Here is a 111931-nt window from a genome sequence, read left to right as displayed (position 1 = left end):
AGACGCCTCGGTGGCCGACCAGGTGACCTACAGCGGCGAACTGGGCGGTGCCGATTTGGGCTTCGATCGTTGCCTGCTGGTGCACAACATGCCGTCGGTGTATTCCAAGGCAGCGAAGAAAAACGTGTTTCTGTCGCCGTCCTCGCTGGCCATCGCGGCGCTGGCCAAGGTCAAGCAGTGGGAAAGCCCGGGTAACCAGGTGACGTTCGCCGAGGACGTTTCCCGCGTCGTCGAGTACAACATCCTCGACACCTCCACCGAAGGCGACCTGCTCAACCGCTACGGCGTGAGCTATTACGCCCGCACCATCCTCGGCGGTTTCTCGCTGCTGGGTAACCGCTCCATCACCGGCAAGTTCATCAGCTACGTGGGCCTGGAAGACGCCATCAGCCGCAAGCTGGTCAAGGCTGGCCAGAAGGCCATGGCGCACAACCTGACCAAGTCGTTCATGGACCAGGAGGTCAAGCGTATCAACGACTGGCTGCAAACCCTGGTCGCCGACGAAACCATCCCCGGCGGCAGCGTGTACCTGCACCCGGAATTGAACAGTGTCGAGAAGTACAAAAACGGCACCTGGTTCATCGTCATCGACTACGGCCGCTACGCGCCCAACGAACACATGGTTTATCAACTCAACGCCCGCGATGAAATCATCGAGCAGTTCCTGGAGGACGTTCTCTAATGTTTACCAACCGAGTCAGACAGGCCATTGCGGCCACCCTTCAAGGCCTGCCGTTGTCCGCGACGGTGGAAGAGTTCACCCCGCCGAAGATCGAGTTCGAGATGCAGTCCATGTCCGGTGGCCGTTTCATCGCCGAAGAGATGGCCAAGAGCGGCAAGGTGCTGGGCGCCAAACTGGTGCTGCAAGGCGCAGGCCCCGAGATCATGTTGGCGCTGGGCGTGAAGCTGGGCGACGACATCCTGCTCAACGTGCGTGAAGCCGGTCAGGACCAGGATGGCAAGACCTATTTCACCTACCACACCGTGGGCGGCAAGCTCAAATCTCTGGAAGAGGCGGCGCTGAAGATGGGCGAAAAACCCACCACCACGCTGGAGCTGTCCTGCCGTACCTACAACCGCCTGGAAAACGGCATCCCGGTGATCGACATTGACGTGCGCACGCAAAAATTCGTGCTCAACGGTGTCGACATCCTGGGCGACGCCCGCCGCGCGGTGCTGATGCCTTAACCCTGGGCTCGGTCCGTGGGGAAACCGGCTGGTTGCGAGGGCACTCCTCGGCTCAACCAATCGCCCGAGTCGTCTGCACCGCAGGCCCGCCCGCGTCCCCTCGACCGCTTTTACACCCTGTCTTAACCAAGGAACTCAATCCATGGCCTGGATGCCTCCGCTGCACATCCTGCTGTCCCCGATCACCGCCGACACCGGCGCCACGATCGATCAGGTCCAACTCAAGCCACTGTTCTACGCCGCGCAAAAAGACGCCCTGGCCCGCGCTGGCGATGACGAGGACGACCAGTTCTTTGAACTGGCCAAACTGGCCACCGGCCTTTCGGAAAAAGAACTCGACCAGCTCAAGCGTCCGGACTACGTCAGCATTGCCCAGTACGTACACGAAATGTCGACCCAGCCTGCTTCGTTCTTCCTGGAGGCGCACGACGCGTCGTCCACCCACGAGCGCGTCAGCCTGCTACTGCCCCTCGAGGCCGCTGGCCGCAGCCTGACCACGCTCGGGCTGGAAATGCCTGCGCTGCGTGCCACCAAAGCGATGAAAAAACTCGCCACCAACAAAGAGCGCGCCGAGTTCATCACCGCCCACTGCACCGGCCTGATGATCCCAGACCTTGCCGACCTCACCGTGCCCGACTGGACGGAACTGCAGGAGCGCATCGACGATTTTTTAAACAAACCGGCGGACTTCTTTCGGAACGCGACATCGAAGTGATCCTTGACGTGGTGCCGCTGGTTTACCAGGTAAACGAAGCGGAAATCCTCGACTGGGACGCCGGGAAAGCATTGCGCCGCTACGACATCGCGATTAATCGCCTTGGCGTTAAACAGGAGTAGAGCGGGATGCCCAACAATTTTTCTTTGGCCTTTGCAGGGCAGCAGTACGACAGGGCTGCCTTGAGCGTCGCATCGCCCCCACCCCAGAGCCTTACAGGCCCCAGCGTGCTGGATGCGGTACAGGCACCGTTGTCGAACTTGGGCCTGGCACTGGCCAATGCCAGCCTGGCTATCAGCAGTTTGACGGTGGAGCAGGAGCGGTTGCGCAACACCCTTGAGTCGTTCAATGCCTCGTTGCTCAAGATGATCGACCTAAGGCAGACGCAGGCGCCTGCCGGGGATGCCGGTAAAACTTCGACGGCGCCTGCGTCGACGCAAAACGCCAGGCAGGCTTATGACGCTAGTACCACCCGGCTTTCCGCGACCGTCGACAAGGCGCAGGCACCGGTGGTCGATCTTGCATTGGCAGGCATGACTCAATTGGTCGACGGCTTGAACGGGCTGGCCGAGGTAATGCCCAAGGCCACTGCTGCGATTACGTTGCTTAGCGCGGCGATAGCGCCCCTGCTGAGCGGTATTTTGGGGGCGGTAGCGGACAAGGTGTTCGACAAGGTCGCAGGCCGGGTCCTGGAAAAAGGGGCGGCGCGCATTCACCCCAAATTAGGCGAACTGTTCAGCGACAGTGCCGAAACCAAAAAAACGGATAAGCCAGGCAAGCCAGACAAGCCAGGCAAACGCAAGGGCTCGCCGCCCAACACCAATCGACGTGGCAGTAAAAACCCGGCCATCACCCAGGTTGAGGTTCGCCGTAGCGGTGAGGTGTTGAGCAGCCAAGCCAGCCCTGCAAAAAAGGCCGCGTCCAGTTTTATGGAAAAAGCCAGCAAGGCGACGAAGCTGGGCTCGCGGGTGGCTATGCCGCTGGTCTTGGCGGGGGCGGCGGTCAATGCTGTGCGTGGTTTGCAGGCCAACGACTCCAAGGCGGTAGGCCGTGCCGTCGGTTCGGCGGTGGGGACGGTGGCCGTGGGGTATGGCGGGATGCTCCTTGGCCGCACGGTCGGAACGTTTGTGGGCGGGGCCATTGGCTCATTGATCGCTCCGGGTGCGGGCACGCTGGCGGGCGCCTTTATAGGGGGCACCCTTGGCGGAATGATTGGCGGCCTGGCCGGCAATGACCTGGGCCAGGCATTGGGTGAAAAGGTCGGTGAAAAACTGAGCAATACGCCCGACCGTCTCGGCTCTGCCAGCGACATCAGCAAACAACTGAACAGTGCCCAGGCGGACAACCGCCAGATCACGTTCGCCCCGCAAATCAATATCAGTGCGCCCGAACAGGCCAGCCATCAACAATTGGCAGCGCTGGTGGTGCAACAGATCGAGGCGCAATTTTCTCCGCTGTCGATCGACAACCTGCTGGTGACGCGGCGTGATGCGGCACTGACCGATGGAGTGGCGTGATGCGACAACAGATGGTATTGGGCGACTTTATTTTTGGCTTGTCCCGTGGCTTTGCTTATTCGGCCCTGACCCGTGACAGCGATGGGGGTTGGGTCAGTCTGGAGATTATCGCCAGCAAGCCCCAATCACGGCAGAACGGTCAAAAGCTGGAAAAACTGACCTTCACCGGCACGGCCATGTATGCCTTGGGCATGCAGCGCCTCGACGAATTGCGAGCCTTGCAGAATGCGCGGGCGCCGTTGCCGTTGGTCGATGGTATTGGCCGCAATTGGGGGCTTTGGCGCATCAGCGCGGTGACGGAAACCCAAAGCAACGTGATCGACGACGGCACCGCCATGGTCATCGCCTGGACCCTGACACTTGAGGAGTTCGTCAATGCGTAGAGTACGAAGTATTGCTGGCGACTCGGTCAACCTGTTGCTCTACCGCGAGCTGGGCCGCTGTGATGACGCCGCGTTGGAGTTGCTGTGGCGCGTCAACCCCGGGCTTGCCGAATATGGCCCGGTGTTGCCGGCCGATGTGTGGGTGGTCGTGCCGGAAGTGGCGTCGCGGCCAGCGGTTGCCCGGCCGGTTCTGGCCTGGGATTAAGGAGGCGAAATGGCCATGGAATTCACGCCGATCATGGAGTTCTACGGCGCCCATGCGGCGTTGCTCAACCAACGGGTGATGCAGTGGAGCCATACCGATGCGGCCGGTTTCAAGTCGGATGTGTTGGAGCTGACCATTAACATCGAGGGCCTGGACGGTTTGCCCGACCTGGGCGGCAAGATTGGTTTTCGAGCCGGTTATAAAGAAACGGGGCTGGTGGAGAAGGGGCAGTTTCTGATCACCCGGCGCACCCCGATGCTGTTTCCCATGCAACTGGTGATCATGGCCACGGCGGCCCCCTTCAGCATGACCGACGAGAGCGGTTACCGTCAGCGCCGCTCCGCCAGTTACGGGCCGACGACGCTGGGGGCATTGTTTCGCTTATTGGTGACCCGGCATGGTTTTTCACCGCGCGTGGCGCCGTCGCTGGAGGGCATCGCGATTCCCCATATTGACCAGTCCAACGAAAGTGACATGGCCTTTATTACCCGCCTTGCCAGGCAACATTACGCAGTGGGAAAACCGGTCAATGAGCTGTATGTGCTGGCAGAAAAAGGGCAGGTCAAATCGATTTCCGGCGTGGACTTGCCCGAAGTGACCTTGTCTGTCACCCAAGACAACCGTCCTGGCAAGCAAGCGTTTATCAGCGCCAAGTACGACGAAAAATCCAAGGCGGTTTTCCAGGGTTCTCGCGTCAAATGGTGGGACGCTGCCGCAGGCAAGCAGCAAGTGGTTGAGGTGGGCATCGCGCCGTTCAATACCTTGAGCCAGCGTTATCAGACCGAGGCGCAAGCCCGGGCGGTAGCGCAGGGCGAGCTTCTGCGTGGGCGCCGCGAAGGCGTGATCCTTTTGATTGATTGCCCGGGCAACCCGTTGCTGACGGCCGAAGGTGTATTGCAACTCGATGAGAGCTGGCCTGCCTACATGCGGGGTCGCTGGTCGATCAACGAGGTGACGCACACCCACAACGCCAAGGGTGGGTATCGCAGCTTGATCAAGGCGGGTGGCCTGTCGACCTAACCCTCGCTCCCCTCCCCAAAACCCGCCCCCCAGCGGGTTTTTTATGACCCGGTGAACCCATGAAGATCACCCCCTTACTCACCCACCTGCGCGCGCATTGCCCCGCGTTCAACCAGCAAATCCACGCAGGCCTGGACCAGGACTCGCTGCAAGACCTGCCCGCGCTCAGTGCACCGATGGCGGTGGTGACGCCCCTCGCCGACAGCGCTCGCGCCAGCACGTCAGCCAACACCAGTCGCCAGACCCTGCGTGAGCGGTTTGGCGTCACGCTGGTGATCGACCTCGCGCCCGACGCGCAAGCCCAGGCCATGGACCAGCTCCACAGCCTGCGGGCCGAGGTCTGGCGGGCGCTGGTGGGGTTCAGGCCCGAGCGTTTTCACGAGCCGATCCAGTACCAGGCGGGTGAGTGGCTGCTGTTAAGCAAGACCCGCGCGCTGTACCGCCTGCGGTTTTTTACCGAGTTCCAGTTGGGACGCAACCTCAGCACGCAGCCAGCGGAAACCTGGCACGAGCTGGAGCTGGACGCCTTGCCGTCCTTTAACGGGGTCACGGTGCAGGTCGATGCCATCGACCCGGCCGACCCCAACCTGCACCGCCCAGGCCCCGACGGGCGCCTGGAGCTGACGTTTTCTGCCGAGGTAACACCATGAGCAAACGCATCACCGTACGGCCGGTTGTCGGCCGGGCCGTACCCGACCCCGAGGCGGGCGACTTGCTGCCCGTCGAAGGCCGCGACGTGCTGGACAGCGCCTGGTGGCGTCGTCGTCTGGCCGATGGCGACATCACCCTTCATGCCGCGCAGGCGGCACAACCACAGGAAGCCCAATAATGGCGATCGGATTCAGTCACATTCCGGCGGACATTCGTGTACCGCTGTTCTACGCCGAGATGGACAACTCGGCGGCCAATAGTGCGTCGTCGACCCTGCGTCGGCTGATCGTCGCCCAGGTCAATGACAACGTCACCAATGCCGAAACCGGCAGCCTGGTGCTGGTGCCGAGCGTGGCCGTGGCCAAGCGTATCGGCGGCCAGGGGTCGATGCTGGCGTCGATGTACGAGACGTTTCGCAAGAGCGACCCGGTGGGCGAGATCTGGTGCCTGCCGCTGCACAGCACCGACGGCAGCACGGCCAAGGCCGACCTCAAGTTGACCGGCGCCGCCGCTCAAGGCGGCGTGATCAGCCTCTACGTGGGCGGCACCCGGGTGCAGTCCAACGTGGTCAATGGCGCCACCGCTGCGGTGGCGGCCAGCGCCCTGGCGCTGAAAATCAACGCCAGCGCCGACCTGCCGGTGAGCGCCGTTGCGGCGGACGGCACCGTGACCCTTACCGCCAAATGGACCGGCGACAGCGGCAACGACATCAGCCTGCAACTCAACCGCCTGGGCCAGAGCAACGGCGAACAAACCCCCGATGGCCTGACCGCCACGCTCGGCAAAATGGCCGGCGGTGCCGGTGTACCAGACCCGGTTGCGGCCATTGCGGCGCTGGGTGACGAGCCGTTCGAGTTCATCTGCCTGCCCTGGGCCGACACCACCAGCCTCAATGCCTGGCAAGCGGTGATGGACGACAACAGTGGCCGCTGGTCCTGGGCCAAGCAACTGTTCGGCCACGTGTACACCGCAAAGCGCGGCACCGTGGGCACCCTGGTGGCCGCCGGGCAAACCCGCAACGACCAGCACGTGACGATCCAGGCCATGGAGCCGGGCGTGCCGCAGCCGGTGTGGGTGCAGGCCGCTGCACTGGCTGCACGCACCGCCGTGTTCATCTCGGCCGACGCCAGCCGCCCGACCCAGAGCGGCAGCCTGCCGGGCCTGGATCCGGCGGCCGCCAGTGAGCGTTTCACACTCACCGAGCGTCAGTCGCTGCTCAATTACGGCATCGCCACCGCTTATTACGAAGGCGGCTACGTGCGCATCCAGCGGGCGATCACCACCTACCAGAAGAACGCGTTCGGCCAGGCCGACAACTCCTACCTGGACAGTGAAACCCTGCACCAGTCGGCGTTCATCGTGCGTCGCCTGCAAAGCGTGATCACCAGCAAGTACGGGCGCCACAAACTGGCCAGCGACGGCACGCGCTTTGGCGCCGGCCAGCCGATGGTCACCCCTAGCACGATTCGCGGCGAGCTGATTGCCCAGTACGCCAAGCTCGAACTGGAAGGCCACGTGGAAAACGCCGAGCTGTTCGCCGAGCACTTGATTGTGGAGCGCGACAGCCAGGACCCGAACCGCGTCAACGTGCTGTTCCCACCGGACTACGTCAACGGCCTGCGGGTGTTTGCGCTGCTCAACCAGTTCCGTCTGCAGTACGACGCTGCGGTGTAAGCCGCCGCCTTTCGCACAACTGATTCCAGCCCGCCACGTGCGGGCTTATTTTTGGGAGATACATCATGGGTCAACTGATTGCGGGCACCTGCTACGTCAAAGTGGACGGCGCTCAACTGACCATCAACGGCGGCTGTGAAGCGCCCCTGATGGCCGTCAAACGCGAAACCGTGGTGCCGGGTTTCTACAAAGAAACCGACCTCACCCCGTCGTTCAAAGTCACCGCGCTGCACACCCCGGACTTCCCGCTCAAGCAGCTGATTGCGGGCACCGACATGACCGTCACCTGCGAGTTCAACAACGGCAAGGTCTACGTGCTGGCGGGCGCCTACCTGGTGGAAGAGCCGGTGGCCAAGGGCGACGACGCGGTGATCGAGCTCAAGTTCGAGGGCATCAAGGGGGCTTGGCAATGACCGCCACAGTAAAGCTGCACGTGGCCATCGACGCCCACGGCGAGCCGCTGCACGCCCTTACCCTGCGCCGCCCCACGGTGCAGGAAGTGCGGGCGATCAAGGCGCTGCCGTACAAGATCGACAAGGGCGAAGACGTGAGCCTGGACCTGGACGTGGCCGCCAAGTACATCGCGGTGTGCGCCGGTATTCCGCCGTCGTCGGTCAACCAGCTGGACCTGGTGGACTTCAACGCGCTGAGCTGGGCCGTCGCGGGTTTTTTCATGAGTGCGGCGCAGGCACCGTCGCCGAGCTGATCGCGGTGGCCTACGACCTGGCCTGGTTCTGGAAGGTTGACCCCGAACAGATGTTGGCCAGGCCTTTGGATGTGCTTCGGGAGTCCCTGGAGCATGCGCAACGGATCAATGCGATGCAGCAGGTGCAGTGATGGCAAAGTCTCGCAAGAAAAAAAAGCCGGCGGTGCGCCTGACGGGTGTGGAGGACGTCATACCCAAACTCGCCGGGCTGCGCGCCACGGTCAAACAGTTCCGAACGGACATGAAAGAGAGCGGCTTGGGCAGCCTGGATATCTCCGGGCTGATCAAGGACGGCGGGCTCGCGGCGCCGTTTGTGAGTGCGATCAAATCGGCGGCGGCGTTCCATGAGCAGGTGCAGGCGGTCAACACGGCCACCGGCAGCACCGTGCTGCCGACGGTGCCGCAGGTGGCCGCGCAAAACCTCAAGGACTTCAGCGCCTCGATGAACAAGGTTTCGCTGGCGTTTGGCACCGCGCTCTTGCCTGCCGTCAGCGCGGTAACCGTCAAGCTGGACCCGCTGCTGGGGAAACTGGCGCAGGTGATGACCGACAACCCAAACCTGGTCGAAGGCTTGACGGCGGGCGCGGTGGCGCTGGCGGCGGTTCAGGTGGCGGTCGCGGGCGTGTCCGGCGCCTTGGCCTTTATGAACCTGGTGATGGCCGCCAACCCGGTGGTGTTGTTTGCCATTGGATTTGTCACGGCCGCGGCATTGGTGGTTGCCTACTGGACGCCGATCACAGCGTTTTTTGCCGACCTGTGGGACGGGCTTGAAGCGGCGGCAATGCCCATCGTCGCGTTTTTTCAGGGCTTGTTTGGTGACTCGCCGCTGGACCCGATCGCCCGAGTCTGGGAGCCGGTGGTGGCGTGGTTTTCCTCATTATGGGAAAGGCTCAAGGCGGTGGTCGAGCCCATCAAGCAGTTACTCAGCGGCGCCGTGGGTGGCCTGATTGGCACGTTCATGGGCGGCGACGTGCGGGTCACGCCGCAGATTGCGGGTGTTGGCGGCGAGCAAGCGGCGGGGCTGCTGTCGCCGGTGGCGGTGTCGCGGGCCTCGACGACCCTGGTGTCCAACGTGGGGGGCATTGCTTCTACCGAAGTGGCCTCCAACGCTCACTTGTTGTTGCAGCAAGGGGCGGTGGATAACCGCGTGCAAGGGGACGCGGGGGCAGAGCCGCGCCCCTGGTTGCTGCCGCCAGCGGCGGTGTCGCTAGTGTCGACTCAGCGGGTGTCCAACGTCGGTGGCAGTACTTCCACGCAGCTGGCGTCCAGCTCCACCTCGCTGTTGCAGCAGACCGCCGCCAACAACCGCACCCAACTCAACGGCGACCTGCGCGTGAGTTTCGACAACGCGCCCGCTGGCCTGCGGGTCAGCCAACCGCAAACTAACCAACCGGGCCTCAGCGTCACGCCGCGCGTGGGCTACCGTTCCCTGTCCCTAGGAGGCGCCCATGAGCTGGCGTGATCGATTGTTGCCGGCGTCGTTTCGTGGCGTACGGTTTTGGGTCGACCAGGCCAAAGTGCCGGTCGGCAAGAAGGGCCAGTTGCACGAGTACCCCCAGCGCGACGTGCCGTTTTTCGAGGGCTTGGGCCAGCAGTCCAAGGTGCACGAGCTGACCGCTTTTGTAGTGGGCGAGGACTGCCTGGAGCAACGCGACCAGTTGCTCAAGGCGCTGGAGGAGGGCGCAGGCGAGCTGGTGCACCCTTGGATGGGGCGCCTGCAGGTCAAGGTGGGCGAATGCGAGATGACCCAGACCCGCCAGGACGGCGGGCTGGTGACCTTTGCGCTGAAGTTCTACCCCGACGAGCCGCTGAAGTTTCCCGCGGCGACGGTCAATACGCGCCAGCAGTTGCTGGTGTCGGCCGACAGTTTGCTGGGCGCCCTGGTGCAGCGTTTTGAACAGGCCACGGCCCTGGTCAAACAGGCGCGGCTGGGTATCCAGGCGCTGCGCAACGGGTTGACGCAGGTGTACCAGGTGATCGAGCAGCAGTTCAAACCGCTGATCGAGCTGTATGCGAGCCTCAATGCGTTGGTCAAGGGCATCAAGGAACTGCCCCGTGAGCTGGGCACCGAACTCAAGGGCTTGCTCAGCGATGTGAAAGCGCTCGGCGATTTTGCCCGCATCGGCTACCGCGGCATGTTGGCCAATGTCTCGCAGCAGGTCGAAGCGGCGCGCACCATTGACGCGCCCAAACTCACCACGGGTAAAGACAGCGCCGCCATGGCCCAGGCCGTGGCAAACCTGGTGCAGGACGCGCTGTGGGTGAAGATCGCCCATTGGCTGGCCGCCACGCCGGTGGCCACCCAGCCTGTGACCTTGAAAACCACGCCGCCCGTCACCCAGCAGGCCGCGCAGCCGGTGCAGCGCCGCGAGGTGCCGGTGGCCGACGACGTGCTGGCGCTGCGCAAGCAGCTTGACGAGGCGATGTGGCAGGCTGCGCTCAAGGCCGATGCCGAGTTTTACGTGTTGCTCAACCAACTGCGCCAACACCTGTTTGCGCACCTCACGGCGGTGGCGTCATCCGGCGTGTGGCTGGTGAACCTGGCGCCGATGCGCAACGTGCCGGCATTGGTGCTGGCCTATCAACGCTTTGGCGACGCAACGCGGGTGGACGAAGTGGTGCAGCGCAACCGCGTAGCGCACCCGGGGTTTCTGCCGCCGGCCGACCTGCAAGTGGTCAGGGAGTAAGCCATGAACGAGCTGGACAATGCCGTGACCCTGACCGTCGACGGGCTGGATTATGGCGGCTGGAAAAGCGTCGAAATCAGTGCCGACCTGGAGCGCCAGTTCCGCACCTTCTCCCTCGATATCACCTGGCAATGGCCCGGGCAAACCCTGGCGGTGCCGATCAAACCCGGTGCCCGTTGCCAGGTGCGCATTGGTTGCGACCTGGTGCTGACCGGGTTCGTGTTCAAGGCGCCCGTGCGCTATGACGGCCAGCAGATCAGCCTGAGTATCGAGGGCAGCTCGCTCACCCAGGACCTGGTGGACTGCGCCGCGATCAACCAGCCCGGCCAATGGCGCGGGCAAAACCTGCTGACTATCGTGCGTGCCCTGGCTGCGCCCTATGGCGTGGAGGTGCAGAGCGAGATCGCCGAGACGACGCGTCTGCACACCCACAGCATCGTGCCCGGCGAGACGGTGTTTGAGTCCATCGACCGTCTGTTGACCTTGTACCGGGTGTTTTCCACCGACGACCCGCAAGGCCGCCTGGTGCTGGCCAGACCCGCCAGCGGCGGGCGTGCGACGGACAGCCTGGAACTGGGCAAGAACATCCTCTCGGCCAATGCGTCGATGGACATGGGCGCGGTGTTTTCCGAGTACCGCGTGATCGGCCAGCACAAGGGCGATGACCACAAAACAGTGGCGGCGATCAGCGAAGTGTCCGGTGTGTCGGTGAGCGCCACGGCCGGTCGAAAGCGCGTCACTGTGATCAACGAGCCGACCCAGCTCACCCCCGAACTGGCCCAGCAACGCGCCGACTGGGAACGCGCCACGCGCACCGGCAAAGCCCTTGCCACCACGTACCGCGTGCGAGGTTGGCGCCAGTCCAACGGCGATTTGTGGCGCCATAACCTGCTGGTGAAAGTGACCGACCCGGTGCTGGGGTTCGACGAGGACCTGCTGATTTCCAAGGTCACTTATTCGCTGTCCGAACAGGGCTCGATCACCACGCTGCAGGTGGCGCCGCCGTCCACCTTTGAAGCCAACCCGCTGCCGCCTGCCTGACCCCCAAGGAACCTGCCATGAGCCTACTGACTCGCCTGCTGGCGCGCGGCACCGTCGTGCTCGCCCAGTCGGCCTCCAAGCTGCAATCGCTGCAAATGCGCCTGACCGCGGGCGAAGTGAACGACGACATGGAGCACTTCGAACCCTACGGTTTTACCAGCCACCCGCTGGCTGGCGCCGAAGGCATTGCCACGTTTCTGGGCGGCGACCGCTCCCACGCGGTGGTGCTGGTGGTCGCCGACCGCCGCTACCGCCTGCAAGCCCTGGCGCCGGGCGAGGTGGCGATCTACACCGACGAAGGCGACAAGGTGCACTTCAAGCGCGGGCGGGTGATCGACATCCAGACCGCCACCCTGAACATCCGTGCCAGCACGGCGGTGAACATCGACACGCCGACCCTGACACAGACCGGCAAGATCCTGTCCCAGGGCGACCAGATTGCCGGTGGCATCAGCCAGATGCAGCACGTGCACGTGGGCGTGCAAGCGGGCAACGGCCAGACCGGTGCACCGGCGGGAGGGCAGTGATGTTTGTCGACGACAACCTCAAAAATGCCCTGACCCGCAGCGTGCTCATCAGCCTGTTCACCTGGCGCCGCGCCGCGCCCGACGATGCCATCGATGACGATGAGCGCTTCGGCTGGTGGGGGGACAGTTTTCCTACCGTGGCCGACGACCGTATCGGCTCCAGGCTGTGGCTGTTGCGGCGGGTCAAGCTCAGCCGGCAAACCCAGCTGGACGCCGAATTTTATGCCCGCGAGGCCCTGCAATGGCTGATCGACGACGGGCATTGCCGGGCCATCGACGTGGTGAGCGAACGCAGCGACGCCCAGCGGCTGAACCTGCGCGTGCAGCTGAGCCTGGCCACGGGCGAGCGTCTGGACATCAACCCCGATAACAGTTGGCAGGTGATCTATGCCGTTTGAAACCCCTTCGCTGCCGGTGCTTATTCAACGCACCCAAAGCGACCTGGCCAGCGACTCGCTGCGCCAGTCCGATGCACAGGTCATGGCGCGTACCCTCAGCGGTGCGGCGTTTGGTCTGTATGGCTATCTCGATTGGATCGCCGAACAGATCCTGCCCGATACCGCCGATGAATCCACCCTGGAACGCATCGCTGCGTTGCGCTTGAACCAGCCGCGCAAGGCCGCCGTGGCGGCGAGTGGCGCGGTGAGTTTTACCGCCGTGGCGGGCGCGGTACTGGACGTGGACACCCTGCTGCAAGCCAGTGATGGGCGCAGCTTTAAAGTGACCGCGCCACTGACCACACAAGGTGGGGTGAACAGCGCCCGCGTGCAGGCGCTGGATCCGGGCGCGCAGGGCAACGCCGATGCGGGCTTGAGCCTGGTGGCCGTGCAGCCGCTGCAAGGCATTGGCTCGACGTTCACCGTGCTGGCGCCGGGGCTCACTGGTGGTGTGGCGCGCGAGAGCCTGGAGTCGTTACGGGCGCGGGTGATCCGCTCCTATCGCGTGATACCGCAAGGCGGCTCGGCGCAAGACTACGAAACCTGGGCCCTGGAAGTGCCCGGTGTGACGCGGGCCTGGTGCCTGGGCAATTACCTGGGGCCGGGCACGGTGGGGCTGTTCGTGATGCGTGACGACGACGCGCAACCCATCCCCAATGCCGCCCAACTGGCGCAGGTGCAGGCGCATATCGAGCCGTTGCGGCCGGTGACGGCAGACGTGTACGTGTTGGCGCCGGTGATGAAACCGGTGGTGTACCAACTGCGGCTGACGCCCGACACCACTGCCGTGCGGGGAGCTGTCGAGGCGCAACTGCGCGACCTGCATAACCGCGAGGCCGGGCTGGGTGACACGCTGCTGTTGAGCCATATCGCCGAGTCCATCAGCAGCGCCACGGGCGAGACGGATCACCGCCTGGTCAGCCCGACTGCCGATGTCAGCGCCCAGGCCAACCAGTTGCTGGTTTTTGGAGGCATCACATGGCTGGCGTGAGGCGGGCTGAGCAGTACCAACAGCAACTGCTCGCGTTGCTGCCCAGCGGGCCTGCCTGGGACCTGGAACACGTCCCGCCATTGGGCCGGGTGCTTGAAGGCATCGCCGAAGAACTGGCACGCATCGACGCCCGGGCCTTCGACCTGCAAAACGAAATGGACCCGGCCACTGTCAGCGAACTGGTGCCGGAGTGGGAGCGGGTGATGCAACTACCCGACCCGTGCCTGGGCCCCACGCCGCTTTACGACGACCGCCGCATCGCCGTGCGCCGACGCCTGTTGGCGGTGGGCAGCCAGCGGGTTGCGTACTACATCGAAATCGCCCGCAGCCAGGGGTATCCAGACGCCAGCGTGACCGAACACCGCGCGCCGCGCATGGGGCGCTCACGGTTTGGGGCGGCGCATTTTGGGACGTGGCAGGCGCATTTCATGTGGACCCTCAACACCGGCGGCCGCCAGCACCTGGGGCGGCGTTTTGGTGCCAGTTACTGGGGCGAGCGGTTTGGCGTTAACCCGGGCGATGCGTTGGAGTGTTTGATTCATCGCAGCGCACCGGCGCATACGAACGTGCACATTAATTACCAATAGAGGGAAGAGGAATGGATTATCCAAAGAGCGTGCCCAGTGTGGGACTGGTGAACGGGAAGTTCGTCGATGAAAACCCGGTGACGGGAACGCCGGGGAGTTTGATTCCGGCGAGTTGGGGCAATGGGGTTACCGCCGAGATTTTGAATGTGTTGGCGGCGGCGGGAATTGTGCCGGATGAGTTGAAGACGGACCAGTTGGCGCAAGCGCTGAATGTATTGAACGATTGGTCAAAGTTGAAGAACAAACCGACAACCTTGGGCGGGTATGGAATTACTGACGCGTTGGTGGTGGGCACCACGTCATATCAACGGCCCAGCCTGTCGGCCAGTGATTTGACAGATCTGGGTAATGGGTTCGGCGGCGCCTTGGAAATTCGCGAGGCTCAACAGGTTGGAAACACGAAGCTGACCTTCGAGTACGCACCCAAAATCATGTTTCATTGGCGAAACCGCTACGCCAATACGCTGGCAATGAACGCGGACGGCGAGTTGATATGGGGGGCCAAAAAAGTATGGAGCGAATACAACTTTGATCCGGCCAATAAAGCCGATAAGTCCACTACCTTGGCGGGGTATGGGATTGTTCCCGCCACTCCGGCGGAGGTGCTCGCACGTGTCGATAATACGAAGCCACTGACAGCGGCTAGCCTTGCAGCCTTCGATCCTTGGGCAATGCAACCGGTGGGCGTGCCTATTCCTATTTTTGACAATATCGGTGGTGTAGCGATTCCTCCCACCGACAACGGTTTGTATCGGTATATCAAACTCAGTGCATCGGATCCTTATAACGCTGGAGTCCTTATCTCGGAAAGTGTGACAGGGTCTGCGCCTTTAGTGGTCGCCAGCGCAGTTGTCAATTTTCCTGGTAGCCCGTTCAACGCACGGTCAGTGTCGTTGTTGAACACGGAGCGACGTTCGTTACGACCGGGGTTGGGCGGGGCGCTGGAGCAAGATGCATTCCAAGGGCACAAAGCCAAGGTGACCGGTTGGAACCCTTATTACTTGGCGGGGGGCACGAGTCTTTCCTTGGCGGCGATTGGAAATGGCGTGCTCTGTGATTTGGTTGAAGACGGTACGAATGGCGTACTGCGCCAAGCGAGTGAAACGCGGATCAAGAGTATCGGCGCTACCTATTACATGAGGATCAAATAATGCCCTATGCAGCTAAGAACCGAATTGCCCAAGACGTATTTGAAGGCGCTATTGAAATTACAGCTCTTGAGTATGCCGAGGCTCTCGATGGGTTGTGCAATGGACTCGAAGTGATTGTCGAGGGTGGATTCCATGTCCGGCCACGTCCTGACCCGCAAGTGCCGGTTGATCCTGTTGTAGCGCCTGAAACCATAGAGTGAGGGGTTTTATGCCAATGACCTTGCAGCAGTTGTTGCAGATCTTTCAAAACGCCAGCCGCCAAGCTGGCGTTTTTTTATCTGCCTTAAATGTCGCTATGAACAAGTACCAGATCACGAGCCCCAAACGCATCGCCGCCTTCCTCGCCCAAATTGGCCACGAGTCCGGCGAGCTGCGCTACGTTCGCGAGCTGGGCAGCGATCAATACCTGAGCAAATACGACACCGGCTCGCTCGCCGCCCGCCTGGGCAACACGCCCGAAGCGGACGGTGATGGCCAGAAGTATCGTGGCCGGGGGCTTATCCAGATTACCGGGCGTCGTAACTACCTGGCCTGCAGCCAGGCGTTGTTTGGCGATGATCGCCTGCTCCGACAACCCGAGTTGCTGGAGCAGCCGCAGTGGGCGTGTGAGTCCGCCGCGTGGTTCTGGCAGAGCAATGGTTTGAATGAGCTGGCCGACAAGGACCAGTTCACCACCATTACCCGGCGCATCAACGGTGGGCTCAACGGGCTGGATAACCGCCTGCAACTGTGGGCGCGGGCCAAGGCGGTGTTATGCGTTACCACCTGATGGGGCGGGTGCTGCTGTTGGCGGTGGTGGCCGGTGTTGTCTGGCAAATACAAGCGTGGCGTTACGGCGCGCAACTTGAGCGTCAAGCCGCGCTATATGCGGCTGCGCTCAGCCAGCAAAGCCAGGCCGTTGCGCGTCAGCAGCAGCTTGAACAGGACAGGCGCCAGGCGCTGGAGCAGCAGCTCGGCGCCAGCGACAGGCAACATACCCAGGAGCTTTCCGATGCCCAACGTGATCAAGCGCGCTTGCGCGATCGCCTGGCCACTGCTGATGTGCGGTTGTCAGTCCTTCTCGACCCCCGCGATGCCGCCAGTGGCTGCACAGTGCCTGCCACCGCCACCTCCAGCAGCATGGTTCATGACGCCCCGCGAGCCCGACTTGAGCCGGCGCATGCTCAACGAATTATCGGCATCACCGACGACGGCGATAACGCAGTGATCGCGCTGCGCGCGTGTCAGGCCTATGTGCGAGCCGTCGCGCGTTAGCGTCTTGAGGCACGCTGTCACTTGCATGGTCGAAGGGCTCCTGTAGGGTAGGCCAATGCCCGCCCATCCCCAGGAGACGACCGTGAAGGAAATTACCCAGCTGGCCGCTGAACTTGGCCGACGCTTGCAGGTGCTCAATGCCCACGTCACCACGGCCGAGTCGTGTACCGGTGGCGGGATCGCCGAGGCCATTACACGCATCCCCGGAAGCTCGGCGTGGTTCGAGGCGGGCTACGTTACGTATTCCAATCAGCAGAAAACCCGGCAGTTGAACGTGCCGCCAGAACTGTTTCCAAAAGTAGGTGCCGTCAGTCGGGAAGTGGTCGAGGCGATGGTGCAGGGCGCGCAGGAAAAAAGCCTGGCGCGGTTTGCCGTGGCGGTCAGCGGTGTGGCCGGGCCGGACGGCGGTTCGGCCGACAAACCGGTGGGCACCGTCTGGCTGGCCTGGGGCGTGGGGGATGAAGTGACTGCCGAGCGCCATCACTTTCCCGGCAACCGTGATGAGGTCCGCCGACAAACGGTAAAGGCCGCGCTAGAGGGCTTGTTGCGACGAGCTGCAGCAGAAATCGAAAATCAGGGGTAGGCGATCCTGGATCTTTGTGGAACAATACTGGCTACTTATACAGGTGTTGGCCGCCAGGCCTTATTGATTACGTGAGGACTTTAATGGACGACAACAAGAAGAAAGCCTTGGCTGCGGCCTTGGGTCAGATCGAACGTCAATTCGGCAAGGGTGCCGTGATGCGTATGGGCGATCATGACCGCCAGGCGATCCCGGCTATCTCCACCGGCTCCCTGGGCCTGGACATCGCACTCGGCATTGGCGGCCTGCCAAAAGGCCGTATCGTTGAAATCTACGGTCCAGAATCTTCCGGTAAAACCACCCTGACCCTGTCGGTGATCGCCCAGGCCCAAAAGATGGGCGCTACCTGCGCGTTCGTCGACGCCGAGCACGCCTTGGACCCGGAATACGCGGGCAAACTGGGCGTCAACGTCGATGACCTGCTGGTATCCCAGCCGGACACCGGCGAGCAAGCGCTGGAAATCACCGACATGCTGGTGCGCTCCAACGCCATCGACGTGATCGTGGTCGACTCCGTGGCCGCCCTGGTGCCCAAGGCAGAAATCGAAGGCGAAATGGGTGACATGCACGTGGGCCTGCAAGCCCGTCTGATGTCCCAGGCGCTGCGTAAAATCACCGGTAACATCAAGAACGCCAACTGCCTGGTGATCTTCATCAACCAGATCCGTATGAAGATCGGCGTGATGTTCGGCAGCCCGGAAACCACCACCGGTGGTAACGCGCTGAAGTTCTACGCTTCGGTCCGTCTCGACATCCGCCGTACGGGCGCGGTGAAGGAAGGCGACGAAGTGGTGGGCAGCGAAACCCGCGTCAAAGTCGTGAAAAACAAGGTGGCTCCGCCATTCCGTCAGGCTGAATTCCAGATTCTGTACGGCAAGGGTATCTACCTGAACGGCGAGATGATCGACCTGGGCGTGCTGCACGGTTTTGTCGAGAAGTCCGGTGCCTGGTACGCGTACAACGGCAGCAAGATCGGCCAGGGCAAAGCCAACTCGGCCAAGTTCCTGGCGGACAACCCCGATATTGCCGCGACACTCGAGAAGCAAATTCGCGACAAGCTGCTGACCGCAGCGCCAGACGTGAAAGCCGCTGCAAACCGCGAGTCGGTTGAAGACCTGGAAGAAGCTGAAGCCGACGCTGACATCTGAGCCCATCGATGACTGCGGTACTGGATACACCCGTCGCCGTCCGGCGCGCTGCAATGGACCTGCTCGCACGGCGCGAGCATGGTCGGGTCGAGTTGACGCGCAAGTTGCGTCAACGCGGTGCGGAGCCTTTGATGATCGAAACAGCCCTGGACCGCTTAGCGGAAGAAGGGTTGTTGTCGGAGTCGCGCTACATAGAAAGCTTTGTGTCCTACCGAGCCCGTTCCGGTTACGGCCCCGCGCGAATTCGTGAAGAGTTGGGTCAGCGCGGCCTGCAGCGTGCCGATATCGAACTCGCGTTGCGTGAGTGCGGTATTCGTTGGCAGGAACAGCTGGAAGAAACCTGGCGCCGCAAGTTTTCCGGACATTTGCCGGTGGATGCCAAGGAGCGGGCCCGACAAGGGCGTTTCTTGGCGTACCGTGGTTTTTCGATGGACATGATCAGTCGCTTGTTAAGCGGCCGTGACCTGGATGATTGAGCGTTAACCGATACACCCAAAAAGGGCCCGTTACGAAAGTAACGGGCCCTTTTTGCGTTTTGGCTAGGCCGATTCGGTCAGTCGTTGCCGCGCCTGACCTTGGTTTTTGGCCCAGTTTTCTGGCGCGTTGATGAAGTCCACCAACTCTCGTAACCGACCTTGATCGCGCCCGTTGAAGTTGAATACCAACCTCGTCAAGTGACTGAACCGCGGCTCGTCGTCGCTCTCGCCGCTGTAGGCCAGTTGCTGAAAGTCTTCACTGAGCCGCAGATCTGCAAAGGCTAGCTGGATATGCGCCAACGCTTGATCATTCAACGGGTGGTTCATGCGGATAACGAACTGGCGTTTCAACCAGCGCGTGGAATGGAAGTTGGCATAGAACTGGTTGATTTCCTCCACGGCCTCTTCAGCGCTGTACACCAGCCGAACCAGCTTGAGGTCGGTCGGCAGAATGTAGCGATTGGCCTCAAGCTGGCTGCGGATAAAGTCCAACGCCCCTTGCCAGAAACTGCCGCCGGGGGCGTCCAGCAACACCACGGGCACCAGCGGGCTTTTGCCGGTCTGGATCAGCGTCAGCACTTCCAGCGCTTCATCCAGGGTGCCAAAGCCGCCCGGGCACAACACCAACGCATCGGCTTCCTTGACGAAGAACAGTTTGCGCGTAAAGAAAAAGTGGAAAGACAGCAGGTTTTCGGTGCCATCAATCGTCGCATTGGCGTGCTGTTCAAAAGGCAGGGTGATGTTGAACCCCAGGCTGTGATCGCGGCCGGCCCCTTCGTGGGCCGCCGCCATGATGCCGCCACCGCCGCCCGTAATCACCATCATGTCCGAGCGTGCCAATACGGCGCCCACTTCGCGGGCCAGGGCATACAGCGGGCTTTGCACGGGCGTGCGGGCAGAGCCGAACACCGTGACTTTGCGGCGCCCCTTGAATTGTTCCAATACGCGGAAGGCATGGTCGAGTTCGCGCAGGGCCTGCAAGGAGATCTTGGCATTCCAGCGGCTGCGATCGTCTTGGGCCATGCGCAGCACCGTGAAAATCATGTCGCGATAAAGGGGGATATTCGGGCTGTTGGGGGCAATCAGGTTGAGTTGCGCGTCAACCTCCTGGGTGAGGTCGGTACCGTTTTCTTCAAAATGGCGGATCAGGTATTCGTGGGATGAGTCAGGCATTCAACTTCTCCTTCTTCACAGAACCCTCGGCCCCGGCGAGATATTCGTCGGTTCCACGACACGGCCTGTGTCGCTGCTTGCCTCGGCCAAGCGAAATGGGCGCTGTCTATTCCTTGTGATTAAAAACCTTTGCACTGCGCGTGACAGAAGGGCAACCCTCTTTTGCCCTGAAAATGTTACAGAACGGCGTGAAAAAGCCGTGCTTGCAGACCATGGGGATGGCCCGATCATGAGCCTATGACGTCCTGGCTGGCAACCGCTTGTTGGTCTGCGTTCAGGGAGTCTAGCCGCCCCGGAGAGGGGCGCATTGCGCGCCGCGGGTCAGCGGCGCGCGGCAGGGCGCATCACTTACTTTTTATGCTTGACGGCGGCCGGAGCGGGGCAGTCCGATTCCTGGAACTTCACCGAGGCCACCGGGCGATTGCTCTTGTTTTCAGTAATGTCATAACGCATCACCGCGCCCTTGGCCATCAGCTCACGGTAGCCCTTGTTCAGGCACACGCTTTGCCCCAGTTGGAAATACACCGCCTTGGGGTTAGCGCGCATTTGCTCGGCGCGGTCGGACTGCACGCTGAGGTGGTCAATCAGTTGCACGCCTTCGACGGTGTAGGCCACTTCCAGGGTCTTGTCGTCGATTTCCCGCGGCAGGTCCCTGTTGCTTTCCGCCGCGACGCTTTGCAACTTCTTGTTCATTTGAAGTTCCAGCAAGGACGCTGCCTGGGCGCCCAAAGGCAGCACCAGCGCAAGGGCAGCGGACGGAATGGCAAGGCGCAGCATGAGACGCAGCATGAAACTCTCCTGATTCGGTGACTGGTGCATAGACCCGTCGGGGCGCTGTGCGTTCAGTGGCGCGCGATTATAGGTGACGCCCGGCCCGCACGGCCAGGCGTATTGGCCGGGCGCGTCTGGTAAACTGCGGGCACTTTTGCCTGCCCCGAGTTTATTCGTGTCGATTTCCTCCTGCCCCGGGCGACGTGCTCGATGAGCCATGCCGTTTACCACTTGCGTACCCAGCGCCTGGCCCGGGCCGTCAGCCCTTTCGTTGCGCGGGGTTCGCGTGCCGAACGCTGCCCTCGCTGCCGCGTCATTCCCGATTATTGCCTGTGTGCCTGGCGCCCCAAGGTCCAGGCCCGGTCCGCCATGTGCCTGTTGATGCACGATGTGGAGCCGATGAAACCCAGCAATACTGGCTGGCTCATCGCCGATGTCATCGACGACACCACAGCCTTCGAGTGGACACGAACCGCCGTCGAGCCCGGCCTGCTGAGCCTGTTGGCCGACCCGCAGTGGCAGCCCTACATTGTTTTTCCCGGTGAGTTCGTTGCGCCCGAACGGGTGGTGAGCGAGGTTCAGCCGCAAGTTGGCAAGCGCCCCTTGTTCATCCTGCTGGACGGCACGTGGAGCGAGGCCCGTAAGATGTTTCGCAAGAGCCCTTACCTTGAGCACTTGCCGGTCCTGAGCCTGGCGCCCGAGCAGTTGTCACGCTACAAGCTGCGTCGCTCCAAGCGTGACGACCACTTCTGTACCGCCGAAGTCGCCGCCTTGTGCCTGGAACTGGCCGGGGACCAGGAAGCCAGCGAAGTGCTGGATGCTTATCTTGATGTGTTCAGCACGCATTACCTGGCCGCCAAGTTCCAGTTGCCGCTGGACCTGGCAGACAGCGTCCACACCCGGCTCGTACCGTATCTGTAGCCGTCATGGCCAGAGGGCCTTTGAATGATGGCACTGCATCGCCCGGCCCGTTAAAATGCCGGCAGGCGTAGCCCTGCTCCCCTAAAAAAAACAGGATCATTTAATCAATGGCCACATACGACATCCTGATTGCCGATGACCACCCGCTGTTTCGCAGTGCGCTACGCCAGGCGGTCGAGCTGGGGCTGGGGCCGGATGTGCGCCTGGTCGAAGTCGCCAGCATTGCCGAGCTGGAAACCCGCCTCACCGAAAAGTCCGATTGGGACCTGGTGTTACTGGACCTGAACATGCCCGGCGCCTACGGTTTTTCCGGGTTGGTGCTGCTGCGTGGCCAGTACCCGCAGATTCCCGTGGTGATGGTGTCGGCGCAGGAAGAGGCCGACGTGGTGGTGCGCTCGCGGGAATTCGGTGCCAGCGGTTTCATTCCAAAGTCCAGCGCCATGGCGCAGATCCAGGACGCCGTGCGCCAGGTGTTGGACGGTGACGTTTCCTGGCCGCCGCAGGCATTCGAAGCAATCAACGTCAGCGCCGAAGCCAAGGCCGCCCAGGAAGGGCTGGCCAGCCTCACCCCGCAACAGTTCCGTGTGTTGACCATGGTGTGCGAAGGCCTGCTCAACAAGCAGATTGCCTACGAGCTGAACGTGTCCGAAGCCACGATCAAGGCGCATGTCACGGCCATATTTCGCAAGTTGAACGTACGTACGCGCACCCAGGCCGCCTTGCTCTTGCAACAACTTGAGTCAATTTCGCAGCCATAAGACCGTGTTCATTCACGTTTTTTTGACTTGGCGTGCTCTAGTTTCCCCCCACCTTTTTGCTCAGTTGCCTACTTTATGTCGCCTTTCAAAGGTCAAACCGGCCTCAAACGTATCCTTAATGCAGGGGGCTATTCCCTGGACGGCCTGCGTGCGGCGTTCACCGGCGAAGCAGCGTTTCGCCAGTTGGTATTGCTCAACGTCATCCTGATCCCGCTGAGCTTTTTCCTGAACGTCAGCCGTGTCGAGCGGGCATTGTTGATTGCAGTGTGTTTGCTGGCGTTGATCGTCGAGCTGCTCAACTCGGCGGTCGAAGCGGCCATCGACCGGATTTCCCTGGACCGTCACCCTTTGTCCAAAAATGCCAAGGACATGGGCAGCGCCGCGCAATTGGTCGCGCTGACCATGATTACCCTGGTATGGGCCGTGATCCTGATTTAAGCGATGCTGGGCAGCACGATCTCGTCGCTGCGCTGAACGCCTGCTGTAAACGCGCGGCACAACTCCAGGAACTCGCGCATGGCCGAGGTCTGGTATTTCTGTTTATGCCAGATGAAGTAAAACTGCCGGGCCAGGTCCAGGTCCGGCGTTTCCACCGGCACCAGGCTGCCGCGCCGGAACGCGTCGCGCAGCGCCAGCCGGGAAATACAGCCGATCCCCAACCCTGACTCCACGGCGCGCTTGATGGCTTCGGTGTGTTCCAGTTCGAGGCGGATATTCAATGCGCTGCGGTGATGGCGCATGGCCTGGTCAAACGTCAGCCGCGTGCCAGAGCCTTGTTCGCGCAGGATCCACGCCTCACGCGTTAACTCATCCATGCTCGCCTGGCCCCGCTTGGCCAGCGGGTGCTGCGGGGCGCAGAACACCACCAATTCGTCCTCTACCCAGGTTTGCACCTCGATGTCCGGGTGGCTGCAATCGCCCTCGATCAGGCCCAGGTCGATTTCGTAATGCGCCACCTGGTGCACGATATGCGCGGTGTTCTGCACATGCAGTTTCACCTGGCTTTCGGGGTGTTGCTGCATGAAGCTGCCGATCAGCAGGGTGGCCAGGTAATTACCGATGGTCAGGGTTGCGCCCACCGCCAGGGAGCCGAAGCCGGACTTGCCGTTGAGCAGGTCTTCGATCTCCTTGGCCTGGTCCAGCAGCGCGACCGCCTGGGGTAACAGCTGATGGCCGAGTGCGTTCAGGCTCAGGCGTTTGCCCGCGCGGTCGAACAATTGGCAGCTGCATTGGCGCTCCAGCTCGGTGATCGAGGTGCTGGCGGCGGATTGCGAGAGGGCCAGCAAGCCGGCAGCGCGTGAGACGCTTTCCTGCTGGGCGACGGCGACGAAGACCTGGAGTTGACGTAGAGTAAATCGCATATCGATATAACCGATAACCCTTATCTTAATAATTCAGTTAACAGATATTGTCGCCGCCATTAGAATGCTGTGCAATTGCGTATCTATCATTTGGCGCAGACCCATTTCCAGGAGTTCCCCGTACATGAGCAACATGAACCACGAACGTGTCCTCAGTGTTCATCACTGGAACGACACGCTGTTCAGCTTCAAGTGCACCCGCGACCCGGGCCTGCGCTTCGAGAACGGTCAGTTCGTGATGATCGGCCTGCAACAGCCCAACGGCCGCCCGCTCATGCGCGCTTACTCCATTGCCAGCCCGAACTGGGAAGAGCATCTGGAGTTCTTCAGCATCAAGGTGCCAGACGGTCCACTGACGTCCCAGTTGCAGCACTTGAAGGAAGGCGACGAGATCATCATCAGCAAAAAGCCCACGGGCACGCTGGTTCTGGATGACTTGAAGCCGGGCAAACACCTGTACCTGCTCAGCACCGGTACTGGCCTGGCGCCGTTTATGAGCGTGATCCAGGACCCGGAAACCTACGAGCGTTTCGAAAAAGTGATCCTGTGCCACGGCGTGCGTTACGTCAACGAAGTCGCCTACCGCGAGTTCATCACCGAGCACCTGCCGCAGAACGAGTTCTTCGGTGAAGCCCTGCGCGACAAGTTGATCTACTACCCGACCGTCACCCGCGAGCCGTTTGAAAACGAAGGCCGCCTGACCGACCTGATGCGCAGCGGTAAGCTGTTCAGTGATATCGGCCTGCCGCCGATCAACCCGCAGGACGACCGCGCCATGTTGTGCGGCAGCCCGAGCATGCTCGACGAAACCAGCGAAGTGCTCAACAGCTTTGGCCTGACCGTTTCGCCGCGTATGCGCGAGCCGGGCGACTACCTGATCGAGCGTGCATTCGTCGAGAAGTAACCGCTACACCGATTCAAAAAACAGGGGCGCAGCGATGCGCCCCTGTTTTTTTGCGACTTATCCCGCCGCCACCACTTCCAACACACAAATCACCCCTGCCTCCGGGTAGTGCCAACGCACATCCACATCCCAGAACTGCGCGCCGTATTCGCGTTCAGACGCAGGCTTCTGGTACGCAGGCCTCGGGTCTTGGGCCAGGCATTGTTCAATCAGCGCCACCAAGGGCTCGTCCAGACGCTGCGCGTGGGTGTTCGCCTGTTGCAGCGCAGCCTTCAGCCACTGCACTTCAATCAGCACGGGCGCACTGCTGGCGATGCCATTGGTGGCGGTCTGGATCACATCGGCATACGGCACATACGGCTTGATATCCAGCACCGGCGTGCCGTCCAGCAAGTCGATGCCGGAAATCCACAGCCGATTCGCGTCTACCTTGTCCAGCTTGACCACCGATTGGCCAATGCCATTGGGCCGATGTGTCGCGCGGGTGGCAAACACGCCCATGGACGTGTTGCCGCCCAGGCGCGGCGGGCGCACTTTCAGGCGGGGTTTGTCTTCCAGCGCCTGATGGAACAGGAACAGCAGCCACACATGGCTGACCTGCTCCAACCCCTGCACCGCGTCGCCCGAATCGAACGGCGCCACCAACTCCAGCACGCCGCGAGCGGCTGGCGCCAGTTGCGGCTGGCGCGGAATAGCGAATTTCTCCTTGAAACAGGAGCGCACAAAACCTACGGGGGACACGGGGTAGGACATTTTTCTAGCCTCAGGTGGCAAGCTGTAAGCGTCTGATGCGCCGCTCAGTTCAAGCCCTGACGCGCAGCGTCAGCCCCTTAAGGAAGTTGCGCAGCAACTGGTCGCCGCACGGGCGGTAGTTGGTGTGGCCGAATTTGCGAAACAGCGCGCTCAGTTCAGGCTTGGACACCGGAAAGTCAGCGGACTTGAGGATGGCGTGCATGTCGTCCTCTTTGAGCTCGAAGGCCACGCGCAGTTTTTTCAGGATGATGTTGTTGGTCACCGGCAGTTCGATCGGCAACGGTGGGCGGCTTTCATCCTTGCCGCGCTTGAAGATCACCAGGCCGTCCAGAAAGTGCGCCATGACCTCGTCGGGGCAGAAGACGAAGCCTTCTTCCTCGTCCTTTTTCAGGTAGGTCAGCAGGGCGTCCTTGGAGATCTCCAGGCCGCCGAGTTGGGTGATTTCGACCATCTTCTTGTCGCTGATGTCGAGCATGTAGCGCACGCTGCGCAGTACGTCGTTGTGAATCATGTGGGCAATACCGAGAAATAAGGGGGGTTAGAACTTTTCTTTGGCCGACAGATAACGCCATTGTCCCACCGGCACTTTGCCGATGGACACGCCGCCGATGCGGATACGGCGGATGGCCACCACTTTCAGGCCGACGGCCTCGCAAAACGCGGTGATCACACCCGGTTGCGGGTTTTTCAGCGCAAACCGCAGGCGGTTTTCGTTCTGCCAGCTGGCTTTGACGGCCGGTAGTTCGCGGCCTTTATACGTCAGGCCATGAGCGAGACGGTTCAGACCGTGCTCGACCATCTCACCGGCCACTTCCACCACGTATTCCTGCTCGATCTTGGCGGCATCGGCGGTCAACTTGCGCAGGATTTTCCAATCCTGGGTAAACACCAGCAGGCCGCTGGCCTTGGCCTGCAGGTCGGCACTGGCGGTCAGGCGCAGGAAGTGGCCCTTGAGCGGACGTTTACCGAAACGGTGTTCGTCCGACAAGGTGTCGGCGCTGAGGGACGCCATCGCGGTGTCCACCGTCATGCCGGCTGGCGCGTTCAGCAGCAGGGTCACAGGCTCCGGCGCGGTGGCTTTGGCCTCTGGGTCGAGCGTGACGGTCTGGGTGGTGACCTTGAACTGCGGTTCGTCGATCACTTCACCGTCCACCGAAACCCAGCCGCCTTCGATAAACAGCTCGGCCTCCCGACGGGAGCAGCCAACCAGCTCGATGAGGCGTTTGGAGAGGCGTAGAGGTTCAGTCATGACAAGGGCCGTAACAAAAGGGGGCCGCTATTGTACCTGTGTGGCGCCGGTTAAGCCCGGCCCCATTTCAGTTAGCCACGGCTGGCCTGCGGTTGCACCTGGCGCAAGCGCAGATGCAGCAATGGATAAGGCTGCCCCATGCCGTCGTGGTCGGTGCGCCCGATCACCTCGAACCCTTGCTTGAAGTAAAACCCCAGTGCCTGGGGGTTTTGTTCGTTGACGTCCAGTTGGTCGGCGTTCATGGCCTCGATGGCATAGCGCAGCAATTGCCGGCCCAGCCCTTGGCCGCGGTGGGCAGGGTGGATAAACAACATCTCGACCTTGCCCGCGGCCACCCCGGCGAACCCGGTGATGCGCAGTTGCGCATCTCGGGTGCAGATCAGCATCACCGCATCCAGATACCGGGTCAGTACCAGGTTTTTCAGCAACTGGATGTAACTCTCCGGCAGAAAATCATGGGTGGCCCGCACCGAGGCCTCCCACACCTGGGTCAATTCTGCGTAGTCACTGGATTTGGGTGTGTGGATAACCGAATGCTTGCGCATGCACGCTGCCCCTTGTCGATGATCGGCGTCGATGGGCAAACGATAGACCTAAAAAAGCCCCGCCTCTCTTCCAGAGGCAGGGCTTTTTCAAAATTTTACGGTTTACTTGCGTTCGGCCCACATGTCGTATTCGTCGGCGTCGGTCACGGTGCACCACACTTTGTCACCGGGTTGCAGACCTTCGGAGCCGTCGATAAACACGTTACCGTCGATTTCCGGCGCGTCAAAGAAGCTGCGGCCTACGGCGCCTTGCTCGTCGACTTCGTCGATCAGCACTTCGATGTCCTTGCCGATGCGCAGTTGCAGGCGCGCCGAGCTGATGGCCTGTTGGTGGGCCATGAAGCGGTCCCAGCGGTCTTGCTTGACCTCATCCGGCACGATCGCAGCGTCCAGCAGGTTGGCCGGCGCGCCTTCTACCGGCGAGTACTGGAAGCAGCCGACGCGGTCCAACTGGGCCTCGGTCAGCCAGTCCAGCAGGTACTGGAAGTCTTCTTCGGTTTCGCCGGGAAAGCCCACGATAAACGTGGAGCGGATGATCAGCTCCGGGCAGATCTGGCGCCAGTTCTTGATGCGCGCCAGGGTCTTGTCTTCAAAGGCCGGGCGTTTCATGGCTTTCAAGACTTTAGGGCTGGCGTGCTGGAACGGGATGTCCAGGTACGGCAGGATCTTGCCTTCGGCCATCAGCGGGATCAGCTCGTCCACGTGCGGGTACGGGTAAACGTAGTGCAGGCGCACCCACACGCCCAGGCTGCTAAGGGCCTGGCACAGTTCGGTCATGCGGGTTTTCACCGGCGCGCCGTTCCAGAAACCGGTGCGGTATTTCACGTCCACGCCATAGGCGCTGGTGTCCTGGGAAATCACCAGCAACTCTTTCACGCCGGATTTGACCAGGCGCTGGGCCTCGTCCAGCACATCGCCCACCGGGCGGCTGACCAGCTTGCCACGCATCGAGGGGATGATGCAGAAGCTGCAGCTGTGGTTGCAGCCTTCGGAAATCTTCAGGTAGGCGTAGTGGCGCGGGGTCAGCTTGATGCCTTGTGGCGGCACCAGGTCGATCAGCGGGTTGTGGTCCTGGCGCGGCGGCACCACTTCGTGCACGGCGTTGACCACTTGCTCGTACTGCTGCGGGCCGGTCACGGCCAGCACGCTTGGGTACACGTCGCGGATATTGCCTTCTTCCACGCCCATGCAGCCGGTGACAATCACCTTGCCGTTTTCCTTGATGGCTTCACCGATCACTTCCAGGGACTCGGCCTTGGCCGAGTCGATGAAGCCGCAGGTGTTGACCACCACCACGTCCGCGTCCTGGTAGGTGGACACCACGTCATAACCTTCCATGCGCAATTGCGTGAGGATGCGCTCGGAGTCGACGAGCGCCTTTGGGCAACCCAGGGATACAAAGCCGACCTTGGGGTTGGCTGTTGCAGGAGTGGTGGACATGTCTAACCTCGGTATTGAATGACGCCGCCGCCATCAAAGGCAGGGCAGCGGACGGGCACTGAGCGTGCCTCTGATCAAAAAGTGCGCAATTCTAGCGACGCGAATCGCTCTTGACCAGCTTTATGCAGGGAAATACGACGAGTGCTGCGCTATGCTTCGCGCCGTTGGGCTTGGGTCGCTTTCCCCGGTCAATAATTCGTCTGTAACAAGAAGTAAAACAGCGCATGCTATGCACAGTTTAGCGCTGTTTATAAAAGACCTCGGGTCAAAGGGCAGGAGTGGTTGATGGGTCAGGCAAGTAATCAGGCAGCAGGTGCCGAGCATTCCAACGCAAGGCCGATCGGCATGTTGGTGGCGGCAGTGGGGGTGGTGTACGGCGATATCGGCACCAGCCCGCTCTACACCCTAAAAGAGGTGTTCACCGGCGGTTATGGGGTGCAGGTCAATCATGACGGGGTTTTCGGAATCCTGGCGCTGATCTTCTGGTCGTTGCTCTGGGTCGTTTCGATCAAGTACGTGCTGTTTATCCTGCGCGCCGACAACCAGGGCGAGGGCGGCATCATGGCCCTGACGGCACTGGCGCGCCGGGCGGCGGCGCCGTTTCCCAAGCTGCGTTCGGTGCTGGTGATCCTCGGTCTGATCGGTGCCGCGCTGTTTTATGGCGACAGCATGATCACGCCAGCCATCTCGGTGCTCTCGGCGGTCGAGGGCCTGGAACTGGCCTTTGATGGCCTGGAGCGCTGGGTCGTGCCGCTGTCGCTGGTGGTGCTGGTGGGCCTGTTTCTCATCCAGAAACACGGCACCGACCGCATCGGCAAACTGTTCGGGCCGGTGATGGTGGTGTGGTTTCTGGTGCTGGCAGGCCTGGGTATTCACGGCATCTTGCAGCACCCCGAAGTGCTCAACGCGTTGAACCCGGTGTGGGGCGTGCGCTTTTTTGTGTCGCACCCGGGCATGGGCGTGGCGATTCTTGGCGCGGTGGTGCTGGCACTGACCGGTGCCGAAGCGCTTTACGCCGACATGGGCCACTTTGGCCGCAAGCCCATCGCCCGCGCCTGGTTCGCGCTGGTGCTGCCAGCGCTGGTGCTCAACTATTTTGGCCAGGGCGCCTTGCTGCTGGAAAACCCTGAAGCGGCGCGCAACCCGTTCTACCTGCTGGCCCCGGACTGGGCCTTGGTGCCCCTGGTGGCGCTGTCGACCCTGGCTACGGTCATCGCCTCCCAGGCGGTGATCTCCGGCGCGTTCTCCCTGACCCGCCAGGCGATCCAGCTCGGTTACATCCCGCGCATGCACATCCAGCACACCTCCAGCGCCGAGCAAGGCCAGATTTACATCGGCGCGGTGAACTGGTCGCTGATGGTCGGTGTGATCCTGCTGGTGCTGGGCTTCGAGTCGTCCAACGCCCTGGCTTCGGCCTACGGCGTGGCCGTGACCGGGACCATGTTGATCACCAGCATCCTGGTGTCGGCCGTGATGCTGCTGCTGTGGAAATGGCCGCCGGTCCTGACGATTCCGATTCTGGTCGGTTTCCTGCTGGTCGACGGGCTGTTCTTCGCCGCCAACGTGCCCAAAATCGTCCAGGGCGGCGCATTCCCGGTGCTGGCGGGGATCGTGCTGTTTGTGCTGATGACCACCTGGAAGCGCGGCAAGGAACTGTTGATGGACCGCCTCGACGAAGGCGGGCTGCCGTTACCCATCTTTATCAGCAGCATCCGCGTGCAACCGCCCCATCGTGTGCAGGGCACGGCGGTGTTCCTCACCGCCCGCCCGGACGCGGTACCCCATGCGTTGCTGCATAACCTGTTGCACAACCAGGTGCTGCATGAGCAGGTGGTTTTGCTGACCGTGGTGTACGAAGACATCCCGCGTGTGCCGGCCGCACGTCGATTCGAGGTGGATTCCTACGGCGAAGGGTTCTTCCGGGTCATACTGCATTTCGGTTTTACGGACGAGCCGGACGTACCCCAGGCGCTGAAGCTGTGCCATCTGGACGACCTGGGTTTCAGCCCGATGCGCACCACCTACTTCCTCAGCCGCGAAACCGTGATCGCCTCCAAAATCGAAGGCATGGCGCGCTGGCGCGAAGGGTTGTTCGCCTTCATGCTCAAAAACGCCAACGGCAACCTGCGCTTTTTCAAGTTGCCGGTGAACCGCGTGATCGAGCTGGGCACCCAGGTCGAAATCTGAACCGCTGCACCACGGGAGCCGGCCACCGGCTCCCGCATCCCTTCTGAACCCTCCGACTTTTCCCGTTGTCGACTAGGCTCTAAGCACTGTCTGAATAGTCCTGTGACGTCGTCATCTTTTTAGCCTGCCGGGGACAGGCCCTTCATCTTTTTGTAAAACGTCAACGCTAAGACAGAACCCTGGAGCCAGCCCACCGACTACGAGAAGAGGTGCCCCATGAGTCGTCTGCTTGAACCCTATACCCTGCGCGAATTGACCCTGCTCAACCGCATTGCCGTGTCGCCCATGTGCCAGTACTCCAGCACCGATGGCCTGGCCAATGACTGGCACCTGGTCCACCTCGGCAGCCGCGCCGTGGGCGGCTCCGGGCTGATCTTTACCGAAGCCACCGCGATCACCGCCGATGGCCGCATCACCGCCCAGGACCTGGGCCTGTGGCAAGACGCCCAAATCGAACCCCTGCAACGCATCACCCGGTTTATCGAGGCTCAAGGCGCGGTGGCGGGCATTCAACTGGCCCACGCCGGGCGCAAGGCTAGTACGCATAGACCCTGGCTCGGCAAACACGGCAGCGTCAAGCCTGAGGACGGCGGCTGGGTGCCGGTGGGCCCGTCGCCGATTGCCTTCGACCCGCAACATACCCAGCCTCGTCCGTTGGACGAAGGGCAGATCCAGCAGGTGATCGCCGACTTTGTCGCCGCCGCCCAACGCGCGCTGACCGCCGGTTTCAAGGTGGTGGAGATCCATGCCGCACACGGCTACCTGCTGCATCAGTTTTTGTCGCCGCTGAGCAACCAGCGCCAGGACGCCTACGGTGGCTCGTTTGAAAACCGCATCCGCCTGGCGCTGCAAGTGACCGAGGCAGTGCGTAAGGTCTGGCCGCAAAACTTACCGCTGTTTGTAAGGGTATCGGCCACCGACTGGGTAGAAGACGGCTGGAACCCCGACGAAACAGTCGAACTGGCGCGTCGGCTGAAAGCCCTGGGCGCAGACTTGATCGACGTGTCCTCCGGCGGCACTGCGGCCAATGCGGAAATTCCCACCGGCCCCGGCTATCAAACCCGTTTTGCCGAGCGTGTGCGCAAAGAGTCGGGCATCGCCACCGGCACTGTCGGCATGATTACCGAACCTGCCCAGGCCGAGCACATCCTGCGCACCTGCCAGGCCGACATTATTTTTCTTGCCCGCGAACTGCTGCGGGACCCGTACTGGCCGCTGCATGCCGACGATGATCTGGGCGGACGCCTGGCCACCTGGCCCGCCCAGTACCAGCGGGCGACACACCGGAATCAGCCGATTCACGAGTCCGACCTGCGGGACTGATCCTGCCTACGGTCGCTCAGAACCCACCGCTGATCCCGGTGGGTTTTTTCTTACCTGCTCTGTCAGCCCGATCCCGCCTTGTGGGATAACGCCGTAGGTCATTGCGCCTGAAGCGTTTTTTCAAGTGATTGCTCTAAAAAAATCTCACACCCGGCGGGATAGTTTCTACGCTTACCAGTAAGTCTGATTTCTGGCCCAGGGAGTCAGTCGGTGTGTCCCGGCAGACATTGCGTTTCAGGGGGCAACGGTGATGGGCAGCAGGAGCAGTTGACTGATACGAGGAGAAACAGTCCATGACCAAGTCTTATGGTGTAGCGGGCGCTGTCACGTCTTTTCTGGCCCGCCGGGTGTCTTGGCGCGGGCGAAAGCTGAGTGCCGACGAGGCCGAATTGCTGGAGCAGTACCGCGCGTTGACCGAGAACGATCAGGTGGCGATGCGCTATTTGATCGGGGCGATGAAGAGTGTGTCGCGGTTCTGAACGGGCGGGAATGTTCCCACGCCGCGAGGGGCGTGGGAACGGCCTGCATCAGGTGTATTTGCGCTTGTCCGGCGCCGGGGGGAAGTACTGGTACAGCCAGGTTTCACTCAAGGTGCGGTCGTTGGTGCGGATAAACAGGCGCAATTCCACCGGCGCCACGCTGTCGCTGGTGGGGTGCCAGTCGAACAGGATGCGGTAGCCCTTGATGTTGTCGAGCACCAGCACGCTGAAGTCTTTGACTTCGCCATGGGAGCAGGTCACCACCGGCTCGATCCCGGTGCCGGCCGGCAAGCGGTCGAGGCCGCCGCCTTTGAAGTCCACGGCAAAACGGCGCGCCCACACGTCGGGGTAGTGTTCGCCCGGGGCCCAGCCTTCTGTAAAACCGCCCATGCCCGAGCGGGTGGCATCGACTTGCGCCAACGGCGTGCTCACCGGGGGCAAGGCGCTCCAGTAGAGCTTGTAGCCGTAGTTCAGCGAGTCACCGGCGGCCACTGGTTTTTTCGGCGTCCAGAACGCCACGATGTTGTCCAGCGTCTCGCCGGTGGTAGGGATTTCCAACAGGTCGACAGAGCCTTCGCCCCATGCGGTTGTAGGTTCTACCCACAGGCTTGGCCGTTTGCTGTACCAGTCCACCGTGTCCTGGTAACTCTCGAAGGTGTGGTCGGTCTGCACCAGGCCGAAGCCTTTCGGGTCTTTGTCGGCGAACGCGTTGAACTGCAAGGTGGCCGGGTTGTTCAGCGGGCGGCAGATCCACTCGCCGTTGCCGCGCCACATTGCCAGGCGGTCCGAGTCGTGGATTTGCGGGTGGAGGGTGTCGCACATCCGCCGCTCGTGGGTGCCGCAACTGAACATGCTGGTCATCGGCGCGATGCCCAGTTGTTCGATGGCGGTGCGCGCATTAATGTGGGCGTCGATGGCCATGACCACCTGGGTGGCCTGGCAATCGATGTCAAAGCGGTAGGCGCCGGTGGCGCTGGGCGAGTCCAGCAGGGCGTAGACCACAAAACGGGTGGCGTTCTTGTCGGGCGTCTCGAACCAGAACTGGGTGAAGTCGGGGAACTCTTCGCGTTTTTTCGCGTAGGTGTCGATGGCCAGGCCACGGGCCGACAGGCCGTACTGGCCGGTATTGTCCACCGCCCGGAAGTAACTGGCGCCCAGAAAGGACACCACGTCATGCCGGTCCAGCTCCGGGGCCTTGAACAGCTTGAAGCCGGAGAAGCCCAGGTCGCCCCCTAGCTGCTGGGTGTCCACCGTGGTTTTTTCATAGTTGAACAGCGACGGACGAAAGTGCACCTCGCGGGCTTCATGGGTCTTGGGGTTCACGCTGTGCATGCGCACCGGGGTCTTGAACCCCATGCCCACATGGAAAAACTGCACATCCAGCTGGCCGTTCAGCTCTTTCCACAACGAATGCTGGCCGTCGTAGCCAATGGCGTTGAAGTTCTGCGGGGTCATATTCGCCAGGGTCGGCGGCAATGTTTGCTTGGTGTCGCGGTAGGCCGTCCCGGCCAATTGCTTGGCTTGCGCCTTGAGCGTCTCGAAATCAAAAGCCTTGGCTTGCCCATCAGCGGCGCGGTTGCCCGCCCAGGCGCGGGCGGCCAGCAGGCCACTGGCCGACAGACCGGTGTAAGCCGCAATGGCCATGGACGCTTTGAGCAAATTCCTGCGTTGCATAAATACAACCTGTCGTGAACAATCCCGCGCCTTTCCTGGCACGTGCCGGATCAGAAATTACGGTTCGGACATGCCTTCGGCCAAACGCAACGAACAATAAACAGAACCTCAATAGCTTAAGGGGTTCGGTGGCTCAGGAAAAATGATTGATAGCGGGGTGATGGCGCCGCATCTGATACAAGACATTTCCAGTAGCACTCACCTGCGTTACATCTGGAAGCACTCTAGGCCAGGGGCTTTCTGCGACTTGGTTTTACGCTGGAAGGCGTTTTGAACCCAAGTGTCTGGAGGTAGCGCATGAATACCCGTGGATTGCTCGACCAATTGCTCAAGTCTGGCCAACAAATGTTGCAAAACCAAGCGGGCGCCCCGCGTAACAATGACGACAAGGGCGCGCTGGGCGGCCTGCTGGGCAGTGGCGGGCTCGGCAGCCTGCTCGGCGGCGCTGGCGGCGGCGCCCTGGCGGCCGGTGCGATGGGGTTGCTGTTGGGTAACAAGAAGGCCCGAAAGTTCGGCGGCAAGGCGCTGGCCTATGGGGGGCTGGCGGCGCTGGGGGTGATTGCCTACAAGGCTTACGGAAACTGGCAGGCTCAACAGGCCGGTGCACCGCAGGGGGAGCCGCAAACCATCGATCGGTTGCCTGCGGCGCAGGCCGAGCAACATAGCCAGGCCATCCTCAAGGCCCTGGTGGCGGCGGCCAAGGCCGATGGGCATGTCGATGAGCGCGAGCGAGCGCTGATCGAGGGGGAGTTCACCCGCCTGGACAGCGATCAACAGTTGCAGCAATGGCTGCACGCCGAACTCAACAAGCCCCTGGACCCTGTCGATGTAGCCCGCGCCGCCGCCACGCCGGAAATGGCCGCCGAGATGTACGTGGCCAGCGTGATGCTGGTCGACGAGGAAAGCTTCATGGAAAAGTCCTACCTGGACGAACTCGCCCGTCAGCTCAGGCTGGCCCCCTGCTTGAAGGCCGAGCTGGAACAACAGGTGCGCCAAGCCAGCGCATGACCCCCATTTCCAGGCCAGAACACCCCGGCGGCGTTACAGCCCCGGGGTGTTTTTGTATTCCCTGAGACATCTCCTACAAGCCATTGATTAATGATGGCACTTGCTCAGCTATACTCCCCCCATTTTGAATGGCCTTTCGAGGAATTACTGTGAAGAACTGGACCTTGCGCCAAAGGATTTTGGCGAGCTTTGCGGTCATCATCGCGATCATGCTGTTGATGGTGGTGGTGTCGTATTCACGCTTGCTCAAGATCGAGTCCAGTGAAGAGTCGGTGCGCGACGATGCCGTTCCCGGGGTTTACCTGAGCTCGATGATCCGCAGCGCCTGGGTCGACAGCTACCTCGACACCCTCGACATCATTGGCCTGCGCAAGGACAAAGTGGTCACCGAGGCCGACAAGGCCGACTTCAAGACGTTTGAAGCGCGCATCGTCGAACAGATGGCCAACTACGAAAAAACCATCAATGGCGACATCGACCGTGCAGAGTTCAACCAGTTTGAAACCTTGCACCAGGCCTACAACAAGGCGCTGGACGGTGTGCTTGATGCCCTGCAGCGCCAAGACCTCGCCACTGCCCGCAAAGTGTTCGACGAGCAACTGACGCCTACCTGGACCGCAGGCCGCGTCAAGCTCAATGAGATCATCACCGAAAACAAAAACGTCGCTGATCGTGCGACTAACGCCATCGATGACTCGGTATCGGCCGCCAAAATCAGCATGGGGGTGTCGCTGATCCTGGCCATTCTGGCGGCTGGCCTGTGTGGCCTGCTGTTGATGCGCGCGATCATGGCGCCGATGAAGCGCATCGTCGACATCCTCGAAACCATGCGCACGGGCGACCTGAGCAAGCGCCTGAACCTTGAGCGCAAGGATGAGTTCGGCGCGGTAGAAACCGGCTTCAACGACATGATGACTGAGCTGACCGCCCTGGTGTCCCAGGCACAGCGCTCGTCGGTGCAGGTGACCACCTCGGTCACCGAAATTGCCGCCACCTCCAAGCAGCAGCAGGCCACCGCCACCGAAACCGCCGCGACCACCACCGAGATCGGTGCCACGTCCCGGGAAATCGCCGCCACTTCCAAGGACCTGGTGCGCACCATGACCGAAGTGTCCACCGCCGCCGACCAGGCCTCGGTGGCCGCAGGTTCCGGCCAGCAGGGCCTGGCGCGCATGGAAGAAACCATGCACTCGGTGATGGGCGCCGCCGATCTTGTGAACGCCAAGCTGGCGATCCTCAATGAGAAAGCCGGCAACATCAACCAGGTGGTGGTGACCATCGTCAAAGTGGCCGACCAGACCAACCTGCTGTCCCTCAACGCGGCGATCGAAGCCGAAAAGGCCGGTGAATACGGCCGTGGTTTTGCCGTGGTGGCCACCGAAGTGCGTCGCCTCGCCGACCAGACCGCCGTGGCCACCTACGACATCGAGCAAATGGTGCGCGAGATCCAGTCGGCGGTGTCGGCGGGCGTGATGGGTATGGACAAGTTCTCTGAAGAAGTGCGCCGCGGCATGTTTGAAGTGCAGCAAGTGGGCGAGCAGCTGTCGCAGATCATTCATCAGGTGCAGGCCCTGGCGCCACGTGTGCTGATGGTCAACGAAGGCATGCAGGCCCAGGCCACCGGCGCCGAGCAGATCAACCATGCGCTGGTGCAATTGGGCGATGCCAGCAGCCAGACCGTGGAGTCGTTGCGCCAGGCCAGTTTTGCCATTGACGAGCTGAGCCAGGTCGCTGTCGGCCTGCGCAGCGGCGTGTCGCGATTTAAAGTCTGATGAGCGAGCCTGCGGCGAGACGCGGTGCCGTTGCGGCCGCGAAAAAAGTGTTGTTCCTGGTGTTTCATGTCGGCCCTGAACGCTATGCGCTCAAGGCCACGCAAGTGGCCGAAGTGCTGCCGCGCCTGCCGCTCAAGCCTATCGCCCATGCACCTGCCTGGGTCGCCGGGATCTTTGCCCATCGCGGGGTGATGGTGCCGGTCATCGATCTCAGTGCGCTGACCTTTGGCACGCCCGCTCAGGCCCGCACCAGTACACGCCTGGTGTTGGTCAACTATCAGCCACAGGTGCACCTGCCCGCGCGCTGGTTGGGGTTGATCCTTGAGCAGGCCACCGACACCCTGCGGTGCGACCCGGCCGAATTCCAGCCCTATGGGCTGGATAACCGCCAGGCGCCTTACCTGGGGCCGGTGCGCGAAGACGCCCAGGGTTTGATGCAATGGATCGGCGTGACCGACCTGCTGACCCCGGACGTACAGGCCTTGCTGTTCGCGGCGGGCGAGGAGGGCTGATGGAAGGCGACCCGCGTTTCATCGACTTCCTCAAGTCACGCATCGGCCTGGACGTCGCCTCGGTGGGCGAAGCCATCATCGAGCGCGCCGTGCGCCAGCGCAGCCAGGCGTTGTACATGAGCAGCACCGAGGACTACTGGACGCGCTTGCAGAGCTGCACCGACGAGCAGCAAGCGCTGATCGAAGCGGTGATCGTGCCCGAAACCTGGTTTTTCCGTTATCCGGAATCCTTTGCCACCCTCGCCCGGCTGGCGGTGGCGCGCCTGGCCGAGATCCGGCAAATGCGCGCCCTGCGTATCCTCAGCCTGCCGTGCTCCACCGGCGAGGAGCCTTATTCGATTGCCATGGCGTTGTTGGATGCGGGCCTGGCGCCCCACCAGTTCAAGGTGCTGGGCATGGACGTCAGCCCCTTGTCGATCGAGCGGGCGCGGCGCGGGGTGTACGGCAAAAATTCGTTTCGCGGCCAGGCTCTCGAGTTCCGGGACCGGCATTTCACCGAGCAGGGCGAGGGCTACCTGATGGCCGAGCGGGTGCGTGAGCAAGTGCGCCTGCAAGTCGGCAACCTGCTGGACCCTAAGCTGCTGGTGAGCGAGCCCACCTACGACTTTGTGTTTTGCCGCAACCTGCTGATCTATTTCGACCAGCCCACCCAGCGCCAGGTGTTTGAAGTGCTCAAAGGGCTGACTCACGTCGACGGCGTGCTGTTTATCGGCCCCGCCGAAGGCAGCCTGCTGGGCCGCCTGGGCATGCGCTCCATCGGGGCGCCGCAGTCTTTTGCGTTCAGTCGGCAGGTTGGGCCGCCCATGCCTGCGCCGACGTTCGCACCGCTGCCCGCGCCGACGCCCCAGCGCAGTGCCGCGCCCCTGCCTGCCAAGCCCCGACCGTTCAGCCCGGCGAATGCGCGGGTGGTGCCCATGGCCGCGGTGCAATCGGATGCCGGGGACCTGCTCGGGCAGATCGCCACACTGGCCAACGAGGGCAAGACCGCCGAAGCCCGCGCCGCCTGCGAGCGCTTTTTGCAGGACCACCCGCCTGTGGCGCAGGTGTTCTACTGGCTGGGCCTGCTCAGCGATGTGGCCGGTAGCGCGCTGGAGGCCCAGGGTTATTACCGCAAGGCCCTGTACCTGGAGCCGCAGCACCCCCAGGCCTTGATGCACCTGGCGGTGTTGCTCCAATCCCAGGGCGATGTCGCTGGCGCCCGCCGTTTGCAGGCCCGTGCCGCCCGCAGTGAGCGTAAACAATGACACTAGACCCCGGCTTGAACCTGATTTTGGCCGACGCCCAGGCCATCGATGATTGCTGGAACCGCATCGGCATTCATGGCGACAAGTCCTGCCCGTTGCTGGACGACCACATTCATTGCCGCAATTGCTCGGTGTATTCGGCGGCGGCCACGCGTTTGCTCGACCGCTACGCCCTGCAGCAGGAAGACCGGCGGCCGGCGGCGGTGGCCGAGGCGGACGATGAGGTGGTCACCCGCTCCCTATTAATGTTCCGCCTGGGCGAGGAGTGGCTGGGCATCGCCACCCGCTGCCTGGTGGAAGTGGCACCGTTGCAGCCGATTCATTCGCTGCCGCACCAGCGCTCCCGGGCGCTGCTGGGCGTGGCAAATGTGCGCGGCGCGCTGGTGGCGTGCCTGTCGCTGGTGGAGCTGTTGGGGCTGGACCCGTCCAGCAGCGGCGCCACGGGCGGGCGCGTGATGCCGCGCATGCTGATCATCGCCGCGCAGGACGGCCCGGTGGTGGTGCCGGTCGATGAAGTCGACGGCATCCACGCCATTGACGAGCGCACCTTAAAGGCCGCTTCGCTCTCTGGCACCGAAGGCTCCGCCCGCTATACCCAAGGCGTATTGCCCTTCAAAGGCCGCAGCCTGCGTTGGCTGGACGAGACGCAATTGTTGTCCGCCGTGACCCGGAGCCTCACATGACCCCCGACCAGATGCGCGACGCCTCCCTGCTGGAGCTGTTCAGCCTGGAGGCCGACGCCCAGACCCAAGTGCTCAGCGCGGGCTTGCTGGCCCTGGAACGCAACCCCACCCAGGCCGACCAGCTCGAGGCCTGCATGCGCGCCGCCCACTCACTCAAAGGGGCGGCGCGAATCGTGGGGGTAGACGCGGGCGTCAGCGTGTCTCACGTGATGGAAGACTGCCTGGTCAGCGCCCAGGAACGCCGCCTTTACCTGCAACCTGAACACATTGATGCATTGCTGCAGGGCACCGACCTGCTCATGCGTATCGCGACACCGGGCAACAGCGTGGGGCCTGCGGATGTCGAAGGATACGTGGCATTAATGGCGCGTTTGCTCGACCCCTCGCAGGCGGGTGCCAAGGTCGCTGCGCCCCCGCCGGCCCCCGCGCCGGTGACTGAAGCGTTGCCGGTGCTGGCGCCGGAACCCGAGCCTGCGCCGCCCGTGACGGCCGACGTGCCGCGCAGCAAGCGCATGACCGAAGGCGGCGAGCGGGTCTTGCGGGTCACCGCCGAGCGCTTGAACAGCCTGCTCGACCTGTCGAGCAAGTCGTTGGTGGAAACCCAGCGGCTCAAGCCCTACCTGGGCAGCCTGCAACGGCTCAAGCGGATCCAGAGCAACACCGCCCGCGCCCTGGACAACCTCGACGGCCAACTCAAGACCGTCGATCTGGGCCTGGAAGCCCAGGAAGCCCTGGCCGACGCCCGTCGCTTACTCGGCGAAGCCCAGCTGTTGCTGGCGCAAAAGACCGCTGAACTGGACGAGTTCGGCTGGCAGGCCGGGCAGCGCGCCCAGGTGCTGTATGACACGGCGCTGGCCTGTCGCATGCGGCCCTTCGCCGATGTGCTGGCTGGCCAGGTCAGGATGGTGCGGGACTTGGGGCGCAGCCTTGGCAAGCAGGTGCGCCTGGAGATCGAGGGCGAGAAAACCCAGGTAGACCGCGACGTGCTGGAAAAGCTCGAAGCGCCGCTGACCCATTTATTGCGCAACGCCGTCGATCATGGCATCGAAATGCCCGAACAGCGCCTGCTCAAGGGCAAGCCTGCCGAAGGGGTGATCCGCCTGCGCGCCTCGCACCAGGCCGGTTTGCTGGTGCTGGAGTTGAGCGATGACGGCGGTGGCGTTGACCTGGAGCGCCTGCGCGCGAGCATCGTTGACCGCCACCTGACGCCGGTGGACACCGCCCTGCGCCTGAGCGAAGAAGAACTGCTGACGTTCCTGTTCTTGCCCGGCTTCAGCCTGCGCGACACCGTCACCGAGGTGTCCGGGCGTGGCGTGGGCCTGGACGCGGTGCAACACATGGTGCGCCAGCTGCGCGGCGCGGTGGTGCTGGAGCAGACCGCCGGGCAGGGCAGCCGTTTTCATCTGGAAGTGCCATTGACCTTGTCGGTGGTGCGCAGCCTGGTGGTGGAAGTGGGCGAAGAAGCCTACGCGTTCCCGCTGGCCCACATCGAACGCATGTGCGACCTGGCGCCCGACGACATCGTGCAACTGGAAGGCCGCCAGCATTTTTGGCACGAAGGGCGGCATGTCGGCCTGGTAGCGGCGAGCCAGTTGTTGCAACGCCCGGCCGGGCAGAACGGTGAGGACACCCTCAAGGTGGTGGTGATCCGCGAGCGTGAGGCGGTCTACGGGATTGCCGTGGAGCGCTTCATCGGTGAGCGCACGCTGGTGGTGCTGCCGCTGGATGCCCGGCTGGGCAAGGTGCAGGACATTTCGGCGGGCGCGCTGCTCGATGACGGCTCGGTGGTGCTGATCGTCGACGTCGAAGACATGCTGCGCTCGGTGGACAAGCTGCTCAATACCGGCCGCCTGGAGCGCATCGCCCGGCGCACCCAGCAAACGCTGGAAGTGCCGCGCAAGCGTATCCTGGTGGTCGACGACTCGCTGACCGTGCGCGAGTTGCAACGCAAATTGTTACTCAATCGCGGTTATGAAGTGGCGGTGGCGGTCGATGGCATGGACGGTTGGAACGCATTGCGCTCAGAGGACTTTGACCTGCTCATCACCGACATTGATATGCCGCGCATGGACGGTATCGAACTGGTCACACTGTTGCGGCGCGACACGCGCTTGCAGTCGCTGCCGGTGATGGTGGTTTCCTATAAGGATCGCGAAGAAGACCGCCGCCGTGGGCTCGATGCCGGGGCCGACTATTACTTGGCCAAGGCCAGTTTTCATGACGATGCCCTGCTCGACGCAGTGGTTGAGCTGATCGGAGGAGCCCGTGCATGAGGATTGCGATCGTCAATGACATGCCCCTGGCGGTAGAGGCGTTGCGCCGGGCGTTAAGCCTGGAACCGGCCCACCAGGTGGTGTGGGTGGCCAGTAATGGCCAAGAGGCCGTGAATTGCTGCGCCGAGCTGACGCCAGACCTGATCCTGATGGACCTGATCATGCCGGTGATGGATGGCGTAGAGGCTACGCGGCAGATCATGGCCCACACCCCGTGCGCGATTCTGATCGTCACGGTGGACCGCCAGGCCAACGTCAGCCGGGTGTTCGAGGCCATGGGCCATGGCGCGCTGGACGTGGTCGACACCCCTGCGCTGGGCGTGGGCAACCCTCGGGACGCCGCGGCGCCGCTGTTGCGCAAGATCCAGAACATTGGCTGGCTGGTGGGGCAGCGCGGCAGTCGCGTGCGCACGGAGCCTGCGATTGCGCGCATCATGGGCAAGCGCCAGAGCCTGGTGGCCATCGGCTCGTCGGCGGGCGGGCCAGCGGCGCTCGAGTTGCTGCTCAAAGGCTTGCCGCGAGACTTCACACCCGCCATCGTGCTGGTGCAGCATGTGGACCAGGTGTTTGCCGCCGGGATGGCACAATGGTTGAGCAGTGCCTCCAGCCTGCCGGTGCGCCTGGCGCGCGAAGGCGAGCCGCCGCAAAGTGGCGTGGTGCTGCTGGCGGGCACCAACCACCATATCCGTCTGCTCAAAAACGGTACGCTCGCCTACACCGCCGAGCCGGTGAACGAAATCTATCGGCCGTCCATCGATGTGTTTTTTGAAAGTGTCGCCAGCCACTGGAACGGTGATGCGGTCGGTGTGTTACTGACCGGCATGGGGCGCGACGGGGCTCAAGGACTTAAATTGATGCGTCAGCAAGGTTATCTGACCATCGCTCAGGATCAGCACAGCAGCGCGGTGTATGGCATGCCCAAGGCAGCGGCAGCCATCGACGCAGCGGTTGAAATTCGCCCATTGAACACAATTGCGCCACGATTGCTGGAGGTATTCGCCAAATGACTGATATCCCTCGCTGTTCTGGCCGGCAAGCAGTAACTCAGGTGACCGCACATGAATGATTTACAACTGGACGGTTTCAAGACCGACGAAAACGCCGCCATGGTGTTGCTGGTCGACGACCAGGCGATGATCGGCGAAGCCGTTCGGCGCGGGCTGGCCCATGAAGAAAACATCGACTTCCACTTTTGCGCCGATCCGCACCAGGCCATTGCCCAGGCGATCCGCATCAAGCCGACGGTGATCCTGCAAGACCTGGTCATGCCGGGCCTGGACGGCCTGACGCTGGTGCGCGAATACCGCAACCACCCGGCCACGCAGGACATCCCGATCATCGTGCTGTCCACCAAGGAAGACCCGCTGATCAAGAGCGCGGCGTTTGCCGCCGGGGCCAACGACTACCTGGTCAAGCTGCCGGACAACATCGAGTTGGTGGCGCGCATTCGCTACCACTCGCGCTCCTACATGATGTTGTTGCAGCGCGACGCCGCCTACCGGGCGCTGCGGGTCAGCCAGCAGCAGTTGCTGGACACCAACCTGGTGCTGCAGCGGCTGATGAACTCCGACGGGCTGACCGGGCTGTCCAACCGCCGGCATTTCGACGAATACCTGGAACTGGAGTGGCGCCGGGCCATGCGTGACCAGAGCCAGCTGTCGTTGCTGATGATCGACGTGGACTTTTTCAAGAGCTACAACGACAGCTTTGGCCACCTGGAAGGCGATGAAGCGCTGCGCAAGGTGGCGGCGACCATTCGCGAGGCCAGCAGCCGGCCTTCGGATTTACCGGCGCGTTATGGCGGTGAAGAGTTTGCGCTGGTGCTGCCCAGCACCTCCCACGGTGGGGCGCGGCTGGTGGCAGAGAAGCTGCGCCAGGCAGTGGCTGGGTTGAAAATCCCGCATATCGCACCGACCCAAGGGGCCAGCCTGACCATCAGCATTGGCCTGTCCACCATGACGCCGCTGCAGGGCACCGATTGCCGCCAGTTGATTTCATCGGCCGACAAGGGCTTGTACCTGGCCAAGCACAACGGGCGTAACCAGGTGGGCATCGAGTGACCCCGGCGCGCTGCAAAACCCGAAAGCGCGGGCAGGCCTGATGTTTATCGCCGTATAAATCCGGTTCCAGCCCGCCTTTTCGGCCAAGCGGGCTGACGTTTGCCCCGGTTTGTCGTTATACTCGTCGGCTTTCAAAAGTTCGCCAACGAGTGCTGCCCGCCATGGAAATCAACCCGATCCTTAACACCATCAAGGACCTGTCCGAGCGCTCCGAAACTATTCGGGGGTATCTTTGACTACGATCAAAAGCATGAGCGCCTGATCGAAGTCAATCGCGAGCTTGAAGATCCAAACGTCTGGAACAAACCCGAATACGCCCAGGAACTGGGCCGCGAGCGCTCGGCGCTGGCGCAGATCGTCGACACCCTGGACGAGCTGTCCAGCGGCCTGGTTGACTCGCGCGAGCTGCTGGACATGGCCGTCGAAGAGAACGACGAAGGCGCCGTGAACGACGTGGTCGAAGGCCTCCAAGGCCTGGAAGAATCCCTGGCCAAGCTGGAATTTCGTCGCATGTTCAGCGGCGAGATGGACATGAACAACGCCTACCTGGACATCCAGGCCGGTTCCGGCGGCACCGAAGCCCAGGACTGGGCCAACATCCTGCTGCGCATGTACCTGCGCTGGGCTGACAAACGCGGGTTTGACGCCACCATCATGGAACTGTCGGCCGGTGAAGTCGCCGGTATCAAGGGCGCCACCGTGCACATCAAGGGCGAGTACGCCTTTGGTTGGCTGCGGACCGAGATCGGCGTGCACCGCCTGGTGCGCAAGAGCCCGTTCGACTCCGGCAACCGTCGCCACACCTCGTTCTCGGCGGTGTTTGTGTCGCCCGAGATCGACGACAAGGTCGAAATCGAGATCAACCCGTCCGACCTGCGCATCGACACCTACCGCTCCTCCGGTGCCGGTGGTCAGCACGTAAACACCACCGACTCGGCCGTACGGATCACCCACGTACCGACCAACACCGTGGTCAGCTGCCAGAACGAACGTTCCCAGCACGCCAACAAGGACACCGCCATGAAAATGCTGCGGGCCCGGTTGTATGAGCAGGAAATGCAGAAGCGCAACGCCGCGTCCCAGGCCCTGGAAGACACCAAGTCCGACATCGGCTGGGGTCACCAGATCCGCTCCTACGTGCTCGACGCGTCGCGAATCAAGGACCTGCGCACCAACATCGAACGCAGCGACTGCGACAAAGTGCTCGACGGCGACATCGACGAGTACCTGGAAGCCAGCCTCAAATCCGGGCTGTAAGACTGTAGAAGCCGGCTCGCCGGCGATCCCCGGCCGCTGGCCGGGGCAACGAACCTGTGATGGAATTTCAAAAGACATGAGCGACCAACAACTCGACCAGGCCCAGCAACAGGAAGAAAACTCCCTGATCGCCCTGCGCAAGGAAAAACTTGCCGCCGAGCGCGCCAAGGGCAATGCCTTCCCCAACGACTTCCGCCGTGACAGCTACTGCAATGACCTGCAGAAACAGTATGTCGACAAGACCAAGGAAGAGCTGGAAGCTGCTGCCATCCCGGTCAAGGTGGCAGGTCGTATTGTGCTCAACCGTGGCGCGTTCATGGTGATCCAGGACATGAGCGGTCGCATTCAGGTCTACGTCAACCGCAAGACCCTGCCGGAAGAAACCCTGGCCGCCGTGAAGACCTGGGACCTGGGCGACATCATCGCCGCCGAAGGCACCCTGGCCCGTTCCGGCAAGGGCGACCTGTACGTAGAAATGACCACCGTGCGCCTGCTGACCAAGTCCCTGCGCCCGTTGCCCGACAAGCACCACGGCCTGTCCGACACCGAGCAGCGCTACCGCCAGCGCTACGTTGACCTGATCGTCAACGAAGACGTGCGCGACACCTTCCGCGTACGTTCGCAAGTGATTGCGCACATCCGCAGCTTCCTGATGAAGCGTGACTTCCTGGAAGTCGAAACCCCGATGCTGCAAACCATCCCGGGTGGCGCTGCCGCCAAGCCGTTCGAAACCCACCACAACGCGCTGGACATGGAAATGTTCCTGCGCATTGCGCCAGAGCTGTACCTCAAGCGGCTGGTGGTAGGCGGCTTTGAAAAGGTGTTCGAGATCAACCGCAACTTCCGTAACGAAGGCGTCTCGACCCGTCACAACCCAGAATTCACCATGTTGGAGTTCTACCAGGCCTACGCCGACTACGAAGACAACATGGACCTCACCGAAGAGTTGTTCCGTGAGTTGGCGCAACTGGTGCTGGGCAGCACCGACGTGCCGTACGGTGACAAGGTGTTCCACTTCGGCGAGCCGTTCGTGCGCCTGTCGGTGTTCGACTCGATCCTCAAGTACAACCCCGAGCTGTGCGCTGACGACCTGAACGACATCGACAAAGCCCGCGCCATCGCCAAGAAAGCCGGCGCCAAGGTGCTGGGTTTCGAAGGCCTGGGCAAACTACAGGTGATGATTTTCGAGGAACTGGTGGAGCACAAGCTCGAACAGCCGCACTTCATTACCCAGTACCCGTTCGAGGTGTCGCCGCTGGCCCGTCGCAACGATGACAACCCGAACGTCACCGACCGTTTCGAGCTGTTCATCGGCGGGCGCGAAATCGCCAACGCCTACTCCGAGCTCAACGACGCAGAAGACCAGGCCGAGCGCTTCATGGCCCAGGTGGCCGACAAGGACGCCGGTGACGACGAAGCCATGCACTACGACGCCGACTTCGTCCGCGCCCTGGAATACGGCATGCCGCCGACGGCCGGTGAAGGCATCGGCATCGACCGGTTGGTGATGCTGTTGACCAATTCCCCGTCGATCCGCGACGTGATCCTGTTCCCGCACATGCGGCCGCAAGCGTAAACTCGATGCACCTGGAGCCGCCTTTTATAAGGCGGCTTTTTTCTGTGAGAGGAAAACTTGTCGTGAACCGCGTAAGGGCTCAAGAAGGCGCCGCCGGCATCGCCGCTGCCGTGGCCGATAGCGTTCAGTACCAGGGCCGCAAGGCCAGCCGCCGGGGCAGCGAGCAGCGCAGGCAGGATATTCTCGACGCCGCCATGCGCATTGTGGTGCGCGATGGCGTGCGCGCTGTGCGTCACCGCGCCGTGGCGGCAGAGGCGGGGGTGCCGTTGTCGGCCACCACCTATTACTTCAAGGACATTGACGACCTGCTCACCGACACCTTCGCCCAATACGTGGAACGCAGTGCGGCGTTCATGGGCAAGCTGTGGCTGCGCAACGAGAGCCTGCTCAGCGAAATGGTCACCCTGGGTGACGGCAGCGCGCAGTCGCGCTCGCTGCTGGCCGACGACATTGCCCGCCTGACCGCCGATTACGTCAGCCGCCAACTGCTCAACCGCCGCGAACACCTGATGGCCGAGCAGGCGTTTCGCCAGGAAGCGCTGTTGAACCCGCGCCTGGCGCAATTGGTGCACTCCCACCAGCAGATCCTGTTGCAAGGCACTTGCCAGTTTTTTCGGATACTGGGCTCGCGCGAGCCGCAACAGGACGCCAAGGTGTTGACGGCGATTATCGGCCGGATGGAGTATCAGGGCCTGCTCGGCGGCCCGGAGCCTTTGAGTGCAGAGGAGCGGCTGGAGATTCTCAAGCGCTACATGCACCTGGTGCTGGCGTCGGTATGACGATTGCGCAAAAGGTACTACCGTTGAAACCAGGCATTTGGGTCAACAACGATTGAAGAGGGAACATCGGGTGGACGATTACCAGCAGACGATACGCACCCTGTCTGACCGCATTGTGCTGACACAAACACCGATTCGCGTCCTCGACGCCGTGAAGTGGGACGAGAGCATCCGCAAAGGGTTCCTCGACGCCAAGGGCAAGAAGATGCCCGCGGTGGACCGCGACTATTACCTGAACCGGCCGTTGTCGTTCGACTCCTCCGCGGTGAAGCTGGAGTTCCAGAACATCGAGCGCGACATCACCCGCCAACTGGGCCAGTTCAACCCGGTGGGCCAGATCATGCGGCGCATGTGCAAGGAATACCGCATGGTGGTGCGCATGCTCGAAGCCCGGGGCACCGAGGACTTCGGCCTGATCTCCCAGGAGTTGTACGGCGCCGCGTCCGATGCGTTCCACGCAGGCGACCCGACCCTGGCCGACCTGGGCCTGATGATGTCCGACTACCTCGACCAGATCGACGGCCGTGGCGACCTCAAGGACGAAGCCAAGACCCTGGCCGCCAAGGACGCCGTCAGCCTGTTGCAAAGCCGCCTGAACAAAGTGTTTGGCGAGGCCGAGGAAACCATCCGGGTGTTTGAGTCCGACGGGATCGTCGCCGATGCGGCGGCGGGGGCCGACTACATCAAGATCCGCGCCGATGCGATGTTCAACGAGCGCGACGTGCGCGCCTTGGAAGTGCATGAAGGCCTGGTGCACGTGGGCACCACCCTCAACGGCCTCAACCAGCCGATCTGCACGTTTTTGTCCAAGGGCCCGCCCTCGTCGACCGTGACCCAGGAAGGCCTGGCGATCCTGATGGAAATCATCACCTTCGCCTCCTACCCCAGCCGCCTGCGCAAACTCACCAACCGCACCCGCGCCATCCACATGGTGGAAGAGGGCGCCGACTTCCTGCAGGTGTTCGACTTTTTCCGCGAGCAGGGGTTTGAAATGGCCGAAAGCTACGGCAACGCCAGCCGTGTTTTCCGCGGCTCCACGCCGACGGGTCTGCCATTTACCAAGGATCTGTCCTACCTCAAGGGCTTTATCATGGTTTACAACTACATTCAGTTGGCCGTGCGTAAAGGCAAGCTCGAGCAAGTGCCCCTGCTGTTTTGCGGCAAGACCACCCTGGAAGACATGCGCACCTTGCGCCAATTGGTGGATGAAGGCCTGGTGGTGCCGCCCAAGTACTTGCCGGAGCAGTTTCGCGACATGAACGCACTGGCGGCGTGGATGTGCTTCTCCAACTTCCTCAACCACCTGAGCCTGGACCGGATCGAGGCGGACTACTCCAACATCCTCTGACCGAGCACACGGCGCGACCGGCATGCTGGTCTGCACGGTGAATGATTGCCGCTCGACGGGGTCTGCTTTCAACCCACTCACGAGGTTTCAACGGATGAGAATCCTCGGCATTCTTTGCCTCTTGCTCACACTTAACGGTTGCAGCGGCCTGCTGTTCTACCCCGAACCCGGGCTGCCGTTTACCCCCGGCGCCGCGCGCCTGGCGTATCGCGACATCACGCTCACCACCGCCGACGGCGTCAAGCTGCACGCCTGGTGGCTGCCCGCCAAGGCCGGCGTGCCGCTTAAAGGCACGGTGCTGCACCTGCATGGCAATGGCGGCAACCTGTCCTGGCACCTGGGCGGCAGTGGGTGGCTGCCCGAGCAGGGTTATCAAGTGCTGATGCTGGACTATCGCGGTTACGGCGTGTCGCAAGGCAAGCCCGCCTTACCGGCGGTGTATCAGGACATCGACGCGGCTTTCACTTGGCTCGATAAGGCGCCCGAAACCCAGGGCCAGCCGCTGATCGTGCTGGGCCAAAGCCTGGGCGGTGCCCTGGCGGTGCATTACCTGGCCGAACATCCCGAGCGTCAAGCGCGCCTCAAGGCCCTGGTGCTCGACGGCGTGCCCGCCAGTTACCGTGACGTGGGGCAATTTGCTCTCAGTACGTCCTGGTTAACATGGCCGTTCCAGGTGCCGTTGTCCTGGCTGGTGCCAGACGCCGACAGTGCGGTCAACGCCATGCCCCGCGTGACGGGCGTGCCGAAGCTGTTGTTTCACAGCCTGGACGACCCGATCGTGCCGGTGGCCAACGGCATCCGCCTGTACCAGGTCGCGCCGCCACCGCGTGTGCTGCAGCTGACCCGGGGCGGGCATGTGCAGACCTTTGCCGACCCGACCTGGCAAACCGTGATGCTGCGCTACCTGGACGACCCGCAGCACTTCAACGGCCTGCGCCGGTTGGGGGAAATTCCCAACTACCCCGGCTCCCCAGCCGATTCATCAGAGAGCCCGCAATGAGCGAAGAACGCAACATGATCCCGCTGATCCTCACCGGCATCGGCACCATCATCGGCACCGTGGGGTGCCTGTGGTACTACGGCTATTTGCACTTTGCCAAGCCGCAGGACGCGTTGCTGCTCAGCGACTTCACCATGCTCAAGACCGTGCCCGGCGAAGACTACAAGATCTCCCTGACCCCGGCCGCCCAGGTCGCGCAATGCGTGGACGGCGTGCTGGTGCTGTTCGACACCGAACAAAAGGGCCTGAGCGGGGTGTTGGTCAATCGCCAGAAACAGGCGGTGCGCTGCCTGGGCCAGACCACCCCGCAACAGGAACAGTAGGCATGAAAAAGCCCCGCCTGATCACTCAGGTGGGGCTCTTTTACAACCGTGGTTTTACTGCACGGACGTGCGTGGTTTGACCGGCTGGTTGTCGTTGGAGATGGTCACTTCAACGCGGCGGTTCATGGCACGGCCCGAGACGCTGCCGTTGTCGGCAACCGGGTATTCCTTGCCATAGCCCTGGGTCACGATGCGCGAAATGTCCACGCCCTGGTTGGCCAGTGCACGCTGCACAGAAGCGGCGCGACGCTCCGACAGGCTCTGGTTGTAAGCGTCCGAACCCGTGCTGTCGGTGTAGCCTTCGACAATCACTTTACGGTCCGGATTCTCGCGCAGGAACTGCGCCAGCTTGGTGATGTTCACCAGGCCGCTGGACTTGAGGTCCGACTTGTTGGTGGCGAACAGTACATCACCAAAGGTCACCAGGGTGCCGCGATCGGTCTGCTTGGCGTTCAGGCTGTTCTGCAGCTGCTTGATCTGCGCATCACGGGCTTCCAACAGCGCGCGGGCGCGTTGGTCACCGGCGTTTTTCAGCTCGGCTTCGGAACCGCGCAGGGCGATGGTGTCCTTGGCGACTTCAACGCGCTGATTGGCCAAGTAAGCCAGTTGGTCGACCTTTTTCTCGTTTTCTTTGTCGCGGTAGGCTTTGTCGGCCTTGTCCAGCCATTCGCTGGCGTCCTTGGTTTCCAGGGCGGCAACTTTAGTGGCCTGCGGGTTGGCTTGCAGGGCCGCGAAGTTGGTCCGTGCGTTTTCCAGGTTCGCGTTCGGCGGGGTGGAGCACGCCGCCAGAGCAACGCTCATCGCCAGCAGGGCAGGGATCATCAGTTGTTTACGCATAGTGGTGTCGTCCTTTCAATTCGATTTCGGGTGCGATGCGGTCACAGAGGGGTTTACTTCTGCTGGATCACAGCAGGGCGCATGCCTTCCTGACGCAGCTCCTGAATAGCCTTCTGGGAATCCTTCACAGCACGGTCGGCCTTGGCAGCCTGGGATTTACGCTCAGCGACGCGAGCATCCCACTCGGCTTGCTCGGCCAGGCGACGGGCTTCGTCGTAGTTCTTGTCGTGCATGGCGATTTCGGCTTGCTTGAGCTTGTCCTGGGCCGATTTCATTTCCACTGCTGCAAACTCGGTACCGCCAGCGCTGACCGCGCTGTTCACCGCCGACTGGCTCACAGCGTACTGCTCGGAGGGCGGATTACCGGCGCAACCCGCCAGTACGAAGCTGGTGCCGATTGCCAGCGCGGCCAATTTGAGCCCGCGCAGGTGGTTAAACGAGGATTTGGCAGTGCTGGTCTTCATCGTCTTCAACTCCATTGGATAACTCCTGAAAAACATCAAAATCCATCCCGGCGAGGTGGCGTCTGCATGATCTGAAAGCTGCTTCAGGTCGCTGGTTAAACGCCCGTTCCAAGTGATGGCTACTGGCTGTGACCTGAAGCTTTTTTGAATAGTTCAGCGGTTTTGGCGATTTGTTCAAAAAAAATATATGACTGGGCAGTCAATGTTCAAAGGGTGGAACTTTTGCACGACGGAACGGTATGTGGGGCGCGTGTGGAGCCCGGATTCAGGGGGGGATGGTGGTTTTCGCCAAAAATGTTTATTAGTGTTTCTGATTGTCGGGTTTGGCTGATAAGGCATGTAGGTGACGCCGTGACAGCATCAGAAAGCGCGGGGTGGGGCCGATGTCTTCGTACAGCGGATCGCCTTCCTCATCGGTAGCAATCACCTGCTGGCCCTTGATGTAGGGAAAGCTGGCCTCTAGTTCTTCGAGGGCTGCGCCGATCAGCTCGCCCAGCAGTTCTTCGGCATGGCGCTTGGGGTACATCTCGCAAATCGCCGCTAGCCGTGCGGCGGCCTCCATGTCCAGGTGGATAGCGTATTGGGTTTCGCTCAAGCGCCCCTTGGCGGTTTCTTCCCAGTGTTGGGCCAGTTCTCGGATTTTCATGGCAACCTCAATGGGCCCACCGTAGGCGGGCGTTGATCAGTGACCGACCGCCCGCGTGGATCACGCAGCGGCTCAGTGTTGAGACTCGCTGCAATCGCCAAGGTTTAAAGTTCCTTGTAAGACGCTGCCGTGGGCGGCACTCTTGGAGGTCGAAGCGTTCCGGATTTTTTGCTGGAGATGGGCTGATGAGCGATATCGATGCACGTTTGCGTGAGGACGTTCACCTGCTGGGTGAGCTGCTGGGCAACACGATTCGAGAACAGTACGGCGACGAGTTCCTCGACAAGATCGAGCAGATTCGCAAAGGCGCCAAGGCCGACCGTCGAGGGGGCGACGCCGAAAAAGTCGTCGGCGAAGAACTCGGCGCCAGCCTCGACCAACTCAAAGAAGACGAATTGCTGCCCGTGGCGCGGGCCTTCAACCAGTTTCTGAACCTGGCGAACATCGCCGAGCAATATCAGTTGATCCACCGCCGGGACGAATCGCGCCCGGCGCCCTTTGAGTCGCGTGTGCTGCCCGAGTTGCTGGCGCGCCTGAAAAGTGAAGGGCACAGCAGTGAGTCCCTGGCCCGGCAGTTGGCCAGCCTTGAGATCGAACTGGTCCTCACCGCCCACCCCACGGAAGTCGCCCGCCGGACCCTCATCCAGAAATACGACGCCATCGCCGCGCAACTCGCGCTGCAAGACCACCGCGACCTGACGGGCGCCGAGCGCGAGCAGATCCGCGAGCGCTTGCAACGCTTGATCGCCGAAGCCTGGCACACCGAAGAAATCCGCCGCACCCGCCCAACCCCGGTGGATGAAGCCAAGTGGGGCTTTGCGGTGATCGAGCATTCGCTGTGGCACGCCATCCCCAATTACCTGCGCAAGGCCGACGAGGCCCTGCACGCGGCCACCGGCCTGCGCTTGCCCCTGGAGGCCGCGCCCATTCGGTTCGCGTCCTGGATGGGCGGCGACCGCGACGGCAACCCGAATGTCACCGCGCCAGTCACCCGGCAAGTGCTGCTGCTGGCGCGCTGGATGGCGGCGGATCTGTACCTGCGCGATGTCGACCAATTGGCCGCCGAACTGTCCATGCAACGGGCCAGCCCGGCGTTGCAGGCCAAGGTGGGGGAGAGTGTCGAACCCTACCGCGCGTTGCTCAAACAACTGCGCGAGCGCCTGCGCGCCACCCGGCAGTGGGCGCACACTTCGCTGAGCGCGCCCACCCCGGCGCCTGCCGATGTGCTGCAAGACAATCAGGAACTGCTGGAGCCGTTGCAACTGTGCTACGAGTCGCTGCATGCCTGCGGCATGGGCGTGATTGCCGATGGCCCGTTGCTCGACTGCCTGCGCCGGGCCATCACCTTTGGTCTGTTTCTGGTTCGTCTGGACGTGCGCCAGGACTCCACCCGGCATTGCGCGGCGGTCACCGAGATCACCGACTACCTGGGCCTGGGCCGTTACGAGGACTGGGACGAGGAGGCGCGCATCCGCTTCCTGACCCAGGAATTGGCCAACCGTCGGCCGCTGTTGCCGGGCTATTTTGAACCGTCGGCCGACACCGCCGAAGTGCTTAATACCTGCAAGGAAATCGCCGCGGCCCCGGCGGCGTCGCTGGGCTCCTATGTCATTTCCATGGCGGGCGCTGCGTCAGACGTGCTGGCTGTGCAATTGCTGCTCAAAGAGTCTGGCGTGCAGCGGCCCATGCGTGTGGTGCCGTTGTTTGAAACCCTGGCCGACCTGGACAACGCCGGCCCCGTGATCGAAAAACTGTTGCGGCAACCCGATTACCGCGCGCGCTTGCAGGGGCCGCAGGAAGTGATGATCGGTTATTCGGACTCGGCCAAGGACGCGGGCACCACCGCCGCCGCGTGGGCGCAATACCGCGCCCAGGAGCGGCTGGTGGACATTTGCCGTGAGCAGCAAGTGGAGCTGCTGTTGTTCCACGGTCGCGGCGGCACCGTGGGCCGTGGCGGTGGCCCGGCGCACGCGGCCATTCTGTCGCAGCCGCCGGGCTCGGTGGCCGGGCGTTTCCGTACTACCGAGCAAGGCGAAATGATCCGCTTCAAGTTCGGCCTGCCGGACATCGCCGAGCAAAACCTCAACCTGTACCTGGCCGCCGTGTTGGAAGCGACCTTGTTGCCACCGCCGCCGCCTGAACCGGCGTGGCGCCATTTGATGGATGAATTGGCGGCGGACGGTGTAAGCGCTTATCGCGCCGTGGTGCGGGAAAATCCGCAGTTCGTCGAGTACTTCCGCCAGTCCACACCCGAGCAGGAGCTGGGCCGCTTGCCGTTGGGCAGCCGCCCGGCCAAGCGCCGTGCGGGCGGGATTGAAAGCCTGCGGGCCATTCCGTGGATCTTCGGCTGGACACAGACGCGCCTGATGCTGCCCGCCTGGCTGGGTTGGGAAACGGCACTGAGCAACGCGCTGGCCCGCGGCGAAGGCGACCTGCTGGCGCAGATGCGCGAGCAATGGCCGTTCTTTCGTACCCGCATCGACATGCTCGAAATGGTGCTGGCCAAGGCCGATGCCGACCTGGCGCGCCTGTATGACGAGCGCCTGGTGCAGCCCGACCTGTTGCCATTGGGCGTGCATTTACGCGACCTATTGTCGCAGGCGTGCAGCGTGGTGCTTGGGTTGACCGGCCAGTCGCAGCTGTTGGCCCACAGTCCCGACACCCTGGAATTCATTCGCCTGCGCAACACCTACCTCGACCCGCTGCACCTGCTGCAAGCCGAATTGCTGGCCCGTTCGCGCCAGCAGGAAGCGGCGCAGGACAGCCCTCTGGAACAGGCGCTGCTGGTGTCGGTGGCCGGTATCGCCGCCGGGTTGCGCAACACCGGCTGAGATTTTCGGCGTTTTCTCAATGGCTTGCAGATAAACCACAAGGGCCGCCCGGAAACGGGCGGTGAGTTTTTTTGCGGCTGGGCGACCCCGGACTCTAGCGCTGGCGCGGGGTGGGTTCTTCCTACTTTTGGCGGCTTGTGTGCTTAGAGCCTGCTGTGTATCTTGATCAACCTTTGGCCGTTTGGGCGGCCTGGACCCACATTTCCGAGATTGGCCCCACGCGGCGAATCCGAGCGTCAACTTTATAAAAAATTGAGGAGCACATCGATGCGCGTCATTCTGCTGGGAGCTCCCGGGGCCGGTAAAGGTACTCAGGCAAAGTTCATCACCGAAAAATTCGCCATTCCACAAATCTCCACCGGCGACATGCTGCGTGCAGCGGTCAAGGCCGGCACCGAGCTGGGCCTGATCGCCAAGGGCGTGATGGACAGCGGTGGCCTGGTTTCCGATGACTTGATCATCAATCTGGTCAAGGAACGCATCAGCCAGGACGATTGCAAGAACGGTTTCCTGTTCGACGGCTTCCCACGCACCATCCCCCAGGCAGAAGCCCTGGTGAAAGCTGGCGTGGAGCTGGACCACGTGGTCGAAATCGCGGTTGAAGACGAGGAAATCGTGCAGCGCATTGCCGGTCGCCGTGTTCACGAAGCGTCGGGCCGCGTTTATCACATCGTCTACAACCCACCAAAAGTTGAAGGCAAAGACGACGTGACCGGCGACGAGCTGGTGCAGCGCAAGGACGACACGGAAGAAACCGTGCGTCATCGCCTGTCGGTCTATCACTCCCAGACCAAACCGCTGGTGGCTTTCTACCAGCAACTGTCGGCAGCCAATGGCAAGCCGGTGTACAGCCACATCGAAGGTGTGGGTTCGGTCGAAGCCATCACCGGCAAGGTGCTGCACGCACTGAGCTGACCCCTGGCGTGACGCACAACGGCCCGCTTGCGGGCCGTTGTTGTTTATACTGGCGCACTTTTTTGATTCTGGACGTACCCCTCATGAGCACCCTGCTGGCCCTGGACACCGCGACTGAAGCTTGCTCCGTTGCCTTGCTGCATGACGGCAAGATCACGAGCCACTACGAGGTGATCCCGCGCCTGCACGCGCAAAAGCTGTTGCCGATGATCAAGCAGTTGCTGCTGGACGCGGGCACCTCGTTGTCTGCGGTGGATGCGATCGCCTTTGGCCGTGGCCCGGGCGCCTTCACCGGGGTGCGCATCGCCATTGGCGTGGTGCAGGGCCTGGCGTTTGCGCTGGAGCGGCCGGTGTTGCCGGTGTCCAACCTGGCGGCGCTGGCGCAGCGCGCCTACCGCGAACACGGCGCACGCCAGGTGGCGGCGGCCATCGATGCTCGTATGGATGAGGTGTATTGGGGCTGCTACCGGGAAACGGCGGGCGAGATGCGTCTGGTCGGCAGCGAAGCCGTGCAGCCGCCCGAGGCGTCGGCGTTGCCCGCTGATGCCCAGGGCGACTGGTTTGGCGCGGGCACCGGCTGGGGCTATGGCGAGCGCCTGGGCGTGGCACTGGTGGGCCAAGATGCCACGATGTTGCCCCATGCCGAAGACCTGCTGACCCTGGCGCGGTTTGCCTGGGAGCGCGGCGAGGCGATCCCGGCGGACCAGGCCCAGCCGGTCTACCTGCGCGACAAAGTGGCGCTGACCAAGGCCGAACGCCAGCGCTGATCGCACGCCAATCGTCAGAAATAACCCCGGTGTTTAAACCTTTTGCTGTTTGTGTGTTCTAGTTATCACCAGAGCATTTGCGCGCTATGGAAAGTGCCGCTAAATTGCCATCATCGATACCGAGTTCGCCTCAATGCGCATAGACGGTTTTTCCTCACAGTCCTATCCCATCAAGCGTAAGCCTCGCAGGGCGAACGTCACGGTAGACGAGTCTGTGGAGGATTCACCGGACTTCATCGAAGTCCAGGCCGAGCCTCAGCCGGGCGCGGGTAACGCTTCCCGTGCCCAAGCCGGGGGTGGTGCGAGCGTCGGCGGCCTGCCAGCGCGCCAGCAAGACATGGTCTTCCCGCGCTCCATGAGCAAAACCGTCGCCACCGCCCTGGCCAGCTACCTGACCACCGCCGGCTTTGTCGAATGGGATATGGAAGTGCTGGGCCTCGACATCCACATCTGATGGTTCTGCCTTACTACCTCGGTTGCCCGTCCTGGAGCGAAAACGCCTGGCGCGAGTACCTGTACCCCGCCGATGCGCGCGCCAGCGACTACCTCGCCCTGTATGCCCAAGTGTTTAATGCCGTGGAAGGCAACACCACCTTCTACGCCCGCCCGTCCGTGGCCACGGTGCAGCGTTGGGCCGAGATCATGCCCGCGCACTTTCGCTTCACCGCCAAATTCCCTGGAGACATCAGCCACAGCGGCGATCTGCTGGAGCAACTGCCCGCCGCCGAGAGCTTCCTGGGCCTGATGAGCCCGTTGGGCGAGCGCATTTCCCCGTTGTGGCTGCAACTGCCCGCCACGTTTACCCCGCAGCGGCTGGGTGAGCTGGCGGGGTTTATCGATGCGCTGGAGCGACCGCTGGCGGTGGAGGTACGGCACGCGGCGTTTTTTGCCAAGGGCGACGAAGAACGCATGCTCAACCGCCTGCTGCGTGACCGCGGCGTTGAGCGCATCTGCCTGGACTCACGGGCCTTGTTCAGTTGCACCAGTACCTCGGCGGCGGTGCTGCACGCCCAATCGAAAAAGCCCAAAGTGCCTCCGCGTCCGGCAGCGCTGACGGCGTTTCCACAGGTGCGCTTTATCGGGCATCCGGAGCTTGAGGCGAATGACCCGTTTTTGGTGCCCTGGGTTGAAAAGGTCGCCGGTTGGATCGAGGAGGGGCGAACGCCCTATGTGTTTCTGCACACGTCCGACAACCGCCTGGCCGCGCAACTGGCGATGCGCTTTCATGACCAGTTGACGGTGCGCTTGCCGGGTTTACCGGCGTTGCCTGTATTGGACCGGGCGCCGGTTGCCGAGCAACTCGGGCTGCTTTAGGTCAGGCCGCCAGGCGCAGATTATTGAGAATGAGCGGGCGTGCCCAGCCGCTGTCGAAGTCCAGGTCCTTTTGTTGCTGCACCAACTCGTCGACCGGGTAGGGCGGCGGAGCGGGCGGCAACAGGTCCAGTTCAAACTCGGCGATGGGCAAAAACAGCGGCCGTGGCTCAGGGGCTGGGCCCGGTATGGGGTGGGGTTGACCGGCGGTCAGCACCAGCGGGCGTACCCAGCCACTCTCGAAGTTCTGTTGTTTTTGCTGGGCCACGATGTCGTCCGGTGCGAAAGGCGGCGCGGCGGGGGGCAGCAGGTCCAGCTCGAATTCGGCGATGGGCAAAAACAGCGGCTCGGGCGGGGCGACCGGGGTGTCTTGCACGTCACATTGGCGCTGCGTGACGATCTGGCTCAACAGGTCACCGGCCGCTTTGGGCTCCACCGAAGTGTCCCCGGAGGCCGTGCCGTGAGCGGCGATCTCGCCTGACGGTTCACCGCGCTGCTCTGCCAGCGCCTGGGCGAAGAAGTCTTGCCACACATGACTCACACCGGCCAGCGCTTGGGTATTGCGCAGCCCGTAGTGGTTATGTGTCGGCAATACGCCGGTGAACAGCGAAGGAATGTCTGACATTTTTCTCGGTCGACGCTCAGCTCTGGCAAAATGCCGGATCATTTTTTTTATCGGCCGCTTTTTGCCGATCCTTAATTTTTTTGAGTGCAGTCACCGATGAGCGAACAACCCGCAGCCAGTCGCATTCGCGTCGAGGCCTTGGCCGAAGCGTTTCAGGCCCGTGCCCAAGAGTGGGCGCAACGGCTGGGCCTGCCCTTGCAGTTGGACGACGCGGACTTTGCCGTGCAGGTGGGCGAGCAGGGGCTGCAGTTGCAGCAACTGGGGCCGGAGGCACCGGGGCCGGTGCGTGTGGACTTTGTGGAAGGCGGCGCTGCCCATCGGCGTTTATACGGCGGCGGCAGCGGGCAGATGATTGCCAAGGCCGTGGGCGTTGCCCAAGGCGTGCGCCCGCAGGTATTGGATGCCACGGCCGGTTTGGGCAAGGACGCGTTTGTCTTGGCCAGCCTAGGCTGCGAGATGCGCCTGATCGAACGCCAGCCCTTGATCGGCGCCTTGCTGGAAGACGGCCTGGCACGCGGGGCCGACGACTTTGAAGTGGCGCCCATCGTGGCGCGGATGCAACTGCTCAAGGGCAACTCCATCGAGGTGATGACCCAGTGGGAAGGCGAGCCGCCGCAGGTGATCTACCTGGACCCGATGTTCCCTCATCGTGAGAAAACCGCCCTGGTAAAGAAGGAAATGCGCCTGTTTCGTCCGTTGGTCGGCGATGACCCGGACGCCCCGGCGCTGCTCGCCGCCGCATTGGCCCTGGCCACCCACCGGGTGGTGGTCAAGCGCCCGCGCAAGGCCCCCTGCATCGAAGGCCCCAAGCCGAGCCACGCACTGGACGGCAAGTCCAGCCGCTATGACATTTATGCGAAGAAGGCGCTCAAAGCGAGCTGAACGTCGGATGTGCGCGGGCAGCTTTCAGTTAACAAGCTGCCGTTACCCTCTCTCATACGCCCGCATGAACAACCCCACCACGTCTTTGACGTGTGCTTCGGCGGCTTCGTCGTTCAGCCGTTCGCCGCAGCCATACAGCAGACGGAAATTCGCCGCGCCTTTGACCAGGCAAAAAAAGTGCTCGGCGGCCGTCAGCGGTTTTTCGATCTTCAGGGCCCCGCGCTGATCAATCTTGCCCAGCAGCCGTTCCATGCCCTTGAGCATGCGCATGGGCCCGGCCTCGAAAAAGATCTGTGACAGCTTCGGGTCCTGGCTGCCCAGGGTCATCATCAAGCGGTGCAGGTTCACCGACTCGTCGCTGTTGATCAGCACATGAAAGCCGCGTGCGATGTTCAGCAGTAAATCCTCTACCGGCAGGCCTTCGGGCAGTTCGAAATACATCACCGGCACTTGTTCCTCGCACGTGGCGATAACGGCGGCAGAGAACAGCGTCTCTTTGTCGGTGAAGTGGCTGTACACGGTGAGTTTCGACACGCCGGCTTCCACGGCCACGGCATCCATGCTGGTGCTGGCGTAGCCATTGCTCAAGAACAGGATTTTTGCAGCGTCGAGAATAGCCTGGCGTTTTGCCATGTCCTTGGGGCGCCCGGGGCTATTGGTGTTAAGCGGATTGTCGGACATTTATACCTTTAATACTGGACTGGTGAGTTTGGTATTAATAACATACCCGCCAGTATAATTATTCCTACAACGATTAGCGAAAGGTCATTCAGCATGCGCAGCTATTTCCTGCCCCTTGCGTTGCCTGCCAGCTTGCTGTTCCTGTTGGCCGCCTGTGGCCATGAAGAAGCGGCGCCCAGCCCCGTTCGCCCGGCGATGGTGGTCAAGCCGCAACCGTCGGCGCAGGCGATGGCCAGCTACCCCGGCGAGGTGCGCGCCCGTTATGAGCCAGACCTGGCCTTTCGCATCGGCGGTAAAGTCATCCGTCGGCTGGTCGAGGAGGGCGAGCGGGTCAAGGCCAACCAGCCGCTGGCCGAACTCGATCCGCAAGACGTGCGCCTGCAACTGGAAGCTACCCGTGCCCAAGTCGCTGCCGCAGAGGCCAACCTGAACCTGGTGCGGGCCGAGCGGGACCGTTACAAAACCCTGATGGACCGTCAGATGGTCAGCCGTTCGCAGTACGACAATTCCGAAAACCTTTACCGATCCGGTGAAGCTCGCCTCAAGCAAATCAAGGCCGAGTTCGACGTGGCCAACAACCAGGCCGGTTATGCCGTGCTGCGTGCGCCCCAGGATGGCGTGGTGGCCAAGCGTGCGGTGGAAGTGGGCCAAGTGGTGTCGGCCGGGCAAACCGTCTTCACCCTGGCCACCGACGGCGAGCGCGAAGTGCTGATCAGCCTGCCGGAGCAAGGGTTTGGCCGCTTCAAGGTGGGCCAGCCGGTGTCGGTTGAACTGTGGAGCCAGCCTGGTCAGCGGTTCACCGGGCGCATCCGCGAGCTGTCCCCGGCGGCCGATCCGAAGTCGCGCACCTTTGCCGCGCGCGTGGCGTTTACCGAAGGCAAGGTGGCGGCCGAACTGGGTCAAAGCGCGCGTGTTTTCATACAGGCCGAGGGCGTTATTGCGTTGTCGGTGCCGCTGTCTGCCCTCAGTGCCGACAGCGGTCAGTCCTACGTTTGGCGTGTGCAGCCTGACAACACCCTAACGCGCACCCAGGTAACGGTCGGCGCGTTTGGCGAGAACAGCGTGCCGGTGCTCGAAGGCCTTAGCCCGGCGGACTGGGTGGTGGCGTCCGGTGTGCATGTGCTTCACGAGGGCCAGCAGGTGCGCCCGGTGGACCGGGCCAACCGGGTGGTGAATCTGGCGGCCAAGGAGTAGTCCCCGATGGGTTTCAATCTTTCCGAATGGGCGTTGCGTAATCGCCAGATCGTCCTGTTCCTGATGATCCTGCTGGCGGTGGTTGGTACGTTGTCCTACACCAAGCTGGGACAAAGTGAAGACCCGCCGTTCACCTTCAAGGCCATGGTCATCAAGACCAACTGGCCGGGGGCCACCGCGCAGGAAGTCTCGCGCCAGGTCACCGAGCGTATTGAAAAGAAGCTGATGGAAACCGGCGACTATGAGCGCATCGTGTCGTTTTCCCGCCCAGGGGAATCCCAGGTCACGTTCATGGCGCGGGACTCGATGCATTCCCAGGCCATTCCCGACCTGTGGTATCAGGTGCGCAAAAAGATCAGCGACATCCGCCAGACCTTACCGCCGGATATCCAGGGGCCGTTTTTCAACGATGAATTCGGCACCACCTTTGGCAACATCTACGCGCTGACCGGCGACGGCTTCGACTACGCGGTGCTCAAGGATTACGCCGATCGCATCCAGATCCAGTTGCAGCGGGTGGCGGATGTGGGCAAGGTCGAGTTGCTGGGCTTGCAGGACGAGAAAATCTGGATCGAGCTGTCCAACGTCAAGCTCGCCACCCTCGGCTTACCGTTGGCGGCGGTGCAGCAGGCGTTGCAGGAGCAGAACGCGGTGTCCACCGCAGGCTTCTTTGAAACCCCGACCGAGCGGGTGCAACTGCGTGTGTCGGGCAATTTCAAAAGTGTCGACGAGATCCGCAACTTCCCGATCCGCGTGGCCGACCGGACGTTTCGCATCGGTGATGTGGCCCAGATTCACCGGGGGTTCAACGACCCGCCCGCGCCGCGCATGCGCTACATGGGTGAAGACGCCATTGGCCTGGCCGTCGCCATGCGCGACGGTGGCGACATCCTGGTGTTGGGCAAGGCACTGCAAAGCGAATTCGCCCGCTTGCAGCGCAACCTTCCCGCAGGCATGGAGTTGCGCAAGGTGTCCGACCAGCCGGCAGCGGTGAAAACCAGTGTGGGAGAGTTCGTGCAGGTGTTGGCCGAAGCCCTGGCGATTGTGTTGCTGGTGAGCTTTTTTTCCCTGGGCGTGCGCACCGGCATGGTGGTGGCCCTGGCGATCCCGCTGGTGCTGGCCATGACCTTTGCCACCATGTACTACCTGGGGATCGGCTTGCATAAAATCTCCCTGGGCGCCTTGGTGCTGGCCCTGGGCCTGTTGGTGGACGATGCGATCATTGCCGTGGAAATGATGGCGATCAAAATGGAGCAGGGTTACGACCGCCTCAAGGCCGCCAGTTACGCCTGGACCAGCACCGCGTTTCCGATGCTCACCGGCACCCTGATTACCGCCGCCGGTTTCTTGCCGATTGCCACGGCGCAGTCGAGTACCGGCGAATACACCCGCTCGATCTTCCAGGTGGTGACCATCGCGCTGCTGGCGTCCTGGGTTGCGGCGGTGGTGTTTGTGCCTTATCTGGGGGAAAAACTCCTGCCGGACCTGGCGAAAATTCATGCGGCCAAACATGGCACCGACGGGCCGGATCCCTACGGCACGCCCTTCTACGGGCGGGTAAGGCGTTTGGTGGAGTGGTGTGTGCGTCGGCGCAAGACGGTCATCGTGCTGACCCTGCTGGCGTTTATCGGCTCGGTGGGGCTGTTCCGCTTCGTCCCGCAACAGTTCTTCCCGGCCTCCGGGCGGCTGGAGCTGATGGTTGACCTCAAACTGGCCGAAGGCGCGTCCTTGAGTAACACCGCCGATCAGGTCAAACGCCTGGAGGGGCTGCTCAAGGCGCATGTCGGTATCGAGAACTACGTGGCCTATGTCGGCACCGGCTCGCCGCGTTTTTACCTGCCCCTGGACCAACAGTTACCGGCGGCCAGCTTTGCTCAAGTCGTGGTGCTGGCTACAACCATTGAAGAGCGCGAAAGCCTGCGCACCTGGTTGATCGGGACGCTCGACGAGCAATTCCCCGACGTGCGCGCGCGGGTCACCCGCCTGGAAAACGGCCCGCCCGTCGGCTATCCGGTGCAGTTTCGGGTGACAGGCGAGCACATCGACGAAGTCCGCGCCCTGGCGCGGAAAGTGGCGGCCAAGGTTCGCGAAAATACCCACGTGGTCAATGTGCATCTGGATTGGGAAGAGCCCAGCAAGATTGTCTCGCTCAACATCGACCAGGACCGCGCCCGCGCGCTGGGCGTGAGCACCGCCAACCTGTCGAAGTTCCTGCAGAGCTCGCTGACCGGCTCCACCGTCAGCCAGTACCGCGAAGACAACGAGTTGATCGAAATCCTCCTGCGCGGCACGGCCCAGGAGCGCACCGAGCTGTCGTTGCTGCCCAGCCTGGCGGTGCCGACCGACAATGGCAAAAGCGTCGCGCTGTCGCAGATCGCGACCCTGGAATACGGCTTTGAGGAAGGGGTGATCTGGCACCGTAACCGCCTGCCTACCGTGACCGTGCGCGCTGACATCTACGGCCAGGAACAACCGGCCACCCTGGTGGCGCAGATCCTGCCGACCCTCGCCGATGTGCGCGCCCAATTGCCGGATGGCTACCTGCTTGAAGTGGGCGGCACCGTCGAAGACTCCGCCCGCGGGCAGAACTCGGTCAAGGCCGGTGTGCCGCTGTTCATCGTGGTGGTGCTGACGTTGCTGATGCTGCAACTGCGCAGTTTCTCACGCACCGCCATGGTGTTTCTCACAGCGCCTTTGGGCTTGATCGGCGTGACCCTGTTCCTGCTGGTGTTCCGCCAGCCCTTCGGTTTTGTCGCCATGCTCGGCACTATCGCGCTGTCGGGCATGATCATGCGCAACTCGGTGATCCTGGTGGACCAGATCGAGCAAGACATCAAGGCCGGGCTGGCCCCCTGGCAAGCGATCATCGAAGCCACCGTGCGACGTTTTCGCCCCATCGTGCTGACCGCCCTTGCGGCCGTACTGGCGATGATCCCCCTGTCACGCAGCGTGTTCTTCGGGCCGATGGCCGTGGCGATCATGGGCGGGCTGATCGTGGCCACGGCGCTGACGTTGCTGTTTTTGCCGGCGTTGTACGCGGCGTGGTTCAGGGTGCGTAAGGATGCCTTGTAGGGCCTTGGCAAAACGCCCCGAATAATCGGGGCGTTTGTCTGGGGGCGAAATGCTCGCGAGGCCTTACAACGCCCCAAACACCTTTTTCGCCAAACTCGTCGCCGCAGCGGCCGGGTTCTTGCGGATGGTTTCTTCTTGCTGGGCAATCATCTTGAACAAGCCGTCCAGCGCCTGTTCGGTCACGTAGTTTTCGACGTTGGCGCTTTTGGCGTCGATGGCGCCAAAGCTTGCCGCCTTGCCTGCCAGGGCGTTGTATTGCTGGGCCACGCCGACCTTGTCGGTGGCTTGCTTGACGATAGGCAGGAACTGCGCGCGGATTTTGTCGCGGCTGCTTTTGTTCAGGTACTGGGTGGCCGAGTCCTGGCCGCCTGTGAGGATGCCCTTGGCGTCGCTCACGCTCATGTTTTTCACCGCGTCCACCAGGATCGGCTGCGCCTTGACCACGGCCAGTTCGGCGGCTTTGTTCATGCTGGTTTCAAGTTCGTCGACCTGGTTGCCCATGCCGAACATTTTCAGCTTGTCGGCGGCTTTGCCGAGTTTGCCGGGCAGGCCGATTTTCACCTCGGGGTTGTTGCTGAAGCCGCCGGGTACGCCCAGTTGCTTGACGGCAATTTGCGCGCCTTGGCTCAGTGCGTCCTTGAGGCCGCCGGTGGCGTCACCCTGGGACAGATCGCCCAGGGACAGGGCCATGGCGTTTGCCGCGAGCAGCAGGCCGGCGCACAGGGCGGTGAAACGAAGAGGGTTACGGAGCATGAGCGCTTCCTTGGGTTCGATGGGTCAATGGGCAACGGCGTCGACGCGTACGCGCAGCGGTTGTGAGTCCTGGCCGTTCAACTGCACGTTGTGCCGTTCGGTGGTGATGAACAGTAGCTTGCCGTCCAGTTCGATGCGAGCGCTGACCGAGTAACTGTGGCCCGCTTTGATCTGGGCCGGGTCGTAGTTCAAGTGGAAGGGCAGCGGCACCTGGCCTTTGACCGGGCCTTTTTGCTCGGCCAGGGTCACGGACGGCGCGTCGGCCAGGGACACGTCCAACAGGCTCACGCTCAGGATGGCGGTGGGCGGCAGGGCGATGCGTTGCAAGTAGAACACTTCGCCGTCAAGGCGTGCCGTGGGCGCCGGGTGCAGGCTCTGGCAGGCGCCGAGCAGGGCGGTCAGGCCCAGCAGGATGAGTTTTTTCATGGTGCAGCTCCTTGTCATCGGCGCCGTAGACGGCCGGCGCCTGTGTAAATCTAGCGGGTTTATTGCGGGTCGGCGGGCGGGGCCGCGACGTCTTCAGCGCGATGCAGTGCCACCTGGCGGATCGACAGGCGAATGTCCGCTGGCAACACGCGTTTGGCCGCGCCTTCGGCCAGCTCACCGAGCAAGTCGTGGTAGCTCAGCTTGCCCGCGTCGTCGCGGCGCAGCACATCCTGCTCCAGAAGCGTCTCGATGAAATGTCGGAAAAGGCTCTTGTCGAAGAACTCCGGGGCATTCAAGCCATGCAGGATCGACAGGCGCTGGGCCATGACGGTGCACAGGTCTTCCAGTTCCTCGGCGCCGATGCTGTTCTGGCCGCTATTGAGCAACAGCGAAATGGCCATGTAAAACCGTTGCAGGGTCTGGGCGATACTTTTGGACAGCAGCGTCAGCAGCACAAAGTGGCGTGAGCTTGGGGCCGGGCGCAGGTACACGTCGTTTTCGAAGCGCAGCAGGCCTTGTTCGACGAGGGCCTGCAGCCATTGGTCGACCACCGCGTCCAGTTCGTCCAGGTTCCAGCGGATAAACAACTCCGATTGCAGGTACGGGTACAGGGCGCGGGTGTAGCGCAGGATCTGTTCGCGGCTCATCCGCGAGCTGCTCTGGAAGAAGCTTGCGAGCAGGGCCGGCAGGGCGAAGATGTGCAGCACGTTGTTGCGGTAGTACGTCATGAGGACGGCATGTTGCTCGTCCAGGTACAAAATCTTGCCCAGGGCGTCGCTCTGTTCCGACAGCAGGTTCATGTCTTTCACATGCTGGATCAGCGCCAGCCCATTGCCTTCGGGCAGGGTGGTGTGCGGCGAGTAGGGCACCTTGCGCAACAGCGCCAGGTAAAGGTCCAGCACACGCGCCATGGCCTGTTCGTCCAGCGCCAGGCGGGTGGTGGACAGCAGCGCCAGCGCCACCAGGTTGACCGGGTTGATGGCCGCCGCTTCGTTCAGATGCCGGGCGACGCGCTCGCTCAGGCGGTGCGTGGTTTCGTTGAGCCAGGCCGGTTTGTAGTTCGGGCCCAGTGCTTGGGTGCGCCAGTCGGGTTGTTCGTGGTCCAAAAATTCAGCCAGCTTGATGGGCTCACCGAAGTTGACCGCGACCTGGCCAAAGCGCTGCTTGAGCGCGCCGACCACTTTGAAAATGTCGAAAATCGACTCTTTCTTCTTGCTCGCCCCGCGCAGTTCGCCCAGGTACGTGCGGCCCTCCAGTACGCGCTCGTAGCCGATGTACACCGGCACGAACACGATGGGCATGCGCGAGGAGCGCAAAAAGCTGCGCAGGGTAATCGCCAGCATGCCGGTCTTGGGTTGCAGCATGCGCCCGGTGCGCGAGCGGCCGCCCTCCACGAAGTACTCCACCGGGAACCCCTTGGTAAACAAGGTGTGCAGGTATTCGTTGAACACGGCGGTGTACAGCGGGTTGCCCTTGAAGGTACGGCGCATGAAAAACGCGCCGCCGCGGCGCAGCAGGCTGCCGATCACGGGCATGTTCAGGTTGATCCCGGCGGCAATGTGCGGCGGGGTCAGGCCGTTTTTAAACAGCAGGTAGGACAGCAGCAGGTAGTCGATATGGCTGCGGTGGCAGGGCACGTAGATCACTTCGTAGCCCTGGGCGACCTTTTGCACACCTTCGATGTTGTTGACCTTGATCCCGTCGTAAATCTTGTTCCAGAACCAGCTCAGCACCACTTCCAGAAACCGGATGGCGGTGTAGGTGTAGTCCGAGGCGATCTCGTTGCCGTAGCGCAGGGCCAGGGCCTTGGCTTTTTGCGGGGCGATTTTTTCGCGCTCGGCTTCTTCGGCGATGGCCTGGCGCACCAGCGGCATGTTGACCAGGCCCTTGACCAGGTTGCGCCGGTGGGACAGGTCGGGGCCGATCACGGCGGTCTTCAGGTTACGAAAGTGCACACGCAGGATGCGCTGGGCCATGCGCACGGTGCGTTCGTGCCCTTTATTGTGCTCGATCAATTCACGCAGGTTGATGGGCGCGGAGAATTGCACCCGGGTCTTGCGCCCCAGGATCAGGATGCTCAACAAGCGGCGCAGGCGGCCGGTCACGGCCCAGCTGTCGGCAAACAGCAGCTTCCAGGGGCTGGACTCGCTCTCGGGCGACTGCCCCCAGAACACACTGACGGGAATGATTTGTGCATTCTCTTCGGCGTGCTCGCTCAAGGTGTCCACCAGGCGGGTCAAGGTGGGCGGCGCGCCGCGCTTGTCCTGGCGACCGAGCCAGTCGGGCTCGGGGGTGAGGTAGAAAAACGCCGCCGGCTCCATCAGCGGCCCGACCGATACAGGCAGCACCGGGCGCGGCAGGCCCGCCTTGGTGCACTCGGCATCGATCACGGCCAGTTCGGTGAGGGAGGGCGATTGCAGCACGTAGAACACCGGGCGGCTGCGGTCCAGGTTGAGGGTAAGGGACGACTGGTTGATCGTCTCCGAGCGAACCCAGAGGTACAACAGTCGACGCAAGGTGCCAAACACCAGACGGCGAAACGGGGAGCGGGTCATAGGCGTGCTGCTTCAAGTGGGAAAAAACCGAGCAGGTGCTCGGGCCGCTAGTGTGCCGTATTCACCGAAAATCGGCAAAAAGCGGCGAAGTAAACTTGAGTTGAACGATTTTGAGCCTGCCATATACTCGGCAGTTCAATGCGACTGACTCAATAATAAAAACCAAGTGGGAGCAAACAGATGGCAACGCGTGAAACCGGCAGTGTGAAGTGGTTCAACGACGCAAAAGGCTACGGCTTTATCCAGCGCGAAGACGGCAAGGACGTGTTTGTGCACTACCGCGCCATTCGGGGTGAAGGGCACCGTTCCCTGGCCGAGGGCCAGCAGGTGGAGTACGCCGTGGTGACCGGCGAGAAGGGCTTGCAGGCCGAGGATGTGGTGGGGCTGTAAGCTGACAGCGGCAAGTTTCAAGGGCCACGTGGATGAGCGCGTGGCGCTTATGGCTTGAAGCTTGCCGCCGCCCTCAGGCCGTTTTCCAGGTGATCTGCTCTTTGCCGTCGGCGCTGATACGAATCCAGGTGTCCGCGCTTTCTTCACCCTCTTCTTCTACCCAGCTTCCCGGCGCGCAGCGCACTTCGACGTTCAGCGCGGCAAAGGCTGCACGGGCGCAGGCGATGTCGTCTTGCCACGGAGTCTGGTCGCTTTCCAGGTACAGGCTGTTCCATTTGCCGACGGCTTTGGGCAACCAGGTGACGGGCACGTTGCCGGCCTTGCACTTCCAGGTCTGGCCTTTTTGCTGCCAGTCGCTGCACGGGCCCAGCGCTTGGGTCAGCCAGGCGGCGATGGCCTTGTGGTCGACGTCGGCGTCCTTGAGGTAAATCTCGATATCAGGTTGGCGCATGGCGATTCCGGTGGGGCCCAGAGGCCCGAAAAAGGGTTATTGAAGCACGAAATAATCGTAGCGCATCGACACCGTGACCCGCAGCGGCTCGGCCTGCTCGATCACCGCCGCGCGGCGTTCGGCACTGGCGCGCCAGCCGTGGGGCGTCATCGCCAGCAGGTTGGCGCGGTCCTGGGGGGCGGCCAGGCTGAGCTCGAATGTGAGCACTTCACTGTGGTCCAGGCTCATGCCGTCGGGCACCAGCGCCAGGTGTTTATCGTCGGTGTATTCGCGCACTTCGTCGTACAAAAGCTCGCGCAGCTCCATCAGGTGGCCGCGGGTGGGGCCGACTTTCATCAATCCACCGCCCGGGCTGAGCAGGCGCTTGGCTTCGTTCCAGTCCAACGGGCTGAACACGCTGGCCAGGAACTGGCAACTGGCATCGGCCAACGGCACGCGGGCCATGCTGGCGATCAACCAGGTCAATGCCGGGTTGCGCTTGCAGGCGCGCTTGACCGCCTCTTTGGAGATGTCCAGCGCGTAACCGTCTGCGTGGGGCAGGGCCTCGGCGATTTGCGCGGTGTAGTAACCCTCGCCGCAGCCGATGTCGACCCAGCGCTGCGGTGCGCGTTCGGCCGCCAGTTGCGCCAGGCGCGTGGCCACGGGCGCATAGTGGCCTGCGTTGAGAAAGTCGCGGCGGGCCTCGACCATCGCCTGGTTGTCGCCCGGGTCGCGACTGTTTTTGTGCTGCACCGGCAACAGGTTCAGGTAACCCTGGCGTGCCCGGTCGAACCGATGCCCGGCCGGGCAGGCCACGCCGTTGTCCACCGCGCTGAGCGGCGCACTGCAAAGAGGGCAGGCGAGCATCAGGCGAGCAACTTGATCAGGGTCTGGTAGTAGATTTCGGTGAGCACGTCGAGGTCGCTGGCCAGGATACGCTCGTTGACCTGGTGGATTGTCGCATTGACCGGGCCCAGCTCGACCACCTGGGTGCCCAGGGTGGCGATGAAACGCCCGTCGGAGGTGCCGCCGCTGGTGGATGCCTGGGTGTCACGCCCGGTGATGTGCTTGATGCTGGCCGACACCGCGTCCAGCAACGCGCCCGGCTCGGTGAGGAACGGCAGGCCCGACAGCGCCCACTCTACGTGCCAGTCCAGGCCGTGCTTGTCGAGAATCTGGTTGACCCGCTGCTGCAGGCCTTCCACGGTGGATTCGGTGGAAAAACGGAAGTTGAACACCGCCGTCAGGTCACCCGGGATCACGTTGGTCGCGCCGGTGCCGGAATTCACGTTGGAAATCTGGAAGCTGGTGGGTGGGAAAAAGGCGTTGCCGTCGTCCCAATGCTCGGCGGCCAGTTCGGCCAGCGCCGGGGCGGCCAGGTGAATCGGGTTCTTGGCCAGGTGCGGGTACGCCACGTGGCCCTGTACGCCACGCACGGTGAGGGTGGCGCCGAGGGAGCCACGACGGCCGTTCTTGACCACATCACCTACCAGGCTGGTGCTCGACGGCTCGCCGACGATGCACCAGTCCAACCGCTCCTTGCGCGCCGCCAAGCGCTCGATCACCGCCTTGGTGCCGTGGTGCGCCGGGCCTTCTTCGTCGCTGGTGATCAGAAACGCCACCGAACCCTTGTGGTCCGGGTAGTCGGTGACAAACCGTTCGGCCGCCACCACCATGGCTGCCAGGCTGCCTTTCATGTCGGCCGCGCCACGCCCGCACAGCATGCCGTGCTCATCGATCAACGCATCGAACGGGTCGTTTTGCCAAGCCTGCACCGGGCCGGTCGGCACCACGTCGGTGTGGCCGGCAAAGCACAGGACTGGGCCTTCATGCTTGCCATGGGTGGCCCAGAAGTTATCCACGTCTTCGATACGCATCGGCTCGAGCGCAAAGCCGGCATCACCCAGGCGTTGCATCATCTGCTTCTGGCAATCGGCGTCGAGGGGGGTGACCGACGGGCGACGGATCAGGTCGATGGCGAGTTGGAGGGTCGGCGAAAGGTCGGCATGGGCCGTCATGGGAAAACTCCGGGAAGCGTGTCGTGGGCGCAAAGCGAATGTGCAATACAAGATGTGCAGCGATAAACATCCCCTGGGGGATGAGGCTGGACCGGCCTTTGCAAACGGCCGTTATCTTATAGCAAAACGGCGACCAGAGGCCGCCGTTTAGTACATCGCGCAGGTTTTAAGCGTCAGGTTCCGGCGCAGGTTTTGGCAGGGACGACAGGAACGCCATGATCAACGCCGCCACATACGGCAGCGATTGCACCAGCAGCATCGCCACCCAGAAGCGCATGTCGTTGCTCGGCAGGCCCTGCACCAGGTAGATCCCCAGCGCGGCGCCCCACAGCAGCAACATGATGAACATTTCTTCGCGGGCTTCCGAGATCGCTACCCAGAAGCCGTGGTTATCGGCGTTTTTGGGGGTACGAAAGAACGGAATGCTGGTGGTGAAGAAACCGTACAGCACCGCCTTGGCGATGGTGTGCGACAACGCCAAGCCGGCCAGCGCCGCGCAGAACGCGTCCTTGAGGTTCACCCCCACCGCACGGCGGTACAGGAAGATGATCTTGCCCACCTTGAAGAAGAACAGCGCCAAAGGCGGGATCGCGAAGATCAGCAGCGGCGGGTCGACGCGGGTCGGCACGATGATCATCGCCGAGGACCACAACAGTGCGCCCACGGTAAAGAAGATGTTCATGCCGTCGGCCACCCACGGCAACCAGCCCGCGAGGAAGTGGTAACGCTGGCCCCGGGTCAGTTCGGTGTCTTTGCCGCGCAAGAGGCTTGCGGTGTGACGCTTGATGATCTGGATGGCGCCATAGGCCCAGCGGAAACGCTGCTTCTTGAAGTCGATGAACGTGTCGGGCATCAGGCCCTTGCCGTAGCTGTCGTGGTAATAGGCCGCTGACAGACCTTTCTCGAACACCCGTAGGCCCAGTTCTGCGTCTTCACAGATGCACCAGTCGGCCCAGCCCAGTTCTTCAAGCACCGAGCGACGGGTCATGGTCATGGTGCCGTGCTGGATGATCGCGTCACGGTCGTTGCGGGTGACCATGCCGATGTGGAAGAAACCCTTGTATTCGGCGTAGCAGAGCTTCTTGAACGCGCTTTCGTTCTGGTCGCGGTAGTCCTGCGGCGACTGCACCACGGCGATTTTCGGGTCGGCGAAGTGCGGCACCATGTGCTTGAGCCAGTTGGGCGACACGCAGTAGTCGGAGTCGATCACCGCGATCACTTCGGCATCCTTGGCGGTGTGCGGGATCAGGTAGTTCAGCGCACCACCCTTGAATCCGGCCAGGGGCGAGACGTGGAAAAATTTGAAGCGCTCGCCCAACGTCGCACAGTAGTCGCGCACCGGTTCCCACACAGCGGGGTCCTTGGTGTTGTTGTCGATGATCAGGACTTCGTAGTCCGGGTAATCGAGGGCGGCCAGGGCGTCGAGGGTCTGTTTGACCATCTCCGGCGGCTCGTTGTAGCAGGGCACGTGGATCGACACCTTCGGGCGGTAGTCCGAATGCCCCTCAACCGGCAGGAATTCGCGCCGACGCTTGTGAGTCCAGACCGCTTCGGCCAGTTCGTGGGCCTCGGTCAGCAGCACGATAAACACGCCGAGTGCACCCAGCGCCAACAAGAAGCCGACTGTGAGGCTGAACCACGTGCTGTATTGCTGGCTGTAGTCGTAGGCGATCCACACCAGCACCGACCCGCACAGGAAGGCGATAAACGTCAGGAAGGTACGGCCACGCTGGCGCAGGGCCGAGCCGTCGATCATCAGCAGGGTCAGCGAGAGCAGGGCCAGCACCACCGAGCCAATCGCCAGCACGCGCCATTGCGGGATCGCGACCACCGGGCCTTCAAAGTTGAATTTCTGTTGGCGCGCGGCGTTGAACACGCCCCAGTAAGCGCCCACCGAGCCTTCGTCACTGGCCTTCCAGGGTTGGTCGAAGGCTTCGATCACAAAATAGTTGTAGCCCTGGCGGTTGAGCTTGTTGACCAGCGTGCGCAGGTAAATCGCCTGGTCCGCCGGGGACGCGTCCGCACCGCCACGCATGCGGCCGTTGCTCGGCCAGCCGACTTCTGACAGCAGCAGCGGCTTTTTCGGGAAGGTCTTCTTCAGATCCCTGGCGCGGTCGAGTACGAATTGGCCCGCCTGGTCCACCGGAATATGTTCCCAGTACGGCAGGATGTGCGCGGCGATCAGGTCGACGTGCTTGGCCAGTTGCGGGTTGTGCTCCCAGATGTGCCATTGCTCGGACGTGGTCACCGGCACCTTGACGGCGGCGCGCACGCGGTCGAGCAGCACGATCAGGGCCTCGGGGGTGATCTCTTCGCGAAACAGCGCTTCGTTGCCCACCACCACGCGCACCACACTGCGCGAGCTGTTGGCCAGCTCGATGGCGCGCTGGATTTCGCGCTCGTTGCGCTCAAGGTCCGGGCTGATCCAGATACCCAGCGTCACCCGGAGGCCGAACTCTTCGGCCAGCTTGGGAATGTCCCCCAGCGTGCCGTCGACCGAGTAGGTACGGATGTTGTCGGTCAGCTTGCTCATGATCTCGAGATCACGGCGCATCTGATCGTCGGTGGGGTACTGGTCTTTTTGTGGGTACTGCCCCAGTTGGAAGGGCGAGTAGGAAAAGCCGGAGATCTGTTCAGGCCAGTTGGGAGCGGTGACCGGGCGGTTGATCAGCGCCCAGAAACCGGTGAACAGCGCGGCAATCGCCAGCACCACCACCAGGTTGAGTCCAAATTTACGCGATGACATGGCTATTTCGGGTTCCAAAGGGTGCGGAACGAAAAGAGGCGTCGGCCTGCGCCGAACGGCGCGCATCCTACACCGGCCATTCCCTGACCGTACAGCAAGGTAGGAAAAACCTCACATTCGGCAGCGAAAACGACGCTTAGTTCTTAACTTGTAGCTTAAAACTTGTCGCTGCATCGCCCATAATGCGCGCCGGTTTTTGAGGTGATGGTCATGAGTACAGAAGATCCACGGTTTGCCGGCGTCGCCCGCTTGTACGGCATTGAAGGGCTGGCGCGCCTGAAAGCGGCCCATGTGGCCATCGTTGGCGTGGGCGGTGTCGGCTCCTGGGCGGCGGAAGCGATGGCCCGTTGCGGCGTGGGCGAAATCTCGCTGTTCGACCTGGACGATGTGTGCGTGAGCAACGCCAACCGCCAGTTGCACGCGCTGGACAGCACCGTGGGCAAGCCCAAGGTCGAGGTGATGGCCGAGCGCCTGCGCGGGATCAACCCCGATTGCACGGTGCATGCGGTCAGCGACTTCGTGACCCGTGACACCATGGCCGAGTACATCACGCCCCACATTGACTGCGTGATCGACTGCATCGACGCCGTCAACGCCAAGGCCGCGCTGATTGCCTGGTGCAAGCGGCGCAAGATCCAGATCATCACCACCGGCGGGGCGGGCGGGCAGATCGACCCGACGCTGATTCAAGTGTGCGACTTGAACCGCACGTTCAATGACCCGCTGGCCTCGAAAGTGCGTTCGACCTTGCGCCGTGACTACGGGTTTTCCCGCACCGTGACCCGGCATTACAGCGTGCCGTGTGTGTTTTCCACCGAGCAACTGCGCTACCCCAAGCCCGACGGCAGCATTTGTTTGCAGAAGAGTTTTGTGGGCGATGGCGTGAAGCTGGACTGCGCCGGTGGGTTTGGCGCGGTGATGATGGTGACGGCGACCTTTGGCATGGTGGCCGCAACCAAGGCCGTGGACAAACTGGTGGCCGGCGTCCGCCGCCCGGCCGACCGGCTCAAGACGTCGTAGGCAGGCTCAGTTCCCGCATGCGTTGCAGCACCGCATTCAAGCCGTTGCTGCGCGACGGCGACAGCTGACGCGACAGGCCCAACTGGCTGAACCAGTCGGGCAGGTCGACCGCTTGCAACTCATGCGCCGACAGCCCGTTGACGCGCGCCAGCAGCAACGCCACCAGCCCGCGAATCAAGCGTGCCTCGCTGCTGGCGGCAAATTGCCAATGCCCGTCTTCAAGGCGCCCGGTCAACCACACCAGGCTTTCGCAGCCCTGTACCCGGTTGGCGTCGATTTTATCGGCGCCTGGCAGGGCGGGCAGGCGTTCGCCCCATTGCATCAGCAAGCGCGCGCGTTGCTCCCAACTGCCGACGGCCTTGAAGGTGTCCAGCGCGACCACTGCATCCTTGGGTAATGTCATCGCAACAGGTCCAGTGCCTGATCCAGCGCTTCAAAAAACCGCTCCAGATCATCGGAATCGTTGTACAGCGCCAAGGACACCCGGATCGCCCCTGACAGTTCCAGGTGCTTGAGCAACGGCATTGCGCAATGATGCCCGGCCCGCACGGCAATGCCTTGTTCGGTCAGCAAGTGGGCGAGGTCGGCGTTGTGCACGCCGTCCACCACAAAGCTGGCCAGTGCCACCTGCGGCGTGCCCAGCACCCGCACGCCGTTGCGCGCCTGTAGCCCGCGCAGCAGGTAGTCATGCAGGGCCGCTTCGTGGGCGATTACGGCCGGTTGGTCCAGGGAGCTGAGGTAGTCCAGGGTCGCGCCCAGGCCGATCACGCTGGCAATCGGCGGGGTGCCCGCTTCAAAACCCAGCGGCGCGGGGCGAAAGCTTGCGCTGTGGTAGTCAGCCTGTTGCACCATTTCGCCCCCGAACTGCCAGTGACGCAGGTGGTGCAGGGCTCTTGTGCGGCCATACAGCACGCCGACGCCGTCGGGCCCGTAGAGTTTGTGGCTGGAAAATACATAAAAATCGCAGCCCAGGGCCTGCACGTCATGGCGGCCATGGACGATCCCCTGCGCGCCATCGACCACGGTCAGGGCGTTGTGCGCCTGGGCCAGCGCCAACAGTTGCGGCAGTGGCTGCCAGGCGCCCAGCACGTTGGACAGCTGGCTCACCGCAAGCAAGCGGGTGCGCGGGCCGATCAATTGGGCGGCGGTGTGCAGGTCGATCACACCGTCCTCGTCCAGCGGCAAGACCACCAGGGTCAGCGCGCGGCGTTTGGCCAGTTGTTGCCACGGCAACAGGTTGGCGTGGTGTTCCAGGGCGCTGATAACGATCTCATCGCCCGGGTTGAATAAGTGCTCCAGCCCATAGGCCAGAAGGTTCAGCGCGCTGGTCGCGCCGTGGGTGAAGATGATGTGCCCGTGGTCACCGGCGTTGAGCCACTGCGCGACTTTGCTGCGGCTGTCTTCAAACGCCTGAGTGGCGTGGGCGCCGGGCAAATGCTGGGCGCGGTGCACGTTGGCAGCGCCACTGGCGTAGTAATGGCTGATGGCATCCAGCAGCGCCTGGGGCTTTTGGGTTGTGGCGGCGTTGTCCAGGTAGGTCTGGTCTTGCCGTTGCAGGGTGGCGATGGCCGGGAAGTCGGCGCGCCAGGGGGAGGGCACAAGCATGGTGATCAAGGCTCGTATAAACAGGCCCCCAAGGTTGGGGGCCCGCTAGTGGCATCGAGTCGCTGCTTAGTTGTGAGCGTGCAGCGCTGCGTTCAGTTCGATCGCCGATTTGTGGGTTTTGCACTCCACGGCACCGGTTTCGGAGTTACGGCGGAACAGCAGGTCCGGCTGGCCGGCCAGCTCACGGGCCTTGACCACTTTGACCAACTGGTTCTGCTCGTCGAGCAATGCCACTTTGGTGCCGGCGGTCACGTACAGGCCCGACTCCACGGTGTTGCGGTCGCCCAGCGGGATACCGATACCGGCGTTCGCGCCGATCAGGCAGCCTTCGCCCACTTTGATCACGATGTTGCCGCCGCCCGACAGGGTGCCCATGGTGGAGCAACCGCCGCCCAGGTCCGAGCCCTTGCCCACGAACACGCCCGCCGACACGCGGCCTTCGATCATGCCCGGGCCTTCGGTGCCCGCGTTGAAGTTGACGAAACCTTCGTGCATCACGGTGGTGCCTTCGCCCACGTAGGCGCCCAGGCGCAGGCGCGCGGCATCAGCGATACGCACGCCGGCCGGCACCACGTAGTCGGTCATTTTCGGGAACTTGTCCACCGAGAACACTTCCAGCAGCTCGCCGCGCAGGCGCGCTTCCAGCTGACGCTCGGCCAACTCGCCGATGTCGATGGCGCCCTGGCTGGTCCAGGCCACGTTCGGCAACTGCGGGAACACACCGGCCAGGCTCAGGCCGTGCGGCTTGACCAGGCGGTGGGACAGCAGGTGCAGCTTGAGGTAGGCCTCGGGGGTAGAGGTCAGCGCGGCGTCGTCGGCCAAAAGCGTGGCCACCAACGGCTTATGGCTTTCGGCCAGGCGGGTCAGCAGCGCGGCTTGCGTGGCATCCACACCTTTAAGGGCTTCAGCCAGTTGGGAGGCCTGGGCCACGGTAAAGGTGATGGCCTGGTTGCCTTCGGTGTAACCCAGGATCGGGGCGATGGCGGCGATGATCTCGGCCGACGGCTTGAGCAGGGGCTGCGCGTAGAACACTTCCAGCCAGGCACCTTGACGGTTCTGGGTGCCGACGCCGAAGCCCAGGCTGAACAGGGAATGGGACATGTTGATACCTCTACAAAAATGGAAGTGGGCTGGCCTACTTGAGGGCCGCCCCATAGCTATCTGGCTTGAAGCCAATCAGGGTTTTGTCACCGAGATCGAGCACCGGGCGCTTGATCATCGAGGGTTGTGCGAGCATCAATTCAATGGCTTTCGCTTGGTCGAGATCGGCTTTTTGTTCGTCTTCGAGCTTGCGAAAGGTGGTGCCTGCACGGTTCAAAACCACCTGCCAACCGTGCTCGTTGCACCATTGGGTCAAGTGTTCGCGGTCGATACCGACCGTTTTGTAGTCGTAAAACGCATAGTTCACGGCGTGTTCATCCAGCCAGGTGCGCGCCTTTTTCATGGTGTCGCAGGCTTTGATGCCAAAAATTGTTAACGTGTTGATTTTATTGGGCATATTTTATTCCCCACCCCTTTCCCAATAGTGCTGCGAAAGTCAGCCCCGGATTATGCCACGTCAATTCACTCGGCGCCCCGACTGTCTCTTTACAAATCGGTCCGGGCGGCCGGGCGGTGTACGCCTGCCTTGAGCATGATGCACCCGGCGTCATGACAAACGTGCCCCTCGCCTTTTACGCCGGTCAATGAACTGGAACTTTAGTCTGGCGGATCGGCTCGGATTTTTTGACTTATAAAAATTCCCGACAAGGATTGGCCATGACCGTACATCAGCGTCACCGCGAGCGCGGGCAGCTATTTGAAACCGATCTTCCTGCACGACTTGATCGATTACCCTGGGGCCGTTTTCATACGTTGATGGTGTTTGCGCTGGGTATCACCTGGCTGCTCGATGGCCTGGAGGTGACCCTGGCCGGTTCGGTGTCCGGCGCGCTCAAGAGCAGCCCGGACCTGCGCATGAGCAATTTTGATATCGGCCTGGCGGGCGGCGTTTACATCGCCGGTGCGGTGCTGGGCGCCTTGCTGTTCGGCTGGCTGACCGATCGCATGGGGCGTCGCAAGCTGTTTTTTGTCACGCTGTGGTTGTACATCGGGGCCACGGCGGCCACCGGGTTTTCGTTCAACCTGGAAAGCTTTTTGCTGTTTCGCTTTCTCACGGGCATGGGCATCGGCGGCGAATACACCGCCATCAATTCGACCATTCAGGAGTTCACGCCTGCCCGCTACCGTGGCTGGGTGGACCTGACCGTCAATGGCACCTTCTGGCTGGGCGCTGCCCTGGGGGCCGGCGGGGCGATTGTGTTGCTGGACCCGCAGTTGGTTGGCGAGGACCTGGGCTGGCGCCTGTGTTTTGGCATCGGCGCCGCGCTGGGCCTGGTGATTCTGGTGATGCGCCTGTGGCTGCCCGAGAGCCCGCGCTGGCTGATGATCCATGGGCGGCACGACGAAGCGCGACGTATCGTCGAAGGCATCGAGGCACGCTTCAAGCAGCAAGGCCACACGCTGTCAGCCGTCACCGGAGCGCCGCTGCGCCTGCACGCGCGCGATCACACCCCGCTTGGGGAGATCTTCCATACCCTGTTTGTGAGTTTTCGCCGTCGGGCGCTGGTCGGCATGACGTTACTCACCGCCCAGGCCTTCTTCTATAACGCGATTTTCTTTACCTACGCCCTGGTGCTCACCGACTTTTATCACGTGCCTTCCGAGCGGGTCGGCTGGTACGTGTTACCGCTGGCCTTGGGTAACTTCTGCGGGCCGTTGCTGCTGGGGCGCCTGTTCGATGTGGTCGGGCGCCGCGTCATGATCAGCAGCACCTACGCGATCTCGGGGGTGTTGCTGGTCATCACCGGGTACGCCTTCCAGCAAAGCTGGCTGGACGTGACGCAGCAAGCCGCGTCGTGGATGGTGATTTTCTTTTTCGCATCGGCCGCCGCCAGTTCTGCCTACCTGACGGTGGCAGAAACCTTCCCGCTGGAAATCCGCGCCCTGGCCATCGCCGTGTTTTATGCCCTGGGCACCGGCCTTGGCGGGATCATCGGGCCGATGTTGTTCGGCCAACTGATCCAGACCCAGGAGCGCAGCAGTCTGTTCCTGGGCTACGTGATCGGTGCCGTCATGATGTGTGCGGCTGCGGTGGTGCAGGCGGTATGGGGCGTGGCGGCCGAGCGCCAGTCCTTGGAGCAGGTGGCCAGGCCATTGTCGCAGGCGGACGATTGAGCGGGGCGCCGGACGGTGGGAACCGGTTTGGGCGTTGTTCCACTCACTATCGGGTTGCAAGAATCGTATCTTTTTATGTGCATCAACCGGGAGCGCAGGTATTGAACAGAGTGTCGTCATACGGTCCACCCCCTGCGGGCATGCATACGGGCGAGCCGCGACATGAACCGGTGGGTGGTACACCGGCCGTCACGGGGCAATCCGCGTCTGACGACGATCTGAATATTTTGCAAAAGCGGCCGTCTGGCGGTGAGGACAGCTTGAATCTGCACGCTATCTGGACGTCAGTGTCTCGCTACGCGCCTGCCAGCTCATCGCGGCAGTCTTACCGGGAAAAGATGGCGACGGCTTACATAACGTCCAGTTTTGCGGCGAACCGGGCCCCCAAAAACGTGAATGCTTCGCTGTGGACCGACATGGACAGAAACCTGTCGGCGCTACTCAGGCCCGTAGTGCGCCCCAATGGCAGCGAGATTGAAATCCCGCACTCGATGATCGCCAAATCACGGTTGAACGTTCATCCACGCGATGACATTCAAGACATGATCCACGCGGTGGACGACGACGCCACACGGCTTATGCTGACAAAAATTTATCACCACCCCCTGTCGGAAAACGTCGGCGCACGCTCGGACCTTCTTCGCCACCTGTGCGGCATGCTCGATCCCGGCAAGGTCAACGTTTATATGGATATTGACGATATGACCCGGGCGTTGACGAGCGAAGTGCTGAAGCTGAAAAAGTATCGGCATCTGTCCTTCAGCGACATCAGCGCCATGCCCGGGCGTGAGCGAGCCAAGTTACTGATCACGGCCATTGGTGATGACGGGCTCTTTAAGAAGATGCAGAACAAGACCATTACCGTTGCGCCGAAAATACTCTCCAAGGGACACCTGACGCTGGGTGCCGAAAACAGCATGCAGGCCCAGGTGCCGAGGCACAAGCAGGGTGAGCGAGTCGCCAGGCATATGCTCATGGCCATGGACTCCGGGGTTTATACCGGGAAAAGCCTGCCACGTTCGCTGCGTCAGAAACCCAGCGAATTCCGGCAGGATGAGCGTTGGGGGTATGAGGTCCCGCTGAAGGTGCTGAGCGGGTTAACCAAATTGGCGACCATTGCCCCTGATCAAGCAAACAGCCAGGGTTTTTATGCCGATTACCTCGCCAAGCTAGGCAAGATGAGCCGCGATGATCAGGCGTCCGCCCAGCCAGCGCTTATTGATCATTTCCGATTTTCCGAATCGGTTCGCCAAAGCCAGGGCGAACTCCAGCATGCGATGGATGCATTGGTCGATGCCACCAAGGACGAGGCGCTGCCCGCTGCCGAAAAAGAACGTCTGTTCAGTAAAATTGCCGCCCGCCACTTGGTGTTCAGTCACTGTATTCAGCTGATTGAGGCGACAGTCAATGTCAGTACTTACCTGGCGCAATTGGGCTCCCACGCCAAGGAAAAGGCGGACGGCAAGATTCCGGAGTTCAATAATTTGTTTTGGAACGTCGCCGGTAACTTTCCTTATGTCGATACCACGGACAGTTGGAAAGGCGAACTGAAGATTGATTGCGAGGTGCCTGATCAGGCTTATGAGGTGAAGCAGGCAGACCTGGCGGAGGCGTTTTCCGATATTCGGGCGATGGTACTTAATCGCTTGGGCGGTGGGTATCAGGTGTGACGGTTCCCCAAGTGGGTAACCCCGGCCCTGCCACGGTTTTTGCAACCAACGCCTGCCGGCGCATGCGCAGGCGTATTCGAAGAAGTGGCCAAAAGAGCCGATGTCCATAGCAGGCACTCAAGTAGCGAACCTCTGAGCGGCTGTTATGAATCATCAGTTCCTTGCGCGGGTCGATCAGTTTTTACGTTGGATAAACGCGCGAATCCGCTCGGCGGCTTCGACGCACTCGGCCAGCGGAGCCACCAGCGCCAGGCGCACACGACCGGCGCCGGGGTTGACGCCGTCCACTTCGCGGGACAAGTAGGAGCCCGGCACAACGGTGACGTGTTCTTGCTGGAACAGGTCGCGGCAAAACGCGGCATCGTCGCCCTTCACATTCGGCCACAGGTAGAAGCCGCCGTCGGGGTGCTGCACGTCCAGCACGGGCTTGAGGATGGCCAGCACGGCGTCGAATTTTTCCCGGTACAGGTCGCGGTTGGCTTGCACATGGGCCTCATCCTGCCAGGCGGCAATGCTGGCCAGTTGGGTTTGTACGGGCATCGCGCAGCCGTGGTAGGTGCGGTACAGCAGGAACGCCTTGAGGATCTGGGCGTCGCCCGCCACAAAACCGGAGCGCAGGCCCGGCAGGTTGGAGCGCTTGGACAGGCTGTGGAACACCACGCAGCGCTTGAAGTCTTCGCGGCCCAGTTCCACACAGGCGCTGAGCAGGCCGGGCGGCGGGGTGTTTTCGTCGAAGTAGAGTTCGCTGTAGCACTCGTCGGCAGCGATGACAAAGTCATGCTCGTCGGCCAGGGCGACGAGTTTTTTCAAGGTGGCCACGGGGATCAGTGCGCCGGTAGGGTTGCCCGGGGAGCACAGGAACAGGATCTGGCAACGCTTCCAGGTGTCTGCGGACACGGCGTCGAAGTCCGGGTTGAAACCGTTGGCGTCCAGGCACGGCAGGTAGTGCGGCTTGGCCCCGGCGAGGAAGGCTGCGCCTTCGTAGATCTGGTAGAACGGGTTCGGGCTGACCACCAGCGCGTCGTCGCCGCGGTTGACCACGGTCTGGGTAAACGCGAACAACGCTTCACGGGTGCCATTGACCGGCAGGATATTGCGCGCCGGGTCCAGCCAGCCTTGAGGCACATCGAAGCGGCGCTCGCACCACACGCCAATCGCCTCGCGCAGGGCCGGGATGCCCAGCGTGGTGGGGTAGACGGCCATCTGGTCGAGGCTGCCTGCCAGTGCGTCGGCCACAAATTGCGGGGAGGTGTGCTTGGGCTCGCCGATGGACAGCGCGATAGGGCGCTTGTCTGGGTTTGGCGTGACGCTGCCGAGCAGGGCGCGCAGTTTTTCGAACGGGTAGGGCTGCAACTGGTTCAGGGCGTTGTTCATGTAGGCCTCTATCAAAATGGGCACACACCCTGTGGGCGCCGGCGTGCCCACAGAGCAAGGGAATGGGTTAGAAGGTCAGGCGTGACGGCGTGGCGCCGGGCTCCTGGTTGACGCTCAACTGCTGGACGATGGCGTCCTGCAAGCGCAGGCACAGCTCAGGGTCGGACAGCGGTTGGTTGTCGGCGTCGGTAATAAAGAACACGTCTTCGACCCGTTCGCCCAGGGTTGCAATCTTGGCGTTTTGCAGCGACAGGTCGAACTCCAGGAAGATGGTGCCGATACGGGCCAGCAGCCCCGGCCGGTCCGGCGCGCTCAGTTCCAGCACGGTCACCGGGCGCTGGGCGTCGTTGGAAATGGTCACCTGGGGCGCAAAGGCAAAATGCTTGAGCTGGCGCGGCACGCGGCGCTGGATGATGGTGGGGTAGTCATCGGGGTTGCGCAGGGCGTCGGTGAGGCCGTCACGGATCTGTTTGACGCGCACCGGGTTGTCGCCGATCGAGTCGCCGTCGGTGTCGAGCACGATGTAGGTGTCGAGGGTGAACTGGCTGCTGGAGGTGATGACGCGGGCGTCGTGGATGTTCAGGTTGAGCTGGTCCATGGCGGCCACGGTCACGGCGAAGAAGTCGTGCTGGTCGGGCGCATAGATGAAGATCTGCGTGCCGCCCTCGAATTCGCGCTGGGTGGTTTCCTTGATCAGCACCAGCGGGCCGCCGTCGACCGGCTGCTGCAGGATTGCGTCGGTGTGCCAGGCCACGTCGCCTGCGGTGTGGCGCAGGAAATAGTCATCGCCCAATTGCGACCAGAGCTGCTCGACATCGTCCGGGTCGTTGCCGCCGCGCACCAGGATGTCCAGGGCGGCGGTCTGGGTGCGGCGGATCTGCTCTTCGCGGTCCACCGGGTTTTCCAGGCCACGGCGCAGGGCGCGCTTGGTTTCGGTGTAGAGCTGGCGCAGCAGGCTGGCGCGCCAGGAGTTCCACAGCGTGGGGTTGGTGGCGTTGATGTCGGAGACGGTCAAGACGTACAGGTAGTCCAAGTGGGCTTCGTCGCCGACGATCTGCGCGAAATCGTGGATTACCTGCGGGTCGGACAAGTCTTTGCGCTGGGCCGTGGTGGACATCACCAGGTGGTTTTGCACCAGCCACACGATCAGGCGGCTGTCCCACGCCGGGAGCTGATGGCGCTGGCAGAAGGCCTCGGCGTCAACCGCGCCGACTTCCGAGTGATCGCCCTGCCGGCCCTTGCCGATGTCGTGGTACAGGCCCGCCAGGTAGATGAGCTCGGGCTTGGGCAGCTTGGCCATGAGCTTGCTGGCCAGCGGGAATTTCTCTGACACCTGGGTGTATTGCAGCTTACGCAGGTGCTTGATCAGGTTCAGCGTGTGGGCGTCCACGGTGTAGATGTGGAACAGGTCGTGCTGCATCTGCCCCACGATAAAACCGAACTCCGGCAGGTAGCGCCCCAGAATGCCGTAGCGGTTCATGCGCCGCAGGTTGCGGTGGATACCGATCTTGCACTTGAACAGCTCGATAAACAGGCTGGTGTTGCGGATGTCGTTGCGAAAGTCGTCGTCGATCAGATGCCGGTTTTCCCGCAGCAGGCGGATCGTGTCGGCGCGTACGCCTTTGATGTCTGGCTGCTGGGCCATCAGCACGAAAATTTCGAGCATGGCAAACGGCGTGCGGCTGAATACATTGGCGTTGCGGGCTTCGATATAGCCGTCGTGCAGCTGGAAGCGCGCGTTGATCGGCTGCGGCGGGGCTTCGTCTTCCGGTGCCAGGATGACTTCTTCAAAGTGCTGAATGATCAGGTCGCTGAGCTGGGCAATGCTCATGACCACCCGGTAGTACTGCTGCATGAAGCTTTCGATGGCTGTCTTCGCGTCCGCGCCTTCAAAGCCGAGCAGGGTGGCGATGGAGCGCTGGTGGTCGAACAGCAGGCGGTCTTCGGAGCGCCCGGCGAGCATGTGCAGGGCGTAGCGCACTTTCCACAAGAACTCTTGCGAGGAGGCCAGCAGGGCGTTTTCGCTTTCTACCAGGAAACCCTCGCCCGCCAGTGCGCGCAGGTTCAGGGTGCCGTATTGGCGGCGGGCCACCCACAGGATGGTCTGGATGTCGCGCAGGCCGCCGGGGGAGCCTTTGACGTTGGGTTCCAGGTTGTATTCGGTGTCGTTGTATTTGTGGTGCCGGGCTTTTTGCTCGGCACGTTTGGCCAGGAAAAAGTCCTTGCTGGGCCACATGTGCGCGGTGCTGGTGACTTCCAACATGCGCTGGCGCAGGCGCTCGGGGCCGGCGATGGTGCGGCTTTCCATCAGGTTGGTGATGACGGTCAGGTCGGCGCGGGCTTCTTCGGCGCATTCGTCCACCGAGCGCACGCTTTGCCCCACTTCCAGGCCGATGTCCCACAGCAGCGTCAGAAAACGCTCGATGGAATCGCGAAAGATCTCGTGGTCGGCGCTGTCGAGCAAAATCAGCAGGTCGATGTCGGAGTAGGGGTGCAATTCGCCGCGGCCATAGCCGCCGACGGCCACCAGGGCGATGTCGGCGTCTTCACTCCAGGTGAATTGCTCCCAGGCCTGTTGCAGCACGTTGTCTACAAACCAGGCGCGGTCCTCGATCAGCCGACGGATGTCCCGGCCGCTGCGAAAACGCTCGTCGAGCACCTCGCGGGCCTGGCGGATGGCCTTCTTGAACGCGGCGATGGGGCTGGCCTTCAGCGCCAGTTCCGCCTGGAACTGGCCACGGTCGAAGAGTTCGGGATCCACTTGGGGCATCGCTCGGCTTTCCTTTCTATCTATCAGTCAGTCACAGGGTTACGGGGAAAACCGAAGCACGCCTCACGCGGAAACGCGAGGGATGGTGTCGTCTGCGCGCAGGGTGAAGATCTCGTAGCCGGTTTCGGTCACCAACAAAGTGTGTTCCCACTGGGCCGAGAGCTTGCGGTCCTTGGTGATGGCGGTCCAGCCGTCGCCCAGTACCTTGGTGTCGGCCTTGCCCTGGTTGATCATGGGCTCGATGGTGAACGTCATGCCTGCCTTGAGCTCCATGCCGGTGCCGGCGCGGCCGTAATGCAGGATCTGGGGCTCTTCGTGGAACACGGTGCCGATGCCATGGCCACAGAATTCGCGGACCACGGAGAAACCGTTCTTTTCCGCGTGTTTCTGGATGACTTCACCGATGTCGCCCAGGCGGCAGCCAGGCTTGACGATTTCGATGGCCTTGTACATGCATTCCTGGGTGATTTGCGACAGACGCTCGGCCCAGACCGGCACGTTGCCGATGTGGAACATGCGGCTGGTGTCGCCGAAGTAGCCGTTTTTGATCACGGTGACGTCGATGTTCAGGGTGTCGCCGTCTTTGAGGGGCTTGTCACCGGGGATGCCGTGGCACACCACGTGGTTGACCGACGTGCAGATCGACTTGGGGAAACCCTTGTAGTTGAGCGGGGCAGGGATGGCCTGCTGCACGTCGACAATATAGTTGTGGCAAATGCGGTCCAGCTCTTCGGTGGTGATGCCTGGCTTGACGTGTTCGGCAATCATTTCCAGCACGTCGGCGGCCAGTTTGCCGGCAATGCGCATGCCAGCGATGTCTTCGGCGGATTTGAGGGTGACGGTCATACAGGCTCTCTCTAGCGCGACGCGCTGCAAATCAATACGGTTTACGGGTGTGCGACAAAAAGTTACGACGCTCGCACAAGCCCCAAAAAACGCGATTCTAACAGACGCGAAGGGCAAACCATCAGCGTCTGGCGATCGCGTGTGCCTATAAAGTGTGGGCATTTTCGGCCTATTCAAAGGCTTGCGCAAAAACGGTGACCGGCAAATGTGATTGCGGGTTTCGTTTTTGACCTTCGTGTGGTATAAAATGCGCCGCTTTCCGGGGATACCCCCGCAGAGCTTAAATCCACACACGTGTCGACACGATGACCTGGGTGCCGGAGGCTTTCATGCCGCTGGTTGGTCATTGGGATACGTGGAGGCCAAACCCGACTTATTAAGGAACTATCATGTCCCAAGTCAACATGCGCGATATGCTGAAGGCCGGTGTGCACTTCGGTCACCAGACCCGTTACTGGAACCCGAAAATGGGCAAGTACATTTTCGGCGCGCGCAACAAGATCCACATCATCAACCTTGAAAAAACCCTGCCAATGTTCAACGAAGCGCTGACTTTCGTAGAGCGTCTGGCCCAGGGCAAAAACAAGATTCTGTTCGTCGGCACCAAGCGTTCCGCTGGCAAGATCGTTGCTGAAGAAGCAGCACGTTGCGGTTCGCCGTACGTCGACCACCGCTGGTTGGGCGGCATGCTGACCAACTTCAAAACCATCCGTGCTTCCATCAAGCGTCTGCGTGACCTTGAAGTGCAAGCCGAAGACGGTACCTTCGCCAAGCTGACCAAGAAAGAAGCGCTGATGCGCTCCCGTGACCTGGAAAAGCTGGACCGTTCCCTGGGTGGTATCAAGGACATGGGCGGTCTGCCTGACGCACTGTTCGTTATCGACGTTGATCACGAGCGCATCGCGATCACCGAAGCCAACAAGCTGGGCATCCCAGTTATCGGCGTAGTCGATACCAACAGCAGCCCGGAAGGCGTTGACTACATCATCCCAGGCAACGATGACGCCATCCGCGCTATCCAGCTGTACATGGGTTCGATGGCTGACGCTGTAATCCGTGGTCGCAACCACGTTGCTGGCGGTACCGAGCAGTTCGTTGAAGAAGCTCCGGTAGCTGCAGCTGAGTAATTGACGCCTTGGCGTTGACTCAGTAAGCAAAAAGGGGGCTTGGCCCCCTTTTTGCCACCTCGAAAACCGTTTGTCGGCAGCGCAGCTACAACAGTTGTAACGTGCAGCAGCCTACAAGAGTGGTTCGAGAAGAATTGATCGCCCGTTTGACGGGTGGAATGGTTGAAAACCTATCCAAGAGGATTTTGAAATGGCAGAGATTACTGCAGCGTTGGTTAAAGAACTGCGTGAGCGTACCGGCGAAGGCATGATGGATTGCAAAAAGGCTTTGACCAAAGCCGGCGGCGACATCGAAAAAGCCATCGACGACATGCGTGCTTCCGGCGCCATCAAGGCTGCCAAGAAAGCCGGCAACGTAGCGGCTGAAGGCGCTATCGCTCTGAAAGAAGACGGTAAATCCGCCGTTCTGCTGGAAGTGAACTCGCAGACCGACTTCCTGGCCCTGCAAGACGACTTCAAGGCATTCGTGGCTGCCAGCGTTTCCAAGGCATTCACCGACAAGCTGACCACCGTTGAGCCTCTGATCGAAGCTCAAGAGGCTGATCGCCTGGTACTGGTTGGCAAGGTTGGCGAAAACGTCAACATCCGTCGCCTGGTTCGCGTTGAAGGCGACGTGGTCGGCGGTTACCTGCACGGTAACAAGATCGGTGTGGCTGTTGTCCTCAAAGGCGGCGACGTTGATCTGGCCAAGGACATCGCTATGCACGTAGCGGCGACCAACCCTGAATTCCTGCTGCCTTCGGAAGTGTCTGCCGAAGCGATCGAGCGCGAGAAGGGTGTATTCCTGAGCCTGAACGCTGACAAAATCGCGGGCAAGCCAGAAAACATCGTTGAAAACATGGTCAAGGGCCGTATCAGCAAGTTCCTGGCTGAAGCGAGCCTGGTTGAGCAGGCGTTCGTCAAGAACCCTGAAATCAAGGTCGGCGAACTGGCCAAGAAAGCCGGTGCTGAAATCGTTTCCTTCACTTACTTCAAAGTAGGCGAAGGCATCGAGAAGCCGGTCGACAACTTCGCTGAAGAAGTGGCTGCCCAGCTGGCTGCTGCCAAGCAGTAAGACCGTTATAAACTGTCGCCCAAAAGAGGCTGCCCGCTCACGCGCGCAGCCTCTTTTCAAATGGATTGCCGGTATATTTGGTTTCCCGTTGGAACTGGCTTACAAAGCTGTGTTCCGATGGCGCTGGTACAACGTCCAGCTAGAGTGAACGCAGGCCGTAAACGGCTTGCCAAGAATTTTTGATTAAACGCCGCAGGAGAGATTCGCAATGGCTCAGCAGGGCAGTGGCTATCAGGCTCGCTATAAACGCATTCTACTCAAACTTAGCGGCGAGGCCCTGATGGGCTCGGAAGAGTTCGGGATCGATCCCAAGGTGCTCGATCGCATGGCGCTGGAAGTCGGCCAACTGGTCGGCATCGGCGTTCAGGTGGGCCTGGTGATCGGCGGCGGTAACTTGTTCCGTGGGGCAGCGCTCAGCGCCGCTGGCATGGACCGTGTGACCGGCGACCACATGGGCATGTTGGCCACGGTGATGAACGGCCTGGCCATGCGCGACGCCCTTGAGCGCGCCAACATCTCGGCCATCGTGATGTCGGCGATTTCCATGGTTGGCGTGACCGATCACTATGATCGCCGCAAAGCCATGCGCCACCTGAACTCCAAGGACGTGGTCATCTTTGCCGCCGGTACTGGCAACCCGTTCTTCACCACCGACTCGGCGGCGTGCCTGCGGGCTATCGAAATCGATGCCGACGTGGTGCTCAAGGCAACCAAGGTTGATGGTGTGTACACCGCAGATCCATTCAAGGACCCGCATGCCGAGAAGTTCGATCATCTGACTTACGATGAAGTGCTGGATCGCAAGCTGGGCGTGATGGACCTGACGGCTATTTGCCTGTGCCGCGACCACAAGATGCCGCTGCGCGTATTTAACATGAACAAGCCCGGCGCCCTGCTGAACATCGTACACGGCGGCGCGGAAGGGACTCTGATCGAGGAAGGCGAACAATGATCAACGAAATCAAGAAAGACGCTCAGGTGCGTATGGCCAAATCCCTGGAGTCTCTGGCTCACGCTTTCGGCCAGATTCGTACCGGCAAGGCTCACCCGAGCATCCTGGGCAGCGTGATGGTGCCTTACTACGGCGCGGACACCCCGTTGAGCGGTGTGGCCAACGTTACCGTCAAGGACTCCCGTACCCTGCAAGTCGTGGCGTTTGAGCGCAACATGCTCGCGGCCGTCGACAAGGCGATCCAGAGCGCTGGCCTGAACCTCAACCCGACCAACCTGGGTGAGCTGCTGCTGATTTCCATGCCAGCCCTGACCGAAGAAACCCGCAAGGGCTTCACCAAGCAGGCGCGTAGCGCAGCCGAAGACGCCCGTGTTGCCGTGCGCAACATTCGTCGCGATGCCCTGGGCGACTTGAAGAAACTGGTCAAGGACAAGGAAATCAGCGAAGACGAAGAGCGTCGTGCCGTCGCTGATATCGACAAGCTGACCAAAGACGCCGAGGCCCAGATTACAAAGGCCACGGAAGAAAAAGAAAAGGACCTGATGGCCGTATAAGGGGTCAGGACGCCTTCATGGAAAAGACCAAGCAGACTGTACCCAACGTGGTGCCGCGCCATGTCGCGATCATCATGGATGGGAATAATCGCTGGGCGAAGAAGCGCTTTATGCCGGGTGTCGCCGGGCATAAAGCGGGTGTCGATGCGGTGCGTGCCGTGATCGAGGTGTGCGCCGAGGCCAAGGTCGAGGTGCTCACGCTTTTTGCCTTCTCCAGCGAGAACTGGCAGCGGCCGGCCGAAGAGGTCACTGCCTTGATGGACCTGTTCTTCAAGGCGTTGCGTCGTGAGGCCAAGCGGCTGAACGAGAACAACATCAGCCTGCGTATCATTGGCGATCGTTCGCGCTTTCATCCCGAGTTGCAGGCGGCCATGCGTGAGGCTGAAGCCCTCACGGCGGGCGCTAACCGCTTTGTGTTGCAAATTGCGGCCAACTACGGGGGGCAGTGGGATATCGCCCAGGCTGCCCAGCGTCTGGCGCGCGAAGTGCAATCCGGGCACTTACGGCCCGAAGACATCACGCCCGAGCTGCTGCAAACCTGTCTGGTCACCGGCGATCTGCCGCTGCCCGACCTGTGTATCCGCACCGGGGGGGAGCATCGCGTCAGCAATTTCCTGCTGTGGCAGCTGGCCTACACCGAGCTGTACTTCTCCGACCTGTTCTGGCCGGACTTCAAACACGAGGCCATGCGTAACGCACTGGCTGATTTCGCTTCACGCCAGCGCCGTTTCGGTAAAACGAGCGAGCAGGTCGAAGCTGGAGCCCGGGTTTAATGCTTAAACAACGAATCATCACGGCACTGATCCTGCTGCCGATTGCCTTGTGCGGTTTTTTCCTGCTCGAGGGGGCAGGCTTTGCGCTGTTCATCGGCCTGGTTGTGACCCTTGGGGCCTGGGAATGGGCGCGTCTGGCGGGTTTCACCGCGCAGTTGGCTCGTGTGGCTTACGCCGCTGTCGTGGCGCTGTTGTTGTTCGTGATGTACATCCTGCCAGGCGTGGCGCCCTGGGTTCTGGGGGCGGCAGTGCTGTGGTGGGCGGCGGCCACTTTCCTGGTGTTGACCTTTCCGCGTACCAGCGCCCAATGGTCCAGTGCCCTCTGCAAACTGGTCATCGGGTTGCTGATCCTGTTGCCCGCCTGGCAAGGCCTGGTGCTGATCAAGCAGGCACCGATGGGCAATTGGCTGATCATGGCGGTGATGGTGCTGGTGTGGGGCGCCGATATTGGCGCTTACTTCTCCGGCCGGGCCTTTGGCAAGCGCAAGTTGGCGCCTGCGGTCAGCCCGGGTAAAAGCTGGGAAGGCGTGTACGGTGGGCTGGCATTGACCCTGGTTATCACATTGGTGGTGGGGCTTGTGCGCGGCTGGGCCGCCACGCAACTCTTTATGGCGTTGGTGGGTGCTGCGGTCGTGGTGCTGATTTCTGTGGTCGGCGACCTGACCGAAAGCATGTTCAAGCGCCAGGCCGGGATCAAGGACAGCAGCAACCTGCTGCCGGGTCACGGTGGGGTGCTGGACCGCATCGACAGCCTGACCGCCGCATTGCCAATCTTTGCCGTGCTGTTGTGGATGACCGCCTCGTGAGCCGTCTTCAGCAAGTGACGGTGCTGGGGGCCACGGGCTCGGTCGGGTTGAGCGCGCTGGACGTCATCGCGCGTCACCCTGAGCGTTATCAGATTTTCGCGCTGACCGGCTTCAGCCGTTTGAGCGAACTGCTGGCGTTGTGTGTTCGCCATACGCCGCGCTACGCCGTGGTGCCCGAGGTGGCGGCAGCCCGGCAATTGCAGGATGGCCTGCGGGCGGCGGGCCTGTCGACGCAAGTGTTGGTGGGCGAGGAGGGGTTGTGTCAGGTTTCGGCCGATTCTCAGGTCGACACCGTGGTGGCCGCCATCGTGGGCGCTGCTGGCTTGCGCCCCACACTGGCAGCGGTCGACGCCGGCAAGAAAATCTTGCTGGCCAATAAAGAAGCGTTGGTGATGTCTGGCGCGCTGTTCATGCAGGCGGTGCGCAAGAGCGGGGCGGTGTTGTTGCCCCTGGACAGCGAGCACAACGCGATCTTCCAGTGCATGCCCGGTGACTTTGCCCGCGGGTTGAGCCAGGTCGGTGTGCGGCGGATTCTGCTGACCGCGTCTGGCGGGCCGTTCCGGCAAACGCCGCTGGCCGAGCTTGAGCACGTTTCGGCGGATCAGGCGTGCGCTCATCCCAATTGGTCCATGGGGCGCAAGATCTCGGTGGACTCGGCCAGCATGATGAACAAGGGGTTGGAGCTGATCGAGGCCTGCTGGTTGTTCGATGCTGCCCCTGGTCTGGTCGAGGTGGTGGTTCACCCACAAAGTGTGATTCATTCGCTGGTCGACTACGTGGATGGATCGGTCCTGGCCCAGTTGGGCAACCCCGACATGCGCACCCCGATCGCCAACGCCCTGGCGTGGCCCGAGCGCATCGACTCGGGCGTGGCGCCCCTGGACTTGTTTGCCATTGCGCGCCTGGATTTTGAAGCGCCTGACGAGCAGCGTTTCCCTTGCCTGCGCCTGGCGCGACAAGCGGCCGAGGCGGGCAACAGTGCACCGGCGATGCTTAATGCGGCCAACGAAGTGGCGGTGGCGGCGTTTCTTGAGGGGCGCATTCGGTTTCCGCAGATCGCGAGTATCATCGAGGACGTGTTGAGCCTTGAGCCTGTGGTCGCCGTCAATGAGTTGGGTGCGGTGTTCGAGGTGGATGCAAAAGCTCGGTTGCTGGCCGGGCAATGGTTGGGCCGCAACGCGCGTTAGCCTTTTGGAATGCGGAGAAATTAGATGAGTGCGCTTTACATGATTGTCGGCACCCTGGTTGCTCTGGGTGTGTTGGTGACCTTCCATGAGTTCGGCCACTTCTGGGTGGCACGTCGTTGCGGCGTCAAGGTATTGCGCTTTTCCGTCGGTTTTGGCACGCCATTGCTGCGCTGGCATGATCGCTTTGGCACCGAATTCGTGATTGCCGCCATCCCGTTGGGTGGCTACGTCAAAATGCTCGATGAGCGTGAAGGCGAAGTGCCGGCAGACCAGTTGGATCAATCCTTCAACCGCAAGACTGTTCGTCAGCGCATCGCCATTGTCGCAGCCGGTCCCATTGCCAACTTTTTGCTGGCGATCGTGTTCTTCTGGATCCTGGCCATGCTGGGCAGCCAGCAGGTGCGTCCGGTCATTGGTGCGGTCGAGGCGGGCAGTATGGCCGCCCAAGGCGGGCTGACCGCTGGCCAGGAAATTGTTTCAATTGATGGCGAACCTACCACGGGCTGGGGCGCGGTCAATCTGCAGTTGGTGCGCCGCCTGGGTGAGAGCGGCAGCCTGAACGTCGTGGTGCGTGAGCAGGATTCTACCGCTGAAACATCGCGTGAGCTGGTGCTGGATCATTGGCTTAAAGGGGCCGACGAGCCTGACCCGATCAAGTCGTTGGGCATTCGCCCATGGCGCCCGGCCTTGCCGCCGGTCCTGGCAGAGATGGACCCCAAAGGGCCGGCCCAGGCTGCTGGCCTGAAGGCTGGCGACCGCCTGCTGGCGCTCGACGGCCAGGCGCTGACCGACTGGCAGCAAGTGGTCGATCTGGTGCGTGTACGGCCTGATACCAAAATTGTGCTGAAAATTGAGCGCGATGGTGCTCAAATCGACGTCCCTGTCACCCTGGCGGTTCGTGGTGAGGCCAAGGCGGCCAGTGGTTACCTGGGGGCGGGTGTAAAAGGTGTCGAGTTGCCGCCGTCGATGGTGCGTGAGGTCAGTTTCGGGCCTTTGGCGGCAATTGGCGAAGGTGCGCGTCGCACCTGGACCATGAGTGTGCTGACCCTCGATTCCCTGAAGAAAATGTTGTTCGGCGAGCTCTCGGTAAAAAACTTGAGTGGACCGATAACCATTGCTAAAGTGGCGGGCGCTTCTGCCCAGTCGGGCGTGGCTGATTTCCTGAATTTCCTGGCTTATCTGAGTATTAGCCTCGGGGTTCTGAATTTGCTGCCCATTCCAGTACTGGATGGGGGGCATCTGTTGTTTTATCTGGTCGAATGGGCGCGTGGTCGCCCTTTGTCGGATCGGGTACAGGGTTGGGGGATACAGATCGGTATCAGCTTGGTGGTCGGAGTGATGTTGCTGGCTCTGGTCAACGATCTGGGACGACTGTAACGCTTCGCTGAATTGCGAATCTGCCGCATATTGCGGCAGTTTGTTTATTGCCAGTTGGAATAAGAAAGGACTTCATGAAACGTCTGCTGCTAACTGCGGTTCTCACCGTATTGATGATCGCCGAAGTTCACGCCGAGTCCTTCACCATCTCCGATATTCGCGTCAACGGCCTCCAGCGGGTTTCCGCAGGTAGCGTCTTTGGTGCGTTACCGTTGAACGTCGGAGAGCAGGCTGATGACCGTCGCCTGGTGGAATCCACTCGTGCGCTGTTCAAAACCGGTTTCTTTCAAGATATCCAACTGGGTCGCGAAGGCAATGTCCTGGTCATTACTGTTGTCGAGCGGCCTTCGGTGGCCAGCATCGAGATCGAAGGCAACAAGGCGATCTCCACCGACGACCTGATGAAAGGCCTGAAACAGTCGGGCCTGGCCGAGGGCGAAATCTTCCAGCGTGCCACCCTTGAAGGTGTGCGTAACGAACTGCAACGCCAGTACGTTGCCCAGGGCCGCTACTCTGCCACCGTCGAAACCGAGGTTGTGCCGCAACCCCGTAACCGCGTCGGTCTGAAGGTCAAGATCAACGAAGGGACCGTGGCTGCCATCCAGCACATCAACGTGGTGGGCAACACCAAGTTTTCCGACGACGACCTGATCGACCTGTTCGAACTCAAGACCACCAACTGGTTGTCGTTCTTCAAGAACGATGACAAGTACGCCCGTGAAAAACTCTCCGGTGACCTGGAGCGCCTGCGTTCCTACTACCTGGATCGTGGCTATATCAACATGGACATCGCTTCGACCCAGGTGTCCATCACCCCGGACAAGAAGCACGTCTACATCACCGTCAACGTCAACGAAGGCGAGAAGTACAAGGTTCGTGACGTGAAGCTCAGCGGCGACTTGAAAGTGCCTGAAGACCAGGTCAAGGCCTTGTTGCTGGTGCAGAAAGACCAGGTGTTCTCGCGCAAGCTGATGACCACCACGTCTGAACTGATCACCCGTCGCCTGGGTAACGAGGGTTATACCTTCGCCAACGTCAACGGCGTACCGACCCCGCACGATGACGACCACACCGTGGACATCACATTTGTCGTGGACCCGGGCAAGCGTGCCTACGTGAACCGCATCAACTACCGTGGCAACACCAAGACTGACGACGTGGTACTGCGCCGCGAAATGCGTCAGATGGAAGGTGGCTGGGCGTCGACTTACCTGATCGACCAGTCCAAGGTCCGCCTGGAGCGTCTGGGCTTCTTTAAAGAAGTCAACGTTGAAACCCCGGCCGTACCGGGTGTGGATGACCAGGTTGACGTGAACTATGCCGTAGAGGAACAAGCGTCCGGTTCGATCACCGCCAGCGTCGGCTTTGCCCAGAGCGCAGGTCTGATCCTGGGTGGTTCGATCACCCAGAACAACTTCCTGGGTACGGGTAACAAAGTCAGCATCGGCCTGACCCGCAGCCAATACCAGAGCCGCTATAACTTCGGTTATGTCGACCCCTACTGGACGGCTGACGGCGTGAGCCTGGGCTACAACGCCTTCTACCGCACCACCGACTACAAAGACCTCGACGTTGACGTGGCAAGCTATGCCATCGACAGCTTCGGTGTGGGCGCCAACATCGGTTACCCGATCAGCGAGACGTCGCGCCTGACCTTCGGCCTGACTGCGCAACAAGACAAGATCAAGACCGGTGTTTACACCGTGGACGAAATCTTCAACTTCGTGCGTAAAGAAGGCGATCAGTTCCTCAACTTCAAGGCTTCGGCCGGCTGGTCTGAGTCGACGCTGAACAAAGGCGTACTGGCAACGCGTGGCCACTCCCAGAGCTTGACCCTGGAAGCGACTACCCCGGGCAGCGACCTGTCGTTCTTCAAGCTCGACTACCGCGGCCAGTTGTTCACCCCGCTTACCGAAAACTACACCATGCGCTTCCATACCGAGTTGGGTTATGGCGATGGTTATGGTTCGACCAGCGGTCTGCCGTTCTATGAGAACTACTACGCCGGTGGTTTCAACTCGGTACGTGGCTTCAAGGACAGCACCCTGGGCCCGCGTGGTACCCCAAGCCGTGGCGTGGGTGTGACCGGCAACAACGGGACCATTGTTGACTCCGACGATAAGGCCCTGCCATTCGGTGGCAACGTGCTGATCCAGGGTGGTGCGGAACTGATGTTCCCGCTGCCGTTCGTGAAAGATCAACGTTCCCTGCGGACTTCGCTATTCTGGGATGTGGGTAACGTGTTCGACTCCAAGTGCGAACAGATCATCAACCCGAGTGGCGTGAAGTCCAACACTCAGTGTAACGACGTGAGCTTCAGCAACCTGGCCAGTTCCGTCGGTGTCGGCGTGACCTGGGTGACCGCCCTTGGTCCATTGAGCTTTGCTCTGGCCATGCCGGTTAAGAAACCGGATAACGCTGAAACCCAGATTTTCCAATTCTCCCTGGGCCAGACGTTCTAAGCTGAACGTCTTACCCCAAGACAATGACAACGGATTCTGTAGGAGTACATCGTGCGTAAGTTGACCCAATTGGCACTGCTGGCGACTGTTCTGGTAGCGACCCCGGCTTTTGCCGAAATGAAAATTGCCGTGCTGAACTATCAAATGGCCCTGCTGGAATCCGACGCGGCCAAGAAGTACGCCGTGGATGCCGAGAAAAAATTCGGTCCACAACTGACCAAGCTCAAGACGCTGGAAAGCAGTGCCAAGGGTATCCAGGATCGCCTGGTGGCTGGCGGTGACAAGATGCAGCAAGGCGAGCGCGAGCGTCTGGAGCTTGAGTTCAAGCAAAAGGCCCGTGATTACCAGTTCCAGTCCAAAGAGCTGAACGAAGCCAAGGCCGTTGCCGACCGTGAAATGCTCAAGCAGCTCAAGCCCAAGCTGGACAGCGCTGTAGAAGGCGTGATCAAGGGTGGTGCTTTTGACCTGGTTCTGGAGCGTGGCGCGGTGATCGACGTCAAGCCTCAGTACGACATCACCCGTCAGGTGATCGAGCGCATGAATCAGCTGAAGTAAGCCATGACTGCGACTATCAAACTCGGTCAACTGGCCGAGTTCCTGGGGGCCACCTTGCGTGGCTCTGCGGAGAAAGAAATCACTGGGCTAGCCACCTTGCAGGAGGCTGGCCCATCTCAGTTGAGCTTCCTGGCAAATCCCCAATACCGTAAATACCTTGGCGAATGCCGCGCTGCAGCCGTGTTACTCAAGGCTGGCGATGCCGAAGGGTACGCGGGGGATGCGCTGATCGTGGCCAACCCGTACCTGTCTTATGCAAGTGTTTCGCACCTGTTCGACCCCAAGCCCAAGGCGCCCGCCGGGATTCATCCCTCGGCCGTGATTGCCGAAGACGCGCAGGTCAACCCGGTCGCGAGTATCGGGCCTTTTGTGGTGATCGAGAGCGGCGCGCGGATTGCAGCCGGTGTCACACTGGGCGCTCACTGTTTTATCGGCGCTCGCTGCGAAATCGGTGCGGGCGGCTGGCTGGCGCCTCGTGTGACGCTTTACCACGATGTGCGGATCGGTGAGCGGGTGGTGATTCAGTCCGGCGCCGTGATCGGCGGTGAAGGTTTCGGTTTTGCCAACGAAAAAGGTATCTGGAACAAGATTGCCCAGGTCGGTGGTGTCTTGATCGGCGATGATGTGGAGATTGGCGTGAACACGGCGGTTGACCGCGGTGCGCTGGCCGATACCGTCATTGGTAACGGGGTGAAGTTGGACAACCAGATCCAGATCGCTCACAACGTTCAGATTGGTGATCACACGGCCATGGCCGCGTGCGTCGGCATTTCCGGCAGCACCAAGATCGGCAAGCACTGCATGCTGGCCGGGGGTGTGGGCCTGGTGGGCCATATCGAGGTATGCGATAACGTTTTCATCACCGGCATGACCATGGTGACCCATTCGATTACCGAACCCGGGGCCTATTCGTCCGGTACGGCCATGCAGCCTGCCGCCGAATGGCGCAAGAGCGCGGCCCGCCTGAGGCAGCTCGACGATATGGCGCGCCGCCTCAAACATCTGGAAAAGCGCGTCGGGGACGTGACCCCTGGCGATAATGCTTCATCAGATGGCTGATACCATTTCCATATCAAGTGTGCACAGCCGATAGACTGCCTCCTTGATTTGTTAGAGGTGCGCGCCTTAGTACGCGCGTTCCCAATCTTTATTACAGGCTTCCCCCCGAAATGATGGACATCAACGAGATTCGCGAATACCTGCCTCACCGTTACCCGTTCCTGTTGGTGGACCGGGTGGTGGACCTCAATGTCGAGGAAAAGCGCATTCGTGCCTACAAGAATGTCAGCATCAACGAGCCGTTCTTCAATGGTCACTTCCCCGCGCACCCCATCATGCCGGGCGTGCTGATCATCGAGGCAATGGCTCAGGCTGCCGGTATCCTGGGTTTCAAAATGCTCGACCTCAAGCCTGCCGATGGCACGCTTTATTATTTCGTGGGTTCCGACAAGCTGCGTTTTCGCAACCCTGTGACGCCAGGCGATCAACTGATCCTGGAAGCCAAATTCATCAGTTGCAAACGCCAGATCTGGAAATTCGAGTGCCAGGCGTCGGTGGATGGCAAGCCGGTATGCTCGGCTGAAATCATCTGTGCGGAACGCAAACTATGAGTTTGATTGACCCTCGCGCAATCATCGATCCGACGGCCGTGCTGGCCGCCGATGTCGAGGTCGGCCCTTGGTCGATCGTCGGCGCAGGTGTTGAAATCGGCGAGGGGACAGTCATCGGGCCGCACGTGGTGCTCAAGGGCCCGACCCGGATTGGCAAGCACAACCGCATCTACCAGTTTTCCTCGGTTGGTGAAGACACCCCGGACATGAAGTACAAGGGCGAAGAAACGCGCCTGGTCATCGGTGATCACAACATCATTCGTGAGGGTGTGACCATTCATCGCGGTACTGTGCAAGACCGCGCCGAAACCACATTGGGTGATCACAACCTGGTGATGGCCTACGCCCACATCGGCCACGACAGCGTTATCGGCAACCACTGCATCCTGGTCAACAACACCGCGTTGGCCGGCCATGTGCATGTTGACGATTGGGCGATCCTGTCCGGATTCACCTTGGTGCATCAGTACTGCCACATCGGCGCCCACAGTTTTTCCGGCATGGGCACCGCCATCGGCAAGGACGTTCCCGCCTTTGTCACGGTATTCGGCAACCCTGCCGAAGCGCGCAGCATGAACTTCGAAGGCATGCGCCGTCGTGGTTTCAGCGACGATACGATTCACGCCCTGCGCCGCGCCTACAAAACGGTGTACCGCCAGGGGCTGACGGTCGAGCAGGCGTTGACCGAACTGGCAGAGCCCGCCGCGCAGTACCCGGAAGTCGCGGTGTTCCGTGACTCCATCCAGTCTTCGACTCGCGGCATTACCCGCTAATCATGGCCAATCTGCGTATCGCGCTGGTGGCCGGTGAAGCTTCCGGCGATATTCTGGGCGCAGGTTTGATGCGCGCCCTCAAAGCCCGGCACCCGGCGGTGGAATTTATCGGGGTCGGCGGCCCCTTGATGCAGGCAGAAGGCCTGACGTCCTACTTTCCCATGGAGCGCTTGTCGGTCATGGGGTTGGTGGAAGTGCTGGGGCGGCTGCGAGAGTTGCTGGCCCGGCGCAAAAAGCTGATTTCGGACCTGATCGACGAAAAGCCTGACGTCTTCATCGGAATCGACGCGCCGGACTTCACCCTCAATATCGAACTCAAACTGCGCCAGGCCGGGATCAAGACCGTGCACTACGTGAGCCCGTCCGTGTGGGCGTGGCGGCAAAAACGTGTGCTGAAGATCCGCGAGGGGTGCGATTTGATGCTCACCCTGCTGCCGTTCGAGGCTCGGTTTTACGAAGAGAAGGGCGTGCCGGTGCGGTTTGTCGGGCACACCCTGGCCGATACGATCCCGCTGCAGGCTGACCGCGCCACCGCCCGTGCAGAGTTGGGCTTGCCCCACGGCCCGCTGGTGGCCTTGATGCCGGGCAGTCGGGGCGGCGAAGTAGGGCGCCTGGGCGCGCTGTTTTTTGATGCCGCCGAGCGCCTGATGGCTATGAAGCCGGGCGTGCGGTTTGTGTTGCCATGTGCAAGCCCTCAGCGCCGTGCGCAAATCGAGGCGCTGCTGGTGGGGCGCAACTTGCCGCTCACCCTGCTGGATGGCCAGTCCCACCGTGCACTGGCGGCCTGCGATGCGGTATTGATTGCCTCCGGCACCGCCACGCTGGAGGCGCTGTTGTACAAGCGTCCGATGGTGGTGGCTTATCGTCTGGCGCCGCTGACCTATTGGATTCTCAAGCGCATGGTCAAAAGCCCCTACGTCTCCTTGCCTAATCTACTGGCCCAGCGCTTGTTGGTGCCGGAGTTGCTGCAAGACGCCGCAACGCCTGAGGCGCTGGCAAACACGTTGCTCCCGCTGATTGACGGCGCACAAGCGCAGACCCAGGGCTTCGACGAAATCCATCGCACGTTGCGGCGCGACGCCTCGAACCAGGCCGCTGACGCGGTGCTGGCCTTGATCGGTCAACCACGGGAAGCCCTATGAAAACGCAAATGGGCCTGGACTTCAGCCTGGTCGCCGAGGCCCACGCATTGGTGGCCGGTGTGGATGAGGTGGGCCGTGGCCCGCTGTGCGGCGCGGTAGTGACGGCTGCGGTGATTCTCGACCCGAACCGCCCGATCCTGGGTCTTAACGACTCCAAGAAACTCACTGAAGCCCGCCGCGAAAAGCTATACGACGAAATCTGTGAGAAAGCCCTGAGCTGGCACATCGCCCGGGCAGAAGTCGAAGAAATCGACGAATTGAACATTCTGCACGCCACGATGCTGGCCATGCAGCGTGCCGTCGAAGGTCTGCACATCACCCCTAAAATGGCGATGATCGACGGCAACCGCTGCCCGAAACTGGCAATGCCGTCCGAAGCGGTGGTCAAGGGTGACAGCAAAGTACCGGCCATTGCCGCGGCCTCCATTCTGGCCAAGGTCAGCCGCGACCGTGAAATGGCGGCGTTCGAGCTGATCTACCCCGGCTACGGCATCGGTGGCCACAAAGGTTACCCAACGCCCGTTCATCTGGAAGCGCTGGCCCGGCTGGGGCCCACGCCGATTCACCGCCGTTCGTTTGCCCCGGTGCGCCAGGCGTTGGCGCTGCGCGAGAGCGTCAGCGAGATTTAGGCGCAGGCTGATGTTTTACTCAAGGCCCGGTACAATCCGGGCCTTGTTGTTTCCACGTATAAGACAGGATCACTATGCCGGCTTCATTCGTTCATCTGCGCCTGCACACTGAATACTCCCTGGTCGACGGCCTGGTACGGATCAAACCGCTGGTCAAAACCCTGGTGGGCATGAACATGCCCGCCGTGGCAGTGACCGACCAGAACAACATGTGTTCCCTGGTCAAGTTCTACAAGACCGCCATGGGCGGCGGCATCAAGCCGATCTGCGGCGCCGACCTGTGGCTGGCCAACAAAGACCCCGACTACCCGCTGAGCCGCATCAGTTTGCTGGCGATGAATGCGGTGGGGTATCGCAACCTCACCGAGCTGATTTCCCGCGGTTTCATCGATGGCCAGCGCAACGGTTCGATCATTATCGAGCGTCAATGGGTGGCCGAGGCCAGCGAAGGGCTGATCATGCTCTCGGCGGCCAAGGAAGGTGAGATCGGTATCGCGCTGCTCAACGGCAACCTTGAGGAAGCCGAAACCCTGACCCGTGAGTGGATGGCGGTATTTCCCGACCGCTTCTACCTGGAGATCCAGCGCACCAACCGCGTCAACGATGAAGAGCAATTGCACGCCGCCGTGGCCCTGGCCGACAAGCTGGGCGCGCCGCTGGTGGCGACCAATGATGTGCGTTTCATCAAGAAGGAAGATTTCGAGGCCCACGAAACGCGCGTGTGTATCGGTGAGGGCCGCGCGCTCGACGACCCGCGCCGCTCCAAAAACTACAGTGAGGAGCAGTACCTCAAAAGCGCCGATGAAATGGCCGAGCTGTTCAGTGACTTGCCCGAAGCACTGGAAAACACGGTGGAAATCGCCAAGCGCTGCAATATCCAGGTCAAGCTGGGCACGCACTTTTTGCCCAACTTCCCTATTCCCGATGGCATGACCATCGACGAATACTTTCGCAAGGTGTCCTTTGAGGGGCTCGATGAGCGCCTGGAAGTGTTGTTGCCCAAGGACACGACCGAGGACTATGACGCCAAGCGTCAGGTGTATGTCGATCGGCTGAATTTCGAGCTGGATATCATCATCCAGATGGGCTTTCCCGGCTACTTCCTGATCGTGATGGACTTTATCCAGTGGGCCAAGAACAACGGCGTACCAGTAGGTCCGGGCCGGGGGTCGGGTGCCGGTTCCCTGGTGGCCTATGTGCAGAAGATCACCGACCTCGATCCCTTGGAATACGACCTGCTGTTCGAGCGGTTCCTCAACCCGGAACGGGTGTCGATGCCCGACTTCGACGTCGACTTTTGCATGGACGGTCGCGACCGAGTGATCGAGTACGTGGCCGAGAAGTACGGCCGTAACGCGGTCAGCCAGATCATCACGTTTGGTTCCATGGCGGCCAAGGCGGTTATCCGCGACGTGGCCCGGGTGCAGGGCAAGTCCTATGGCTTGGCGGACCGCCTGTCGAAAATGATCCCGTTCGAAGTCGGCATGACCCTGGAAAAAGCCTACGAGCAGGAAGAAATCCTGCGCGATTTCATCAAGATCGATGAAGAAGCGGCCGAAATCTGGGACATGGCCCGCAAGCTCGAAGGCGTGGTGCGTAACGTCGGTAAACACGCCGGTGGCGTGGTGATTGCGCCGACCAAGCTGACCGACTTTTCGCCGATTTATTGCGATGAAGAAGGCGACGGCCTGGTCACCCAGTTCGACAAGGACGATGTGGAGGCGGCCGGTCTGGTGAAGTTCGACTTCCTGGGCCTGCGGACCCTGACGATCATCGACTGGGCGCTGAAGACTATCAACCGCGACCGCGCCAAGACCGGCGAGGCACCGCTGGACATCGCCTTCATCCCGCTGGATGACAAGCCGACTTACACCTTGCTGCAAAAAGCCGAAACCACGGCGGTGTTCCAGCTTGAATCCCGCGGCATGAAAGAGCTGATCAAAAAGCTCAAGCCCGACTGCCTGGAAGACTTGATCGCACTGGTGGCCCTGTTCCGCCCAGGCCCTTTGCAATCGGGCATGGTGGATGACTTCATCAACCGCAAGCACGGGCGCGCAGAGCTTGCGTACCCGCACTCGGATTACCAGTACGAAGGCCTCAAGCCCGTGTTGGCGCCGACCTACGGCATTATCCTGTATCAAGAACAGGTGATGCAGATCGCCCAGGTCATGGCGGGCTACACCTTGGGCGGTGCGGACATGCTGCGCCGCGCCATGGGTAAGAAGAAACCCGAGGAAATGGCCAAGCAGCGTGGCGGTTTCATTGAAGGTTGCGCCACCAACAACATCGACGCGGACCTGGCCGGTAACATCTTCGACCTGGTGGAAAAATTCGCCGGTTATGGCTTCAACAAATCCCACTCCGCCGCCTACGGCCTGGTGTCGTACCAGACGGCCTGGCTGAAAGCCCACTACCCGGCGCCGTTCATGGCAGCGGTACTTTCAGCGGACATGCACAACACCGACAAGGTCGTGACCTTGATCGAGGAAGTGCGCACCATGAAGTTGCGTCTCGACGCGCCGGATGTGAACGCGTCGGAGTTCAAGTTCACGGTAAACGACGAAGGCCGCATCATTTATGGCCTGGGCGCGATCAAAGGCGTGGGCGAAGGCCCGGTGGAAGCGATCACCGAAGCGCGTCAGAACGGGCCGTTCAAGGACCTGTTCGACTTCTGCGCACGGGTCGACCTCAAACGCATCAATAAACGTACCCTCGACGGCCTGATCCGCAGTGGCGCGATCGACCGCCTGGGCCCGTATTTTTATGACGAACCCAAGGCGTATCAGGCCAACATCGACCGTAACCGTGCGGTGTTGCTGACGGCCATGGAAGAGGCGATCAAGGCCGCCGAGCAGACCGCGCGCACCCACGACAGCGGCCACGCCGACTTGTTTGGCGGCCTGTTTGTCGAAGAAGATGCCGATGTGTACGGCAACCATCGCAAAGCCAAGGAACTGACCCTCAAAGAACGCCTCAAAGGCGAGAAGGACACCCTGGGCCTGTACCTCACCGGCCACCCGATTGACGAGTACGAAGGTGAAATCCGTCGTTTTGCCCGTCAGCGCATCATCGACCTCAAGCCCGCGCGCGACACCCAGACCGTTGCGGGCATGATCATTGCCCTGCGGGTGATGAAGAACAAAAAGGGCGACAAGATGGGCTTCATCACCCTGGACGACCGGTCCGGGCGAATCGAAGCGTCCTTGTTTGCCGATGCTTTTCACTCCGCCCAGTCGCTGTTGCAGACCGACGCGATGGTGGTGGTGGAAGGGGAGGTCAGCAACGACGACTTCTCCGGCGGCCTGCGCCTGCGGGTCAAGCGGGTGATGAGCATGGAAGATGCGCGCACCAACCTGGCCGAAAGCCTGCGCCTTAAAGTACGCGCCGAGGCGCTCAAGGGCGATCAGCTACGCTGGTTGGGCGACTTGCTCAAGCGCCATCGCGGCGCGTGCCCGGTCACCATGGAGTACACGGGCAACGACGCCAAGGCCATGCTGCAGTTCGGCGAGGGCTGGGGAATCGATCCGGCTGACGGCTTGATTCAAGCATTGCGTGACCAGTTCGGGCGTGACAACGTCTTCCTCCAATACCGTTGAATGGTCAGGGTTTGCGAGCCCGACCCAACATTTAATCTCGACCTAGATGCGCCTCTCCCTTAAGGTAGGGCGCGAATAGACAACCGGCTGGCCAGGCACGACCTGGCCGTCGACCCAAGACGGACGCTTATGAACCCGAATTTTCTTGATTTCGAACAGCCGATCGCTGACCTGCAAGCCAAAATCGAAGAACTGCGCCTGGTCGGCAATGACAATTCGCTGAACATCGGCGATGAAATCTCGCGCCTGCAAGACAAGAGCAAGACGCTGACCGAAGACATCTTCGGCAAGCTGACCAGCTGGCAGATCGCGCGCCTGGCCCGCCACCCGCGCCGTCCGTACACCCTGGACTACATCGACCACATCTTCACCGAGTTCGACGAACTGCATGGCGACCGTCACTTTTCCGACGACGCGGCCATCGTCGGCGGCATTGCTCGCCTGGACGACCAGCCGGTGATGGTGATCGGTCACCAAAAGGGCCGTGAAGTGCGCGAAAAGGTTCGCCGCAATTTCGGCATGCCGCGTCCGGAAGGCTACCGCAAGGCGTGCCGCCTGATGGAAATGGCCGAACGCTTCAAGATGCCGATCCTGACCTTCATCGACACCCCGGGCGCCTACCCTGGCATCGACGCCGAAGAGCGCAACCAGAGCGAGGCCATCGCCTGGAACCTGCGGGTGATGGCGCGCTTGAAAACCCCGATCATCGCCACCGTTATCGGCGAAGGCGGTTCCGGGGGCGCGCTGGCCATTGGTGTCTGTGACCAGCTGAACATGCTGCAATATTCGACCTACGCGGTGATCTCGCCCGAAGGTTGCGCTTCGATCCTGTGGAAAACCGCCGAAAAGGCGCCGGATGCCGCTGAAGCCATGGGCATCACCGCCGATCGCCTCAAAGGCCTGGGCATCGTCGACAAAGTGATCGCCGAGCCATTGGGCGGCGCGCACCGCGACCCGGCTGCGGCGTCTGCAACCATCCGTGCCGAACTCAGCGCACAGTTGGCGATGCTCAAGAAGTTCGACAACGACGCGTTGCTGGCCCGCCGTTACGAGCGCCTGATGAGCTACGGTCTCTGATCACACGTTGATCTGACAGGCGACGCAGTACCCCTGTGGGAGCCGGGCAACCCCGGCTCCCACATTGATGTTGTCAGCATCAAGGCCGTGGTTCTGCGCTTGAATGTGTGGCGGTACTTTTAATGAAGCCAACCTTGCTCGCCCAGCTTCTGCAAACCCTGTCCCCATGGCGCAACGCGCCGGTCTGGCATGTCGCGTTTTCCGGCGGGCTGGATTCAACCGTGCTGCTGCACCTGCTGGCGACCTGCGACAACCTTCCCCCCTTGCATGCCGTCCATGTCCATCATGGTCTTCAAACGGCGGCTGACGCGTGGCCCGCGCATTGCCAGGCGGTATGCGATGGCTTGGCCGTCCCACTCCAGATCATTGAGGTGCAGGTGCAATCCGGCGCCAGTCTGGAACGTGCGGCGCGCGATGCGCGGTATCAGGCGTTTGCCCAAGTCACGGGGCCCGGGGCGTTATTGCTCACGGCCCAGCACCGTGACGATCAGGCCGAAACCCTGTTGTTTCGCCTGTTGCGTGGCGCCGGTGTGCGCGGCTTGGCGGCAATGCCGCTGCATCGACCGTTGGCACGGGGCACCTTGGTGCGCCCGCTGCTCGGGGTATCGCGTGCGGAGCTGGAGGCTTACGCACGCAACCAGCAGCTCGAGTGGATCGAGGACCCGTCCAATACCGACGCGCGGTTTTCCCGCAATTACCTACGCCGCCACGTGTTCCCGACGCTGAACGCCCGCTGGCCCCAGGCCGCTCACCAGATGGCGCGCAGTGCCGAACACCTGAGCGAGGCCCAAGGCCTGCTCGACGAGTTGGCCCAGATGGACCTGCAGGCTGGCGCTCAAGCCTCGGCCTTTCCTTGGCTACCGTTACCGTCGCTGGCGCTTGCGCCGCTGTTAACGCTGTCCGACGCCCGCCAACGCAATGCCCTACGGCACTGGCTGACGCCCCTGACGCGACTGCCCGACACCGAGCACTGGGCGGGCTGGCAAACCCTGCGCGACGCCAAGAACGACGCCCAACCCTTATGGCGCCTGGCCGACGGCCAACTGCACCGTTGCGACGGGCGCCTGTGGTGGTTGCCTGCCAGTTGGTCGCCATTTTCTGCCGACCCCGTTGACTGGCTCGTTGCGACAAACCCACTACAGTTACCCGGTAATGGCCAATTGCAGCTGCTTGGCAACGTGCCCGAAGGGGTGTTGAGCGTGCGTTACCGTGAAGGCGGCGAAACCCTGGAATTGCCCGCCCGAGGGCGGCGGGACTTGAAGCGTTTACTGAATGAAAGCCGCGTGCCGGGGTTTGTCCGTGGCCGATTGCCGCTGCTGTATCGGGGCCCGCAATTGCTTGCCGTGCCCAACCTGGCGGGCTTGTCGGCAGAGGCGGGGGATGGCTGGCAGTTGCAGTGGACGCCACAGAACTGCGATCAAGGTTTGAGGTGATAGCGCCTTTCCGGTAGACTACGCTCCCTTCTTGATACAACTTCTGTGGATTCGCCTGAATCGCAGGAGTTGCCGATTACCAAGCAGTCTTTGCTGGGCGATTCCAAAAAATGTGTAGCGATCAACGTACCGGTGCTTCATTGCCGGTCTGTCACAACGCGGCTGGTTTTTTTGAAAGGTGCACTGTGATTAATGCAGGTGATCGGGGGCTTCGGCCTCTCTTCGCTTTCCCCGGCGGCTCGGACCGCTTTAACGCAGACTTCTAGGGTTTTTCATGACGCGCTACATATTCGTCACGGGCGGTGTTGTTTCTTCATTGGGGAAAGGCATTGCCTCCGCTTCATTGGCGGCCATCCTGGAGGCGCGGGGGCTCAAAGTCACCATGCTCAAGCTGGACCCGTATATTAACGTCGACCCGGGCACCATGAGCCCGTTCCAGCACGGTGAAGTGTTCGTCACCCACGACGGCGCCGAGACTGACCTGGACCTGGGCCACTACGAGCGGTTCATCCGCACGACCATGACCCAGAACAACAACTTCACCACCGGCCGCGTGTACGAGCACGTGCTGCGCAAAGAGCGTCGTGGCGACTACCTGGGTGCAACCATCCAGGTGATCCCGCACATCACCGACGAAATCAAGCGCCGCATCATCAAGGGCGCCGGTGATGCCGACGTGGCCATGGTCGAGATCGGCGGCACTGTGGGTGACATCGAGTCGCAACCGTTCCTCGAGGCCATCCGTCAACTGCGTTTCGAAGTCGGCGCCAAGCGCGCGATGCTGATGCACCTGACCCTGGTCCCGTACATCGCCACCGCTGGCGAAACCAAGACCAAGCCGACCCAGCACTCGGTCAAGGAGCTGCGCTCCATCGGCCTGCAGCCTGACGTGCTGGTGTGCCGCTCCGACCACCCGATCGACATCTCCTCGCGCCGCAAGATCGCCCAGTTCACCAACGTTGAAGAGCGTGCGGTGATTGGCCTGGAAGACGCCGACACCATCTACAAGATCCCGGGCATCCTGCATTCCCAGGGCCTGGACGATTTTGTGGTCGAGCGTTTCGGCCTGCAATGCGGCGGTGCCGACCTGTCCGAATGGGACAAGGTGGTGGACGCCAAGCTCAACCCCGAGCACGAAGTGACCATCGCGATGGTCGGCAAGTACATGGAGCTGCTGGACGCGTACAAGTCGCTGATCGAAGCGATGAGCCATGCCGGTATCAGCAACCGCACCAAGGTCAACCTGCGCTACATCGATTCCGAAGACATCGAGAACCAGGGCACCGGCCTGCTCGAAGGCGTGGACGCCATCCTGGTGCCGGGCGGCTTCGGTCTGCGCGGTGTGGAAGGCAAGATCACGGCCGTTCAGTACGCTCGCGAAAACAAGGTTCCGTACCTGGGCATCTGCCTGGGCATGCAAGTGGCGGTCATCGAGTTCGCCCGTAACGTGCTGGGCTGGAAAGACGCCAACTCCACCGAGTTCGATCACACCAGCGGCCACCCGGTCGTGGGCCTGATCACCGAGTGGGAAGACGCCACCGGCGCGGTTGAAACCCGTACCGAAACGTCCGACCTGGGCGGCACCATGCGCCTTGGCGCACAGGACTGCCTGTTGGAGCCGGGGTCGCTGGTTCACGATTGCTACGGCAAGGACGTGATCGTCGAGCGCCACCGTCACCGTTACGAGGTCAACAACAACTTGCTGCCGCAAATCAAGGCGGCGGGCCTGAAAATCTCTGGTCGCTCTGGTGATGGCGCGCTGGTCGAAGTGGTTGAAGCACCGGATCACCCATGGTTCGTGGCCTGCCAGTTCCACCCTGAATTCACCTCGACGCCACGCGACGGTCACCCGTTGTTCAGCGGTTTCGTTAAAGCTGCACTGACGCAACATCAGAAGAAGGCGTAACCCTGATGGCCCAGAAGATCATTCGCGTAGGCGACATCGAGATTGCCAACGACAAGCCCATGGTGCTGTTTGGCGGCATGAACGTGCTGGAAAGCCGCGACATGGCGATGCAGGTCTGTGAAGAATACGTACGTGTCACCCAGAAACTGGGCATTCCGTACGTGTTCAAGGCCAGCTTCGACAAGGCCAACCGTTCGTCCGTGACCTCCTATCGCGGCCCGGGCCTTGAAGAAGGCATGCGGATCTTCCAGGACATCAAGCAAGCCTTCGGCGTGCCGATCATCACCGACGTCCACGAGCCCGAGCAGGCTGCGGTGGTCGCCGAGGTGTGCGACATCATCCAGCTGCCGGCCTTCCTGTCGCGCCAGACCGACCTTGTGGTCGCCATGGCCAAGACCGGCGCTGTGATCAATATCAAGAAGGCCCAGTTCCTCGCGCCCCAGGAAATGAAACACATCCTGAGCAAATGCGTGGAAGCGGGTAACGACCAGTTGATCCTCTGCGAGCGCGGTTCGAGCTTTGGCTACAACAACCTCGTGGTGGACATGCTCGGTTTCGGCCTGATGAAACAGTTCGAGTACCCGGTGTTTTTCGACGTGACCCACTCGCTGCAAATGCCGGGTGGCCGTTCGGACTCCGCCGGCGGTCGCCGTGCCCAGGTCACCGACCTTGCCAAGGCGGGCATCAGCCAGTCTTTGGCCGGCCTGTTCCTGGAAGCTCACCCCGACCCGGACAACGCCAAGTGCGACGGCCCTTGCGCCCTGCGCCTGGACAAGCTGGAGCCATTCCTGGCCCAGCTCAAGCAGTTGGACGAACTGGTTAAAAGTTTTCCGACAGTAGAGACCGCGTAACCGCGATTTCTCCGGTAAAGTATCCCACGCTAAACGCTCAGGCCCCCGGGCCTGAGCCCTGTCGCCTGCAAGTCTGCCCCGTTGTTCCACCCTTGCGGTCGGTCAAAAGTTTTCCTTCAGCTGCGTCGTTTTCGTCAACTTTGGAGTGTTTACAACAATGGCAAAAATCGTCGACATCAAAGGTCGTGAAGTTCTCGACTCCCGTGGCAACCCCACTGTCGAAGCGGACGTGCTTCTCGATAACGGCATCATCGGCAGCGCCTGCGCGCCGTCGGGTGCTTCCACCGGTTCCCGCGAAGCACTGGAACTGCGTGATGGCGACAAGAGCCGTTACCTGGGCAAGGGCGTACTCAAGGCTGTAGCCAACATCAACGGTCCGATTCGTGACCTGTTGCTGGGCAAGGACCCTGTTGACCAGAAAGCCCTCGATCACGCGATGATCAAACTCGACGGCACCGACAACAAAGGCAGCCTGGGCGCCAACGCTATCCTCGCCGTGTCCCTGGCCGCCGCCAAGGCCGCTGCACAGGACCAGGACCTGCCGCTGTACGCGCACATTGCCAACCTGAACGGCACGCCGGGTGTCTACTCCATGCCGGTTCCGATGATGAACATCATCAACGGTGGCGAGCATGCCGATAACAACGTCGACATCCAGGAATTCATGGTGCAGCCAGTGGGCGCCAAGACCTTCTCCGAAGGCCTGCGCATGGGCACCGAGATTTTCCATCACTTGAAAGCAGTGCTGAAGGCCCGTGGCCTGAGCACCGCGGTGGGCGACGAAGGCGGTTTTGCACCGAACCTTGCGTCCAACGAAGATGCACTCAAAGTGATCTCCGAAGCCGTGGCCAACGCGGGTTACACCCTGGGCACCGACGTGACCCTGGCCCTGGACTGCGCGGCCAGCGAGTTCTATGAAGACGGCAAGTACAACCTGTCCGGTGAAGGCCACGTATTCACCTCCGAAGGTTTTGCCGACTACCTCAAGGGCCTGTGCGAGCGCTACCCGATCATCTCCGTTGAAGATGGCCTGGACGAGTCCGACTGGGCTGGCTGGAAAATCCTGACCGACAAGATCGGCGAGAAGATCCAACTGGTGGGCGACGACCTGTTCGTGACCAACACCAAGATCTTGAAAGAAGGCATCGACAAGAAGATCGCCAACTCGATCCTGATCAAGTTCAACCAGATCGGCACCCTGACCGAAACCCTGGAAGCCATCCAGATGGCCAAGGCCGCCGGTTACACCGCCGTGATCTCCCACCGTTCGGGCGAAACCGAAGATTCCACCATTGCCGACCTGGCGGTGGGGACGTCGGCGGGCCAGATCAAGACCGGTTCGCTGTGCCGTTCCGATCGCGTTTCCAAGTACAACCAATTGCTGCGTATCGAAGAGCAACTGGCCGGTAAAGCCAAATACAACGGTCGCAGCGAGTTTCGCGGCTGATTGTTAAATGGTAAAAAGTCAGCAGATTGTGTCGCAAAGATCACTACGGTTTGAATTCTGACGCTAATCTGATGACTGATATGCACAAGCCTGGTTTTTCCAGGCTTCGTGCTATCAGTTGCTTCAAAAGTGTTGCCTGGCGGTTTTTTTACTGGATACCTGATATTCGATGCGCAGTCCCAATTGGTTGTTTCTCGTCTTGCTTCTGTTGCTGGCCGGCCTGCAGTACCGCCTATGGGTCGGTAATGGCAGCCTCGCACAG

The 111931-nt window shown here is 61.7% G+C and carries 110 protein-coding genes (2 of these 110 running past the window's edge); 82 read left to right on the top strand and 28 right to left on the bottom strand.

Annotation, left to right across the window (positions count from 1 at the left end; all coding sequences use genetic code 11):
* From ACW9H9_RS04650 to recX, 27 genes are all read left to right on the top strand, one after another.
* Positions 1-682, top strand: partial view of a phage tail protein gene (locus ACW9H9_RS04650; RefSeq protein ID WP_457341724.1) — the 3' portion only. 485 nt of this gene lie to the left of the window's left edge; only the last 682 of its 1167 coding nucleotides appear in the window; its start codon lies off the left edge, out of view; it ends in the stop codon at positions 680-682.
* Positions 682-1188, top strand: a complete 507-nt coding sequence (locus tag ACW9H9_RS04645) for a phage major tail tube protein (RefSeq protein ID WP_457341725.1) — start codon at positions 682-684, stop codon at positions 1186-1188. Before ACW9H9_RS04650 ends, ACW9H9_RS04645 begins: the two co-directional genes overlap by 1 nt.
* Before the next feature lie 142 nt (positions 1189-1330).
* The gene (locus ACW9H9_RS04640; protein WP_457341726.1) at positions 1331-1903 is read left to right on the top strand and encodes a phage tail assembly protein; all 573 of its coding nucleotides are present in this window, start codon (positions 1331-1333) and stop codon (positions 1901-1903) included.
* A complete protein-coding gene (locus tag ACW9H9_RS04635) occupies positions 1900-2025 on the top strand; it encodes a hypothetical protein (protein WP_457341727.1) in 126 nt (41 codons plus the stop codon). The genes ACW9H9_RS04640 and ACW9H9_RS04635 overlap by 4 nt, the downstream gene beginning before the upstream one ends.
* A 6-nt stretch (positions 2026-2031) precedes the next feature.
* A complete protein-coding gene (locus tag ACW9H9_RS04630) occupies positions 2032-3420 on the top strand; it encodes a hypothetical protein (RefSeq protein WP_457341728.1) in 1389 nt (462 codons plus the stop codon).
* Complete coding sequence (locus ACW9H9_RS04625) at positions 3420-3803, top strand: phage tail protein (protein ID WP_457341729.1); 384 nt, start codon at positions 3420-3422, stop codon at positions 3801-3803. The genes ACW9H9_RS04630 and ACW9H9_RS04625 overlap by 1 nt, the downstream gene beginning before the upstream one ends.
* On the top strand, positions 3796-4008 hold the full coding sequence (locus ACW9H9_RS04620) for a tail protein X (protein ID WP_457341730.1): 213 nt from the start codon (positions 3796-3798) through the stop codon (positions 4006-4008). The genes ACW9H9_RS04625 and ACW9H9_RS04620 overlap by 8 nt, the downstream gene beginning before the upstream one ends.
* Before the next feature lie 9 nt (positions 4009-4017).
* Positions 4018-5028, top strand: a complete 1011-nt coding sequence (locus ACW9H9_RS04615; protein ID WP_457341731.1) for a phage late control D family protein — start codon at positions 4018-4020, stop codon at positions 5026-5028.
* Positions 5029-5087: 59 nt separating this feature from the next.
* Positions 5088-5678 carry a phage tail terminator protein gene (locus tag ACW9H9_RS04610; protein ID WP_457341732.1) on the top strand — a complete coding sequence of 197 codons (591 nt, stop codon included), beginning with the start codon at positions 5088-5090 and terminating at the stop codon, positions 5676-5678.
* The gene (locus ACW9H9_RS04605) at positions 5675-5857 is read left to right on the top strand and encodes a DUF2635 domain-containing protein (protein WP_457341733.1); all 183 of its coding nucleotides are present in this window, start codon (positions 5675-5677) and stop codon (positions 5855-5857) included. The genes ACW9H9_RS04610 and ACW9H9_RS04605 overlap by 4 nt, the downstream gene beginning before the upstream one ends.
* Positions 5857-7353, top strand: coding sequence for a phage tail sheath subtilisin-like domain-containing protein (locus ACW9H9_RS04600; protein ID WP_457341734.1), 1497 nt, complete (start codon positions 5857-5859; stop codon positions 7351-7353). Before ACW9H9_RS04605 ends, ACW9H9_RS04600 begins: the two co-directional genes overlap by 1 nt.
* Positions 7354-7418: 65 nt before the next feature.
* A complete protein-coding gene (locus ACW9H9_RS04595; RefSeq protein WP_457341735.1) occupies positions 7419-7766 on the top strand; it encodes a phage tail tube protein in 348 nt (115 codons plus the stop codon).
* A complete protein-coding gene (locus tag ACW9H9_RS04590; protein ID WP_457341736.1) occupies positions 7763-8059 on the top strand; it encodes a phage tail assembly protein in 297 nt (98 codons plus the stop codon). The genes ACW9H9_RS04595 and ACW9H9_RS04590 overlap by 4 nt, the downstream gene beginning before the upstream one ends.
* Positions 8060-8189: 130 nt before the next feature.
* Positions 8190-9521: a hypothetical protein gene (locus ACW9H9_RS04585; RefSeq protein WP_457341737.1), complete on the top strand. Its 1332-nt coding sequence runs from the start codon at positions 8190-8192 to the stop codon at positions 9519-9521.
* Positions 9508-10746, top strand: coding sequence for a DNA circularization protein (locus tag ACW9H9_RS04580; RefSeq protein ID WP_457341738.1), 1239 nt, complete (start codon positions 9508-9510; stop codon positions 10744-10746). Before ACW9H9_RS04585 ends, ACW9H9_RS04580 begins: the two co-directional genes overlap by 14 nt.
* Before the next feature lie 3 nt (positions 10747-10749).
* Complete coding sequence (locus ACW9H9_RS04575; protein ID WP_457341739.1) at positions 10750-11787, top strand: phage baseplate assembly protein; 1038 nt, start codon at positions 10750-10752, stop codon at positions 11785-11787.
* 17 nt (positions 11788-11804) lie between these two features.
* Complete coding sequence (locus ACW9H9_RS04570) at positions 11805-12314, top strand: phage baseplate assembly protein V (RefSeq protein WP_457341740.1); 510 nt, start codon at positions 11805-11807, stop codon at positions 12312-12314.
* Complete coding sequence (locus tag ACW9H9_RS04565; RefSeq protein ID WP_457341741.1) at positions 12314-12712, top strand: phage GP46 family protein; 399 nt, start codon at positions 12314-12316, stop codon at positions 12710-12712. The genes ACW9H9_RS04570 and ACW9H9_RS04565 overlap by 1 nt, the downstream gene beginning before the upstream one ends.
* Positions 12702-13742, top strand: coding sequence for a baseplate J/gp47 family protein (locus ACW9H9_RS04560; protein WP_457341742.1), 1041 nt, complete (start codon positions 12702-12704; stop codon positions 13740-13742). The genes ACW9H9_RS04565 and ACW9H9_RS04560 overlap by 11 nt, the downstream gene beginning before the upstream one ends.
* Positions 13730-14329: a YmfQ family protein gene (locus tag ACW9H9_RS04555; RefSeq protein WP_457341743.1), complete on the top strand. Its 600-nt coding sequence runs from the start codon at positions 13730-13732 to the stop codon at positions 14327-14329. The genes ACW9H9_RS04560 and ACW9H9_RS04555 overlap by 13 nt, the downstream gene beginning before the upstream one ends.
* Before the next feature lie 11 nt (positions 14330-14340).
* The gene (locus ACW9H9_RS04550; RefSeq protein ID WP_457341744.1) at positions 14341-15480 is read left to right on the top strand and encodes a hypothetical protein; all 1140 of its coding nucleotides are present in this window, start codon (positions 14341-14343) and stop codon (positions 15478-15480) included.
* Complete coding sequence (locus tag ACW9H9_RS04545; protein ID WP_457341745.1) at positions 15480-15680, top strand: hypothetical protein; 201 nt, start codon at positions 15480-15482, stop codon at positions 15678-15680. The genes ACW9H9_RS04550 and ACW9H9_RS04545 overlap by 1 nt, the downstream gene beginning before the upstream one ends.
* Before the next feature lie 8 nt (positions 15681-15688).
* Entirely contained in the window at positions 15689-16249 is a 561-nt protein-coding gene (locus ACW9H9_RS04540) for a glycoside hydrolase family 19 protein (RefSeq protein WP_457341746.1), read from the top strand.
* Positions 16234-16734, top strand: a complete 501-nt coding sequence (locus ACW9H9_RS04535; RefSeq protein WP_457341747.1) for a lysis system i-spanin subunit Rz — start codon at positions 16234-16236, stop codon at positions 16732-16734. Before ACW9H9_RS04540 ends, ACW9H9_RS04535 begins: the two co-directional genes overlap by 16 nt.
* 82 nt (positions 16735-16816) lie before the next feature.
* On the top strand, positions 16817-17317 hold the full coding sequence (locus ACW9H9_RS04530; RefSeq protein WP_457341748.1) for a CinA family protein: 501 nt from the start codon (positions 16817-16819) through the stop codon (positions 17315-17317).
* A gap of 83 nt (positions 17318-17400) precedes the next feature.
* Complete coding sequence (recA, locus tag ACW9H9_RS04525; protein ID WP_457341749.1) at positions 17401-18465, top strand: recombinase RecA; 1065 nt, start codon at positions 17401-17403, stop codon at positions 18463-18465.
* An 8-nt stretch (positions 18466-18473) separates the two neighbouring features.
* Positions 18474-18941 carry a recombination regulator RecX gene (gene recX / locus ACW9H9_RS04520; RefSeq protein WP_457341750.1) on the top strand — a complete coding sequence of 156 codons (468 nt, stop codon included), beginning with the start codon at positions 18474-18476 and terminating at the stop codon, positions 18939-18941.
* A 63-nt stretch (positions 18942-19004) separates the two neighbouring features.
* On the opposite strand, the gene ACW9H9_RS04515 is transcribed toward recX, so the two are convergent.
* Together ACW9H9_RS04515 and ACW9H9_RS04510 are read right to left on the bottom strand one after the other, a co-directional pair.
* Positions 19005-20114 (bottom strand): LOG family protein, encoded by a 1110-nt coding sequence (locus ACW9H9_RS04515; RefSeq protein ID WP_457341751.1) that lies wholly within the window; start codon positions 20112-20114, stop codon positions 19005-19007.
* Between the two features lie 348 nt (positions 20115-20462).
* Entirely contained in the window at positions 20463-20903 is a 441-nt protein-coding gene (locus ACW9H9_RS04510) for a PA3611 family quorum-sensing-regulated virulence factor (RefSeq protein ID WP_457341752.1), read from the bottom strand.
* Between the two features lie 192 nt (positions 20904-21095).
* On the opposite strand from ACW9H9_RS04510, the gene ACW9H9_RS04505 reads away from it, so the two are divergent.
* From ACW9H9_RS04505 to ACW9H9_RS04495, 3 genes are all read left to right on the top strand, one after another.
* Positions 21096-21806, top strand: a complete 711-nt coding sequence (locus ACW9H9_RS04505) for a tRNA-uridine aminocarboxypropyltransferase (protein WP_457341753.1) — start codon at positions 21096-21098, stop codon at positions 21804-21806.
* 107 nt (positions 21807-21913) lie between these two features.
* Complete coding sequence (gene erdR, locus ACW9H9_RS04500; RefSeq protein ID WP_457341754.1) at positions 21914-22564, top strand: response regulator transcription factor ErdR; 651 nt, start codon at positions 21914-21916, stop codon at positions 22562-22564.
* Positions 22565-22639: 75 nt separating this feature from the next.
* Positions 22640-23002, top strand: a complete 363-nt coding sequence (locus tag ACW9H9_RS04495) for a diacylglycerol kinase (RefSeq protein WP_457341755.1) — start codon at positions 22640-22642, stop codon at positions 23000-23002.
* On the opposite strand, the gene ACW9H9_RS04490 is transcribed toward ACW9H9_RS04495, so the two are convergent.
* Complete coding sequence (locus tag ACW9H9_RS04490; protein WP_457341756.1) at positions 22999-23925, bottom strand: LysR family transcriptional regulator; 927 nt, start codon at positions 23923-23925, stop codon at positions 22999-23001. The genes ACW9H9_RS04495 and ACW9H9_RS04490 overlap by 4 nt on opposite strands.
* A 124-nt stretch (positions 23926-24049) precedes the next feature.
* On the opposite strand from ACW9H9_RS04490, the gene fpr reads away from it, so the two are divergent.
* Positions 24050-24829: a ferredoxin-NADP reductase gene (gene fpr / locus ACW9H9_RS04485; protein WP_002554680.1), complete on the top strand. Its 780-nt coding sequence runs from the start codon at positions 24050-24052 to the stop codon at positions 24827-24829.
* 57 nt (positions 24830-24886) lie between these two features.
* Here the strand turns inward: fpr and tsaA are convergent, their stop codons facing one another.
* The 5 genes from tsaA to rimO all read right to left on the bottom strand — a co-directional run bounded on the left by tsaA (position 24887) and on the right by rimO (position 28816).
* Positions 24887-25582, bottom strand: a complete 696-nt coding sequence (gene tsaA / locus ACW9H9_RS04480) for a tRNA (N6-threonylcarbamoyladenosine(37)-N6)-methyltransferase TrmO (RefSeq protein WP_457341757.1) — start codon at positions 25580-25582, stop codon at positions 24887-24889.
* Positions 25583-25631: 49 nt separating this feature from the next.
* Positions 25632-26093 (bottom strand): DUF1456 family protein, encoded by a 462-nt coding sequence (locus ACW9H9_RS04475; RefSeq protein ID WP_457341758.1) that lies wholly within the window; start codon positions 26091-26093, stop codon positions 25632-25634.
* A 27-nt stretch (positions 26094-26120) separates the two neighbouring features.
* The gene (locus ACW9H9_RS04470; protein WP_457341759.1) at positions 26121-26831 is read right to left on the bottom strand and encodes an rRNA pseudouridine synthase; all 711 of its coding nucleotides are present in this window, start codon (positions 26829-26831) and stop codon (positions 26121-26123) included.
* Positions 26832-26902: 71 nt separating this feature from the next.
* Positions 26903-27376 carry a GNAT family N-acetyltransferase gene (locus tag ACW9H9_RS04465; protein ID WP_457341760.1) on the bottom strand — a complete coding sequence of 158 codons (474 nt, stop codon included), beginning with the start codon at positions 27374-27376 and terminating at the stop codon, positions 26903-26905.
* Positions 27377-27478: 102 nt separating this feature from the next.
* Positions 27479-28816 carry a 30S ribosomal protein S12 methylthiotransferase RimO gene (gene rimO / locus ACW9H9_RS04460; RefSeq protein WP_457341761.1) on the bottom strand — a complete coding sequence of 446 codons (1338 nt, stop codon included), beginning with the start codon at positions 28814-28816 and terminating at the stop codon, positions 27479-27481.
* 285 nt (positions 28817-29101) lie between these two features.
* On the opposite strand from rimO, the gene ACW9H9_RS04455 reads away from it, so the two are divergent.
* The 3 genes from ACW9H9_RS04455 to ACW9H9_RS04445 all read left to right on the top strand — a co-directional run bounded on the left by ACW9H9_RS04455 (position 29102) and on the right by ACW9H9_RS04445 (position 32805).
* Positions 29102-31003 carry a potassium transporter Kup gene (locus ACW9H9_RS04455; protein WP_457341762.1) on the top strand — a complete coding sequence of 634 codons (1902 nt, stop codon included), beginning with the start codon at positions 29102-29104 and terminating at the stop codon, positions 31001-31003.
* Between the two features lie 216 nt (positions 31004-31219).
* A complete protein-coding gene (locus tag ACW9H9_RS04450) occupies positions 31220-32326 on the top strand; it encodes an NADH:flavin oxidoreductase/NADH oxidase (protein WP_457341763.1) in 1107 nt (368 codons plus the stop codon).
* A 293-nt stretch (positions 32327-32619) separates the two neighbouring features.
* Positions 32620-32805, top strand: a complete 186-nt coding sequence (locus ACW9H9_RS04445) for a hypothetical protein (protein ID WP_457341764.1) — start codon at positions 32620-32622, stop codon at positions 32803-32805.
* 48 nt (positions 32806-32853) lie between these two features.
* Here ACW9H9_RS04445 and ACW9H9_RS04440 read toward each other — a convergent pair whose 3' ends face one another.
* A complete protein-coding gene (locus tag ACW9H9_RS04440) occupies positions 32854-34479 on the bottom strand; it encodes a glucan biosynthesis protein D (protein ID WP_457341765.1) in 1626 nt (541 codons plus the stop codon).
* Between the two features lie 297 nt (positions 34480-34776).
* On the opposite strand from ACW9H9_RS04440, the gene ACW9H9_RS04435 reads away from it, so the two are divergent.
* From ACW9H9_RS04435 to ACW9H9_RS04370, 14 genes are all read left to right on the top strand, one after another.
* A complete protein-coding gene (locus ACW9H9_RS04435; RefSeq protein ID WP_457341766.1) occupies positions 34777-35487 on the top strand; it encodes a tellurite resistance TerB family protein in 711 nt (236 codons plus the stop codon).
* Between the two features lie 149 nt (positions 35488-35636).
* Entirely contained in the window at positions 35637-37259 is a 1623-nt protein-coding gene (locus tag ACW9H9_RS04430) for a methyl-accepting chemotaxis protein (protein ID WP_457341767.1), read from the top strand.
* On the top strand, positions 37259-37771 hold the full coding sequence (locus ACW9H9_RS04425) for a chemotaxis protein CheW (protein ID WP_457341768.1): 513 nt from the start codon (positions 37259-37261) through the stop codon (positions 37769-37771). Before ACW9H9_RS04430 ends, ACW9H9_RS04425 begins: the two co-directional genes overlap by 1 nt.
* Positions 37771-39015, top strand: a complete 1245-nt coding sequence (locus tag ACW9H9_RS04420; RefSeq protein WP_457341769.1) for a CheR family methyltransferase — start codon at positions 37771-37773, stop codon at positions 39013-39015. The genes ACW9H9_RS04425 and ACW9H9_RS04420 overlap by 1 nt, the downstream gene beginning before the upstream one ends.
* Positions 39012-39698: a chemotaxis protein CheW gene (locus ACW9H9_RS04415; RefSeq protein WP_457341770.1), complete on the top strand. Its 687-nt coding sequence runs from the start codon at positions 39012-39014 to the stop codon at positions 39696-39698. The genes ACW9H9_RS04420 and ACW9H9_RS04415 overlap by 4 nt, the downstream gene beginning before the upstream one ends.
* Complete coding sequence (locus ACW9H9_RS04410) at positions 39695-41971, top strand: response regulator (protein ID WP_457341771.1); 2277 nt, start codon at positions 39695-39697, stop codon at positions 41969-41971. Before ACW9H9_RS04415 ends, ACW9H9_RS04410 begins: the two co-directional genes overlap by 4 nt.
* A complete protein-coding gene (cheB, locus tag ACW9H9_RS04405; RefSeq protein ID WP_457341772.1) occupies positions 41968-42978 on the top strand; it encodes a chemotaxis-specific protein-glutamate methyltransferase CheB in 1011 nt (336 codons plus the stop codon). Before ACW9H9_RS04410 ends, cheB begins: the two co-directional genes overlap by 4 nt.
* 51 nt (positions 42979-43029) lie before the next feature.
* On the top strand, positions 43030-44031 hold the full coding sequence (locus ACW9H9_RS04400; RefSeq protein ID WP_457341773.1) for a diguanylate cyclase: 1002 nt from the start codon (positions 43030-43032) through the stop codon (positions 44029-44031).
* Between the two features lie 161 nt (positions 44032-44192).
* Positions 44193-45288, top strand: a protein-coding gene (gene prfB, locus ACW9H9_RS04395) for a peptide chain release factor 2 (RefSeq protein ID WP_457341774.1) whose coding sequence is annotated in 2 segments (ribosomal slippage) — positions 44193-44264 and positions 44266-45288 — 1095 coding nt in all. Because the reading frame shifts where the segments join, the coding sequence is not laid out codon by codon here.
* Positions 45289-45364: 76 nt separating this feature from the next.
* Complete coding sequence (gene lysS, locus ACW9H9_RS04390) at positions 45365-46864, top strand: lysine--tRNA ligase (RefSeq protein WP_457341775.1); 1500 nt, start codon at positions 45365-45367, stop codon at positions 46862-46864.
* 62 nt (positions 46865-46926) lie between these two features.
* A complete protein-coding gene (locus ACW9H9_RS04385; protein ID WP_457341776.1) occupies positions 46927-47643 on the top strand; it encodes a TetR/AcrR family transcriptional regulator in 717 nt (238 codons plus the stop codon).
* A gap of 70 nt (positions 47644-47713) precedes the next feature.
* Positions 47714-48991 (top strand): flavohemoglobin expression-modulating QEGLA motif protein, encoded by a 1278-nt coding sequence (locus ACW9H9_RS04380; RefSeq protein WP_457341777.1) that lies wholly within the window; start codon positions 47714-47716, stop codon positions 48989-48991.
* Between the two features lie 94 nt (positions 48992-49085).
* On the top strand, positions 49086-49991 hold the full coding sequence (locus ACW9H9_RS04375; RefSeq protein ID WP_457341778.1) for an alpha/beta hydrolase: 906 nt from the start codon (positions 49086-49088) through the stop codon (positions 49989-49991).
* Complete coding sequence (locus ACW9H9_RS04370; RefSeq protein WP_457341779.1) at positions 49988-50314, top strand: hypothetical protein; 327 nt, start codon at positions 49988-49990, stop codon at positions 50312-50314. Before ACW9H9_RS04375 ends, ACW9H9_RS04370 begins: the two co-directional genes overlap by 4 nt.
* 54 nt (positions 50315-50368) lie before the next feature.
* Here the strand turns inward: ACW9H9_RS04370 and ACW9H9_RS04365 are convergent, their stop codons facing one another.
* The 3 genes from ACW9H9_RS04365 to ACW9H9_RS04355 form a co-directional block, all read right to left on the bottom strand.
* Positions 50369-51151, bottom strand: a complete 783-nt coding sequence (locus ACW9H9_RS04365) for an OmpA family protein (protein WP_457341780.1) — start codon at positions 51149-51151, stop codon at positions 50369-50371.
* A 53-nt stretch (positions 51152-51204) separates the two neighbouring features.
* A complete protein-coding gene (locus tag ACW9H9_RS04360; protein WP_457341781.1) occupies positions 51205-51630 on the bottom strand; it encodes a DUF4398 domain-containing protein in 426 nt (141 codons plus the stop codon).
* 286 nt (positions 51631-51916) lie between these two features.
* The gene (locus ACW9H9_RS04355) at positions 51917-52261 is read right to left on the bottom strand and encodes a pilin assembly protein (protein WP_457341782.1); all 345 of its coding nucleotides are present in this window, start codon (positions 52259-52261) and stop codon (positions 51917-51919) included.
* Between the two features lie 185 nt (positions 52262-52446).
* Here ACW9H9_RS04355 and ppc point away from each other — a divergent pair, with 185 nt between their 5' ends.
* The 5 genes from ppc (at position 52447) to ACW9H9_RS04330 (ending at position 58088) form a co-directional block, all read left to right on the top strand.
* Positions 52447-55092, top strand: coding sequence for a phosphoenolpyruvate carboxylase (gene ppc / locus ACW9H9_RS04350; protein WP_457341783.1), 2646 nt, complete (start codon positions 52447-52449; stop codon positions 55090-55092).
* Between the two features lie 267 nt (positions 55093-55359).
* A complete protein-coding gene (gene adk / locus ACW9H9_RS04345; protein ID WP_457341784.1) occupies positions 55360-56007 on the top strand; it encodes an adenylate kinase in 648 nt (215 codons plus the stop codon).
* An 83-nt stretch (positions 56008-56090) separates the two neighbouring features.
* Positions 56091-56774 (top strand): tRNA (adenosine(37)-N6)-threonylcarbamoyltransferase complex dimerization subunit type 1 TsaB, encoded by a 684-nt coding sequence (tsaB, locus tag ACW9H9_RS04340; protein WP_457341785.1) that lies wholly within the window; start codon positions 56091-56093, stop codon positions 56772-56774.
* 133 nt (positions 56775-56907) lie between these two features.
* Positions 56908-57228: a hypothetical protein gene (locus ACW9H9_RS04335; RefSeq protein WP_457341786.1), complete on the top strand. Its 321-nt coding sequence runs from the start codon at positions 56908-56910 to the stop codon at positions 57226-57228.
* On the top strand, positions 57228-58088 hold the full coding sequence (locus tag ACW9H9_RS04330) for a DUF72 domain-containing protein (RefSeq protein WP_457341787.1): 861 nt from the start codon (positions 57228-57230) through the stop codon (positions 58086-58088). Before ACW9H9_RS04335 ends, ACW9H9_RS04330 begins: the two co-directional genes overlap by 1 nt.
* A gap of 1 nt (position 58089) precedes the next feature.
* On the opposite strand, the gene ACW9H9_RS04325 is transcribed toward ACW9H9_RS04330, so the two are convergent.
* Positions 58090-58710: an energy transducer TonB gene (locus ACW9H9_RS04325; RefSeq protein WP_457341788.1), complete on the bottom strand. Its 621-nt coding sequence runs from the start codon at positions 58708-58710 to the stop codon at positions 58090-58092.
* A gap of 96 nt (positions 58711-58806) precedes the next feature.
* Between ACW9H9_RS04325 and ACW9H9_RS04320 the strand changes: the two genes are divergently transcribed.
* Complete coding sequence (locus ACW9H9_RS04320; protein ID WP_457341789.1) at positions 58807-59592, top strand: class I SAM-dependent methyltransferase; 786 nt, start codon at positions 58807-58809, stop codon at positions 59590-59592.
* A gap of 42 nt (positions 59593-59634) precedes the next feature.
* Here ACW9H9_RS04320 and ACW9H9_RS04315 read toward each other — a convergent pair whose 3' ends face one another.
* On the bottom strand, positions 59635-60273 hold the full coding sequence (locus tag ACW9H9_RS04315; protein WP_457341790.1) for a TetR/AcrR family transcriptional regulator: 639 nt from the start codon (positions 60271-60273) through the stop codon (positions 59635-59637).
* Between the two features lie 93 nt (positions 60274-60366).
* Here ACW9H9_RS04315 and ACW9H9_RS04310 point away from each other — a divergent pair, with 93 nt between their 5' ends.
* Together ACW9H9_RS04310 and ACW9H9_RS04305 are read left to right on the top strand one after the other, a co-directional pair.
* Positions 60367-61467 (top strand): efflux RND transporter periplasmic adaptor subunit, encoded by a 1101-nt coding sequence (locus tag ACW9H9_RS04310; protein ID WP_457341791.1) that lies wholly within the window; start codon positions 60367-60369, stop codon positions 61465-61467.
* 6 nt (positions 61468-61473) lie between these two features.
* A complete protein-coding gene (locus ACW9H9_RS04305; RefSeq protein ID WP_457341792.1) occupies positions 61474-64539 on the top strand; it encodes an efflux RND transporter permease subunit in 3066 nt (1021 codons plus the stop codon).
* A gap of 63 nt (positions 64540-64602) precedes the next feature.
* On the opposite strand, the gene ACW9H9_RS04300 is transcribed toward ACW9H9_RS04305, so the two are convergent.
* From ACW9H9_RS04300 to plsB, 3 genes are read right to left on the bottom strand one after another with little or no spacing between them, the layout of a single operon-like run.
* Positions 64603-65292 carry a DUF4197 domain-containing protein gene (locus ACW9H9_RS04300; protein WP_457341793.1) on the bottom strand — a complete coding sequence of 230 codons (690 nt, stop codon included), beginning with the start codon at positions 65290-65292 and terminating at the stop codon, positions 64603-64605.
* A 24-nt stretch (positions 65293-65316) separates the two neighbouring features.
* Entirely contained in the window at positions 65317-65718 is a 402-nt protein-coding gene (locus tag ACW9H9_RS04295) for a YbaY family lipoprotein (RefSeq protein WP_457341794.1), read from the bottom strand.
* A gap of 59 nt (positions 65719-65777) precedes the next feature.
* The gene (gene plsB / locus ACW9H9_RS04290; RefSeq protein WP_457341795.1) at positions 65778-68273 is read right to left on the bottom strand and encodes a glycerol-3-phosphate 1-O-acyltransferase PlsB; all 2496 of its coding nucleotides are present in this window, start codon (positions 68271-68273) and stop codon (positions 65778-65780) included.
* Positions 68274-68453: 180 nt separating this feature from the next.
* On the opposite strand from plsB, the gene ACW9H9_RS04285 reads away from it, so the two are divergent.
* Positions 68454-68663: a cold-shock protein gene (locus ACW9H9_RS04285; RefSeq protein WP_043050897.1), complete on the top strand. Its 210-nt coding sequence runs from the start codon at positions 68454-68456 to the stop codon at positions 68661-68663.
* A 73-nt stretch (positions 68664-68736) separates the two neighbouring features.
* On the opposite strand, the gene ACW9H9_RS04280 is transcribed toward ACW9H9_RS04285, so the two are convergent.
* The 4 genes from ACW9H9_RS04280 to ACW9H9_RS04265 form a co-directional block, all read right to left on the bottom strand.
* Positions 68737-69114 carry a hypothetical protein gene (locus ACW9H9_RS04280; RefSeq protein WP_457341796.1) on the bottom strand — a complete coding sequence of 126 codons (378 nt, stop codon included), beginning with the start codon at positions 69112-69114 and terminating at the stop codon, positions 68737-68739.
* Positions 69115-69150: 36 nt separating this feature from the next.
* On the bottom strand, positions 69151-69960 hold the full coding sequence (locus tag ACW9H9_RS04275) for a putative RNA methyltransferase (protein ID WP_457341797.1): 810 nt from the start codon (positions 69958-69960) through the stop codon (positions 69151-69153).
* Positions 69960-71111 carry a succinyl-diaminopimelate desuccinylase gene (gene dapE / locus ACW9H9_RS04270; RefSeq protein WP_457341798.1) on the bottom strand — a complete coding sequence of 384 codons (1152 nt, stop codon included), beginning with the start codon at positions 71109-71111 and terminating at the stop codon, positions 69960-69962. The genes ACW9H9_RS04275 and dapE overlap by 1 nt, the downstream gene beginning before the upstream one ends.
* Positions 71112-71277: 166 nt before the next feature.
* On the bottom strand, positions 71278-73857 hold the full coding sequence (locus ACW9H9_RS04265) for a glycosyltransferase (protein ID WP_457341799.1): 2580 nt from the start codon (positions 73855-73857) through the stop codon (positions 71278-71280).
* 204 nt (positions 73858-74061) lie between these two features.
* Here ACW9H9_RS04265 and tcdA point away from each other — a divergent pair, with 204 nt between their 5' ends.
* Entirely contained in the window at positions 74062-74877 is an 816-nt protein-coding gene (tcdA, locus tag ACW9H9_RS04260) for a tRNA cyclic N6-threonylcarbamoyladenosine(37) synthase TcdA (RefSeq protein WP_457341800.1), read from the top strand.
* Here tcdA and ACW9H9_RS04255 read toward each other — a convergent pair.
* The 4 genes from ACW9H9_RS04255 to ACW9H9_RS04240 form a co-directional block, all read right to left on the bottom strand.
* Positions 74864-75280: a SufE family protein gene (locus tag ACW9H9_RS04255; protein ID WP_457341801.1), complete on the bottom strand. Its 417-nt coding sequence runs from the start codon at positions 75278-75280 to the stop codon at positions 74864-74866. The genes tcdA and ACW9H9_RS04255 overlap by 14 nt on opposite strands.
* Positions 75277-76482 (bottom strand): aminotransferase class V-fold PLP-dependent enzyme, encoded by a 1206-nt coding sequence (locus ACW9H9_RS04250; RefSeq protein WP_457341802.1) that lies wholly within the window; start codon positions 76480-76482, stop codon positions 75277-75279. Before ACW9H9_RS04250 ends, ACW9H9_RS04255 begins: the two co-directional genes overlap by 4 nt.
* A 66-nt stretch (positions 76483-76548) precedes the next feature.
* Positions 76549-77583: a 2,3,4,5-tetrahydropyridine-2,6-dicarboxylate N-succinyltransferase gene (gene dapD / locus ACW9H9_RS04245; RefSeq protein WP_457341803.1), complete on the bottom strand. Its 1035-nt coding sequence runs from the start codon at positions 77581-77583 to the stop codon at positions 76549-76551.
* A gap of 34 nt (positions 77584-77617) precedes the next feature.
* Positions 77618-77980 (bottom strand): ArsC family reductase, encoded by a 363-nt coding sequence (locus tag ACW9H9_RS04240; RefSeq protein ID WP_457341804.1) that lies wholly within the window; start codon positions 77978-77980, stop codon positions 77618-77620.
* 260 nt (positions 77981-78240) lie between these two features.
* On the opposite strand from ACW9H9_RS04240, the gene ACW9H9_RS04235 reads away from it, so the two are divergent.
* Entirely contained in the window at positions 78241-79698 is a 1458-nt protein-coding gene (locus ACW9H9_RS04235; protein ID WP_457341805.1) for an MFS transporter, read from the top strand.
* 101 nt (positions 79699-79799) lie between these two features.
* Positions 79800-81368, top strand: coding sequence for a hypothetical protein (locus ACW9H9_RS04230; RefSeq protein ID WP_457341806.1), 1569 nt, complete (start codon positions 79800-79802; stop codon positions 81366-81368).
* Between the two features lie 174 nt (positions 81369-81542).
* Here ACW9H9_RS04230 and dapC read toward each other — a convergent pair whose 3' ends face one another.
* The 3 genes from dapC to map all read right to left on the bottom strand — a co-directional run bounded on the left by dapC (position 81543) and on the right by map (position 86358).
* Entirely contained in the window at positions 81543-82742 is a 1200-nt protein-coding gene (gene dapC, locus ACW9H9_RS04225) for a succinyldiaminopimelate transaminase (protein ID WP_457341807.1), read from the bottom strand.
* Positions 82743-82809: 67 nt separating this feature from the next.
* Positions 82810-85512: a [protein-PII] uridylyltransferase gene (locus ACW9H9_RS04220; protein WP_457341808.1), complete on the bottom strand. Its 2703-nt coding sequence runs from the start codon at positions 85510-85512 to the stop codon at positions 82810-82812.
* A 63-nt stretch (positions 85513-85575) separates the two neighbouring features.
* Positions 85576-86358: a type I methionyl aminopeptidase gene (map, locus tag ACW9H9_RS04215; protein ID WP_457341809.1), complete on the bottom strand. Its 783-nt coding sequence runs from the start codon at positions 86356-86358 to the stop codon at positions 85576-85578.
* A gap of 389 nt (positions 86359-86747) precedes the next feature.
* Here map and rpsB point away from each other — a divergent pair, with 389 nt between their 5' ends.
* The 22 genes from rpsB to ftsB all read left to right on the top strand — a co-directional run.
* Positions 86748-87485 (top strand): 30S ribosomal protein S2, encoded by a 738-nt coding sequence (rpsB, locus tag ACW9H9_RS04210; RefSeq protein ID WP_003189158.1) that lies wholly within the window; start codon positions 86748-86750, stop codon positions 87483-87485.
* A gap of 190 nt (positions 87486-87675) precedes the next feature.
* A complete protein-coding gene (tsf, locus tag ACW9H9_RS04205) occupies positions 87676-88539 on the top strand; it encodes a translation elongation factor Ts (RefSeq protein ID WP_457341810.1) in 864 nt (287 codons plus the stop codon).
* 208 nt (positions 88540-88747) lie between these two features.
* Positions 88748-89491 (top strand): UMP kinase, encoded by a 744-nt coding sequence (gene pyrH, locus ACW9H9_RS04200; RefSeq protein ID WP_273908688.1) that lies wholly within the window; start codon positions 88748-88750, stop codon positions 89489-89491.
* On the top strand, positions 89488-90045 hold the full coding sequence (gene frr, locus ACW9H9_RS04195) for a ribosome recycling factor (RefSeq protein WP_457341811.1): 558 nt from the start codon (positions 89488-89490) through the stop codon (positions 90043-90045). The genes pyrH and frr overlap by 4 nt, the downstream gene beginning before the upstream one ends.
* A 17-nt stretch (positions 90046-90062) precedes the next feature.
* A complete protein-coding gene (gene uppS, locus ACW9H9_RS04190; protein ID WP_457341812.1) occupies positions 90063-90818 on the top strand; it encodes a polyprenyl diphosphate synthase in 756 nt (251 codons plus the stop codon).
* The gene (locus ACW9H9_RS04185; RefSeq protein ID WP_457341813.1) at positions 90818-91624 is read left to right on the top strand and encodes a phosphatidate cytidylyltransferase; all 807 of its coding nucleotides are present in this window, start codon (positions 90818-90820) and stop codon (positions 91622-91624) included. Before uppS ends, ACW9H9_RS04185 begins: the two co-directional genes overlap by 1 nt.
* Positions 91621-92811, top strand: coding sequence for a 1-deoxy-D-xylulose-5-phosphate reductoisomerase (gene ispC / locus ACW9H9_RS04180; RefSeq protein ID WP_457341814.1), 1191 nt, complete (start codon positions 91621-91623; stop codon positions 92809-92811). Before ACW9H9_RS04185 ends, ispC begins: the two co-directional genes overlap by 4 nt.
* A gap of 24 nt (positions 92812-92835) precedes the next feature.
* Entirely contained in the window at positions 92836-94188 is a 1353-nt protein-coding gene (gene rseP, locus ACW9H9_RS04175) for a sigma E protease regulator RseP (RefSeq protein WP_457341815.1), read from the top strand.
* Between the two features lie 74 nt (positions 94189-94262).
* Positions 94263-96650, top strand: a complete 2388-nt coding sequence (bamA, locus tag ACW9H9_RS04170) for an outer membrane protein assembly factor BamA (protein ID WP_457341816.1) — start codon at positions 94263-94265, stop codon at positions 96648-96650.
* 51 nt (positions 96651-96701) lie between these two features.
* Positions 96702-97205 (top strand): OmpH family outer membrane protein, encoded by a 504-nt coding sequence (locus ACW9H9_RS04165; RefSeq protein ID WP_457341817.1) that lies wholly within the window; start codon positions 96702-96704, stop codon positions 97203-97205.
* A 3-nt stretch (positions 97206-97208) separates the two neighbouring features.
* Entirely contained in the window at positions 97209-98264 is a 1056-nt protein-coding gene (lpxD, locus tag ACW9H9_RS04160; RefSeq protein WP_457341818.1) for a UDP-3-O-(3-hydroxymyristoyl)glucosamine N-acyltransferase, read from the top strand.
* 110 nt (positions 98265-98374) lie between these two features.
* Positions 98375-98815 (top strand): 3-hydroxyacyl-ACP dehydratase FabZ, encoded by a 441-nt coding sequence (fabZ, locus tag ACW9H9_RS04155; RefSeq protein ID WP_003172281.1) that lies wholly within the window; start codon positions 98375-98377, stop codon positions 98813-98815.
* Positions 98812-99588, top strand: coding sequence for an acyl-ACP--UDP-N-acetylglucosamine O-acyltransferase (gene lpxA, locus ACW9H9_RS04150; RefSeq protein ID WP_457341819.1), 777 nt, complete (start codon positions 98812-98814; stop codon positions 99586-99588). The genes fabZ and lpxA overlap by 4 nt, the downstream gene beginning before the upstream one ends.
* A 2-nt stretch (positions 99589-99590) precedes the next feature.
* On the top strand, positions 99591-100730 hold the full coding sequence (gene lpxB / locus ACW9H9_RS04145; protein ID WP_457341820.1) for a lipid-A-disaccharide synthase: 1140 nt from the start codon (positions 99591-99593) through the stop codon (positions 100728-100730).
* The gene (gene rnhB, locus ACW9H9_RS04140; RefSeq protein ID WP_457341821.1) at positions 100727-101359 is read left to right on the top strand and encodes a ribonuclease HII; all 633 of its coding nucleotides are present in this window, start codon (positions 100727-100729) and stop codon (positions 101357-101359) included. The genes lpxB and rnhB overlap by 4 nt, the downstream gene beginning before the upstream one ends.
* 74 nt (positions 101360-101433) lie before the next feature.
* Positions 101434-104955 carry a DNA polymerase III subunit alpha gene (dnaE, locus tag ACW9H9_RS04135; RefSeq protein ID WP_457341822.1) on the top strand — a complete coding sequence of 1174 codons (3522 nt, stop codon included), beginning with the start codon at positions 101434-101436 and terminating at the stop codon, positions 104953-104955.
* Positions 104956-105084: 129 nt separating this feature from the next.
* Entirely contained in the window at positions 105085-106032 is a 948-nt protein-coding gene (locus ACW9H9_RS04130) for an acetyl-CoA carboxylase carboxyltransferase subunit alpha (RefSeq protein WP_457341823.1), read from the top strand.
* 122 nt (positions 106033-106154) lie between these two features.
* Complete coding sequence (gene tilS / locus ACW9H9_RS04125; RefSeq protein ID WP_457341824.1) at positions 106155-107465, top strand: tRNA lysidine(34) synthetase TilS; 1311 nt, start codon at positions 106155-106157, stop codon at positions 107463-107465.
* 274 nt (positions 107466-107739) lie between these two features.
* The gene (locus tag ACW9H9_RS04120; protein ID WP_457341825.1) at positions 107740-109371 is read left to right on the top strand and encodes a CTP synthase; all 1632 of its coding nucleotides are present in this window, start codon (positions 107740-107742) and stop codon (positions 109369-109371) included.
* A gap of 5 nt (positions 109372-109376) precedes the next feature.
* Positions 109377-110222, top strand: a complete 846-nt coding sequence (gene kdsA / locus ACW9H9_RS04115) for a 3-deoxy-8-phosphooctulonate synthase (RefSeq protein ID WP_457341826.1) — start codon at positions 109377-109379, stop codon at positions 110220-110222.
* A 157-nt stretch (positions 110223-110379) separates the two neighbouring features.
* Positions 110380-111669 (top strand): phosphopyruvate hydratase, encoded by a 1290-nt coding sequence (gene eno / locus ACW9H9_RS04110; protein ID WP_457341827.1) that lies wholly within the window; start codon positions 110380-110382, stop codon positions 111667-111669.
* Between the two features lie 169 nt (positions 111670-111838).
* Positions 111839-111931, top strand: partial view of a cell division protein FtsB gene (gene ftsB, locus ACW9H9_RS04105; protein WP_457341828.1) — the start only. It continues 186 nt past the right edge of the window; 93 of the gene's 279 nt are visible here — the first part of the coding sequence; its start codon is at positions 111839-111841; its stop codon lies beyond the right edge, outside the window.

It is taken from the genome of Pseudomonas sp. SDO5215_S409 (assembly GCF_054071325.1).
The sequence above is the reverse complement of the archived record's forward strand: the minus strand, read 5'-3'. Positions and strand labels throughout refer to the sequence as shown.

Excerpts from the sequence above, each read along its gene's own strand:
- ACW9H9_RS04645 (WP_457341725.1), top strand. The coding sequence starts at position 682 with ATGTTTACCAACCGAGTCAGACAGGCCATTGCGGCCACCCTTCAAGGC.
- ACW9H9_RS04640 (WP_457341726.1), top strand. The coding sequence starts at position 1,331 with ATGGCCTGGATGCCTCCGCTGCACATCCTGCTGTCCCCGATCACCGCC.
- ACW9H9_RS04630 (WP_457341728.1), top strand. The coding sequence starts at position 2,032 with ATGCCCAACAATTTTTCTTTGGCCTTTGCAGGGCAGCAGTACGACAGG.
- ACW9H9_RS04625 (WP_457341729.1), top strand. The coding sequence starts at position 3,420 with ATGCGACAACAGATGGTATTGGGCGACTTTATTTTTGGCTTGTCCCGT.
- ACW9H9_RS04620 (WP_457341730.1), top strand. The coding sequence starts at position 3,796 with ATGCGTAGAGTACGAAGTATTGCTGGCGACTCGGTCAACCTGTTGCTC.
- ACW9H9_RS04615 (WP_457341731.1), top strand. The coding sequence starts at position 4,018 with ATGGCCATGGAATTCACGCCGATCATGGAGTTCTACGGCGCCCATGCG.
- ACW9H9_RS04610 (WP_457341732.1), top strand. The coding sequence starts at position 5,088 with ATGAAGATCACCCCCTTACTCACCCACCTGCGCGCGCATTGCCCCGCG.
- ACW9H9_RS04605 (WP_457341733.1), top strand. The coding sequence starts at position 5,675 with ATGAGCAAACGCATCACCGTACGGCCGGTTGTCGGCCGGGCCGTACCC.
- ACW9H9_RS04600 (WP_457341734.1), top strand. The coding sequence starts at position 5,857 with ATGGCGATCGGATTCAGTCACATTCCGGCGGACATTCGTGTACCGCTG.
- ACW9H9_RS04595 (WP_457341735.1), top strand. The coding sequence starts at position 7,419 with ATGGGTCAACTGATTGCGGGCACCTGCTACGTCAAAGTGGACGGCGCT.
- ACW9H9_RS04590 (WP_457341736.1), top strand. The coding sequence starts at position 7,763 with ATGACCGCCACAGTAAAGCTGCACGTGGCCATCGACGCCCACGGCGAG.
- ACW9H9_RS04585 (WP_457341737.1), top strand. The coding sequence starts at position 8,190 with ATGGCAAAGTCTCGCAAGAAAAAAAAGCCGGCGGTGCGCCTGACGGGT.
- ACW9H9_RS04580 (WP_457341738.1), top strand. The coding sequence starts at position 9,508 with ATGAGCTGGCGTGATCGATTGTTGCCGGCGTCGTTTCGTGGCGTACGG.
- ACW9H9_RS04575 (WP_457341739.1), top strand. The coding sequence starts at position 10,750 with ATGAACGAGCTGGACAATGCCGTGACCCTGACCGTCGACGGGCTGGAT.
- ACW9H9_RS04570 (WP_457341740.1), top strand. The coding sequence starts at position 11,805 with ATGAGCCTACTGACTCGCCTGCTGGCGCGCGGCACCGTCGTGCTCGCC.
- ACW9H9_RS04565 (WP_457341741.1), top strand. The coding sequence starts at position 12,314 with ATGTTTGTCGACGACAACCTCAAAAATGCCCTGACCCGCAGCGTGCTC.
- ACW9H9_RS04560 (WP_457341742.1), top strand. The coding sequence starts at position 12,702 with ATGCCGTTTGAAACCCCTTCGCTGCCGGTGCTTATTCAACGCACCCAA.
- ACW9H9_RS04555 (WP_457341743.1), top strand. The coding sequence starts at position 13,730 with ATGGCTGGCGTGAGGCGGGCTGAGCAGTACCAACAGCAACTGCTCGCG.
- ACW9H9_RS04550 (WP_457341744.1), top strand. The coding sequence starts at position 14,341 with ATGGATTATCCAAAGAGCGTGCCCAGTGTGGGACTGGTGAACGGGAAG.
- ACW9H9_RS04545 (WP_457341745.1), top strand. The coding sequence starts at position 15,480 with ATGCCCTATGCAGCTAAGAACCGAATTGCCCAAGACGTATTTGAAGGC.
- ACW9H9_RS04540 (WP_457341746.1), top strand. The coding sequence starts at position 15,689 with ATGCCAATGACCTTGCAGCAGTTGTTGCAGATCTTTCAAAACGCCAGC.
- ACW9H9_RS04535 (WP_457341747.1), top strand. The coding sequence starts at position 16,234 with ATGCGTTACCACCTGATGGGGCGGGTGCTGCTGTTGGCGGTGGTGGCC.
- recA (WP_457341749.1), top strand. The coding sequence starts at position 17,401 with ATGGACGACAACAAGAAGAAAGCCTTGGCTGCGGCCTTGGGTCAGATC.
- recX (WP_457341750.1), top strand. The coding sequence starts at position 18,474 with ATGACTGCGGTACTGGATACACCCGTCGCCGTCCGGCGCGCTGCAATG.
- ACW9H9_RS04515 (WP_457341751.1), bottom strand. The coding sequence starts at position 20,114 with ATGCCTGACTCATCCCACGAATACCTGATCCGCCATTTTGAAGAAAAC.
- ACW9H9_RS04510 (WP_457341752.1), bottom strand. The coding sequence starts at position 20,903 with ATGCTGCGTCTCATGCTGCGCCTTGCCATTCCGTCCGCTGCCCTTGCG.
- ACW9H9_RS04505 (WP_457341753.1), top strand. The coding sequence starts at position 21,096 with ATGAGCCATGCCGTTTACCACTTGCGTACCCAGCGCCTGGCCCGGGCC.
- erdR (WP_457341754.1), top strand. The coding sequence starts at position 21,914 with ATGGCCACATACGACATCCTGATTGCCGATGACCACCCGCTGTTTCGC.
- ACW9H9_RS04495 (WP_457341755.1), top strand. The coding sequence starts at position 22,640 with ATGTCGCCTTTCAAAGGTCAAACCGGCCTCAAACGTATCCTTAATGCA.
- ACW9H9_RS04490 (WP_457341756.1), bottom strand. The coding sequence starts at position 23,925 with ATGCGATTTACTCTACGTCAACTCCAGGTCTTCGTCGCCGTCGCCCAG.
- fpr (WP_002554680.1), top strand. The coding sequence starts at position 24,050 with ATGAGCAACATGAACCACGAACGTGTCCTCAGTGTTCATCACTGGAAC.
- tsaA (WP_457341757.1), bottom strand. The coding sequence starts at position 25,582 with ATGTCCTACCCCGTGTCCCCCGTAGGTTTTGTGCGCTCCTGTTTCAAG.
- ACW9H9_RS04475 (WP_457341758.1), bottom strand. The coding sequence starts at position 26,093 with ATGATTCACAACGACGTACTGCGCAGCGTGCGCTACATGCTCGACATC.
- ACW9H9_RS04470 (WP_457341759.1), bottom strand. The coding sequence starts at position 26,831 with ATGACTGAACCTCTACGCCTCTCCAAACGCCTCATCGAGCTGGTTGGC.
- ACW9H9_RS04465 (WP_457341760.1), bottom strand. The coding sequence starts at position 27,376 with ATGCGCAAGCATTCGGTTATCCACACACCCAAATCCAGTGACTACGCA.
- rimO (WP_457341761.1), bottom strand. The coding sequence starts at position 28,816 with ATGTCCACCACTCCTGCAACAGCCAACCCCAAGGTCGGCTTTGTATCC.
- ACW9H9_RS04455 (WP_457341762.1), top strand. The coding sequence starts at position 29,102 with ATGGGTCAGGCAAGTAATCAGGCAGCAGGTGCCGAGCATTCCAACGCA.
- ACW9H9_RS04450 (WP_457341763.1), top strand. The coding sequence starts at position 31,220 with ATGAGTCGTCTGCTTGAACCCTATACCCTGCGCGAATTGACCCTGCTC.
- ACW9H9_RS04445 (WP_457341764.1), top strand. The coding sequence starts at position 32,620 with ATGACCAAGTCTTATGGTGTAGCGGGCGCTGTCACGTCTTTTCTGGCC.
- ACW9H9_RS04440 (WP_457341765.1), bottom strand. The coding sequence starts at position 34,479 with ATGCAACGCAGGAATTTGCTCAAAGCGTCCATGGCCATTGCGGCTTAC.
- ACW9H9_RS04435 (WP_457341766.1), top strand. The coding sequence starts at position 34,777 with ATGAATACCCGTGGATTGCTCGACCAATTGCTCAAGTCTGGCCAACAA.
- ACW9H9_RS04425 (WP_457341768.1), top strand. The coding sequence starts at position 37,259 with ATGAGCGAGCCTGCGGCGAGACGCGGTGCCGTTGCGGCCGCGAAAAAA.
- ACW9H9_RS04420 (WP_457341769.1), top strand. The coding sequence starts at position 37,771 with ATGGAAGGCGACCCGCGTTTCATCGACTTCCTCAAGTCACGCATCGGC.
- ACW9H9_RS04415 (WP_457341770.1), top strand. The coding sequence starts at position 39,012 with ATGACACTAGACCCCGGCTTGAACCTGATTTTGGCCGACGCCCAGGCC.
- ACW9H9_RS04410 (WP_457341771.1), top strand. The coding sequence starts at position 39,695 with ATGACCCCCGACCAGATGCGCGACGCCTCCCTGCTGGAGCTGTTCAGC.
- cheB (WP_457341772.1), top strand. The coding sequence starts at position 41,968 with ATGAGGATTGCGATCGTCAATGACATGCCCCTGGCGGTAGAGGCGTTG.
- ACW9H9_RS04400 (WP_457341773.1), top strand. The coding sequence starts at position 43,030 with ATGAATGATTTACAACTGGACGGTTTCAAGACCGACGAAAACGCCGCC.
- lysS (WP_457341775.1), top strand. The coding sequence starts at position 45,365 with ATGAGCGACCAACAACTCGACCAGGCCCAGCAACAGGAAGAAAACTCC.
- ACW9H9_RS04375 (WP_457341778.1), top strand. The coding sequence starts at position 49,086 with ATGAGAATCCTCGGCATTCTTTGCCTCTTGCTCACACTTAACGGTTGC.
- ACW9H9_RS04370 (WP_457341779.1), top strand. The coding sequence starts at position 49,988 with ATGAGCGAAGAACGCAACATGATCCCGCTGATCCTCACCGGCATCGGC.
- ACW9H9_RS04365 (WP_457341780.1), bottom strand. The coding sequence starts at position 51,151 with ATGCGTAAACAACTGATGATCCCTGCCCTGCTGGCGATGAGCGTTGCT.
- ACW9H9_RS04360 (WP_457341781.1), bottom strand. The coding sequence starts at position 51,630 with ATGGAGTTGAAGACGATGAAGACCAGCACTGCCAAATCCTCGTTTAAC.
- ACW9H9_RS04355 (WP_457341782.1), bottom strand. The coding sequence starts at position 52,261 with ATGAAAATCCGAGAACTGGCCCAACACTGGGAAGAAACCGCCAAGGGG.
- ppc (WP_457341783.1), top strand. The coding sequence starts at position 52,447 with ATGAGCGATATCGATGCACGTTTGCGTGAGGACGTTCACCTGCTGGGT.
- adk (WP_457341784.1), top strand. The coding sequence starts at position 55,360 with ATGCGCGTCATTCTGCTGGGAGCTCCCGGGGCCGGTAAAGGTACTCAG.
- tsaB (WP_457341785.1), top strand. The coding sequence starts at position 56,091 with ATGAGCACCCTGCTGGCCCTGGACACCGCGACTGAAGCTTGCTCCGTT.
- ACW9H9_RS04335 (WP_457341786.1), top strand. The coding sequence starts at position 56,908 with ATGCGCATAGACGGTTTTTCCTCACAGTCCTATCCCATCAAGCGTAAG.
- ACW9H9_RS04330 (WP_457341787.1), top strand. The coding sequence starts at position 57,228 with ATGGTTCTGCCTTACTACCTCGGTTGCCCGTCCTGGAGCGAAAACGCC.
- ACW9H9_RS04325 (WP_457341788.1), bottom strand. The coding sequence starts at position 58,710 with ATGTCAGACATTCCTTCGCTGTTCACCGGCGTATTGCCGACACATAAC.
- ACW9H9_RS04320 (WP_457341789.1), top strand. The coding sequence starts at position 58,807 with ATGAGCGAACAACCCGCAGCCAGTCGCATTCGCGTCGAGGCCTTGGCC.
- ACW9H9_RS04315 (WP_457341790.1), bottom strand. The coding sequence starts at position 60,273 with ATGTCCGACAATCCGCTTAACACCAATAGCCCCGGGCGCCCCAAGGAC.
- ACW9H9_RS04310 (WP_457341791.1), top strand. The coding sequence starts at position 60,367 with ATGCGCAGCTATTTCCTGCCCCTTGCGTTGCCTGCCAGCTTGCTGTTC.
- ACW9H9_RS04305 (WP_457341792.1), top strand. The coding sequence starts at position 61,474 with ATGGGTTTCAATCTTTCCGAATGGGCGTTGCGTAATCGCCAGATCGTC.
- ACW9H9_RS04300 (WP_457341793.1), bottom strand. The coding sequence starts at position 65,292 with ATGCTCCGTAACCCTCTTCGTTTCACCGCCCTGTGCGCCGGCCTGCTG.
- ACW9H9_RS04295 (WP_457341794.1), bottom strand. The coding sequence starts at position 65,718 with ATGAAAAAACTCATCCTGCTGGGCCTGACCGCCCTGCTCGGCGCCTGC.
- plsB (WP_457341795.1), bottom strand. The coding sequence starts at position 68,273 with ATGACCCGCTCCCCGTTTCGCCGTCTGGTGTTTGGCACCTTGCGTCGA.
- ACW9H9_RS04285 (WP_043050897.1), top strand. The coding sequence starts at position 68,454 with ATGGCAACGCGTGAAACCGGCAGTGTGAAGTGGTTCAACGACGCAAAA.
- ACW9H9_RS04280 (WP_457341796.1), bottom strand. The coding sequence starts at position 69,114 with ATGCGCCAACCTGATATCGAGATTTACCTCAAGGACGCCGACGTCGAC.
- ACW9H9_RS04275 (WP_457341797.1), bottom strand. The coding sequence starts at position 69,960 with ATGCTCGCCTGCCCTCTTTGCAGTGCGCCGCTCAGCGCGGTGGACAAC.
- dapE (WP_457341798.1), bottom strand. The coding sequence starts at position 71,111 with ATGACGGCCCATGCCGACCTTTCGCCGACCCTCCAACTCGCCATCGAC.
- ACW9H9_RS04265 (WP_457341799.1), bottom strand. The coding sequence starts at position 73,857 with ATGTCATCGCGTAAATTTGGACTCAACCTGGTGGTGGTGCTGGCGATT.
- tcdA (WP_457341800.1), top strand. The coding sequence starts at position 74,062 with ATGGTCATGAGTACAGAAGATCCACGGTTTGCCGGCGTCGCCCGCTTG.
- ACW9H9_RS04255 (WP_457341801.1), bottom strand. The coding sequence starts at position 75,280 with ATGACATTACCCAAGGATGCAGTGGTCGCGCTGGACACCTTCAAGGCC.
- ACW9H9_RS04250 (WP_457341802.1), bottom strand. The coding sequence starts at position 76,482 with ATGCTTGTGCCCTCCCCCTGGCGCGCCGACTTCCCGGCCATCGCCACC.
- dapD (WP_457341803.1), bottom strand. The coding sequence starts at position 77,583 with ATGTCCCATTCCCTGTTCAGCCTGGGCTTCGGCGTCGGCACCCAGAAC.
- ACW9H9_RS04240 (WP_457341804.1), bottom strand. The coding sequence starts at position 77,980 with ATGCCCAATAAAATCAACACGTTAACAATTTTTGGCATCAAAGCCTGC.
- ACW9H9_RS04235 (WP_457341805.1), top strand. The coding sequence starts at position 78,241 with ATGACCGTACATCAGCGTCACCGCGAGCGCGGGCAGCTATTTGAAACC.
- dapC (WP_457341807.1), bottom strand. The coding sequence starts at position 82,742 with ATGAACAACGCCCTGAACCAGTTGCAGCCCTACCCGTTCGAAAAACTG.
- ACW9H9_RS04220 (WP_457341808.1), bottom strand. The coding sequence starts at position 85,512 with ATGCCCCAAGTGGATCCCGAACTCTTCGACCGTGGCCAGTTCCAGGCG.
- map (WP_457341809.1), bottom strand. The coding sequence starts at position 86,358 with ATGACCGTCACCCTCAAATCCGCCGAAGACATCGCTGGCATGCGCATT.
- rpsB (WP_003189158.1), top strand. The coding sequence starts at position 86,748 with ATGTCCCAAGTCAACATGCGCGATATGCTGAAGGCCGGTGTGCACTTC.
- tsf (WP_457341810.1), top strand. The coding sequence starts at position 87,676 with ATGGCAGAGATTACTGCAGCGTTGGTTAAAGAACTGCGTGAGCGTACC.
- pyrH (WP_273908688.1), top strand. The coding sequence starts at position 88,748 with ATGGCTCAGCAGGGCAGTGGCTATCAGGCTCGCTATAAACGCATTCTA.
- frr (WP_457341811.1), top strand. The coding sequence starts at position 89,488 with ATGATCAACGAAATCAAGAAAGACGCTCAGGTGCGTATGGCCAAATCC.
- uppS (WP_457341812.1), top strand. The coding sequence starts at position 90,063 with ATGGAAAAGACCAAGCAGACTGTACCCAACGTGGTGCCGCGCCATGTC.
- ACW9H9_RS04185 (WP_457341813.1), top strand. The coding sequence starts at position 90,818 with ATGCTTAAACAACGAATCATCACGGCACTGATCCTGCTGCCGATTGCC.
- rseP (WP_457341815.1), top strand. The coding sequence starts at position 92,836 with ATGAGTGCGCTTTACATGATTGTCGGCACCCTGGTTGCTCTGGGTGTG.
- bamA (WP_457341816.1), top strand. The coding sequence starts at position 94,263 with ATGAAACGTCTGCTGCTAACTGCGGTTCTCACCGTATTGATGATCGCC.
- lpxD (WP_457341818.1), top strand. The coding sequence starts at position 97,209 with ATGACTGCGACTATCAAACTCGGTCAACTGGCCGAGTTCCTGGGGGCC.
- fabZ (WP_003172281.1), top strand. The coding sequence starts at position 98,375 with ATGATGGACATCAACGAGATTCGCGAATACCTGCCTCACCGTTACCCG.
- lpxA (WP_457341819.1), top strand. The coding sequence starts at position 98,812 with ATGAGTTTGATTGACCCTCGCGCAATCATCGATCCGACGGCCGTGCTG.
- lpxB (WP_457341820.1), top strand. The coding sequence starts at position 99,591 with ATGGCCAATCTGCGTATCGCGCTGGTGGCCGGTGAAGCTTCCGGCGAT.
- rnhB (WP_457341821.1), top strand. The coding sequence starts at position 100,727 with ATGAAAACGCAAATGGGCCTGGACTTCAGCCTGGTCGCCGAGGCCCAC.
- dnaE (WP_457341822.1), top strand. The coding sequence starts at position 101,434 with ATGCCGGCTTCATTCGTTCATCTGCGCCTGCACACTGAATACTCCCTG.
- ACW9H9_RS04130 (WP_457341823.1), top strand. The coding sequence starts at position 105,085 with ATGAACCCGAATTTTCTTGATTTCGAACAGCCGATCGCTGACCTGCAA.
- tilS (WP_457341824.1), top strand. The coding sequence starts at position 106,155 with ATGAAGCCAACCTTGCTCGCCCAGCTTCTGCAAACCCTGTCCCCATGG.
- ACW9H9_RS04120 (WP_457341825.1), top strand. The coding sequence starts at position 107,740 with ATGACGCGCTACATATTCGTCACGGGCGGTGTTGTTTCTTCATTGGGG.
- kdsA (WP_457341826.1), top strand. The coding sequence starts at position 109,377 with ATGGCCCAGAAGATCATTCGCGTAGGCGACATCGAGATTGCCAACGAC.
- eno (WP_457341827.1), top strand. The coding sequence starts at position 110,380 with ATGGCAAAAATCGTCGACATCAAAGGTCGTGAAGTTCTCGACTCCCGT.